The sequence below is a fragment of the Terrisporobacter glycolicus ATCC 14880 = DSM 1288 genome (assembly GCF_036812735.1).
In the GTDB taxonomy this organism is placed as follows: Bacteria; Bacillota; Clostridia; order Peptostreptococcales; family Peptostreptococcaceae; genus Terrisporobacter; species Terrisporobacter glycolicus.
The window spans coordinates 346,029-461,371 of record NZ_CP117523.1 but is presented as its reverse complement, the minus strand read 5'-3'; the positions used below and the strand labels follow the sequence as shown (position 1 = coordinate 461,371).

Annotated in this window: 100 protein-coding genes, 1 other RNA gene, 1 pseudogene and 2 riboswitches (1 of these 104 only partly in view); of the genes and pseudogenes, 15 read left to right on the top strand and 87 right to left on the bottom strand. The window is 29.5% G+C overall.

The window, feature by feature from the left end; genetic code table 11:
- The 3 genes from TEGL_RS02400 to TEGL_RS02390 form a co-directional block, all read left to right on the top strand.
- On the top strand, positions 1–135 hold the final stretch of the coding sequence (locus TEGL_RS02400; RefSeq protein ID WP_027627003.1) for a MerR family transcriptional regulator. It extends 687 nt beyond the left edge of the window; 135 of the gene's 822 nt are visible here — the last part of the coding sequence; its start codon lies beyond the left edge, outside the window; its stop codon occupies positions 133–135.
- Between the two features lie 36 nt (positions 136–171).
- Positions 172–648: a hypothetical protein gene (locus TEGL_RS02395; RefSeq protein ID WP_027627004.1), complete on the top strand. Its 477-nt coding sequence runs from the start codon at positions 172–174 to the stop codon at positions 646–648.
- Between the two features lie 118 nt (positions 649–766).
- Positions 767–1,327 carry a DUF6143 family protein gene (locus tag TEGL_RS02390; RefSeq protein WP_027627005.1) on the top strand — a complete coding sequence of 187 codons (561 nt, stop codon included), beginning with the start codon at positions 767–769 and terminating at the stop codon, positions 1,325–1,327.
- A gap of 82 nt (positions 1,328–1,409) precedes the next feature.
- Here the strand turns inward: TEGL_RS02390 and TEGL_RS02385 are convergent, their stop codons facing one another.
- Positions 1,410–1,841 (bottom strand): N-acetyltransferase, encoded by a 432-nt coding sequence (locus TEGL_RS02385; RefSeq protein WP_027627006.1) that lies wholly within the window; start codon positions 1,839–1,841, stop codon positions 1,410–1,412.
- A 331-nt stretch (positions 1,842–2,172) separates the two neighbouring features.
- Positions 2,173–7,779: an NPCBM/NEW2 domain-containing protein gene (locus TEGL_RS02380; protein ID WP_018592446.1), complete on the bottom strand. Its 5,607-nt coding sequence runs from the start codon at positions 7,777–7,779 to the stop codon at positions 2,173–2,175.
- Between the two features lie 188 nt (positions 7,780–7,967).
- A riboswitch (cyclic di-GMP riboswitch) is annotated at positions 7,968–8,051 on the bottom strand.
- 405 nt (positions 8,052–8,456) lie between these two features.
- Between TEGL_RS02380 and TEGL_RS02375 the strand changes: the two genes are divergently transcribed.
- The gene (locus TEGL_RS02375) at positions 8,457–9,131 is read left to right on the top strand and encodes a hydrolase (protein ID WP_018592447.1); all 675 of its coding nucleotides are present in this window, start codon (positions 8,457–8,459) and stop codon (positions 9,129–9,131) included.
- Between the two features lie 164 nt (positions 9,132–9,295).
- Here the strand turns inward: TEGL_RS02375 and TEGL_RS02370 are convergent, their stop codons facing one another.
- From TEGL_RS02370 to TEGL_RS02340, 7 genes are all read right to left on the bottom strand, one after another.
- On the bottom strand, positions 9,296–9,835 hold the full coding sequence (locus TEGL_RS02370) for a hypothetical protein (protein ID WP_018592448.1): 540 nt from the start codon (positions 9,833–9,835) through the stop codon (positions 9,296–9,298).
- 314 nt (positions 9,836–10,149) lie between these two features.
- Positions 10,150–11,010, bottom strand: a complete 861-nt coding sequence (locus tag TEGL_RS02365) for an AraC family transcriptional regulator (RefSeq protein WP_018592449.1) — start codon at positions 11,008–11,010, stop codon at positions 10,150–10,152.
- Positions 11,011–11,311: 301 nt separating this feature from the next.
- A complete protein-coding gene (locus TEGL_RS02360) occupies positions 11,312–11,512 on the bottom strand; it encodes a hypothetical protein (protein WP_018592450.1) in 201 nt (66 codons plus the stop codon).
- A 334-nt stretch (positions 11,513–11,846) separates the two neighbouring features.
- Positions 11,847–12,659, bottom strand: coding sequence for an alpha/beta fold hydrolase (locus TEGL_RS02355; protein ID WP_018592451.1), 813 nt, complete (start codon positions 12,657–12,659; stop codon positions 11,847–11,849).
- 365 nt (positions 12,660–13,024) lie between these two features.
- Positions 13,025–13,564: a hypothetical protein gene (locus tag TEGL_RS02350; protein WP_018592452.1), complete on the bottom strand. Its 540-nt coding sequence runs from the start codon at positions 13,562–13,564 to the stop codon at positions 13,025–13,027.
- A 163-nt stretch (positions 13,565–13,727) separates the two neighbouring features.
- Entirely contained in the window at positions 13,728–14,834 is a 1,107-nt protein-coding gene (locus TEGL_RS02345) for a glycoside hydrolase family 10 protein (RefSeq protein WP_018592453.1), read from the bottom strand.
- A gap of 85 nt (positions 14,835–14,919) precedes the next feature.
- Positions 14,920–15,828: a LysR family transcriptional regulator gene (locus TEGL_RS02340; RefSeq protein ID WP_018592454.1), complete on the bottom strand. Its 909-nt coding sequence runs from the start codon at positions 15,826–15,828 to the stop codon at positions 14,920–14,922.
- A 118-nt stretch (positions 15,829–15,946) separates the two neighbouring features.
- Between TEGL_RS02340 and TEGL_RS02335 the strand changes: the two genes are divergently transcribed.
- Positions 15,947–17,137: a coenzyme F420-0:L-glutamate ligase gene (locus TEGL_RS02335; protein WP_018592455.1), complete on the top strand. Its 1,191-nt coding sequence runs from the start codon at positions 15,947–15,949 to the stop codon at positions 17,135–17,137.
- A 302-nt stretch (positions 17,138–17,439) separates the two neighbouring features.
- Here TEGL_RS02335 and TEGL_RS02330 read toward each other — a convergent pair whose 3' ends face one another.
- The 12 genes from TEGL_RS02330 to TEGL_RS02275 form a co-directional block, all read right to left on the bottom strand.
- Positions 17,440–17,817 carry an Imm50 family immunity protein gene (locus tag TEGL_RS02330; protein ID WP_018592456.1) on the bottom strand — a complete coding sequence of 126 codons (378 nt, stop codon included), beginning with the start codon at positions 17,815–17,817 and terminating at the stop codon, positions 17,440–17,442.
- A 15-nt stretch (positions 17,818–17,832) separates the two neighbouring features.
- Entirely contained in the window at positions 17,833–18,114 is a 282-nt protein-coding gene (locus TEGL_RS02325) for a hypothetical protein (RefSeq protein ID WP_018592457.1), read from the bottom strand.
- A 184-nt stretch (positions 18,115–18,298) separates the two neighbouring features.
- On the bottom strand, positions 18,299–18,439 hold the full coding sequence (locus tag TEGL_RS02320; protein WP_018592458.1) for a hypothetical protein: 141 nt from the start codon (positions 18,437–18,439) through the stop codon (positions 18,299–18,301).
- A gap of 988 nt (positions 18,440–19,427) precedes the next feature.
- Positions 19,428–19,946, bottom strand: coding sequence for a hypothetical protein (locus tag TEGL_RS02315; protein WP_018592460.1), 519 nt, complete (start codon positions 19,944–19,946; stop codon positions 19,428–19,430).
- Positions 19,947–20,830: 884 nt separating this feature from the next.
- Entirely contained in the window at positions 20,831–23,734 is a 2,904-nt protein-coding gene (locus TEGL_RS02310) for a hypothetical protein (RefSeq protein WP_018592461.1), read from the bottom strand.
- A 3-nt stretch (positions 23,735–23,737) separates the two neighbouring features.
- The gene (locus TEGL_RS02305) at positions 23,738–24,775 is read right to left on the bottom strand and encodes an SIR2 family protein (RefSeq protein WP_018592462.1); all 1,038 of its coding nucleotides are present in this window, start codon (positions 24,773–24,775) and stop codon (positions 23,738–23,740) included.
- Between the two features lie 221 nt (positions 24,776–24,996).
- On the bottom strand, positions 24,997–27,891 hold the full coding sequence (locus TEGL_RS02300; protein WP_018592463.1) for a leucine-rich repeat protein: 2,895 nt from the start codon (positions 27,889–27,891) through the stop codon (positions 24,997–24,999).
- Positions 27,892–28,419: 528 nt separating this feature from the next.
- Positions 28,420–28,769: a transfer-messenger RNA gene (gene ssrA, locus TEGL_RS02295) on the bottom strand.
- 174 nt (positions 28,770–28,943) lie between these two features.
- On the bottom strand, positions 28,944–29,405 hold the full coding sequence (smpB, locus tag TEGL_RS02290; RefSeq protein WP_018592465.1) for an SsrA-binding protein SmpB: 462 nt from the start codon (positions 29,403–29,405) through the stop codon (positions 28,944–28,946).
- Positions 29,406–29,493: 88 nt separating this feature from the next.
- Entirely contained in the window at positions 29,494–29,697 is a 204-nt protein-coding gene (locus TEGL_RS02285) for a hypothetical protein (protein WP_154650666.1), read from the bottom strand.
- A complete protein-coding gene (locus TEGL_RS02280) occupies positions 29,673–29,810 on the bottom strand; it encodes a hypothetical protein (protein WP_018592467.1) in 138 nt (45 codons plus the stop codon). The genes TEGL_RS02285 and TEGL_RS02280 overlap by 25 nt, the downstream gene beginning before the upstream one ends.
- A 59-nt stretch (positions 29,811–29,869) precedes the next feature.
- Positions 29,870–30,766, bottom strand: coding sequence for a potassium channel family protein (locus TEGL_RS02275; RefSeq protein WP_018592468.1), 897 nt, complete (start codon positions 30,764–30,766; stop codon positions 29,870–29,872).
- Positions 30,767–30,930: 164 nt separating this feature from the next.
- Here TEGL_RS02275 and ytaF point away from each other — a divergent pair, with 164 nt between their 5' ends.
- A complete protein-coding gene (gene ytaF / locus TEGL_RS02270; RefSeq protein ID WP_018592469.1) occupies positions 30,931–31,581 on the top strand; it encodes a sporulation membrane protein YtaF in 651 nt (216 codons plus the stop codon).
- A 61-nt stretch (positions 31,582–31,642) separates the two neighbouring features.
- On the opposite strand, the gene TEGL_RS02265 is transcribed toward ytaF, so the two are convergent.
- The 10 genes from TEGL_RS02265 to TEGL_RS02220 all read right to left on the bottom strand — a co-directional run bounded on the left by TEGL_RS02265 (position 31,643) and on the right by TEGL_RS02220 (position 42,428).
- Positions 31,643–32,482: a class I SAM-dependent methyltransferase gene (locus tag TEGL_RS02265; protein ID WP_018592470.1), complete on the bottom strand. Its 840-nt coding sequence runs from the start codon at positions 32,480–32,482 to the stop codon at positions 31,643–31,645.
- Between the two features lie 81 nt (positions 32,483–32,563).
- A complete protein-coding gene (locus tag TEGL_RS02260) occupies positions 32,564–34,153 on the bottom strand; it encodes an ABC transporter substrate-binding protein (RefSeq protein ID WP_018592471.1) in 1,590 nt (529 codons plus the stop codon).
- Positions 34,154–34,248: 95 nt separating this feature from the next.
- A complete protein-coding gene (locus TEGL_RS02255) occupies positions 34,249–35,007 on the bottom strand; it encodes an ABC transporter ATP-binding protein (RefSeq protein ID WP_018592472.1) in 759 nt (252 codons plus the stop codon).
- Positions 34,985–35,788: an ABC transporter ATP-binding protein gene (locus TEGL_RS02250; RefSeq protein ID WP_018592473.1), complete on the bottom strand. Its 804-nt coding sequence runs from the start codon at positions 35,786–35,788 to the stop codon at positions 34,985–34,987. Before TEGL_RS02250 ends, TEGL_RS02255 begins: the two co-directional genes overlap by 23 nt.
- An 18-nt stretch (positions 35,789–35,806) precedes the next feature.
- On the bottom strand, positions 35,807–36,718 hold the full coding sequence (locus TEGL_RS02245) for an ABC transporter permease (protein WP_018592474.1): 912 nt from the start codon (positions 36,716–36,718) through the stop codon (positions 35,807–35,809).
- Positions 36,708–37,649 (bottom strand): ABC transporter permease, encoded by a 942-nt coding sequence (locus tag TEGL_RS02240; RefSeq protein WP_018592475.1) that lies wholly within the window; start codon positions 37,647–37,649, stop codon positions 36,708–36,710. Before TEGL_RS02240 ends, TEGL_RS02245 begins: the two co-directional genes overlap by 11 nt.
- Before the next feature lie 185 nt (positions 37,650–37,834).
- Positions 37,835–38,848: a sensor histidine kinase gene (locus tag TEGL_RS02235; RefSeq protein WP_018592476.1), complete on the bottom strand. Its 1,014-nt coding sequence runs from the start codon at positions 38,846–38,848 to the stop codon at positions 37,835–37,837.
- Entirely contained in the window at positions 38,845–39,516 is a 672-nt protein-coding gene (locus TEGL_RS02230; RefSeq protein ID WP_018592477.1) for a response regulator transcription factor, read from the bottom strand. Before TEGL_RS02230 ends, TEGL_RS02235 begins: the two co-directional genes overlap by 4 nt.
- A 133-nt stretch (positions 39,517–39,649) precedes the next feature.
- Positions 39,650–41,671, bottom strand: coding sequence for an ABC transporter permease (locus tag TEGL_RS02225; RefSeq protein WP_018592478.1), 2,022 nt, complete (start codon positions 41,669–41,671; stop codon positions 39,650–39,652).
- Positions 41,661–42,428, bottom strand: coding sequence for an ABC transporter ATP-binding protein (locus TEGL_RS02220; RefSeq protein ID WP_018592479.1), 768 nt, complete (start codon positions 42,426–42,428; stop codon positions 41,661–41,663). Before TEGL_RS02220 ends, TEGL_RS02225 begins: the two co-directional genes overlap by 11 nt.
- A gap of 301 nt (positions 42,429–42,729) precedes the next feature.
- Here TEGL_RS02220 and TEGL_RS02215 point away from each other — a divergent pair, with 301 nt between their 5' ends.
- Positions 42,730–45,177 (top strand): SH3 domain-containing protein, encoded by a 2,448-nt coding sequence (locus TEGL_RS02215; protein ID WP_338460389.1) that lies wholly within the window; start codon positions 42,730–42,732, stop codon positions 45,175–45,177.
- Between the two features lie 66 nt (positions 45,178–45,243).
- On the opposite strand, the gene TEGL_RS02210 is transcribed toward TEGL_RS02215, so the two are convergent.
- The 9 genes from TEGL_RS02210 to rnr form a co-directional block, all read right to left on the bottom strand.
- Complete coding sequence (locus TEGL_RS02210) at positions 45,244–46,740, bottom strand: protein adenylyltransferase SelO (protein WP_018591727.1); 1,497 nt, start codon at positions 46,738–46,740, stop codon at positions 45,244–45,246.
- A gap of 116 nt (positions 46,741–46,856) precedes the next feature.
- Positions 46,857–47,993, bottom strand: coding sequence for a sensor histidine kinase (locus tag TEGL_RS02205; RefSeq protein ID WP_018591728.1), 1,137 nt, complete (start codon positions 47,991–47,993; stop codon positions 46,857–46,859).
- Positions 47,983–48,672: a response regulator transcription factor gene (locus TEGL_RS02200; RefSeq protein WP_018591729.1), complete on the bottom strand. Its 690-nt coding sequence runs from the start codon at positions 48,670–48,672 to the stop codon at positions 47,983–47,985. Before TEGL_RS02200 ends, TEGL_RS02205 begins: the two co-directional genes overlap by 11 nt.
- Before the next feature lie 24 nt (positions 48,673–48,696).
- Entirely contained in the window at positions 48,697–49,392 is a 696-nt protein-coding gene (locus tag TEGL_RS02195) for a M15 family metallopeptidase (protein WP_018591730.1), read from the bottom strand.
- Positions 49,393–49,541: 149 nt separating this feature from the next.
- A complete protein-coding gene (locus TEGL_RS02190; protein ID WP_018591731.1) occupies positions 49,542–50,048 on the bottom strand; it encodes a hypothetical protein in 507 nt (168 codons plus the stop codon).
- 1 nt (position 50,049) lies between these two features.
- A complete protein-coding gene (locus TEGL_RS02185; protein ID WP_018591732.1) occupies positions 50,050–51,408 on the bottom strand; it encodes a hypothetical protein in 1,359 nt (452 codons plus the stop codon).
- A 153-nt stretch (positions 51,409–51,561) separates the two neighbouring features.
- Entirely contained in the window at positions 51,562–51,957 is a 396-nt protein-coding gene (locus tag TEGL_RS02180) for a hypothetical protein (RefSeq protein ID WP_018591733.1), read from the bottom strand.
- Between the two features lie 178 nt (positions 51,958–52,135).
- Positions 52,136–57,898: a DUF4430 domain-containing protein gene (locus TEGL_RS02175; RefSeq protein WP_018591734.1), complete on the bottom strand. Its 5,763-nt coding sequence runs from the start codon at positions 57,896–57,898 to the stop codon at positions 52,136–52,138.
- A 310-nt stretch (positions 57,899–58,208) separates the two neighbouring features.
- A complete protein-coding gene (gene rnr, locus TEGL_RS02170) occupies positions 58,209–60,371 on the bottom strand; it encodes a ribonuclease R (protein ID WP_018591735.1) in 2,163 nt (720 codons plus the stop codon).
- Positions 60,372–60,592: 221 nt separating this feature from the next.
- On the opposite strand from rnr, the gene TEGL_RS02165 reads away from it, so the two are divergent.
- Together TEGL_RS02165 and TEGL_RS02160 are read left to right on the top strand one after the other, a co-directional pair.
- Positions 60,593–60,796, top strand: a complete 204-nt coding sequence (locus tag TEGL_RS02165; RefSeq protein ID WP_026255160.1) for an AEC family transporter — start codon at positions 60,593–60,595, stop codon at positions 60,794–60,796.
- 14 nt (positions 60,797–60,810) lie between these two features.
- On the top strand, positions 60,811–61,065 hold the full coding sequence (locus TEGL_RS02160) for a hypothetical protein (RefSeq protein ID WP_154650662.1): 255 nt from the start codon (positions 60,811–60,813) through the stop codon (positions 61,063–61,065).
- 66 nt (positions 61,066–61,131) lie between these two features.
- Here the strand turns inward: TEGL_RS02160 and TEGL_RS02155 are convergent, their stop codons facing one another.
- The 4 genes from TEGL_RS02155 to msrA form a co-directional block, all read right to left on the bottom strand.
- Positions 61,132–61,503 (bottom strand): PH domain-containing protein, encoded by a 372-nt coding sequence (locus TEGL_RS02155; RefSeq protein WP_018591736.1) that lies wholly within the window; start codon positions 61,501–61,503, stop codon positions 61,132–61,134.
- A gap of 146 nt (positions 61,504–61,649) precedes the next feature.
- On the bottom strand, positions 61,650–61,883 hold the full coding sequence (gene secG, locus TEGL_RS02150; protein ID WP_018591737.1) for a preprotein translocase subunit SecG: 234 nt from the start codon (positions 61,881–61,883) through the stop codon (positions 61,650–61,652).
- A gap of 107 nt (positions 61,884–61,990) precedes the next feature.
- Positions 61,991–62,668, bottom strand: a complete 678-nt coding sequence (locus TEGL_RS02145) for a DUF975 family protein (protein WP_018591738.1) — start codon at positions 62,666–62,668, stop codon at positions 61,991–61,993.
- 30 nt (positions 62,669–62,698) lie between these two features.
- A complete protein-coding gene (msrA, locus tag TEGL_RS02140; protein ID WP_018591739.1) occupies positions 62,699–63,622 on the bottom strand; it encodes a peptide-methionine (S)-S-oxide reductase MsrA in 924 nt (307 codons plus the stop codon).
- Positions 63,623–63,832: 210 nt separating this feature from the next.
- On the opposite strand from msrA, the gene TEGL_RS02135 reads away from it, so the two are divergent.
- The gene (locus TEGL_RS02135) at positions 63,833–64,558 is read left to right on the top strand and encodes an HAD family hydrolase (protein WP_018591740.1); all 726 of its coding nucleotides are present in this window, start codon (positions 63,833–63,835) and stop codon (positions 64,556–64,558) included.
- Between the two features lie 73 nt (positions 64,559–64,631).
- Here TEGL_RS02135 and TEGL_RS02130 read toward each other — a convergent pair whose 3' ends face one another.
- The 17 genes and pseudogenes from TEGL_RS02130 to TEGL_RS02050 form a co-directional block, all read right to left on the bottom strand.
- Positions 64,632–65,813, bottom strand: a complete 1,182-nt coding sequence (locus TEGL_RS02130) for a CaiB/BaiF CoA transferase family protein (protein ID WP_018591741.1) — start codon at positions 65,811–65,813, stop codon at positions 64,632–64,634.
- A gap of 179 nt (positions 65,814–65,992) precedes the next feature.
- Positions 65,993–66,397 (bottom strand): hotdog domain-containing protein, encoded by a 405-nt coding sequence (locus TEGL_RS02125; RefSeq protein ID WP_018591742.1) that lies wholly within the window; start codon positions 66,395–66,397, stop codon positions 65,993–65,995.
- A 245-nt stretch (positions 66,398–66,642) separates the two neighbouring features.
- Complete coding sequence (locus TEGL_RS02120; protein ID WP_018591743.1) at positions 66,643–67,665, bottom strand: electron transfer flavoprotein subunit alpha/FixB family protein; 1,023 nt, start codon at positions 67,663–67,665, stop codon at positions 66,643–66,645.
- A gap of 19 nt (positions 67,666–67,684) precedes the next feature.
- Entirely contained in the window at positions 67,685–68,470 is a 786-nt protein-coding gene (locus tag TEGL_RS02115) for an electron transfer flavoprotein subunit beta/FixA family protein (RefSeq protein ID WP_018591744.1), read from the bottom strand.
- Positions 68,471–68,503: 33 nt separating this feature from the next.
- Positions 68,504–69,649 carry an acyl-CoA dehydrogenase family protein gene (locus TEGL_RS02110; RefSeq protein ID WP_018591745.1) on the bottom strand — a complete coding sequence of 382 codons (1,146 nt, stop codon included), beginning with the start codon at positions 69,647–69,649 and terminating at the stop codon, positions 68,504–68,506.
- A 757-nt stretch (positions 69,650–70,406) separates the two neighbouring features.
- Entirely contained in the window at positions 70,407–71,417 is a 1,011-nt protein-coding gene (locus TEGL_RS02105; RefSeq protein WP_018591746.1) for a LacI family DNA-binding transcriptional regulator, read from the bottom strand.
- A gap of 316 nt (positions 71,418–71,733) precedes the next feature.
- Positions 71,734–73,152 (bottom strand): annotated as a pseudogene (gene pyk, locus TEGL_RS02100) (pyruvate kinase); the annotation flags it as partial.
- 229 nt (positions 73,153–73,381) lie between these two features.
- On the bottom strand, positions 73,382–74,674 hold the full coding sequence (gene eno / locus TEGL_RS02095) for a phosphopyruvate hydratase (RefSeq protein WP_018591748.1): 1,293 nt from the start codon (positions 74,672–74,674) through the stop codon (positions 73,382–73,384).
- Positions 74,675–74,932: 258 nt separating this feature from the next.
- Entirely contained in the window at positions 74,933–76,462 is a 1,530-nt protein-coding gene (gene gpmI, locus TEGL_RS02090; protein WP_018591749.1) for a 2,3-bisphosphoglycerate-independent phosphoglycerate mutase, read from the bottom strand.
- Between the two features lie 3 nt (positions 76,463–76,465).
- Positions 76,466–77,221: a triose-phosphate isomerase gene (gene tpiA / locus TEGL_RS02085; protein ID WP_018591750.1), complete on the bottom strand. Its 756-nt coding sequence runs from the start codon at positions 77,219–77,221 to the stop codon at positions 76,466–76,468.
- Positions 77,222–77,243: 22 nt separating this feature from the next.
- On the bottom strand, positions 77,244–78,440 hold the full coding sequence (locus TEGL_RS02080) for a phosphoglycerate kinase (protein ID WP_330360110.1): 1,197 nt from the start codon (positions 78,438–78,440) through the stop codon (positions 77,244–77,246).
- Positions 78,441–78,670: 230 nt separating this feature from the next.
- Entirely contained in the window at positions 78,671–79,678 is a 1,008-nt protein-coding gene (gene gap, locus TEGL_RS02075; protein WP_018591752.1) for a type I glyceraldehyde-3-phosphate dehydrogenase, read from the bottom strand.
- A 52-nt stretch (positions 79,679–79,730) separates the two neighbouring features.
- Entirely contained in the window at positions 79,731–80,762 is a 1,032-nt protein-coding gene (locus tag TEGL_RS02070) for a sugar-binding transcriptional regulator (RefSeq protein WP_018591753.1), read from the bottom strand.
- 378 nt (positions 80,763–81,140) lie between these two features.
- Complete coding sequence (locus TEGL_RS02065; protein ID WP_018591754.1) at positions 81,141–81,539, bottom strand: DUF1667 domain-containing protein; 399 nt, start codon at positions 81,537–81,539, stop codon at positions 81,141–81,143.
- A 2-nt stretch (positions 81,540–81,541) separates the two neighbouring features.
- A complete protein-coding gene (locus tag TEGL_RS02060; RefSeq protein WP_334290560.1) occupies positions 81,542–82,813 on the bottom strand; it encodes an NAD(P)/FAD-dependent oxidoreductase in 1,272 nt (423 codons plus the stop codon).
- Positions 82,800–84,269, bottom strand: a complete 1,470-nt coding sequence (locus TEGL_RS02055) for an NAD(P)/FAD-dependent oxidoreductase (RefSeq protein ID WP_018591756.1) — start codon at positions 84,267–84,269, stop codon at positions 82,800–82,802. Before TEGL_RS02055 ends, TEGL_RS02060 begins: the two co-directional genes overlap by 14 nt.
- 178 nt (positions 84,270–84,447) lie before the next feature.
- Complete coding sequence (locus TEGL_RS02050) at positions 84,448–84,999, bottom strand: glycerol-3-phosphate responsive antiterminator (RefSeq protein WP_018591757.1); 552 nt, start codon at positions 84,997–84,999, stop codon at positions 84,448–84,450.
- Between the two features lie 228 nt (positions 85,000–85,227).
- On the opposite strand from TEGL_RS02050, the gene TEGL_RS02045 reads away from it, so the two are divergent.
- Positions 85,228–85,962 carry a glycerophosphodiester phosphodiesterase gene (locus TEGL_RS02045; RefSeq protein ID WP_018591758.1) on the top strand — a complete coding sequence of 245 codons (735 nt, stop codon included), beginning with the start codon at positions 85,228–85,230 and terminating at the stop codon, positions 85,960–85,962.
- A gap of 79 nt (positions 85,963–86,041) precedes the next feature.
- Here TEGL_RS02045 and TEGL_RS02040 read toward each other — a convergent pair whose 3' ends face one another.
- From TEGL_RS02040 to TEGL_RS01925, 24 genes are all read right to left on the bottom strand, one after another.
- The gene (locus TEGL_RS02040) at positions 86,042–87,436 is read right to left on the bottom strand and encodes an alanine/glycine:cation symporter family protein (RefSeq protein ID WP_018591759.1); all 1,395 of its coding nucleotides are present in this window, start codon (positions 87,434–87,436) and stop codon (positions 86,042–86,044) included.
- Positions 87,437–87,462: 26 nt separating this feature from the next.
- Positions 87,463–88,371, bottom strand: coding sequence for a glycyl-radical enzyme activating protein (locus TEGL_RS02035; protein ID WP_018591760.1), 909 nt, complete (start codon positions 88,369–88,371; stop codon positions 87,463–87,465).
- Positions 88,372–88,383: 12 nt separating this feature from the next.
- Positions 88,384–90,759 carry a glycyl radical protein gene (locus tag TEGL_RS02030; protein WP_018591761.1) on the bottom strand — a complete coding sequence of 792 codons (2,376 nt, stop codon included), beginning with the start codon at positions 90,757–90,759 and terminating at the stop codon, positions 88,384–88,386.
- Positions 90,760–91,036: 277 nt separating this feature from the next.
- Positions 91,037–91,768 carry an amino acid ABC transporter ATP-binding protein gene (locus TEGL_RS02025; protein WP_018591762.1) on the bottom strand — a complete coding sequence of 244 codons (732 nt, stop codon included), beginning with the start codon at positions 91,766–91,768 and terminating at the stop codon, positions 91,037–91,039.
- A gap of 14 nt (positions 91,769–91,782) precedes the next feature.
- Positions 91,783–92,451: an amino acid ABC transporter permease gene (locus TEGL_RS02020; protein ID WP_018591763.1), complete on the bottom strand. Its 669-nt coding sequence runs from the start codon at positions 92,449–92,451 to the stop codon at positions 91,783–91,785.
- 11 nt (positions 92,452–92,462) lie between these two features.
- Positions 92,463–93,278 carry a transporter substrate-binding domain-containing protein gene (locus TEGL_RS02015; RefSeq protein WP_018591764.1) on the bottom strand — a complete coding sequence of 272 codons (816 nt, stop codon included), beginning with the start codon at positions 93,276–93,278 and terminating at the stop codon, positions 92,463–92,465.
- A gap of 192 nt (positions 93,279–93,470) precedes the next feature.
- A complete protein-coding gene (locus TEGL_RS02010; RefSeq protein WP_018591765.1) occupies positions 93,471–94,640 on the bottom strand; it encodes a MalY/PatB family protein in 1,170 nt (389 codons plus the stop codon).
- A gap of 150 nt (positions 94,641–94,790) precedes the next feature.
- Positions 94,791–95,252: a hypothetical protein gene (locus TEGL_RS02005; RefSeq protein ID WP_018591766.1), complete on the bottom strand. Its 462-nt coding sequence runs from the start codon at positions 95,250–95,252 to the stop codon at positions 94,791–94,793.
- Position 95,253: 1 nt separating this feature from the next.
- The gene (locus TEGL_RS02000) at positions 95,254–95,553 is read right to left on the bottom strand and encodes an immunity 53 family protein (protein ID WP_018591767.1); all 300 of its coding nucleotides are present in this window, start codon (positions 95,551–95,553) and stop codon (positions 95,254–95,256) included.
- 435 nt (positions 95,554–95,988) lie between these two features.
- Entirely contained in the window at positions 95,989–96,873 is an 885-nt protein-coding gene (hslO, locus tag TEGL_RS01995) for an Hsp33 family molecular chaperone HslO (RefSeq protein ID WP_018591768.1), read from the bottom strand.
- Between the two features lie 20 nt (positions 96,874–96,893).
- A complete protein-coding gene (locus TEGL_RS01990; RefSeq protein WP_018591769.1) occupies positions 96,894–97,640 on the bottom strand; it encodes a class I SAM-dependent DNA methyltransferase in 747 nt (248 codons plus the stop codon).
- Positions 97,627–97,896, bottom strand: coding sequence for a small, acid-soluble spore protein, alpha/beta type (locus tag TEGL_RS01985; protein ID WP_018591770.1), 270 nt, complete (start codon positions 97,894–97,896; stop codon positions 97,627–97,629). The genes TEGL_RS01990 and TEGL_RS01985 overlap by 14 nt, the downstream gene beginning before the upstream one ends.
- Positions 97,897–98,065: 169 nt before the next feature.
- Positions 98,066–99,184: an amidohydrolase gene (locus tag TEGL_RS01980; protein ID WP_018591771.1), complete on the bottom strand. Its 1,119-nt coding sequence runs from the start codon at positions 99,182–99,184 to the stop codon at positions 98,066–98,068.
- A gap of 102 nt (positions 99,185–99,286) precedes the next feature.
- Positions 99,287–99,859 carry a hypothetical protein gene (locus TEGL_RS01975; protein WP_018591772.1) on the bottom strand — a complete coding sequence of 191 codons (573 nt, stop codon included), beginning with the start codon at positions 99,857–99,859 and terminating at the stop codon, positions 99,287–99,289.
- A 34-nt stretch (positions 99,860–99,893) separates the two neighbouring features.
- Positions 99,894–100,223 carry a hypothetical protein gene (locus TEGL_RS01970; protein ID WP_018591773.1) on the bottom strand — a complete coding sequence of 110 codons (330 nt, stop codon included), beginning with the start codon at positions 100,221–100,223 and terminating at the stop codon, positions 99,894–99,896.
- A 50-nt stretch (positions 100,224–100,273) separates the two neighbouring features.
- Entirely contained in the window at positions 100,274–101,587 is a 1,314-nt protein-coding gene (locus tag TEGL_RS01965; RefSeq protein WP_018591774.1) for a sensor histidine kinase, read from the bottom strand.
- Positions 101,562–102,260 carry a response regulator transcription factor gene (locus tag TEGL_RS01960; protein ID WP_018591775.1) on the bottom strand — a complete coding sequence of 233 codons (699 nt, stop codon included), beginning with the start codon at positions 102,258–102,260 and terminating at the stop codon, positions 101,562–101,564. Before TEGL_RS01960 ends, TEGL_RS01965 begins: the two co-directional genes overlap by 26 nt.
- Before the next feature lie 216 nt (positions 102,261–102,476).
- The gene (locus TEGL_RS01955) at positions 102,477–102,950 is read right to left on the bottom strand and encodes a hypothetical protein (RefSeq protein ID WP_018591776.1); all 474 of its coding nucleotides are present in this window, start codon (positions 102,948–102,950) and stop codon (positions 102,477–102,479) included.
- A 179-nt stretch (positions 102,951–103,129) separates the two neighbouring features.
- Positions 103,130–104,125, bottom strand: a complete 996-nt coding sequence (locus tag TEGL_RS01950) for an ABC transporter ATP-binding protein (RefSeq protein WP_018591777.1) — start codon at positions 104,123–104,125, stop codon at positions 103,130–103,132.
- Positions 104,125–105,096 carry an ABC transporter ATP-binding protein gene (locus TEGL_RS01945; RefSeq protein WP_018591778.1) on the bottom strand — a complete coding sequence of 324 codons (972 nt, stop codon included), beginning with the start codon at positions 105,094–105,096 and terminating at the stop codon, positions 104,125–104,127. The genes TEGL_RS01950 and TEGL_RS01945 overlap by 1 nt, the downstream gene beginning before the upstream one ends.
- 12 nt (positions 105,097–105,108) lie before the next feature.
- The gene (opp4C, locus tag TEGL_RS01940; protein WP_018591779.1) at positions 105,109–106,005 is read right to left on the bottom strand and encodes an oligopeptide ABC transporter permease; all 897 of its coding nucleotides are present in this window, start codon (positions 106,003–106,005) and stop codon (positions 105,109–105,111) included.
- 11 nt (positions 106,006–106,016) lie between these two features.
- Entirely contained in the window at positions 106,017–106,982 is a 966-nt protein-coding gene (locus TEGL_RS01935) for an ABC transporter permease (RefSeq protein ID WP_018591780.1), read from the bottom strand.
- 66 nt (positions 106,983–107,048) lie between these two features.
- The gene (locus tag TEGL_RS01930) at positions 107,049–108,710 is read right to left on the bottom strand and encodes a peptide-binding protein (RefSeq protein WP_018591781.1); all 1,662 of its coding nucleotides are present in this window, start codon (positions 108,708–108,710) and stop codon (positions 107,049–107,051) included.
- Between the two features lie 202 nt (positions 108,711–108,912).
- Positions 108,913–110,106, bottom strand: coding sequence for an L-serine ammonia-lyase, iron-sulfur-dependent, subunit alpha (locus TEGL_RS01925; RefSeq protein ID WP_018591782.1), 1,194 nt, complete (start codon positions 110,104–110,106; stop codon positions 108,913–108,915).
- A gap of 279 nt (positions 110,107–110,385) precedes the next feature.
- Positions 110,386–110,556: riboswitch (Lysine riboswitch) on the top strand.
- A gap of 136 nt (positions 110,557–110,692) precedes the next feature.
- Between TEGL_RS01925 and TEGL_RS01920 the strand changes: the two genes are divergently transcribed.
- The 4 genes from TEGL_RS01920 (at position 110,693) to dapD (ending at position 114,133) form a co-directional block, all read left to right on the top strand.
- Positions 110,693–111,691, top strand: coding sequence for an aspartate-semialdehyde dehydrogenase (locus TEGL_RS01920; RefSeq protein WP_018591783.1), 999 nt, complete (start codon positions 110,693–110,695; stop codon positions 111,689–111,691).
- 65 nt (positions 111,692–111,756) lie between these two features.
- Complete coding sequence (gene dapA / locus TEGL_RS01915) at positions 111,757–112,656, top strand: 4-hydroxy-tetrahydrodipicolinate synthase (RefSeq protein ID WP_018591784.1); 900 nt, start codon at positions 111,757–111,759, stop codon at positions 112,654–112,656.
- Positions 112,650–113,393 (top strand): 4-hydroxy-tetrahydrodipicolinate reductase, encoded by a 744-nt coding sequence (gene dapB / locus TEGL_RS01910; RefSeq protein ID WP_018591785.1) that lies wholly within the window; start codon positions 112,650–112,652, stop codon positions 113,391–113,393. Before dapA ends, dapB begins: the two co-directional genes overlap by 7 nt.
- A 26-nt stretch (positions 113,394–113,419) precedes the next feature.
- Positions 113,420–114,133 (top strand): 2,3,4,5-tetrahydropyridine-2,6-dicarboxylate N-acetyltransferase, encoded by a 714-nt coding sequence (gene dapD / locus TEGL_RS01905; RefSeq protein WP_018591786.1) that lies wholly within the window; start codon positions 113,420–113,422, stop codon positions 114,131–114,133.
- 99 nt (positions 114,134–114,232) lie between these two features.
- Here dapD and TEGL_RS01900 read toward each other — a convergent pair whose 3' ends face one another.
- Both TEGL_RS01900 and TEGL_RS01895 read right to left on the bottom strand, forming a co-directional pair.
- Positions 114,233–114,925 (bottom strand): LrgB family protein, encoded by a 693-nt coding sequence (locus TEGL_RS01900; protein ID WP_018591787.1) that lies wholly within the window; start codon positions 114,923–114,925, stop codon positions 114,233–114,235.
- Between the two features lie 22 nt (positions 114,926–114,947).
- Positions 114,948–115,340: a CidA/LrgA family protein gene (locus TEGL_RS01895; protein WP_018591788.1), complete on the bottom strand. Its 393-nt coding sequence runs from the start codon at positions 115,338–115,340 to the stop codon at positions 114,948–114,950.
- Positions 115,341–115,343 lie beyond the last annotated feature (3 nt).

Sequence of the window (115,343 nt, the reverse complement as noted above, 5' to 3'; positions counted from 1 at the left end):
TTGATTTCTTACGCAGATGAGAATAGTATCAAATTGATAGGATTTATTTATGAGGATATTTTACTTGATGAGCTTTCTGTAAAAGGATATGAAAACTATATGCTCAAAATATCTGTACAAATTGAAACTATATAGTTTTTATAAAATGTTTAATATTAGGGGGGATAACTTATGTCTAAAAATAACCATATATTCAATTTTAATTGTTCTAAAAATACTCTAATCTGTGAACTAGATAAGTTAAAAGTTGTAAATGCAGATAAATCTATTAATACGAATTTGTTATGTAGAAGAATTAATAATAAAGTTAAGTTTATGTTGTATACCAACAATACACCTGGAACTTACGCTTATCATAAGACAGTTTTAGATGAATATTCTTTTGAAGGAGAAATCTTCGGGGACGAGTCTACGTCTTCTATTTCAGGAAGTTTTAGAAATAGTTTATTTATCAATTTTGGAACTGTTTTAGGTCTTATTTTTACTATTGGATTTATAATAATGACTCTTTGGGATGGTTTTATTATTCTTCCAATTGTTCTTTTACCTGTAATTTTTATTGTATATATGTTTTATATGAAAAACCATACTCAAAATAGGATTTTAGTTAGAATTAAAGGTTTGGAGAAAAAATTAAATAGTAATTAGTTCATAAAATTTGCTGTTTATAGTCGCTTAATGTATATTTTTATAACCTTTTTCATTTTTATGAATATTATATAATAGGGAATATTTATTTCCAAAACTTATAAGTTAGGTGATTATTATGTTATCAAAGGATGGAAATTTAAATACAGAAATATCAATTGAATATCCTTTATCTCAATCTCAAAAAGGGCATTATTTTATAGGACAAACTCCAATATTAACAGGGCCAGATTCCCAGGCTATAGTAGCATTAGTAAATCCAAGAAGATCAAATGTAAATATTTATCTAAATGCTATAACTGTAACAAATATTGCTGATAAAAACCTTTCCGCAGAAATTTATCTTAGGTCTACTCCTCCAAAAAGCGAGCCTAGTCCTTATGTTAGCTGTACAAATGTTACTATTGCTCCACCTCCTAAGCCAAATGGAGAAATAAAATTTAATGATATAGTTACTAATTCTCCGTCTAAGGGTGTATCAATATTTTCTAGAATAGCTCCTGCATTTTCAACAACAGTAATAGATGGGGGGCAAATAATTATACCTCCAAATTCATGTATTCTTGTTTATCTTGGTGGATTTTTACCAATAGAATTGGATAGCGCTATTGTTGCTTTTGGTTGGTGGGAAGAAAGAATAAATAAATCTTGCTGTGAATCTCATTGTTGTTATAATTAATGTTTTTATGTAAACCACCTGTATATCAGGTGGTTTTTTATACAATAAAAGTCACTCTTGCTAATTTTATGAGTTATAAGTTTTAATCATAATGCATTTCCATTATATATTCTGTACATCCTGAATCTTCATTTTTTTGTTCTTTTACTATCTTAAATCCTCTATTCATATAAAAATTTACTGACTTTTTGTTATCCTTATATACTGCTAAATTTAGTTTTTTATACTTATTCATTGCATAATCTATTAATTTTTTTCCTACTCCATTTCCTTGACAGTCTATACCAACAAATAATGCGCCTATAAATTCACTATTTATTATACTTATAAAACCTTTTATGTTTTCTTTATCTTCATACACAAACGTGTCTGACATTGGTATATATACATTTTTTACAGTATTATAGTTGTTATTCCAGTATCCTTCGTCTATAAAATCATGGGCTTTAATAGTACTTTTTAACCATATCGCCATTATTTTATCTATATCTTTACTTTCTATATTTCTTATCATATAAATTTCTCCTCATCACTTAATATATACAATTTTATCACTTTCTATTAAATAATAGGAAGTACATATATAATTCTGATTTGTTCTTTCACTAAAAAAGTGCCTTAAGTAATTTATTTACTACTTTAAGGCACTTTTTATTTTACTTATTGTTATCCCTAATAATCCTTATGATAATATGTTCCGTAAGATAATAATTCTCGAATACTTATTTAACTCTATTTTGGATTAAACATAAATATAGCTTGTGTTATATAGTTGTCATCTGTATCTTCATATTCTATATATACACTATATACATATTCATCAAAATATGTAGTATCAAATGATATTATTCCTTTTTCTTTTCAACAATATTTCCTGCTGATATTATCTGAGGATTTGAATTTAAATCTGTTAATTTTTTAAGATTTTTAAGTGGTGATAAATCATTTATTTCATTATATTCTATATTTAATGATTTTAAATTTTTGGCATACTGTAACCCTTCTAGACTTTTAGCCCTTTGAACAGTTAACATAGTAAGGTTTTGCATATCCCCAACTGTTATAGTATCACTAGTTAAATTAAGCTCTTTCTTTATACTTGATTTAATATGTTTATCTTTTATATTTACTATTTCATTTAAATTTATTGATTCTTCAGCTTCATCAGGTACTGGTTTATGCATAGTTAATTGGGAATTTGACTTTGTAGAGTAAACCTTAGTATCTGCCCAAGATGTAAAGTCTCCAAGACCTCCATCACCTGCATCATTTGCTACTAACTTAAGTTCTTTCACCCCAGTTACGTTTAAATTTACAAACCCTGCTTTAGAATCTTTTCTTATTATATCTGAAGTATAGACTTCTTTTCCATCTGCAAATATTTTAAATATTATACTAGTTCTATTATCGTTATAATTTTTATCTGTACCTAAGTAAGTTGTAAAATAACTATAATTTCCATCCAAATTATAGATTATTTCTGCATTTGTAGCAGCGCCTATACCTTTATCAAATTCTTTAACAGTACCCTTTACATTAAGTTTTATTTTATTACTTGAAGCTACTGCTGTATCTTTAACCACACTTTTCCAACCAGAAACTGCTGATTTCCAATCTATATCAGATAAATATCTAACTTGGCTATAAACTATTACTTTTCTTTTTTTTGTTATTATATTTGAATCACTATCACTTACATTATAAGTTAAAGTGTATTCTCCTGCTTTATTTGTAGTGAATCCATCAGTATTTACCTTAACACTTGAAGTTATATTACCATCTTCTTTGTCATTTGCAACTACACTACTCATTAAATCAAAGTCACTATTTAGTTTAACAAAAGAAGTTTCTTCAACATTTAAAGTAGGAAATTTTGCCCTTATTATTTCTTCCGCTTTATTTAAGTCAGCTTTAAATAATTCATATGCTAGATGATTTTTTACTTCTTCTCTTAACGCCTCTACTTTCTCTAAGGTATTATATTTTTCAGATACTTTAGTCTTGCTATTATCTGTAAATAAATCTTTTTCTATTTTATTAGCTAATTTATCTTCTTTATAAAAGGCTACTTCACCTAAACTTGCCCATCCTTGATTAGCTTCTACAAACTTAAACTTAATTCTTCTTGCACTAACCTTATCTAGGTTAAACTCTACAACATCAGTAGTTCTATCTCTATAAGTTCCTTCTCCTACTAAATAGAAGTCATCACCTTCTGCTTCATCTGATGCATATATTTCAAACATATGTGCAAATCCTTTACCGCCTGCATCACGTCTTGAAGCATATGCCATTTTACTTATTTCTTTAATTTCACCTAAATTAAATATCACTTCATTTTTAAATGATCCACTATTTGGTTTATTTGTTTCCCAGTGAGTGTTTATATTTCCATCTATAACATTTCTTATTACGCTACTTCCATAATTCCCTGCATTATTACTTACAGATTGTATGGGTAACTTAAATTTTTCATTATATTGTTGTAGGTTTTCAAAATTACTAAACTTAGATTTCTTAACTGTATAATCTTGTGATACGGTAACAAATACTTTTTTAGTCGTTACATTGTCTCCTGAATCAGTTACTTGATATACAACTTCAAATCTTCCTACTTTATTTTTTTCAAAATTATTTGATTTAATTTTAATTCTAGATGTTATATCTCCATCTTCAACGTCTGTTGCAGTTACATTTTCCATTATATTAAAGTTGTCGCCAATTTTTAAAGCTTTATTATCTACATTAATTTTAGGCTTAGCATTATTTGTTGTCAGTTTAGGATTGGCTACAACACCATGATCTAATGTATTCCCATTTCCTCCATCATTAACTTCTATTACTAATTTATTTACTCCTTTAACTGGAACATTTATATAAGTCATATTATCCACATATTTAATAACATTTGTAGTTGCTAAAGTTTTGTCATCTCCTACTACCTTGAATGTTATACTAGAATTATTGTTTGATTGTACTGACATATCAACTCCAAGTAAAGCTTCAAAGTTATCATAATCTTTCCCTGATAAATCATATGTTATTTTACCATTTGCATGTATTCCAAAACCTTTTTCAAACGTTTTTATATCTCCATTTACTCTACCTTTTATGTTAGTATTTCTTCTTGGATTACCCCATTGAGTCGTTACAGATTTCCATTCACTATCTGATAAATAGTCATATTCACTTACTACCTCAACTTTTAATACTTTTTCTGTAGTTATTCCTTCATCATTTATTATATATTTAACTTCATATATACCTTGCTTGCTAGTATTTACATTATTTTCAACTTTAACTTTTGATGTTATATTCTCTCCTCTATGATTAAGTACTTTAACATAATCCATTGGATTAAAATCTTGTCTAAGTCCTAGAATCAATGAATTTTGTTGTATACTTATGCTTGGTTTAAATGAATTTATTTCAAGTTTATTTCCAGTTTTTAAATTAATAGAATAAGGAATTATCTCATACTGAATATTTTCATCATTACTTACATTAGTATCTATATAACTATTACCTGAAGTGAACCCTATTACTCTTCCATTTTTAAGTATTTCATAACCAAGTAAGTCCTCTTTCATTTCTTCCTTAATATTCATACTTAGCTTTATACCAGAGTCTAATTTAGACAACGAAACTTCTAATCCTGTGTCTTTGTTAACAAATCCATTACCTGTATAGCTCATTGCTTTAGTATTTAAATACCATATTTTTTCATTTGAGTTAGGTAATCTCTTTAAATCATTTTTACACTTTTCAGATAAAGTAAATCCATACTTTTCAAAGTAATGGCTTAGGTTTACACCTATAATCTCTGAAGAATAAGTTGCAAGTATATCCTTCTTCTCTTGATAGTCTTCTGGAGCAGGTCTTCTTTTTCTATACATAGATTCTAGCTCTGTCCAATAAGTATCTTTCTTTAACTGTAATTGCCAAAACATTGCTAATTTTTGACCATAATCAAAGTCATCAAATCCTTTTAAAGACTCTTCAGGGCCTAGCATACTATATATGCTATTATAAGGAACTCCATCCGACTTTCCATTCTTTATTGATGCATAGTTTGCCCACATGTTATTGGTTATTTCACCCCATGCTCTAGGGTCTATATCCATTTGATGTCCAATTTCATGCATTGTTCCCCATATAATACTATTAATACTATTTTTATCAATTCTTAGAATTATTTCTTGTATATGCCTTTGAACACCTACATGGTCAGATGCTGCATATGCTCCTCCATATGGTTGCATTAATCTTATTGCAGCTCTAATATTTGTAGCGTCATTTGTTGGATCACTTTCATCATCTTTTAACCCTGCAAATGCGATAGCTTCTTCTATTTTCTTATTCCAAATATCAATACTTTTTTCAATATTAACACCTTCATTTACATATACCTTATATGCTGCTTTTGTTGTTCCTGTAAGCATTAATCTTTTTGTATTAAACTCAAATATATCTACCATTGTATCTGGATTTTTATCTAGCTTCTTCTTATATTCTTTTAACTCATTCAAGAATTCTTCTTGATTATCTCCTGTATTAAACAATGGGAATTTTTCTCCTCCATCTATACGAACTACTGGTGCCTTACCTTGTTGATCTTCAGTATACTTATTTACTAAATATACTGCACCACCTTTAGCACTCTTCCTTTCCCATCCGTCACTATAAATTTCAGGCACTACTATGGTATTCATACCTTTTTTTAATTGATATTCTCTTTTCCAATTTCCATAGTGACCTTCTTGTTGTGAAAATACTATTATTGGTAATGGTTTATTATCTTCCCCTTCAACAAATATATTAAATACTTCTTCTGGTTTTGCTACTATACCAGTTGATTGAAAATCATTCCCAAAACTTGACATAAGTAAAGTGTCTTTTCCCTTTGAATGTGTATCACCATTTTGCTTTACTGTAAAAATTCTATCTAAATAGTCTTTATCACCTTGTAAGATTTCTTTAGCTAAATCTATAGCAAGCATTAATTGATCCTTTAGAGGATGATTATTAACTTCTTTTCCTAAGTTATTTATTATGTCCATATTATTGTATTCATCTTTTAACTTAACCATCGTTCCATCTGTAAATATATTATTTATAGTTTTAGATAATTTATCTTCTTTATATAACCAAAATACAGATAATGCTGATTGATTCAAGTTACCTCTCTTAAATACAAACTTTATTCTTTTAAATTCAGTTGGCTTGAAAGTTATTTCTTTTATATCATGACTTGGTGATTGCTCCCCTGTAGCTACAAGCTTGAATGTATCTCCTTTGGTAGTCTTTGAAGCATATATTTCAAATTCTTCTGCATATCCTTTTTGCCAGCCTGGGGTACCCCCATATATTAATCTATCTAAAACTGTAGTCTCTTTTAACTGCACAATTATTTCATTTTTGAAATCATCAGTATTTACTTTTCTAGATGACCAGTATGTTTTAATATTATCATCAATAGCTTTCATTAAAGCTTCGGCAGTAGAACCATCATTACTACTTATTTTTTCTATTTCTGAGTTATCTATTTTGAATGTATTATTATAATTCTCCTCATATTTTCCATTGTCCTTTTGAAATTTTTGAATTTGAGCCTTATGGCTTTTTATATTAGACTCCTTTTGAATTAATATTTTTGCATTACTTAGATCTTCTTTAAATTCATTATAAAGAACGTGATTTCTTACCTTATTTTCTAAAGCTTCTATCTTTTCCACAGTATTAAACTCTTCACTTACAGCATTCATAGTACTATCTGTAAATAATCTATTCATTTTATCACTTATTTCATCTTCCTTATAAAACATAAATTCTGAAGCTGAAGCCCAATTTTGGTTTGCCTTTTTAAATTTAAATTTTATCCTTTTAAACTTAGTTGGGGCAAATTTTATTTCAACAATGTCTCTAGTAGATTCTTTATACTCCCCATAACTTACTAAATTAAAATCATCACCATCATCTGTAAGTGAAGCATATATTTCAAATTCCTCAGCAAAACCTTTTCCCTTGGCCCCATCTTGTCTTGCTCCATATACTATCCTATTTAAACTTGTAACCTGATCTAATGTGAATACTACCTCATTTTCAAAATCTGAACTATTAACTTTGCCAGTCTCCCAATGAGTACTCATATTATCATCTATAGCATTAGAAATTACTGATGAGCCATACTTTCCCCCATTATTAGTTATTGAAATTATCTTTGAATTGTCTAATTTAAAAGATTCATTATACTCTTTTAAATAACTACTATTAAGTAAATTAAATCTACTTACTTGAGCCTTAGTCGATTGGATTTCTTGATTAACTTTTGTTGATGTGCTTTGAACTACACTTTTATTTTGTAATTCTTGTGCTAAAACACTTGTAGTATTTGATAAAAAGTTTGAAATCATTACCACCACCGTGACTGCTACTATCTTTTTTTTATGCATTTTTATCCTCCTGATTAATCCCCCCAAGAGGTACATTAAACTTGCCTATTTTATATGTTGAAAAATAAAAATTATTTATAAAATAAAAAAAGTTACTCAAAAAGAGTAACTTTCTAAATTAGTATTTTCATATAAATATAAGCACTAATACTAATAAATAACATTAAAACAAAAAGTGTAATGTACTCTTTGGCAACTGGCTGACATAGTTATAAACCTTAGCCCCTATAGCTTTGCGTCCCTAAGTTTCCTTAAGTTTGCCATATTAAAATTTTAATAAAATTTTAATATATATATCACATTTTGTCAATTAATGTAATCTATTTTTTTCCATTTAGATACTTTTTTAAAACTAGAAAAAAATCTTTCTATCAAAATAAAAAATTAGTATGCTTGGAACTTGTTTTCATAGGATTTTAGTAACTCTATGCTTCATAAATAAGTTTTACTTTAATTTCAACCATATTCTCTATTTGTAATGATTTCAATAATCTAAATTATGGTAGCTAATTACAATTACTTTTACCCACATTTTGAAATTTTATAATATTTAACAATAAAAATATAGGAAATTTAAGGCTTCTGATTTATAATTAAATATAAAAATGTTTTAAATAAACTTTAAAATCAAATGCACAAATATTATAAATACAAAATTTTTAAGGAGGCTTTTATCTATGAAGCAAAGACCAAAATCAATAGACGGTACACTTAGAAAATCATTCTTGCGTGTTCCTGAAGTCATTAGAGAATGCAGCGGTATAAATATTTTCGGAAGACGAATTAAATCCCTTGTTTTTTCAACTGACTTGGCCATTATAAGAAACGTGAATGCAGATGCAGTAATTGCTGTATATCCATTTACACCTCAACCAATAATTACACAATCCATTATTATGGCTTCTGATATTCCAGTTTTTGCAGGAGTTGGTGGAGGTCTTACAAAGGGAATTCGTTCAGTGGTTTTAGGAACCAATGCTGAATTACAAGGTGCTATTGGAGTAGTTGTTAATGCTCCAACAACAAACGATGTAGTCAAGACTTTATCTGACTCACTAGACATACCTGTTGTTGTCACTATTGTAAACGATGATACGGATATTCAAGCAAGAATAGATGCTGGTGCTACTATTTTCAACGTTTCAGCTTCTGTTGATACGCCTAGAATAGTTTCAAAAATCAGACAGGCTTACCCTGATTTTCCTATAATAGCTACAGGTGGGCCTACTGAGGAAAGTATAAAAAGAACTATAGATGCTGGTGCAAATGCAATCACTTGGACACCACCTTCTGTTGCTCAATTGTTTAAGGATGTAATGAACTCTTATAGAGAAAACCTAGATGCACATTAATGTACTATTCTGAAATAAAAACTACCATGAATGCGATAAGGGAAACTATATTTATCATATATAGTCTCCCTTTTATTTTTCTATATATCTTCAGTTGTCTCCCCCATATGTCTTAACAATGCATTTAAAATAAAATCTTTTTCTTCAGTATAAATTGTTTAATTTTAGAATGCACATTCAATACGATTGATATTTCTATATTCTACAGCCATTGGCACAAATCTAATTCTGCTACCTTCACAAGCTATTCTAAATCCTTGAATACTTCTGTTGTCAGCTCTGTCTACTATCATAAAGAAGTTAGAAGGACTAAAACCTCTTCTCATTTCTATTCTAACTATTGCCATTCTTCTGCAGTTATTTATAGTGAATTGTCCACCACCAGGTGATATGAAAGGTTGAGGATTTTGTCCTCCACCGGGAAATGCAGAAGGTGCAGCAGATGGCGCAGCAGATGGCCCACCACCAGGTAATAAAAACGGTGGATCGTCATCTGCTTCTGGATTGTTTTCACCACCTTCATTGTCATATGGCTCATAATTTTCATATTCTTCTAAAGGCATCGCAGGCTCAAACAAGTTAGCAACTTCTGTGTATTCACTTTTAATATCTGAATTTGGATATGCTTCTTGTACCTCTCTAAGATATACAGCCATAAAGTTGTAGTAATTATCCCAATATTCTTTCCAGTAATTTCTGTCCATTGTTGATTCTCCTTTTTGTGATATAAATATTGTTCTATATATAATATGTAAATATGGAGTAATAGTTCTTGTTTGTGTAGGTTAATTTCCTTTCTACTTTTACATAATCTGTACGATAAACTTTCAGGATTTTACTCTCTAGAGCATGCTTATTTTTCCCCATTAATAGACAATTTTATCTTAATATCTGCTGTTGTATTATAAGCTTTTTATAATAAAAAAGAAGGTCTTCGTTATCTAAACTTAACCTTCAATTCATTATTATTTTAAATATCTAGTAAAATACTTATCTCGCTTTAAAATTGCTATCTATACTATTTCTTCTTCACAGGAATCCACAATTCACTATAATAGTTTTCATCCTGATTTCCTTTAGGATAATCATTAATATCTGTATACTTTTCTATATTATATCCTTCAGCAATTTCATAGTCTTTGCAGTTAGGAAGCCATTCAGAAAAAATCTTCTGATTCACATCTAGCATCGCCTTTGGCATAGCTCCTTTACATGAAAATACTGCCCATGTATGCTTTGGAATAACTCTTGTTACAAATCCTTCAGGTATATCACTTTCTGTTTTATAATCATCTGCAATTAAATATTCAAACTCATCACTATTTCCTAAAGTCTCATCAATATTTATTCCATACATTCCACATACTACATTGCCTTTTCCAGACTCATAATGATCCTGCCAAAACTTTGGAATCTCTTCTTGGCATGAGTCATATTTAAATCTGTTTCCTGATACCAATACAGTGAACGCCTCTTTTTCAATAATTTTGTAATCCATAGTATAACCACCCTTCAATGAAATATTAATTTTTAAAGAAGCAAATGACTTCATCATTGCACCATCCCTTCGAACAGCTGTTGGTGTTGACCCATGAAAACGAGTGAATGCTTTTGTAAAGCTATCTGGTGAATCATATCCATATTTTATTGCTATATCTATAATCTTATTGTCTGTAGATACAAGCTCACTGCCGGCAAGTGTAAGCCTACGCTGTCTAATATATTCTGCAACTGTAAATCCACAGAGCATTGAAAATCCTTTTTGAAAATAAAACGACGATATGCAAACTTCTTTTGCAATATCACTAGTCGTCAAATTATCAGTAATATGCGTTTCAATGTATTCAATTGCTTTACTAATGCTTTCTATCCATTCCATTTCTATCACCTCTTCTTTGATTTTATTCTATCTCATTGAAACTCACTATTCCCGACTTTTTGTGGGAAGTTTTGTCTGTAAAAAATAAAAAAGCATCACCAAATATATTATGATAATGCTTTTTTGTTTATGTATTTGCGGCAATCATTTCTACTATTTTATTTTACACTATTCTAACTTACAGTTATCATAGGAAGACATAGTTTTTATTGTTAAAATATCCACCGTAATATTATTATATACAAATCCTATTTTTAAAGTTAATTATTATAGGCTTGTTTACATTCTGATATAAATTTATTTATTGTTCTAAATATTTATCAAATATTATTGTTGCCAGCTCTTCCTTTGTTAAAGTTTCAAGACTTGGTATATCACATAAGTCCATTTCCAATAAAAATTCTCCACACTCTACTTCTAGGTATGACTCATTCTCATCTGATTTGATTTCCCATCCTTCTAAGTCTGCTACTATATTAGCAATTCTTTCTTCTTTAGTCATTTTTACACCTCGTTTTTATTTTTAATGTAAGTATACTTTAGTTTAACTTTTATTTTGAATTTTATCAATCTAGTTAGTAAATATAATGTAGTAACTCTTTTATATCCTGGTATTATTTTTTACTTCTATAAAATATTTAATTCATTATTTATACACATACTTGTTTACTATATATTTAAATATAAAAAACTACTAAGCCATAAACTTAGTAGTTCTTCATCTTCTTTTCGTGGTTTTGAATGGTGTAGATAATTTGCTACAATCATATCCAAAATTTATCTTTAATTTTATCTTTGTGTGCTTTAACCTCAATTCTTTTCTCCTATATAAAACTTTATTGTTCAATAAATTTCACCAATTCTTCATTAAATCTATCTCGCTGATCATAGAATGATGCGTGTCCGCTGAATTCAAATGGCAGAAGTATAGAATTTCTAATACTTTGATTTTGCACTTTACCTAGTGAAAATGGAACAACTTTGTCATGAATTCCATGAATAATTAAAGTTGGAACATTTATTTCTTCTAAATCAGAAAATAGCACTTCATTTATCCAAGTATTTGCAATTGCTGCAGTTGACCAACCTGCTGCTTGTAAACCTAATTGTAAAAACCAATCAGAGAATGGCTCCGTTATATGCTGAAAGAAAAAAGTATCGCCGAAATCACTTAGCATTTTAGGACGATCCGTGTATGTTCCCTCAATAATTTTAATCACGTCTTCTTCTTCTAAACCATATTGGAAATTGGGACGTTTGATAAGACTAGGAGCTGCTGCTGCAAAAAGAGCAAGTTTCGATACTCCGTATCCTTTATGGCGAGACATGTATCGAATAGCTATAGCTCCTCCAGTTGAATGTCCTGCAAGTATGAAATCATGTAATTTTAAGCCATTAACCACACATCTAACATCGTCTGACAATCTATCATAATCGTAACCTCCATAAGGCTTATCTGACTTACCAAATCCTCTCTGGTCTATACCGATACATCTGTAACCTAGTTTTGGGAGCTGATTAAACTGATATTCAAACAAATTATGATTTCCAGGCCACCCGTGTAGAAACACTATTGTTTTATTTCCATCTGGGTTAAGATCCTCTACGTAAACTTTCACATTCGGTTCTACTTTAACATAATACCCCATGCACATACCTCCATATAAAAATACTTTATTAGTAGATTATTCTTATTTATAGAAATATATGAGTTGTCTTTTTATTTTTATATCCTATGTATAAAAGAACTAAATATAATAGATCTCGTAGTAAATATAATCATTGTAATTCAGAAGATACAAATATACAAACTAATCATAGTGTTATTTGTAACCAGTATTTATTTTTAAATAATGCCTTATTATAAAATAAATACCACATTGACCATTACATCAATGTGGATTTTGGGAATTTGAATGGTAGATATTATTCACAATAATCATCTCCACCATTCAATATTTATATTAAATTATTTTTTAATTGAATCATTTAAATCTAGTAATACTTTGTATAATTAACAACTTAAATACCTAAATTCTACACTAGTTATAGCTACAGGACCTTGGAAGTCATTATTAGCTGGAATACGAGCAATACTCAATAATGCAAAATCTTCTGCTCTGATAATATCTTGTAATTTAAACTCTAAAACATAATGATTGTATTGCTGATTGCCTGGTGAATTTTTAACTGGAATATTATTTCTATTAACAGTATTCAAATCATCTATATCTATTACTCCATTAGCTCCCGTAAATAACGATGAAAATCTAATTGAAAATCTATCTCCTGGTGTATTTGTATTATCGCTTATTAAATGAACAAATACTTTAGCATCTTGGCATCTTCTTACAGCATCTTTTGGCACACTAAAAGTTAATGAATACTCATCATTATCACCCTCCGGCATAAGCCATCCTAATATAAAAAGTCCAGAACCTCCAAGTTGTTCAGTGTCAGGTCCAGTGGTGTCAGCATCATTCATGTTTCCAGCATTAAATATTAATGATCTATATTGTGGTTCTTCATAATTAAAATCACAATTATTCGACATATTAAAGCACCTCCTTCCATAATACAATATATTCTGCATTTCTAATTATGTTACTTATTTTATACAATAAAAAAAGCTATAGAAATGATAATTCCAATAGCTTTTATAAAAATTCAATTTAGTATATTTAATCTAAGTTCATATTTTATTAGGTTTCTTTTAATTACCTATACATGTTATCCCATTGTACAGGTGTAATAGCCTTACAACTATATACTTGTTTAAATTGTTCTACTACATTTCCTGTGTTTTCTTCTATATTTCTCATACTAAAAAATATACTTCCTTCAACCTCACAGTAAGTTCTATTTATAGTTATCTCTTGAGCTATTTCTTTTGCTATTTCTACATTATTTATATTTTGACCTATATATAAAGTAACATCTGTACCCTCTACTAAATCTGACCACCATTTTACTAAAGTTTCATAAGGGCTATTTTTGTTGTCTATAGTCCAATAAATTTGAGGAGCTATATAGTCTATAATACCTTCTTCTACCCAAGTTACAGTATCCATATATGCATCATAATAGCTTTCTAAGTTTTTGCTCTCAGATCCCTTAATATCGCTACTTTTATTTTTCCACACACCAAATGGACTTATACCAAATTGAACAGATGGTCTTATTGATTTTATGACGTTATATACTAATCTAATCATTTGGGTTACGGCCTCACGTCTGTTATTTGCAATTTCTCCTTCTCTATCTTCGCCTTCTGGTAGAGGATAATTGTACGGATAAAAATAATCATCAAAATGAATTCCGTCTACACAGTAGTTTTTTATTATTTCATAAACTGTAACAGCAATATAGTTTACAACTTCTGAATTTTCTGGGTTATAAAATAATGCATTTTCAAAAGGTAGCACCCAATCTGGTCTTAATTTTGCTACATTATTGTTTGCTAATTTATTTAAATCAGTCCCTTGTGTAGTTACTCTATATGGATTTAGCCAAGCATGAAACTCCATATTTCTTTTGTGAGTTTCTTCAATCATAAATTTTAACGGATCATATCCTGGATTAACACCTTGCTTTCCTGTAAGATATTCTGACCATGGATTTATACCTGATTTGTATAATGCATCTGATACTGGTCTTATTTGAACAAATACAGCATTGAAATTTAATGATTTTAAATTTTCTAATATATCTATAAATTCTTTCATTTGTGCTTTAGGATTATTTTGCGTTTTAGGCCAATCAATATCATATGCAGTTGTTATCCATACTCCCCTAAGTTCTACTTTTTTACAATCATTTCTCATATACTCACACTCCTATAAAATAGTATGATGATTTATTGTAAAGTAGTAAAATCAATTTCAATAACACTTTAAATCAGTGCCTGTGCTATATACTATCATTCAATGAAAAGTTAGAGGATAATAATATCTCAACAAATTTTGCAGAAGCTAATGAAAGTGGAACTCCCTTTAAATAACAAACACCAATACTTCTACTTGGTATTTCTTCTAAAATATTAACCTCGTACAATAATCCCTTTTCTAAATAATCCCTTGAAAACTCCTTTACTACACAAGCAATCCCTAAATTTATCTTCGCAAACTCCAACAATAAATCAAAAGATCCAAGTTCAAACTCTGGAGAAATCTTTATCCCTTTGGACATCATGAACTTTTCTACATACTTTCTTGAATTTGAATTAGGTTCTAGAAATATTAAAGGATATTTTACCATTTCTTCTAATGAGATTTTCTCCGTTGATAAATCCTTATACTTTTCTCCACAAACAAAAATATCTCTAACCTCTCCACAAGGTCTTAATTCTAATGAGTGATCATCAATTGGAAAATTACAAATTGCAATATTGATTTCTCCTGACTTAATTAATGCGCAAAGTTCTAAGGTAGTGCCATTTATAATCTTAAACTTAATATTAGGATACCTATTATGAAAAAACTCTAAATATGGAATTAGAAAATACTTAGATATAGTATCTCCTACCCCAATCTTTAACTCTCCCACAGTTAAATCTTTAAATTCTAATATTTTTTCTTCTCCAGCATTGATTAAATTAATTGCTGAATTTACATATTCAAATAAAAGGCTCCCCTCATTAGTTAAGGATACCCCCCTAGGTGTTCTATTAAAAAGTCTAATATCTAGTTCTCCTTCTAATTGCATTATAGCTTGGCTCACTGCTGGCTGTGTCATGTAAAGCTCCTTTGATGCCTTTGAAAAGCTTTTACTTTTTCCTACCTGACAAAACACCTTATATAAATCTAATTTAGTAACCATATAAGCACCCCTTATATCATGTATTCATTCTATTTATTTTACTTATATCATTTATTGGTGTATATTACAATGGTACGAAGTATTTGAAATTAAATTTAAATTGTTGGGAGAGATTATTTTGGAAAGAGTTATTGGTACAGTTGTTAGGGGACTTCGTTGCCCAATCATTAAAGAAGGCGATAAAATCGAAGATATAGTTGTGGAAAGTGTACTTAAAGCTTCAGAAGTGGAAGGCTTTACTATAAATGATAAGGACATAGTTACTGTAACTGAATCAGTAGTTGCACGTGCTCAAGGAAATTATGCTTCTATAGATAATATCGCTAAAGATGTTAAATCTAAATTTGGTGACGATACTATTGGTGTAATATTCCCTATCTTAAGTCGTAACCGTTTCGCAATCTGCCTTCGTGGTATAGCAAAGGAAGCTAAAAAAATAGTATTAATGTTAAGCTACCCATCTGATGAAGTTGGAAATCATCTAGTTGACTTAGATATGTTAGATGATAAGGGAGTTAATCCTTGGACAGATGTTTTAACAGAGCAAGAATTCCGTAATCTGTTTGGGTATAATAAACATACTTTCACAGGTGTTGATTACATTGATTACTATAAATCTTTAATCCAAGAATATGGTGTTGAGTGTGAAGTAATATTCTCAAACAATCCTAAAACTATCTTAAATTATACAAAGAGCGTTCTTACTTGTGATATTCATACAAGATTTAGAACTAAGAAAATTTTAAAATCAAATGGTGTAGAAAAGATCTATAGCCTTGATGATATATTATGTGAATCTATTGATGGAAGTGGATGTAATGAAGCTTATGGATTACTAGGTTCAAACAAATCAACAGAAGAAACTGTTAAGCTTTTCCCTCGTAACTGTCAACCTATCGTTGATAATATACAAGCTATTCTTAAAGAGAAAACAGGAAAAGATGTTGAAGTAATGATTTATGGAGATGGAGCTTTCAAGGATCCAGTGGGTAAGATTTGGGAACTTGCTGACCCAGTCGTTTCACCAGCTTATACATCTGGCTTAAATGGTACTCCAAATGAAATAAAATTAAAGTATCTTGCTGATAATAACTTCGCTGATTTAAAGGGTGAAGAACTTAAGAAGGCAATATCAGAATATATTAAAAATAAGGAATCAGATTTAGTTGGAACTATGGAATCACAAGGTACTACTCCAAGAAGACTTACTGACCTTATAGGATCATTATCTGACTTAACTTCAGGAAGTGGAGATAAGGGAACTCCTATTATATTCATCCAAGGTTATTTCGATAATTATACAAAGTAATAACTAAAAAATGGCTGCCACTTCAACAGATTAAAAATCTGTTAGTGGTAGCTCTTTTTTAGTTATTTAAATAAGCAGCGTACAAAGATTAATACATTTTGGTATGCCATACTCAATGCGTATATTATTTTTTTCACATTGAAATTATCAATGTGTTTTCATGGATTTGAACGGTTGAGATGATAGGACACTCTAACATATATTTTTTAGTGATTTTTATTTTTTATCAAACTTAATTGTAATTGTGTGCTAATATTTATCCAACGTATATATAACGAATCTTCCATATTTAATATTTTAATTTAATATCCACATATCGTCTGAATCATTCCAGCTACTGCTCTAATTGTTGCATTAAATTGCCCTGTAATTTTAACATTTATGTAACTATTCTCATCCATAAATATGCTAATGTTTGATTTATCTACATTTGTAGGTTTATAAGACATATTTATTTCGTGTATTCCAAATAAATCTATATTTACTACCACAGTATTATATTTTGATTGAATCCACTTTTGAGGAGGATTATCTGCATATTGGGTCAAATCAAAAAAAATACTAACTTTATCACATTCATCTAAAACATTTATCTGATCTATCCTAATATCAATTAGATCAGGAACTTGATCGTATAATTTAGTAATAAATACATTATTATCTAATAGTTCATACCACATGTTATCACCTCTCTATCATTCGTTATAAGAATAATGTAATTGAGTTCCCTCAATCTTACCAGTACATTTTTTACTTTTATCATTAATAAAATAGTATTCTCTTGTTTTTATAGGTTTGTTATTTTTACCCATTCTTATTTTACTTCCTTCATGCTCAGCTGTTCTCATATAATCTGACTCAATTTTATATGGATTTTTAGATTTAGATATACCTTCATCTTTTTTAGCTTTTCTAAATGCGCCTTTTCTTCTTACTCCTGAATAATCATTATCCACAAGCACACTAACATCAGACACAAAATATGTATGGAAACCTTCAACCTCGAAGTTATATACAGTTATCGCTTAACTATGAACTACTTTATATATCTTCTCAACTGTAGCCTTATTTAGATTCGTTTTTATATATGGGTATAGCTAATAAAACATATCTTTATTTTTCTATATCGTAAATTAAATTATTAAAAAAATCTATTGTTTCCTATAATATATAACCGCATTCATTTGGTTCATCATTTTCTTGTAATCCGTATTTACAAAACACATTTATAACACAATCTATACACTCTTCCAGCAATTCTTTATCTTTCTTTATATTTGCCTTATCGATTTCTGCAAGCATACTTTTATTTTCAATTGCTAAACATATTTTCGTAATGTTAAGAAAATACGTTTACTTATTTATTTTCATAATTACTTCCAATACTTAGAACCTTTCTCATATGTTATAATTATATATTACTTTATAGTCGTATAGTCTTTGTTAGGGTCTATTAGGGTGTTAAAAACTTTACACCTTGTATAATAGTGAGGTTTTGTGAGGTTTTAACCTTAACATTACTTAGCTTTTTAAGTTCAGTTTTTCATGTTTACTATCTTCATAAAGCTCATATTTCTCTTTTCTCCATGCAATTAATTTCATGGCCGAATTTTCGGCTGTGAGTATTTATGCTAACTGTAAGGTGTCAACATTTTTGTGGATACCTAAAGCTTTTATAAGTGATTTTTCATAGATATAAAATTGTTGTACTCATTTTATCCGTTTTGGAAACGCAAAAAACATTCATAATACAACATAAAAAAGTAGAAGCTCTGCTCCTACCATTCTAGTTCGTAATAGATTAAAATAGTAAATCAAATTTGTTCTATAAATTTACTATCTTAATATGTGTTTTACTATTTTAATTAATATATATAATAACAAAGCTATAGTAACAATAACTTGTAATAATAGTTCCCAGTTTATAGTTATTACTGGATTCATCATAACTCCCCCTTTTTATTCTAACTCTATCGCTATACTCATTTTTTTTAAAGCAATGTATACCACATGTATGTCTAATTTTAAGAGTTCTGGCTTTATCCCTTAAATCTATTATTTCAAACTCCTTAATATTTAACTTCATAACACTATACAATTGCGACCTTTCTTATATTATAACACCAACTCAATGCTTGTAATGATTTTTGTCAATCTTTACCTTTTGAACATATTAGTATTACTTTAACACACAAGCTTCCCAAAGATTTTAAAGTATTATAAAATATTAAAAAGCCATTTAAAATAGCTTCTACACTAAAATAAATGGCTTTCATACATATCTTACAAACTAATTTTCAATATAAATAGTAGTTACATAATGTGTTCTTATATCCTTTTCTCGTTCTTTTTTATATGTAGTCTTAAACATTATGTAATGTCCCTTACTCTCTTTAAAATATAATTTATATGATTTTTCATTATCTTTAAACTCTCTTGCAATGTATCCAGCTTCTTTATCTTTACAAGGTATTTCTTTTACATTATCTTTATTTAGTTCCTTAGAAACATAATCTTCTACAAAGCTTTCAATTGACTCTTTTTTGCTAAAGCAGTAGGCTTCTATCGTATCTTTACTATCTTGATCAAGTAGTTTAAATAAAGGTATCGCTGTAAATGAATTTAAATTCATCTCATTTTGGTTAATATTTCCAAACTCATATGCAAGTTTTTCTAATACAGTAAATCCAAAATAATCATTTTTATAAACGCCTTCATCAACATATCCTTGTAAATTATTTGATTTACATCCACTTAAAAAAATCATGATTAATAAAATATAAATATTTATGTATTTTTTAGCTTTCATATTATTATCCTTTTCACTAATTTGTTTGAGATGCTATTGTTAATGCTATATAAGCCCTTGTACTTCATTTTTTAGAATAAACACTATATTTATGAGTAAACTCAACTTGGTAGCTTATACTTTCACCTCCATCTTTACCATATATTTCCCAATTGCACATATTTAAGAATATACTATATGATTCCTAATCACATTTCTATAATTTTTCAAATTATTAAGGATTTGTAATAATGTTATCTTAAATTAAATTTAGATAATAATTAAGTTTAATTTTAATTATATAATTATTTAGTAGTACACCTTCTATAATAACTTTTACTTTTGACATGCATATCTCAATATTTAAGTAGGTCCTTTCAAGCTCATTGAATTGTTATAACATATAACCCACTTATATGATATATATCTTTACTCTAATTTATATAAATACGTTTATATTCTTTAAAATAAATGTTACAATTTTAACACTTAAATCTAATCTTTTTTAACTTGGATAGCTTCTACACTAAAGTAAATAGTTCTCATATATCTCCCTTATAACCTTAAGATATATTATTTCACTAACTTTAAATATTGGCTTCTTTTTTTAATCACAATATGCATTTTTATACATTTTACCAATTTATTTACCATCTTGTAGTGTATCTTTCTGATTGTGTGTTAAAAGACAAAATAAAAGGAACTACCAAACTATAAGGTCTAGTAATTCCAAGTATTCTACGTTTCCACGCTTATGTATTGGTGGAGATGATTTGCAACAATTAAATCCACAATTCTGTTTAGATATTAAATTATATATAACTTTATCCCCTATATATTAACTTTGTAATTTAAATAAAAATTAATATATTTTTTATATCACTAATATATTTTTAACATCAGTTCTATTCTGCTAGAATATTTCGGATATAAATACCTAAAAAAGTATATTGTTTATTTTTATTTAAATAACAATCATAAATATCAATTATAGATTCCTTATCATATTTATTTATATAATCAACTAACTTCTGTATTTCATTTTCCGGATAAATAGGTGTTGATATACATAAAAATGACTTAATTATATTCAACAAATATATATTTTCATCTTCCACTTTCTCCTTCTGAATGTTTAAATAGTTAACTAAATTATACGTATAGAAATCATCTGACATATATGGAAGATTTTTTTCAAGAATTAACTTTATATCATTATTTACATTGTCAAATTTACTTATAAATCCAGTTATTTCTTTCATTATTTTGCTTAAATCTTTATATGTTTTTTCCTCTAATATTTTATTTATATTAACCCAAATATACATTATATTATTAGTATATTCTTCATAAGATATAACTTCTAATAAATTTTCTTGTTTTATCATTTTGCAATGCTTAATAATACTAAGTAAAATATTATCATCTGATTTATTTATCAGTGTGTCTATTAATTCTTTTCCATATTTAAATTTATTAAAATATGAAATAACTATATGTCCTACTAATCCATTTATTATATTTTTGTCACTATAATCAGTATCTATATATTTAACATAATCTGGCCTCATTATCTTAAAGTATTCTTCATAAACATTTGAATTTAATAAATATCCAATTATAAAATACTCTCTATCATTAAAATCATCTACTATTTTTGTTTTAATCCACTCTTCATTAATATAAGTCAATTGAGATATATGGTATCCCATAATTAGATACAAATTTCTAGGACATTTTCTTGATAATTTATTATACAAATCAAACAATTGTACATTTAATATTTTTTCCATATCATTCAGGTCAATTCTTTTTATCTTTAAAGCTAAGGATAATAAAACCATATTATTTAAACATACTAAATTATTTAAAATATAAAATAAGTAATCATCATTATTAATAATTTCACTTTGATATTCTTCATAGTTTATTTTTGTATAGCATATCTCTAAAATATATAAGATAGTATTCAAGATTTCTTTATCAAATTCTATTTTATCATTATTTAAATATCTATCTAAGTATCTAAAAATTCTTTTCAAAATAACCTCATATCCGTATCTATGTTTATCTACATCTGACCAAAATTCTGGTCTTTCAATGTATTTAAAAAATAGTAATATTAGATTTCTACATTTAATATTCTTATTATTTGTTATTAATTCATCAAAGGCGTCTATTATATAAGCCATAAACTCATTAGGAATATCTTTAAATATATCCAAACTTTCATAAAATCTTTCAGGTTCTTGAATTATAGCTTTTTTTATTTCTATGCCAAAACCTCTATATGAGTTTTCTTCATGCACTTCATGGTTTTTAATGGGCCTAAATGATTTCATTTTTTTTACTAGTTCATAATTTGACATTTGCTTTATATCATTACAAGTAATTATTGATACATCCTTAATTACATAAGCTTCTCCAATTGAAATACAAGGTCTTAGCTCAACATCCATGTTAGTTTTTTCCTTTATATTTTTAAGTTTATCATTAAAATATGATATCTTAGATAAAGCCTCATATCTTTTTTGTTTCCAAATATCATTAAATTCTATCCCAAAATTATGATTTATGTACTCACCTTGATCAATTATATCGTCAATTAATTCTATACTCTTTTCATTAATTGATGTTAAGCTATTAAATAAGTATTTTATATCTTCATCAAATATATAAAATCTAATAATATAATTAAATTGATCTTTATTAGATTCTATAATAGTATCAAATAATTTATTATTTTCTTTTACTAAATAGTTAAGTCCATACAAACCTAATTTAATAATAAAATCATATTTATTATTAATCATATAAATAACAGTTTTTTGTATACTGCTGCTATTATAATAATACTTTTCTATTATTTCTTTTATTAAATAAACTATATAATCAAAAGTATCTATGCTATAAATTTCATCAGAATAGATTGATTTTAAGCTTTCTTTAGAAAATAAATCTCCATACAATAATTTAGTAACCTTATCTACATCTTGATCATTATTGTATTGTTTAAATGATTTAATCCCTACATTTATTTTTTCCAAATCACTACTTTTATTTATGAATTCATGACTTAATACTACGTTATCATTTATTTCTATTGTATAATATTTTGCATCTGCTTTTATTTGTATTCTATCATCCTCGATATTCCTTGATGATTGCTCTACAAGTAAATATGATTCTATTACTTCAATAAAATTCTTAATTAATTCTTCTGAATAGTTTTTATACAATATTTCTATATACTCATTCATTCCATACATTAAATAATCAGCTCTCATATTATTAAATAACATGTAATTAATGACTATTTTTAAAGAACATATACTTTTTTCAAACTCTTCTTTATTAATTAATTTACATATAAAATTTAATATGTTCGGTATTATATTTATACTACTAGTAAGTAAATTATTTAGTATTTCTTCTAAATACTGATTATCATATAGATTTACCGGTATTAGATAAAGTATTTCTAAGCTTTGTTGCAATACTTTATAATTATTAGTTTTGTTAGATATATTTTTTAATAAAGATTTAATTTCATAAATTACATCTGGCTGCGTATTATTTTCTTCATATGTCAAAATGCTTTTAATGTATTCTAATAAATACCACTTTTCTAAATATTCATTATCTTTTGCAGTTGGTATATTACTTATATCAAAGAATCCTTTTCCCTTTAAAAGGTTAAACCACTTAATATCTTTTTTTTCTATTATTTTCTCAAAAAAATATGGTTCAAAATCTTTATTCTCTTTTGCCCTTTTTACTATCTTTTGATCCTTTTCACTTATTTCCATATTCTATATATCCTCCAATAATTCTAAATCAACTTTTAATCTCCCTTTTCTATTTTCCTTCCAATAATTTAATTTTGATAAAAACCTCTCAATCTCCTTATCATAACCTTCTTCTGTGATATCATATGGTAATATAGTAACCCCATAATTATCAGAATAATATTGAGATAGTATATCTATATATCCATAGTCACTTGCATAACCTCCTAATAACATAAACCTGCTATTTGCATTATTAGGATTATTTTCTAGTGTATTTTCGAACATATATTGAAGTATTTCTATTTCTTCTAGCCCATAACCAATAAATAAAATCGTATATTTCCCATTAAATACATTTTTTAAAAACTCAGAATATATTCTATGATTTGGATTTTCACTATATGATGAAATATTATATCCATATCTATTTATATAATCTTCATTAGATATAACCATACTTTCCAAATTATTTTTACTTCCATGTATATGTATCACGTTTCCAGATTTCATTATTTTATCATATACAAATTCATTTACATCATAATAAACTCTCTTCTCATCTTTAAATATCTCTACACTATTATCAAAATTAATCCCAATGTTTACTTCATTCTTTTTTATATTTTTTGACATTAAGTCTAGCGCATTATCGTAATTTGTTGTTATATATATAGCATTTAAATTGTATAACATCTTATATATTTGAGAATTAACTAGTTTTTCTTCTTTTATATCAAACCATGATTTAACTATCTCTTCATCTATATTAGAATTCTTAGCCATAAATCTACATAAAGATAAAATTTTCTTTTTATCTGGTATCTTTTTCAAATCATTTTCTGTTTTATAATTTATATTATTACTAGTTTTAACTAATTCAACATATTTTGATGCAAATTGTGTCCATCCTGGAATGTCTAAATGTATAGATAAACCTGAACCAATAAAAAGTACTAATTCATTATGATATGAAGATTTTACTATTGGATGACTCTCATTTATTTGTAAATTAATACAATTCCTAACATCGTCTGAACTCTTAAATCTTAAGTTACTCAATTTATTCCCCCCGATAATATTAAATAAATAATCAATTATATTATAAATCCAACTTTTTCATTGTACAATAAAAACCGTATTGATATTACTTATCAATACGGTTTTGTGTATTTGAATGGTGGAGATGAATGGCTACAAATCATACCCACAATTTTTTGCATCATCCTATACAAATTTTCCACAATGGTCATCTAGGAATGAAGTCTTTGTTTATACTATCTTTATTTAACTTTAATAGATTTCACACTGCTGTAAGAACTATATACCTTCTTACCACTTAAAACTCTATAAGCTCTTATCTTATAGTAATATGTTTTTTGGCTAGTTAACTTACTATTTGTATAAGATACTGTATTTCCACTAGTAATAGTCTTTAACTTTGAGTAAGTTCCACTTTTACTTGTAGCTCTATAAATTTCATATCCACTTGCTCCTGATATTTTATTCCACTTAATATAAGCTTTTTTAGTTGCTGTACTAAGTGTTATGCTAGGTTTTGAAAGTGATGGTTTTACTGATACTACACTTGAATAGCTACTATATACTTTCTTGCCATTTACTGTTCTATACGCTCTTACTTTATAGTAATATGTTTTTCCTGTTGTAAGTGATTTATTTGTATAACTTAGTGTACTTCCACTTGTTATTGTTTTTACCTTTGAATAAGTTCCACTTTTACTTGTTGCTCTGTATACTTCATATCCACTTGCTCCTGATATTTTATTCCAAGTAACTTTATTACTACTATATGTTGATGATGCTACCTTTGTTGTTGGTTTAGAAAGTGATGGTTTTGCTGATACTATACTTGAATAGCTGCTATATACTTTCTTTCCATTTACTGTTCTATACGCTCTTACTTTATAGTAATATGTTTTTCCTGTTGTTAATCCTGTATTTGCATAACTTAATGTACTTCCTGAAGTTATTGTCTTTTTAAGTGTATATGTTCCACTTTTGCTTGTTGCTACATATACTTCATATCCACTTGCTCCTGATATTTTATTCCAAGTAACTTTATTGCTACTATAAGTTGATGGTGTTGATTTTGCTGTAGGTTTAGAAAGTGATGGTTTTGCTGATACTATTTCTGAATAATCACCAAATACTTTTTCATTTTCTATAATTGAATACGCCCTTACTTTATAGTAGTATGATTTTCCTGTTATAAGTGATGTGTTTGTATAGCTTAATGTATCTCCTGACTCTACTGTTTTTATCAGTGAGTATGTTCCATTTTTACTTGTTGCTCTGTAAACTTCATATCCACTTGCTCCTGATACACTACTCCATGTTACTTTATTACTGCTATATGATGATGATGATGCTTTTACATTTGTTACAGTTTTAGGAATTATTTTAAAAGTTATTTTTCTATAACCTGAATAATGACCAATTCCTTCAACTGTAATTGTTGCTTCTCCTACATTTATATTATTAGTATATGATAATTTGTAATCTGTTCCATTTTGTAATGTTTTATTCCCTTGATTTAAAATCACTTCTGGTTTTATTTGTTTACCTGTATACAGTTGATTTTTTATAGTCTTAACCGTAACATCTGAACTTGAAATATCTGTGGCATCTAAAGCCTTAAATAATATAGAGCATCGTTCTGCATAATACTCAGCATAGGATCCAATATATGCATATATAGTTAAACTATCACATCCCATAAATACACAATTATTTATATTTGCTACATATCCTATATTTGTTACACTTCTTGGTATTTTTATACTTGTTAAACTACTACAGTAAACAAATGCATTAACTCCTATACTTTCTACTCCTTCTGGAATTTCTATACTTGTTAATCTACTACAATAACTAAATGCATCGTCTTCTATATTTGTCACTCCTTTTGGTATTTCTACACTTGTTTTTCCTTTTGGAACTAAAAGAAGTTTTTTCCCACTTTTTGAATATAGAATACCATCTATTGATTTATATACTTGATTGTTTTCATCTACATTTATAGATAATAGGTTATTACACTCACTAAATATTTCATTTCCTATACTTATTACACTATATGAAATTTCTACACTTTTTAAACTACTACATCCACTAAATGCATAATATCCTATACTTGTTACGCCTTCTGGTATTTCTACACTTTTTAAACTACTACATCCACTAAATGCAGATTCTCCTATACTTGTTACTCCTTTTGGAATTTCTACACTTGTTAAACTACTACATTCACTAAATGCATAATCTGCTATGCTTGTTACTCCTTGTGCTATAGTAACATTTGTTTTTCTCTGTGGAACTACAATAAGTTCTTTTCCATTTTTTGAATATAAAATACCATCTATTGATTTATATACTTGATTGTTTTCATCTACATTTATAGATAATAGGTTATCACACTCACTAAATAGCACATCTCCTTTTATACTTGTTACCCCTTGTGGGATTTTTATATTTGTTAAACTACTGCATCTATAAAATGAAGAGCTATCTATACTTGTTACACTGTCTGGAATTTCTATACTCGTTAAACTACTACATCTGTCAAATATACACGCTCCTATAATTGTTACTCCTTCTGGAATTTCTATACTTGTTAAACTACTACACCCACTAAACGCATAGTCTTCTATATTTGTTACTCCTTTCGGAATTTCTACACTTGTTAAACTACTACATTCATAAAATGCAAATGTTGATATACTGGTTACTCCTTTTGGAATTTTTATACTTGTTAAACTACTACATTCCCTAAATGCAGATTCTCCTATACTTGTTACACTGTCTGGAATTTCTACACTTGTTAAACTACTACACCCTCTAAATGCACCATTTTCTATCGCTACAACTTTTATACCATTAATTTCACTAGGTATGCTAATACTTGTATCTCTACCTAAATAGCCTTTTATGGTAATTCCAGAATCCGAAAAACCATAACTATAATCTTCATAAGAAGTTAAATTTCTATATTGTGATAATGATGACAATTTATTTAATTTTATTGAGTTATTATTATCACTACTTTGTTCTGATATGATTTTTTCATTAGTTTCGTCTGCAAACGAAATGCAAGCAAAGTTTAAATTGCTCATAACTAAAGATATTGCTAAAGATAATGAAACAATTTTTTTATTCATCTTGATTTCCCCCTTTTATAAAAATATACATTTTGTTTTTAATAAACTACTTTTTATTTGAACTTTTAGTTAAAATTATACTCTCACCTCACTTTAGCATAGTTATATTTAATATGAACTGATTAAATCTTCATTAATTTAATTGCACTATAGGAACTATATACCTTACTTCTATTTTCAATTGCATATAGACAATGTCAATGAAACACTGATTTATATAAAAAGTAATTATTAAAAAAGTTAATAATTTATCTCTCTGGCTTATGATAATAATCATTGCATACTTTTGAAAAATTCATTAAATATAATAGTTCCTTTGTCTCATGTTCCGCACCACTAACAGTTGTTTTTTCTTATTATTGTATCTTATACTCCAATATTGCCCTCCTATTATTACAAAGCTATATTAAATTAAATTTGCTTTTGTAATATTCTACATAGTTATATCACATACCTCTGATGAATATAATAAAAAAACTACTAAGCCATAAACTTAGTAGTTCCTTATCCCCTTCTCGAGGGTTTGAATGGTGGAGATGAGGGGAGTCGAACCCCTGTCCGTAAGCTTTTTCCTCGTTGCGTCTACGTGCGTAGTCAGCTGTTTTAGTATCTCGCCTCAGCTAGCGTCCAGTGACAAACTCTAGCTTTGGCCAGTCCCAATTAATCCACTAATAGTCGAGACACCCTAATAGTAGTTCCCTGCATAAATGATGTCCAGGCCTAGCCGGCAGGAGGGCTCAGGCGGGACAAGCAGCATTAAGCTGCTAAAGCGTAATTATCGTTTGCGTTTGTTTTAAGTTCCCCAGTTTTTACGTGACCCAGAGTAACACGACACGCTGCCCCAAGTTCCGAACCCACGTCGAAACCTTTACACCCCCATAGGAGTTTAAAGTCATTGAGACTGCTCAATTTGCAAACTTTCACCAATTCAATATTTAATTTTATATAAAGGGGTACACAAAACTGTTACGCCCTTATTAACTTGCTATACTGTATATATAATATATATCTTTTTAAGATAAAAATCAACTAGAATTAATTTACTAATTTTCTTAGTATTTACCAGTCATTTCTCTTTCTATTCTTCTTTGTGCATCTTTCTTAGCAAGGTCTTGACGTTTGTCGTAAAGTTTTTTACCTTTTGCTAAACCTAGCTCAAGTTTTACCTTACCATTTTTCAGATACATTCTCATAGGAACTAAAGAGTAACCTTTTATAGTAGTAGCCCCTATTAGCTTTCTGATTTCATATTTATGAAGTAATAATTTTCTAACTCTAAGAGGATCTGCTTTGTAAAAAGAGTTCCCTTGGTCGTATGGACTTATATGAACTTGTTTTAGAAAAACTTCAGAGTTATCTACAGATGCGAAGCCTTCTTTTAAGTTAACTTTCCCTGCTCTGATTGATTTAACTTCTGTTCCTTTTAATTCTATTCCACATTCGTAAGTGTCTTCTATGAAATATTCATGTCTAGCTTTTTTGTTTGTAGCTAATGTTTTTTCTCCTACTGCCATACTCTCACCTTCTTTATTATTATTTCATTTTAATAAGCATTAGTATATCATATGATGAAAAAAATCTCAAGATTATTGCTAATTCTTTCTATTTATCACATTTTGTGTAATAAAAAGATAGAACAAATATTAATATTTGCAATGAATAGATAACTAATCTTTCTGTTAGTCCTAGTATATTCAGTCCTATTTTCATGGAAATTGGATTCATAATTCCACATAACGTTATTATTATTGCCATTATTAAAATAAAATTACCCAGTTCTTTCATTTTCTCTTGTGTAAGAGCCACAATATATTCCCCAGTATAATATGAGCCATATAAAATACAACACCAACCATGCCCAGTGGCATAAGATATTTTTCTATCTTATCCTTAATGCTCAGGCTTTTATTATCTTCCATGAAAAATCCCCCTTTTTCATAAATAACACTTCTTTTGTAGAAGTTGTCTTATATAAAATCTATTCTTCGTTTTTATAAGACATTACTGAAGATAAAAATATTGTAAGACATAGTATACTTGTTATTGAAATAATTACTGCCATTAGTTTCGCTCCAGTTGAAACAGGACTTATGTCTCCATAACCTATTGTGGCAAAGGTAATTATTGTGTAGTAAAATAAATCAAAATAACTTGGGTTGTTGCTATAAGCTCCCACACTGCTGTTACTAACAAAACATACAGCCAGTCCCAAACTTAAAATCACCATAATCAAAATTATGCCTGAAATTGTGGTAATATTTCTATGACGTTCATTCTCATCTATATAGTCCTCTTCTGTGTGATGTTCATGATATTTTATAATTTTAGGACTTCTTATTATGTTTAGTAAAACTTTTAGTGTTAATAAATAACTTATTCCTACTCCAACCAATCCTATTTTATAGTTTTCGCCAAATTGCTCGGGAAATATTATTAAAATTGTCATATACATACTTATTATGAAATAGCTTATTAATAAATCTGTTTTTGTGTTTTTATCTTCAATTTTATATAGATATTTGTATACTCTTGAAATAGATAATAGCAAGTACCCTACAACAAAATACATAAATAGAAAAGTCATGACTATAGATAAGATTTTTAAAATAATATTGTAGCTATTGCCCACATCTTCAGGTAGTAATCTAAAAACGCCTATTAATATCGCAAATATTAAAAATCCTTGTGACAATAATATGGTTATTGATTGACCAATTTTGAATGTTGAGCTTCTTTCTTTAAATAATGCTTTATATTGATTGTTTATATCCTTAATTAGTTTCTTTCCACTTTGAAACTGTTTTTGACTTATTCTTTTGTAAGTTACAACTATTATTGCTAATAAAGTAATAAGTAAAAAAGCTATTCTGACCATTTCTTCCTCCATTAAACATCTGTGATGATAGTGTTCATTTATATTTCTATCTTAAATTGTAACATAAGTTCTCCTTTTACAATATATTGTTAATACAAAGCAATCATTTGCCTTTGACAGGATTACTTTGTAATTTTCTAATATATAAAAATAGGGGGTCATCTATGTTTCATGCACTAAATTCCTTATCCACACTAGATGCAATTTTGCTTGTTTCTGCCCTTTCAATGGACGCATTTGTAGCAAGTTTTGCTTATGGAACAAGTAAAATAAAAATTCCCTTTAAATCAGCTATGACAATTAACTTAGTCTGCTCTACTATTTTGGCTATTTCCCTTTTTATGGGTAGTATTATAAGCAAGTATATTCCTAGCGCTTTTACCACTAGTATATGTGTTACAGTGCTATTAATGTTAGGCATGGCTAAATTATTTGATAGTACTTTGAAAGCTATTCTAATTAAAAGTGGCACTCTAAGTCGGGATTTATCATTTAAACTATTTGATTTTAAGTTTTTTCTTAGAGTTTGTTTAGATGGCACAGAGGCAGACGTGGATCATTCTTATGAACTTTCTCCTAAGGAGTCTTTCTCTTTGGCAGTGGCTCTTTCTCTTGATGGTCTGGCAGCTGGTTTTAGTACAGGGCTTATGGTAACAAATTATGTTGAAATTATATTGTTTTCACTTGTAATAAATATGGTTGCTGTATTACTTGGTTGCTTTTTAGGTAACAAAATTGCACAGAAAAGTGAACTTAATCTTTCATGGTTAAGCGGAGTAACTCTTATTTTGCTAGCTTTTTTAAAATTAAAATAAAATTTATATGACACCCCAGTTGTTCAACAAAACTTCTAACAATTGGGGTGTTTTAATTTACTTATTTATATATAGCTCGCCATAATATAACGCCCAAATTATTTTCACTTTTATCTATAAACAAATTCCCTTCCATATGAGATTTTACAAAGTATTTAATTTTTTCCTCTACATTATAATTGATTTCTATTAAATCCTTATATCTATTTATTAACTTGCTAACTCCTTTTTCATAAGTATTTCTGCCTTCCCAATTGCAAGGAATATAAAATACGATTGGATTATATCCACTAAAATATAATATATTAAAAGGATAAATTATATTACTAATGTCACACCCTTTAATCCTTTCTCCTAAAATTTCATCATCAGCTTTGTTTAGAAGTTTATTTTGTCCTTTTCCATCTGTACCTATATAACAACATACTCCTTTAGATGCTTCATTTATCTTCATTAAACTAGAAGGATTATAGCAAGCTGGATTAAGGCTAGAAATTACAAAATCATATTTTTTGTCCATACCTTCTGCTTTTAAATCTAAGTTATTCCAATCATTTTTTATTACTTTTATATTTTTAATATTATTTTCAGATATTTTTGCTTTTAGAATATTTAGCATACCATCAGAATAATCCATAGCATGAACTTCTTTGCATATTTTACTTAATTCCATAGAATAAGCTCCCGTTCCACATCCTAAATCAAGAACTATACTATCTTCATTTATGTAATCTTCCTTTAATTTATAAATAATATTAATTCTACTATTGCTAACAGTTTCATCATAAGTTTTTGAACTTTCATCCCAAACTGCTATAGTTTCTTCTGTTGTTTTTTTATTTAAAATATAGTCCCTACCAACTTCTGTCCATTTATTTTTCCAATATTTTAAGTCATCCATATGAATTTCCCCTCCAATATAATTTTTTCAATAGTAAAAAGGAGTTGGGCATAACAACTTATGCCCCAACTCCTTAAAACATTATTTTTCAATATCTACTACAGATAGATCTGACCAGAATAGCAAATTCAAGTTAAAATCTTTAACTTTTTTATTCACTGCGTATAAAGTAACATCTTCCCAAAGAGGAATAGTAGGTCCTTCTTTTCTTGCTATATCTTGTAACTCTTGATAATCCTTAACTCTTTTTTTATCATCTGTTTCAGTAGCTGCCTTAGCTATAAGTTCATCAGTTTTGCTATTTTTATATCCATAGCTTCTACTTACATTTATAGCTCCATCAGATTTCATATGTGGCTCAAAATAGAAAGATGGCTCTCCAGTTGAAATTGTATAAGGTGCTAAAGTCATATCATAATCACCAGTTTTTAATCTTTCAGACCATACTGCTGCATCTACTACCTCTATATTAGATTTTATATTTATTTTTTCAAGTTGAGACTGAATTAACATAGCAACATTTTCATAAGGCCAACGACCAGTTAAAGCAGAGCTTATTATAATATCTATAGTTTCTTTTTTATCACCAATAGATTTTTCTTTTAATTCTTTAGCTTTGTCTAAGTTATACTCATATCCACAATCTCTTGAGTATTTTTTACTAACAGAAGTTATAACACTTTTTGCTTCTTTTCCATATCCTTGTAATAAATCATTTACAATTGACTCTGAACTTACTGCATAACTTACTGCTTGTGCTAAGTCATTATTACTAAATAACTTGCCTTTGCTTTTATTTAAATTCATATAATGAGTAGTAGTAACTAATTGCTCTTTTAGTTCTAATTTATCATCTGACTTAACTTTATCAGCTTGCTGTGGCATAATCGCCCCTACATCTGCTACTGCATCAATTTCACCAGTTTGAAGTGCTGATAATCTAGTTGAAGTATCTTCTATTTTTTTGAAAACTACTTCATCGAGCTTAGCTTCACCGTTTCTATAGTCAGCAAATTTTTCTAAAATTAAAACGTCACTAGTTTCATCATAATCTTTTAATTTAAAAGGACCTGTCCCATAAGGCTTTACAATTTGTCCATCATCATTAAATGACTCTAAACTAAACATAGCTCCAGCAGCATATGAAAGTCTCGCCATAAAGTCTACTGTTGGTTTTTTATGAGTTACTTTAACCGTGTAATCATCTACTAATTCTATACTTTTAATTTTTCCATAATCATCTATATTTTCAGTTTTTTTATCATACTTTTTATCAACATCACTAAAATGATATAGCCTATCCAAATTATATTTTACAGCTTTTGCATTAAGTTCAGTTCCATCATGAAACTTAATCCCATTTTTGACTTTAATAGTCCAGCTCATATAGTCTTCAGATGGTTCAATAGATTCAGCTAAGTCACAAGCTGGTGTCATGTCATCTTGAAGTTTAACTAAACTCTCCCACACATTAGTAGATCCATGGACAAAAATATCTGTTCCTTCCCCTTGATAGAAACTTCTACCTGTTGCTATTGTTAGTACCTTTGGCTTATCACTTCCTACACTAGAAGTATCATTATCTTTGCCTGATGAATTAGAGCACCCACTTAACAGGCCTACTGATAAAATTGCTACCATCATCATAGATGATAATTTTTTAAATTTCATAACCTCTTCCCCTTTTTAAATAATATTTTGTATAAAACTACATATAATACAACAAATTTATTCTTAATTATATATAGTCAATCCACTTTTATAATCTACATTATATGTAGTAGCTTTCTTGTATAAGGATGTTTTGCATTTTCTATATCATCCTTTTGTAAAACTTCTACAATCTTTCCATTTTCCATAATAGCCACCCTATCACAGAATTTTTTTATAATATCTATATCATGGGATACTACAAGATAAGTCATAGAAAACATCATTTTTAAATCTTTAAGCAATTCCAAAATCCTGTTTAAAGTTATAGTATCTAAATTGGATGTAGACTCGTCTAAAATAATAAATTTTGGATTTAAAGCAAGACTTCTAGCAATAGAAATCCGTTGTCTTTGACCTCCACTAAACTCATGTGGGTATTTTTTCAAACTATTTTCGTCTAAACCAACTAATTCTGCTAACTCCTTTATCCTATGTGAGCTTTCCAAATTATAATTTTTCAATGGTTCATTTAAAATATCATAAATCTTCATCTTCGGATTTAAGGACGACTTACTATCCTGAAACACTGCTTGCAGGTTTTTTCTAATAGGCCTCATATCTTTTTCCTTCATATTAGTTATATCCACATTATCAAAGATAATATTTCCCCTATCACACTTATCAAGACCTAGTATTAAGTTGCAAATAGTACTCTTTCCACAACCACTTTCTCCAACTAATCCAAAAATTTCTTCCTTTTTTATGTTAATATTTATTCCTGCTAATACTTCTTTTTTATGAATTTTGAATCTGTCATGTTTTTCATAGCTCTTATATAAATTTTCAATTTTAACAAGATACTCTTTTTTCATAGCTTCCTTTGCTTATCCTTTCATTTTGTAATAGTAATTTAGTATACTCATGATTAGGATTTTGAAAAATATCCTTAGTATATCCTTGCTCCACAACTACTCCATCCTTCATGACTAAAATCTCATCACACATATCATAAACTTCACTTAAGTTGTGAGAAATAATTACTACAGATAGATCCTTCAAATTTTTTATTTCATTTAATATCTCTCTTCTATTAATAGCATCAATAGAGGAAGTAGGTTCGTCGGCGATTAATACCCTTGGATTGTTTATTAAAGCCATTGCTATCATAACCCTTTGCGCCATACCTCCACTTAATTCAAAGGGGTAACTATTTAGTATCTTATCAATATCCTTTAAATTAACATCTTCTAGTCTGCTTACAATAAGATTATCGGTTTTGACTTTCCCATTTATTTTTCTATATTTATAAAGCAAATCATAAAACTGATTTTTGATTCTTCTGATAGGATTTAATGCTTGCATAGGCTCCTGAAATATCATTGATATTTGATTTCCTCTAATATTTTCCATTTCTTTTTCACTAATATTTAAAATATTAACTCCATCCAATAAAATTTCTCCCTGGGTATATATATTTTTGGGAAGTATATTTAAAATACATTTGGCTATAGTACTCTTTCCACAACCACTCTCACCTATAATTCCTATTGCCTTTGACTGCTCCAGTTTAAAATTAATGTCAGATATACTATAATTAACACCTTTTACACTAATATAATCAATATTTAAATTTCTTACTTCTAAAATAGCCATGGCTATAACCTCCTTAATTTAATAGGTATCGCCATCATACCTATCTCTTAAGCTATCTCCAATTAAGTTGAAAGAGGCCACCGTTAAGAAAATCATAATAATTGGATAAACTATCATATTAGGCGCATAGTCAATATACTCTCTAGCCTCATTAATCATTACTCCCCACTCAGGAGTAGGATGTTGAGCCCCTAGACCAATAAAAGATAGGGTTGCTAGTCTAAGTATAGTTGAACCAATATCCGTCACCATAATAGTTAAAATAGTAGAAAATATATTTGGAATAATATGATACCTTATAATATTAAAATGACTTGTACCACAAACTTTTGCTGCCTTTATAAAACTGGATTCTCTAATAGAAAGTACTAAATTTCTACTTACTCTAGCATATTTGGCCCAAGAAACAAAGGAAATAGCCACCATTACATTTACAATGGAAGGCCCTAAAAAACCTACAATAACAATAGCTAAAAGTATACCTGGAAATGCTAAAGTTATCTCACAAATCCCCATAAAAAAACTATCTACTATTTTTGGTGATAGAGCTGATAAAATTCCAATAAAGGTTCCAATAGTTACAGTTAAGGACAAAGACAACAATGCAATAAATATAGAAGTTCTTCCTCCATATAAAATTCTAGACAAAATACATCTTCCCATCTGATCAGTTCCTAAAGGATATTCATTAGTGGAAGTCAAAAAAGCTTTTCCTAAATCCACTTTAAGTGGATCATTAGGAGATATAAACGGAGCGCCTACACAAACAATCACAATAAGAGTGACAAGAGCTATCCCTACCATCAATAGCATATTTTTAAATCTATGCTGATTTCTTAACTTATTTATCTTAGACAGCTTATGAGAATTAACTTTTATATTATCCAGGTTATCTTCATTTTTATTCGAAAGGTATTTCCTATTTTCCATAAGAATCTCCTTTCATTTTAGGATTTAAATTATAACAAATCATATCCACTAACATATTTATGACCACATAAATAACCGCCATCAAAATTGCATATGCCTGAATAACCGCGTAATCTCTATTATAAATAGACTGAATCATAAAATTTCCAAGCCCTGGCCATCCAAATAAGTTCTCAATTATAGTAGATCCTCCAAGTAATGTTCCTATATAAAGGCCTACATTGGTTACAATAGCAATCATAGAATTCAAAATAATATTATTTATAACTACACTAGTTTTTTTTGCTCCAAGGACAACTGCAGTTTGCACATAATCCTTTTCCATGTTTTTCAGTAGCTCATTTCTAATAAGTCTAATTAGTCCTCCACTCATAGAAATTCCCAAAGTAAGAGATGGCAGGACTAAGCTCTTTAGTCCGTCTCTACCCATAACTGGAAACAACTTCATTCTAACTCCTAATACTAAAATAAGGATTATTCCTACACAAAATGTGGGAAAAGATATATTTACTGTATTAAGGAATTTAATAATTCTATCTGGAATTCTATCTTCAAATAAAGCTGATAATATTCCTAGAGGAAATGATATAAGAAGCATAATTATAGTAGAAACTAAAGTAAGTTCTATAGTAGGAACAATTCTTCTTGAAATTTCATAAGTAACTTTCTGACCTGACTTAATACATGTTCCAAAATCCCCCTTCAAAATTCCACTTAGCCATATAAAATACTGCTGTGGAATGCTTTTATTTAAACCCATCTTCTCTCTTGCATCGTCAGTAACTTCCTCAGTTAAAGGCTTATCAATATCTGCCAAAATACTTTGCACTGGATCACCAGGAGCTAACCTCCCTAGGGAGAATGTTAGTATTGATACACCTATAAGTATTAAAATCATATATCTTAATTTCTTTATAAAAAATTTAATCATTCCAACCCCCCAAATTTGCACAAAAAAAGATCAGAAAGCAAAGCCTTCTGACCTTTTTAATATCTTCAGATATTAATTTTACTTGTTTATCTTTATTAATAATTGTAGCATTGGTATTTTTTATCGTCAATAAACGTGTAATCTTTTCAATTTTTTATAAATTAGCTCTTAAAAAAACTTATTTATTATTTTTCTGCTATGTTTTCTGTTTTTGGGAAAATTATACTTACCTTTGTTCCTTCACCTATATTAGAATCAATCTGTAATCCTAATCCAAGTTTTACACATAGTTTTTTGCATAAATACAGACCTATACCTGTACTCTTTCCAAACTTCCTACCATTCTCTCCTGTGAATCCTTTTTCAAACACTCTATTTATATCATGTTCAGCAATTCCTACTCCATTATCTTGAACTGTTAATACTACTGCATTTCCAAGTTTTTTAGCTTTAATTGTTATTTTGTCTTCTTTTCCTTTGGAATACTTAATAGCATTTCCTACTATTTGATTTAATATAAACTCAACCCATTTTGTATCGGAATAAATAATTTCATTAATATCATCTAGTTGCAAGCTTATTCTTTTGCTTATAAAATCCCTCTGATTTTTCTTAATTACAGTTTTTACAACTTGAGATAATTCTATTTTCTTTATAATATAATCCTTGCCTACTTCATCACTTCTTGAATAATATAAAACTTGCTCCACAAAGTTTTCTATCCTATCCATTTGTATATCGATTTTTCTTGTTATTTCATTATTATTATTTTCTATTAGTAGTTTTGAAGATGCTATTGGTGTTTTAATTTCATGGACCCACATTTCTATGTATTCTCTGTATTCTTCTTGAATATTTTTGTAATACTTAACATTTTCATGCATATCTCTACTTAGTTCTTTTAAAATATCATTTACTTCTTCTCCTACTATAAAATTTGCGTCATTTATTACTTCTGGCAATAAATACTTTCTATCTAGATTATCAAGGACAGTTTCTATGTTATGAAAGTACTTTTTATATTTTATATACTCTATCAACATATATGTTATTAAGGGGAAAAACCATATAAAAAATAAAAGAAAAATTATAACTGGAGCTGCCTTAGCAAATCCCATAAATAATGAAATTATTATAAAGAACATAAAGTTTGTAGATAGAAAAATCCCCTTATCTTTTATGTAGTCAATCATTTTCATGGCATTATGTACCCCAATCCTCTTCTTGTTTCTATCACATTTTCTATTCCTATCTCTTCTAATTTTTTACGAAGCCTTGTTATATTTACAGTTAAGGTACTATCATCAACAAAATAATCAGTGCTCCACAAGTACTCCATTAGTAATTCTCTAGATACTATTTCACCCTTGTGATTTATTAAATAGGAAAGTATTTTTACTTCGTTTTTAGTTAATTCTATTTCCTTATCATTATACGTAATAGTTGCATTTGACAAATTTAGTTGAAAATCTTCATAAGTTAAAATGCTACTATTAGCTGTTGTTAAGCCACTTCTTTTTAGTAGTGCTGATATTCTTGCCATTAGTATTTGTGTATTATAAGGTTTTGTGACAAAATCGTCCGCTCCCAAGTTCATACTCATAAGCTCGTCCATATCGCTATCCCTACTTGTTACGATTATTATAGGTACATCAGATTCTCTTCTCACTTCTCTGCATATGTAATATCCATCGAAAACTGGTAAATTTATATCTAGTAAAACTAAGTTGGCATTTTCCTGTATAATAAATTCCACCACATTATCAAAGGATGTAGGTGCTACTACTTCATATCCATATCTTCCTAAGAAATTTTTCAGTTCTTCTCTAATTATTTCTTCATCTTCAATAATTATTATTTTTTCCATAGGTTTTATCCCTCCTTGGTTTATATACTTATTTTATACAAATATATAAATTACTCATTAGTTATTATTTGTATAATTATACCAAAAAATCTATTCAAAGTAGATTTTTTACTTTAAATAGATTTTTTAAGGTTTATATATTATTTTTTACTATATTTTTGTATCCACTATAAGTTATATAGAAGTAAATTGTATATATAATAAAGAATATTCCTGCAGTCACAAGAGATGATCCTCCTATGTCTGGCTGATTGAACATTGATATAAAGTCATTTACAACTTTTATCCCTACCACTGAATGAACTAAAGCTAGTATTACAGGTATACTAAAGTAAACAAGAGTTTGTACAAATATTGTTTTGTTTATACTTTTTCTACTTGCTCCAAGTCTCTTTAATGCTACATATCTTTCTATACTATCACTTGCTTCACTTAGTTGTTGAAGTGCAAGAATTGCCATACTACTTATTAAGAATACTATTCCTATATAAATTCCTATAAATAATATCGTAGTTGTAACACCTTTATTTCCTTCATAAATTGAATCTCTTGAATTTGCCATTACAAATCCTGTTTTATCATAATCTGTATTTGAATCTTGGTATTTAGCAATCTTTGCAATGAAATTCTGTTCACTTTTTTTCTTATTATTTGTGTCAAAGTTAATATTTATAGCACTTGAATATAAAGTTTTGTCCTTACAAAGATTATCACTAACTATAAGAGTAAGCATATTATTTTGCATAAAATCTGTTTTTAAATTGTGTTTTATTACTTCCTCATTTTTTATTTTGTATGCTTTGCCATCAATTTTAACTGTATTATTGTCTTCCATATATTTTTCTATTGATGGTAATAGTTTTGAGAAATTTGATGTTATTAATATCTCATCTTCTTTTAAGTTTATAGGCTCTTCATTATCTAATTCTCTCATTTTATTGTATTCTGAAATTTTTATATACGATATTTCATAATCCATTTCACTAACATTATCATTTATCACTTTTTTAATATTATCATTTAATGATATAACATCCGAAAATTTCTTACCAGAATTATATTCATTGAAATAAACTACTTTATCATTTTCTCCAAACTTAACTCCCATATAATCAAGAGATTTTTTTATATCTCGTGCTTTGTCACCTTTATTCACATACATATATGCACTTGCATCAAATGGAGTAGCCCCTTCAAGTCCTGCTTCTAAAGCATTTTTAAAACTAAATCCTGTTGATAATACACCTATTGTTAAAAATAACATTAGACAAATTACTGACATAGAAATAAAGTTTGTATTTACCTTGCTGTTTACTTGTTTTACAACAAATATATTTAAACCTTTGAAATAAACTTTTTTATTCTTTTTAACCACATATAAAATAAATCCTGCCAAAGAGAAGAAAAATAGCACAGTTCCCACTATTCCAAGTCCTATAGACATAGGAAATCTAGAATCCGTTACATTTAATCCCGTATCTAAAACAAATTTATATGCTGTACCAAGACAAACTACACATAAAATAAATGTAATTAAATATATAAATGGGTTTTTAAATTTTATTTCCTCTGTTTTTTTACCAACTGTTAATAAATCAATTATTTTATATTTTGAAATTACAAAAGAGTTAAATATCATAACAAGCATAAACATTATTCCAAAGTATATAATTGTTTTGATTATGGCCCCAGTAGAAATTATAAAAGTATAGCTAGACATTTTAAAATCAAATAGTTTAGCAACAAGAACAGATAGTCCTTGTGATGCTATAAGACCTATAATCAATCCACTTATAAGTGAAAATATCCCTACAATTACTGTTTCAAATATTAAAATTCTAGAGATTTTATTTTTTGACATCCCAAGTGTCATATAAATCCCCAGCTCTTTATTTCTTTTTTTAATTAAAAAGTTGTTAGCATAAAGAATTAAACTTCCTAAAATAAATGCTACAAATACTGATACATAAGATATTATGTTAGAAAGAGCCTCCACATATGTTGCACTTGAAGAATTCACTTCCATCATGGCTTTTTGTGATTCAATAGAGTTAAAACTATAGAATATACAAACTGCCAATGTTAAAGTTAAAAAGTATATAGTATAGTCTTTAAAACTTTTTCTAACATTTTTAAATGCTATTTTAGAATACATTGTTGTCATCCCCTCCTATTAGAGTAATAACTTCCATTATTCTATTAAAGAACTCTTTTCTTGAATCTTTACCTCTTACTAATTCTGTAAAGATTTTTCCGTCCTTTATAAATAAAATTCTATGAGCGTAACTTGCTGTAAAAGCATCATGAGTAACCATTAATATGGTTGCTTTTAAATCTTGATTAAGACTTTCTAATCTTTCTAATAATAATCTTGCAGATTTTGAGTCAAGTGCTCCTGTTGGCTCATCAGCAAGTATTAATGATGGGTCTGTTACTATTGCTCTTGCTGATGCTACCCTTTGCTTTTGTCCCCCAGACATTTGGTAAGGATATTTATTTAATACTGTTTCAATTTCTAAATATTTTGCTACTTCTTTTATTTTTCCATCTATTTCAGAAGTTTTTTCTCCTTTTATTGTTAAAGCCAATGCTATATTTTCATAAGCAGTTAATGTATCTAATAAGTTAAAGTCTTGGAATATAAATCCTAACTCATTTTGTCTAAACTTATCTAAGTTTTTAGACTTTAATCTTGTAATGTCTTTATCATTTATTACTATACTTCCAGTTGTAACAGTATCTATTGTTGAGATACAGTTAAGAAGTGTTGTTTTACCACTTCCACTAGGGCCCATTATTCCAACAAATTCTCCTTCACCAACTTTAAAACTTATATTGTCTATGGCTTTTGTAACATTATCTTTATTTCCATAGTATTTTTCTATTTTTTCAACACTTAATATATTTTTCATCCTTAAGTAATCCTCCTCAATTTATCTTTCATGTCTTTTATTATATACACCTTTTATTTTTTTAAATATGTATGTACATTTCATTATCATTACGTTTTTGTAATGTTTAAAATATAATGTATACAATCCATAAATTATAGTCATTCGCTAAAATAATACCTTAAATGTCCGTAATATAAAATAGGTACAAAAATAAAAAGTTAATTATTGAATTATTTAGACAAAACCATATACATTTATTATATAATTTATATATATTTTCAATTTATGGTAATTTATACTAACTAAAAGGGGGAATAATATGAATAAAAAAGATAAATCTTTTTTGGCTATGTCCTTAGGTATTGCTATCACTTCTCAAAATCTAATGATCATAGCAAATGCAGATTCAATTAAGTCAAAATCAAGTAGCGACGTTACTATTTTATCCGATGATGATTTTGAAATAAAAGTAGGTACAAATTCTCAAAACAAAGTTTCCAAAGATTCACCTAAATATCAACCGGACCCTGAGGAAAACAAAACTTATAGTATGGGCAGTATGGGGGAAAGCAATTATAGAACCTTTATGTCTAATAGAGTGGCTCTTTCTCCTCAAAAAGCAACTTTATCTAACCCAAAAGCTATTGGTAGCGGAAGTGTAACATCAAGTTCTTTAAGTGTAAGAAGTGGTCCATCTACTTCAAATGGTGTAATTGGTACATTAAAAATCAGTGAAACTGTTGAAATACTAGGTAAAAGTAGCGATTGGTACAAAATTGATTTCAAAGGTAAACAAGGATATGTTCAAGCATCTTATTTAAAATTAAATCCAATTGAAAAAGGTATAGATGTAAGTAAATGGAACGGAACTATCAATTGGAGTAGTGTAAAAAATTCTGGTGTTGACTACGTTATTATAAGAGCTGGATATGGAACATCTACTATAGACCCAAAATTCAAAACTTATATTGAAGGTGCAAAAAGTGTTGGACTTAAAATAGGTGTATATTGGTTTAGTTATGCAACTACTCCTGAAAATGCTGCTATCGAGGCTCAAGCTTGCTTAAATGCCATATCGCCTTATAAAAATAGTATTACATACCCTGTGTTTTTCGATTTTGAGTATGATAGCGTCAGATATGCAAATAACAATGGCGTAAAAGTAACAAAGGACTTGGCTACAAGAATGGCTAATTCATTTCTTAATAAAGTTGAATCCAAAGGATATACTTCAGGTATATATACTAATAAAGATTTCAGTAGTTCATACTTCACTAATGATCTTATTAATTCTAATAATTTATGGGTGGCTCAATATTCTTCCACTAATACCTTTGGAAAACCATACTCTATGTGGCAGTACTCAGAAAAAGGCTCTGTTCCTGGCATAAGTGGATATGTTGATTTGAATTATACTTGCTTAAAAACTTTTGGTGGTAACTCTGGTAATGATGATACAAGTACTCCTTCTGGAAATCAAGGGGTTACTACTGCTAATGTTAACTTTAGAAAGAGTGCTTCTACTTCTTCTAGTATTATAGAAACTATTCCTAAAAATACTACTGTTGAAATTGTTGATAAATCTACTTCTGGTTGGTATAAGGTTAAATACAAAGGTAATACTGGATATGTTTCTAAGGATTATGTAAAGTTAAATGGTAGTGGCAGTGATGATGATAACACTAGTACTCCTTCTTTTGAAAAAGGCGTTACTACTGCCAATGTTAATTTTAGAAAGAGTGCTTCTACTTCTTCTAGTATTATAGCTACTATCCCTAAAAATACTACTGTTGAAGTTGTTGATAAATCTACTTCTGGTTGGTATAAGGTTAAATACAAAGGTAATACTGGATATGTTTCTAAGGATTATGTAAAGTTAAATGGTAGTGGCAGTGATGATGATAACACTAGTACTCCTTCTTCTGAAAAAGGCGTTACTACTGCCAATGTTAATTTTAGAAAGAGTGCTTCTACTTCTTCTAGTATTATAGCTACTATCCCTAAAAATACTACTGTTGAAGTTATTGATAAATCTAACTCTAAATGGTATAAAGTTAAATACAAAGGTAATACTGGATATGTTTCTAAGGATTATGTAAAGTTAAATGGTAGTGGCAGTGATGATGATAACACTAGTACTCCTTCTTCTGAAAAAGGCGTTACTACTGCCAATGTTAATTTTAGAAAAAGTTCTTCTACTTCTTCTAGTATTATAGCTACTATTCCTAAAAATACTACTGTTGAAGTTGTTGATAAATCTACTTCTGGTTGGTATAAGGTTAAATACAAAGGTAATACTGGATATGTTTCTAAGGATTATGTAAAGTTAAATGGTAGTGGCAGTGATGATAATAACACTAGTACTCCTTCTTCTGAAAAAGGCATCACTTCTGCCAATGTTAACTTTAGAAAGAGTGCTTCTACTTCTTCTAGTATTATAGCTACTATTCCTAAAAATACTACTATTGAGATTGTTGATAAATCTAACTCTAAATGGTATAAAGTTAAATACAAAGGTAATACTGGATATGTTTCTAAAGATTATGTTAAATTAAATGGCAGTAATTCTAATACATCGTCTTCAAATAAAGGTGTTACTTCTGCTAATCTTAACCTTAGAAAAAGTACTTCTACTTCTTCTAGTATTATAACTACCATTCCTAAAAACACTACTATCGAGATTGTTAATAAGCTATCATCTGGATGGTATAAAGTTAAGTATAAAAGCTATACTGGGTATGTGGTTGGAAGTTATATAAAAATATAATTACATTAAATATATAAATACCCTATATAAGTGGGCAAATATAAGTTCACTTATATAGGGTTATTCTTATGTTCCACAATAAGTTCTATAAGGTAAATCTGACGGTTGTGGCAAATCAAAATATTTTTCACACTCTACTTTATATTCATAAGGATTACTAATAACAGAAAGCAAATTTTCCATTACTGTGAAGTCTCCATTATCTGCTGCATCCAATGCTTCTTCTACTCTGTGATTCCTTGGTATAACTACTGGATTTGACGTTTTCATAAGCTCATAAGCTTCCTCAATAGACTCTTCTTGTCTTTCCAATCTTTCTTGCCAATTTTTATACCAGTTTGTAAATTCAGCTGTAAGGAACATTCCTCTGTTCATGTTTTTTCTATAAGTTAACGATAAAAAAGTATTTGTATAATCTTCTTTATATTTTTCCATCATAGTCAATAAATCTTCTATTATAGCCTTATCCATAGCCTCTTCATTGAACAACCCTAGTTTACTTCTCATTTTTGAGAACCAATACTTAAAATGCAAATCAGAAAACTCAAATATTGCCTTTTGTGCCAGATCTATGGCAGTATCCCCATCTTCACTTATTAAAGGTAACAGTGTTTCTGCAAATCTGCATATATTCCAAGATGCCATTTTAGGCTGATTTTTGTAAGCATATCTTCCATGATAATCAATAGAACTAAATACAGTGTCTGGATTATAAATATCCATAAATGCACAAGGTCCATAATCAATAGTCTCTCCACTAATAGTCATATTGTCTGTATTCATTACTCCATGAATAAAACCAACACATAGCCATTTAGCAGTTAATTCTGCATGAGCTTTTGTTACTTCTTTTAGAAAACTCAAATATTTATTTTCATTACTTCTCACGTAAGGGTAATGTCTCTCGATGGCATAATCAGCTAATTTTTTCACTTCTTCTTTTCCCAAGTAGTTTGAAGCATATTCAAAAGTTCCAAATCTAAGATGACTTGTTGCAACTCTAGTAAGTATGGCCCCTTCTTTCACATATTCTCTATAAATATTTTCTCCTGTTTTTACTACTGCTAAACTGCGAGTTGTTGGTATTCCAAGGTTGTACATAGCTTCACTAATTATATACTCACGCAGCATTGGTCCAAGTACTGCCCTTCCATCACCACCACGAGAATACGGTGTTTTTCCACTTCCCTTCAACTGAATATCATATCTATTTGTATCAAAACCTGTCACTGAAGTTTTATTATCCAGTTTTTGTTCACCAATTAAAACGGCTCTTCCATCACCTAACATTGTGAAATTGCCAAATTGATGACCACTATAAGCCTGTGCAATATATGCACCGCCTTCAACTTTTTTATTTCCAGCTAAAACTTGTAAACCTTCTTCACTTTTCAATGATTCTGTGTTTAATTTCAACTCTTCTGCTAAAGGCTTATTTAAAACAACTAGCTCTGATTTTCTCACTGGATTTAAATCTATTTCACTATAAAAAGACCTTGGTAAATTTTTATAACTATTATCAAAATTCCAGCCCATATTATTACTTTGATTTTCCTGTGCCATTTTTCCACCTCTTTTTATTTATATATTTTATGTAAAATCTTACTTCTCATAGATTGTGTAATTTGCTATAAATTATTTATACCCTAAATAAAATAAAAAACTCTCCAAGCCACAGATTATTCTGTTAACTTGTAGAGTTTATCTTCATCTAAATATGGTATTTTAACTTCAAAAATAGTACTTTCATTATTGCTAATAGCACAAATACTTCCATCATGAGCTTCTATAATATTTTTTGTAATGGCAAGTCCTAAACCTGAGCCACCTTTGAATGTATTTCTTGATTTTTCTACTCTATAAAATCTATCAAATATATGAGGTAGATCCAGTATTGGAATAGGCTCTCCATAATTTATTACCTGGACTACTGCCATTTTCTTTTCTGTAAATACTTTTATATCCACATAATGTCCATCTTTTCCATATCTCATGGCATTTGTAATAAGATTTTCAAAAGCTCTTACTAACTTAATTGGATCAGCATTTAATATAAGTTTGTCCACAGAAAAGTCTATTCTACAATTCATATTTTCTTGTCTAAATTGTATTTCAAACTGAGAAATTAACTGACCTATTAGCTCTACTAAATTTAGTTCTACTTTATTAAAATTAACAACTCTATTTTGCATTTTAGTAAGTTCAAATAAATCGTTAATCAGTATGTTTAAGTTTAAAGATTTTTCGTAAGCTATATCCACGTAGTACATAAGCTCCACTTCATCCTTGTATCTTCCTTCTTCAATAAGATTTAAATATCCTATAACTGAAGTTAAAGGTGTTCTTAAATCGTGAGATACATTTGTAATCAAGTCCGTCTTAGTTTGTTGAGCTTTCCTCTCTTCCACAGTTATATCTTTCAGCTGCTCAACTATACTATTAATATTTTGTGCTACTTGATCAATATCTCCCCTTGATTTTATCTCTATTTTCTTGTCCAAATTTCCTTTTGACATTTCTTCCACATTATCCACTAACAGTGATACATTTCTATACTTCTTATAAGTAATAAGAGAATATATTGAAAGAAAAATTAAAATTCCTATAATTCCGTATATATTTCCTGCAAAAAAATTATCGTTCAATCTAAACAAAGCTTTAATTACTACATTTAATATTGGAGTTCGATAATTAATATATAAATCATAAGTTACTTTATATAATATCCAAAAAGTAGCTAAGCTTAATATTACACTTATTACAAATTCTAAAGCGCTGATTATTATATATTTAAAAATCCTTCTTTTATTTTTCAATTTTATAACCAACTCCCCATACAGTTTGAATTATTTTATTTCCTTCTATATATTTTTCTAACTTTTCTCTTATTCTACTCATGTGAACCATAACCGTGTTGTTTGAACCAAAATAATCTTCTTTCCATACCTTAGTAAATATTTCTTCCGAACTATAAACTCTCCCCCTATTGCTACCTAGTAAATATAAAATATCAAACTCCCTCGCTGTAAAAGTTATTTCTGTGTCTCCAACTTTAACTGTTCTATTATTTTTATCTATAGTCAAAGTTTCAATATTTATAATATCTTCTTCTTTGTTCATGTTATTAAAATAATAAGTTCTTCTAAGAAGTGCCTTTACTCTTACTGATAATTCCAATGGATTAAAAGGCTTTGTTAAATAATCGTCTGCCCCAGTCATAATACCCGCAATCTTGTCCATGTCTTCAGACTTAGCACTAAGCATAAGAATAGGTATATTTAAATGTTCTCTAACCCTTCTGCATACTTCCATTCCATCCATCTTTGGCATCATTATATCTAGTATCATAAGTTGTATTTCCTCTTTTTCCAATACCTTAAGAGCTTCCTCTCCATTACTGGCTTTTATCACAGTATAACCTTCATTTTTCAAATATATTTCAATTAAATTTCTAATTTCTTTTTCATCATCTACTACAAGAATTTTACTAGCCATAACTCCCTCCTTATGTTTACCTTATTATACCATATCATTTAAATACTCCTCTAAAGTAATATTTCTTTTATGAATCTCTTTTGCTGCATCTTTACCCACATATCTGATATGCCATGGCTCATAATTATATCCTGTGATATTTTCTTTTCCCTCTAGATAACGTAATATAAATCCAAATCTGTGAGCATTATTTGCTAACCACTGTGCCTCTGGACTTGTTTTGTCAAAACATCTTGCCTCATTTGTTACATCTATTGCTAATCCACTTTGATGCTCACTGTTGCCTGGCTTAGCCACATATTTATTGGCATAGTTTACACCCTTTGAACTAATCTCATCATTAAGAACCCTAACCTGACTTCTGTAAGATCTATATGCTGAAGATCCTAAAAGAATTATATTTTCTTCTTTAGCTCCTTGGAATAATTCTTCCAAAGCTTTTGCTGCAGTTTCATCCATTTGTCTACATTCTTCACTAGTACTACTTAAAAATTTCACATTTGGTTTAACCAAATTTTTAGGCTCATAATCAAGATTTAATGGATTTTTCTTATTAACTAACATAAGATATTTACTGTTCTTTGTACTGGTATTTGCACTATTTTCACTTATATAAGAATTCTTGTGATTTGATAATCCTACTAAAGGGTTATTTCCTCCTACAAATATTATCGTTCCTAAAATAACTATAATTCCTACTAATTTGTTTTTTAATTTCATAATATATCATCTCCTTTTCTATTACATAATAAAAAACAAATATTAAGCCCCTAATAAGTAATTCTTAACTTTTGTTAAGATTTACATTCATATACAAAAAAGAAGAATAATCATAACGATTATTCTTTTACAATGAAATATCATATTTTCTACCAATACCAATGTGGTATTAACATTACATCTGGTTTTCTACCTCTTAAAATATGTAGTGGGTAAACTCTTCCTGTTAACTTTTTGCCTGGTAAGTACTTTCTATTAAACATTATTGATGAAAAAAATACCTCTCTTCCATCTGTCATTTCTAAAGGCAACCTTATCCCAAAATCATTCTCCATCATATCTTCTAATAAATAAGCTATCTTTTTTAAAGACTTATCCTCTTGTTTTGTTCCTCCCAAATCATAGACTTTAGATGCAAGTTCTTCAAACTCTTCAAAGTTCTCTTCATAATATCCATCAAAAGTGTATATTATGTATCCTGGTAAATCTAAAAATCCTCTTTTAAAAAGCTTATTGTTAGCTGCAACTATGCATCCTAAAGCGAATTCCCCTTTTTCAAAAAACTCTTCTTGTGTCTCATATATATTAGACATTACCCATTCTTTATCAAAAAATATCTTATTAGGTTTTATATAATCATTCTTGCTCATCTTCATCTTATTTGTCCTCCTCATTCCAAAACGTTGTGAAAATTCTTCCATATTTCTCAATAGCAACTAAAATTATACATGTAACAATTCCTATTATTCCACAAATTAAAATAGATGGCTTCCATAATAAATAGGAGATTATAGCAACAATTATTCCGCCTATTATTCCCAATTTACCATTTTGTTTAGATAGAGTTTTATCGACTAATAAACAATCTAGTATTATTTCTACTTCTTCATCTATATCTTCTTTAGTTTTGCAAATTTCTTCGTCCCATCCATCTATATCTTCAGGTTTCAAATATTTATAATCCATCATATTTAGTAGTTCTACTAATTCAGGACTTTCATCAAGTATCTCTTGAAGTATTTTTATATTTACTTTTTGATTATTAATAATATCAAACTCTAGCACATATATCTTCTCTTCTGTTTTTATTCTGTAAAAAGGAAATTCTTCTTCAAATCCAACTTTAACAAGTTTACTTCCGACTTTATTTTTTATATAATTTTCTATTTCTATATTTTGATTTAGATTGTTAGTCTCAAAACTTTCACAAGCTTCTTTCATGTAGTTAGTGAAATCAGTATATACTTTATATACTGGTTCTAAACTATTCCAAAAAGATAAGTGATTTATCAACTTTTCTTCCATTTTCAAATAATCATTTTTATCTAAAGACACTTGTAAATTATCAAGGCCATTCTTCATTATTTTGCATACTTTTTTTACTTCTTTTATATCTTCATAATCATTTTCTATCTGTATAGCTTTTTGTAAAAACTCTTCTTTTTCATATTTTCCATTATATTGTATAAATAAATCAAAAATCTTATTATAATCTGGTAAACCTATAAATTTTTGACTCGAGTCCAAAATAGATATCCACATAGCCACAGGCAAAATATTTTTTTCTTTTTCATTTAAAAATTCATAACCTAAAGTAGCATGCTTCATCAACAAATTATGTGCTATTTTGTTTCCTAGCTTAACTCTATAATCATGCTTAATATATTTTTTATTTATCTTTATATTACTATAATTATAAAGATCTAATTCAAAATCTACCTCTTCACACTCATATGTAAATACTACTGGCTCATTATTGTACTCACCTATTGATGCAACTGAATACCCTATTTCTATTTTTCTAATTTGAACTGGACCATTCTCTATGGCTTCATAGTTTTCTGAATCATAATAAATTTTTTCTTTACTTGCATTTCTTAAATACACTCTTATATGTCCAAAATCTACTAAGGTAATTGTAATTATCTTGCTCTTTTCTTCCTCAAATAACAAATTTACTGATTCCTTGTAATAATATGTTATGTCATTTACTATGTCTATGTATTTTTCCCTCATATGCTCCCTCCTCTATTCTTCAAAAGCCCTATTACCATAATAAAATAATATAGACTATATTTCCATATTATCTATATTTATTTTAAATTTAAATTATATATAAATTATGTAAAAAAACCATCTATGTAAAATCATAGATGGTTCTTTTTTTATTTAACAAGCATTGCAATAACTTTTGTTGTGATATTTGTTATCTTTAGTTTTATCTTTTTTAGCTTTTATTAGTTCTTCTAATATTTGCTTATATTTACTGTCATTAGTGACCCTAATATGACTTTCTATTAAATAAATATTATTAGTTTTTGGTCTTTTCTTTCTTATACTATTGTCAATAACCGTCTTGGACATTTCAAAACTTTGAAGATGGGTATGACCATTTTCAAATACTTTTTTTGTGTTATACACTATGTAGCCTTTTTTAACCTTTAAAATAATATACTCTTTTCTTTCATATACCTTTTCTGCTCCTGCTGTTTTATTACACCTACTTATACTTTTTCCATTACTAGTCTCAATATTACTTCCAATAGAATTAATAACCTTAAGCATAACAACAACACTCCAATTATTTTTAATTTTGAAATATCTTAAGATAATTGTATCTTAATCTTTTGCGAAATGTGTTACATTAAGGTTAAATAACCCTATTTTATTTTAAATTATTAATACATAATTCTACAAACTTAACAATTAAAAGTTAATAAATTACTAGTAAACTTATTTTTTATTACTTATTAGACTTAATTTTACCCCTACGTCTTTCAAGTTCTACTAAATAGATTCCACCTATTGCTAGTATTAATGAACATACTATAAACCCTATCTGAGTGTTATCTCCTGTTTTAACATCATCATCTTGAGAATTATTATGTTCATTATTATTAGAGTCATCTCCATCTGGCTTATTATCTTCAGAACCATTATTATTAGAATCATCCCCATCTGGTTTATTTCCTTCAGAACCATTGTTACTAGAGTCATCATTCACTAATTTATTTAAATCTTCTTCAGCCTTAACTAATATTTCATAATTAGTTACTTGCTTTTTCTGATCCTTTGTCAAAGCATTATATTTTTCTCTTGCAGCTTCAATTATAGGCTTTTGATCTATAGTAACTGGATTTTCTATTTTATTAATAGCTTCTATAACTCTATCAATAGCTATTTTTTCTGCTGTTTCAATATCATCCATTTTTGCCTTAGTGCTAGTTACTATTTTTTCAACTTCTGATTTACTCTTCGCTTCATCAATACTAATAAATGCTTTTTCTAAAATTTTATTAAGTTCCGCTTTTTCTTTATCTTCATATAGAGATAAATTTTTATATGAAGATAAAATTTCTTTTGCTTTTTCTTTAATTTGTAATAGCTCTTTTTGTGCCTCTTCTTCTATTTCAGCTTTTGTAGGTATTTCATCTAAATCATTTTTAGCTTCAGTTACTATTTCCTTAACTTCTACAGTATCTTTTACTTTGTCTAACTGTTTCATAGCTTTATCTAAAATTGATTCAATAGATTTTTGTTGTTCCTTTTCATAATCTTCCATATCAACATATTTCTTAAGTTCCATCTTAGCACTAGCACGTATCTTTTCAAAAACCTCTGTAGGTTCTAAATCTTCAACTTTTTTCCATGCTTCATTCATATCTAATTCATTTGTATAATCATCAACATATCTCAAGACGATAACATCACCATCCGAAAGTTTACATTCATTTAAACCTACTTTTGAATACTCTCCATTAATCATATATTGCCATGCACTATTTACTCCATTATCACCTTGAGAAAGCACATATGAACCAAAAACTTCTGGTGCTTGAATCATAGATACATAATTCGAGTCTGTAACTGTATTCTTAAGGCCTGAGTCTTTCATAGCTTTTTCAAATATATCATATACTTTAGCATCTTTTGAAACTGTATATGAACGTGTCTTAATCCAGTTTACATATCCTGTATGTTCATTTTTATCATCATGTTTCCAATCTCCCATAAGACGGAAAGTAACATTAATTTCATTATATTCTTCTAATCCATTCATAGCATTTCTAAGTGATTCTAATGCTAAATTTATTTCCTTTTGAGTTACTACCTCTTGTTTTACTATAATTTTTGCCTCTTCCAGAGCTTTCTCAAATACTGTCCAAGTTTCTATTATATAATCATCTTTTTTAAGTGTATCAGCTTCTTTTATTTTAGATTCTAAAGTTGTTTTATCTATCTCACGTTTGGTATTTATATCATAAATACTAGGTGCATTATTTTCTGCAAAACGAAGTGATAATAAAGCACGATATCCTCCAATAGATGATTTTGTATTTACTTCATTATTATATGGTGTATCAGCAAATCCGCTTGCACGATAAAATGCTCTTATTCCATCTTCCACATTTCCGTTATCTTTATTAAATCTTGCATCTGAAAGTATATCTACTTCGAACATTGGAATACCTACAACCATATCTGCTGTTGTAACTAAATTTCCTACAAGCTTATTTGAATCCTTACGGTAGTCAGCCCAGTATCCTGCATCTAGCTGTCTCTCATCGTGACCGTCTGTTCCTTTACCTCCCAAATAGTCAATTAAAGAATTTATATCCGTAAGTTTCTCTGAGCTTTTTAAAGCCATCATTGCAACTATTGTAGCTTCTTGATTTACAGGAGCAAAGTATTCATTATAATATGAATAAAATCCTTTTCCTGTCCAACTAGATTGTGGAACTCGGTTACTTTCAATTTTTGATGTTAAATCTTCTCTTAAGCTAGTTTCATAATTTGGCTCCAAGTTTAGGGTCATAAGAGCATAAGACATAGGTATTGTCGCCCTTGACTTCACACTACCAAAATTATCTGTAGTTGTATATTCTAAATCATCAAGTTTAGAAAGCATATTAGTACTATCTACATCTGTTAGAGTTACACCATTCTCCTTTAGATAAAGTCCTGCAAAGAAATACTCTCTTGCAGTAGTTACTTGATTTGATTTAATAGCTTCTTTAAGAACATCTAAATAATTATATACTGCTTTTGTAGCCTCATTACCGCGTATCAAAAGATAAGCTGCTTCTGTAGCCTCTTCGCTATATGTACTAAAATCTATAGTTTGTAAATAGTTTACTACTGTATCTTCCATTTTCTTTCTAGATGTAGTTAAACCAGGTTGAGCAATTACATCATCCATACTATAAATAGATCCTTTTTCATTATATAATCTTTGATATGATGCTAAGGCCCTATATACATCTTCATTTTGGTCTTCTCCAGATTCTGCAAGTAATATTTTTAATTTAGTATAAATATTTTCAGTATTATTAAATCTATCATCCAATGTAAAATCAATTCCTACTTCACAAAGTGCTTCCATAACTTTTGCTGTAGAACTTAACTCACTATAAGATCCTAATTGAGTAAAACCTCCTGATGATGTATGATTCTCTGCTAACCATTCAATAGCTTTTTCAACTTCTTCTTGTCTATTACCTTCTTTTGCAAGAGCAATCACAGCACAACCTGTTTCATATACGTTAGATTTACCATTTATTCCAAATCCGCCATCTGAATTAGTTGCTATTTTGTTAAGTAGATTCTCTTTAGATATCTCTTTTGGTACATTTTGTTCAGATTTTGAATTAATAGCAGTTAAAATTTGAACATTATCTTGTTGAGAAAGAGAAGTTATAAATGAATTTCCATATTTCCAAAAATCTTCACCGTAAACATTGCTAACATCAACTCCCATAGCATGAAGTACCATAATCGTATTAGTCCATTCATCTACATTTTTGAACTTAATTTGTTCTTGTAGCTTCTCTAAAACTTTATTTGATATTTTTGAACTACTTCCTACAGTTCTCATATAAGTCATAATCAATTCATTTTCAGAAAATGTATAATCATTTTCATTTATAATACTTTTAGCCCATGAGTTCATTTTTGTAATTTTATTATTAATTTCCTTTTGATAATTTAACGTAGCAAACTTTATGCTCCATTGTAAATATGATGATGCTCCATTATTTGATATAGCTTTTATATTCATGCTATTATTTCCCGATTTAAGGCTAAGTGTATAATTTCCATCCTTACCTTCTATTTTTTCTCCATTAAGCCATACTTTAATATTTTCCACATTCTCATTTTTATGAGAAGCACTAATTTGTACTTTAATATTTTTTTTTGCAACTACTTGATTATTTTCTACACCTGTTACAGTGATAACTGGAACTTCATAATTTTCAGATGATATATCCGTCATATCATATAAAGTATTTTCATTATTTTTAATGCGATTATATGATGCAAATGCAAGTAGCGCTTGTTGAGTTGACATATGATTCGTATCAGAATCTTCTTTCATATGTTTAAATCCTCTATAGTCTCTATACTTATCCATTGCCACAAATATATTCTTACTCTTTCCTTTTGTAAATCCATTTTCTTTATCAGCAATATCTTTTTCAAGAGAAGAAACAGCTATAATTGTCTGAGCTATAGATTCACTAGTTCCATTCATGTCACAAGAACTTTCCATACTATCTCGTAAGAAAGTAAGTGCTTTTTCTGTAGCTTCCTTTGCATTACTTTTATTTTGATAATTAGAAAGAGCCTGTATTGCCATCGCCGTTAAGTCTACGTCCCCACCATTTTCAGATGAACTTAGATTAAACCCTCCATCCTTGGTTTGGAAAGAAATAATAGTTTCAATAAGCTTATCTCTATCGTATTTAACCTTTTCAGAAACTGGAGTTTTCTTTGCATCTAAAGCAATCAATGCCCATATTGATTCATTACTTCCTGTATTTATCTTGTTACTATTTAATAACGCATCGTAGAAATTGAACCCTGCAAATGATGAAGCATCAACACCAATACTCTCTAAAGCAAGTGCAACTCTTGCTAAAGTAGTTGGTTTTGTTTTATTAGATAATGTTCCGTCTTCAATTTTAGAGGCAATACTACTTTTGTAAGAGTCTATAGCCCCTGCTTCATCCTTCCCAAGACCAATACCTGACCTTTTAAGAGCTATTATGTCCCATTCATCTGTGTATTTCCATGTATCATGTTGCCAATACCTAGAGTAATAAGATTTACAGCTAGAAGTTCCCTGAGATACTAATCTATCAGTATTTGGAGGTGGTGTATCACCTTCTTCTACTGTTACAGTAAATTTCACTGGTTTTACTCCATCTTTTGCTGCTAAAGGTGTTCCTGTTACTTCTACTGTACCTTGAGCAAGAGCATTCATTACAAATGTCTTACTTGCATAGCGGTCATACTGACCTCTACTATGTTTAATCTCTACTATACCATTTTTACTGAATTCCCATTTCATAGATGTTTTCGATGGCTGATCTTCTTCTTGATCTCCATTTGGCTCAAATACCAATGGCAATACCATATTGTCTTCTTCTTTTATTGTTAAAGTATTCTGATCATCCTTCATAGATATTCCCTCAACAGGTTTCTCAAAAACATATTCAACATCACAAGATGAAGAAATATTTCTTCCATTATCATCCACAGATGCAGTTATTGTTACAGTTCCACTATCGTGTCCAATAAATCCATTACTATGTGTATCATGATAAGAAGCTACTTTATCGTTGTTTCCTTTCCACTCTACAGTATAATTACTACTATTTGAAGGAGTAATTGTAACGCCATTACTTAATTCTGATTGACCTATACCAATATAGTTATCATCTGAACCCATAGAATACTGTAAGCGATGCATCTTCACCTCTGGACGAAGATTTAATTTTACTGACTCAACAGGTACATAACTTGAAGTTACTTTAACCGAAGCCTTATTTCCAAAACCTTCTAAAGTAATAACTCCTGTTCCTGGTTTATTAAAAGCAAAACTAACTATATTATTATTATTACATGATATAAAATCCTTATCTGATGTAACTGAGAATCCATTAGTGTTAGAAAAATCTACATATTTATCATCATCAGCATATTTTCCTTTTATCTTAATCTCTTTCCACTGATGTCCAGCAACTGTGTATGTACCATTGGTTACCTCTTTATCATCAATGTATAATTTTATGTCTTCAACCTTTTTCTCCTCTGCCACAATATTAAATGCGCATAGTACTTCCCCTGTATCTGCTTTTGTAACTTGTGCATTAACTTTTCCCGAACGACGAATGGAAATATCTCCACTATATAATCCAATCCAGATTGGTTTATCCTGACTACTACCTTCCCATGAAGTACGCCACTCAATATCTTTACTGCCACTGCTATAGCCATCACATGTAAATGTTCCATTCTCTGTAGTAGATATATTTAGTGTGTCTCCATTATTAACTTTAATCTCCTTTCCTTGATCATTAATGTAAGTTACTACCTTCTTATCTGATGCATCTAAAACTTTTGATACTTCAGATGCATACACTGATTGAGGAATCATAGTAATAACCATTAGCGCTACCATAAAAATAGAAGCTACTTTCTTTAATAATTTACTTTTCTTCATTTGTTCCCCCCTGAACTCCCTAATAGGAACTTTGAAATACCTATGGGATGAATTTAGATAAACTTTTCTCAACTTATAAAAAAATAATTTACAATATTGTATGAATTGACAAATTATTCTCTATATTCATTGTATGATATATTTATTATCCCATAAGTATACTCTTTTTCCCTCACAAAGAAGTAATCTGATAGTACTACCTTGCCTATACTCCAAAATTAGATTTTTATCCTTGCAATAAAAAAAGATACAGCTAAAAATAATAGCTATATCTTTCTTATTATAAATATTCTTATTTTTTATTTTCTTACTATGATTCTAAATCTTCTTCAATATGACTTTCTTCCAACTTAGATACAAGTGCAAAATCTATTTCTCTAAAATCCACATTTACATTATCAACTTTTATTCTTACAGCATCACCAATCTTAAATGTTTTGTGAGTTCTCTCTCCAATGATTGTGTAAGTTTCTTGATTATAAATATAATAATCATCTCTCATATTAGCAAGTCTTATAAGACCTTCTACTGTATTTTCTAATTCTATAAACATACCAAATGACGTTACACTTGATACAGTACCATCAAATTCTTGGCCAACTTTGTCAGCCATATAGCATGCTTTGTAGAAGTCATGAACATCTCTTTCAGCAAGTTCTGCTGCTCTTTCTCTTTCTGATGATTGAGTAGATGCATATTCAACTATATGAGTTAGTTGTTCTTGTCTCTTATTATTAATTTTGTTGTTTAACTGCTCTTTTATTATTCTATGAATTTGTAAGTCTGGGTATCTTCTGATTGGAGAAGTAAAGTGACAGTAGTATTTTGCTGCCAGTCCAAAGTGACCTACACATTGTGGTGAATATTTAGCTTGTTTCATAGAACGTAGGGCTATTGTACTTATAGATTCTTCTTCTTTAGTACCTTTTATTTTTTCCACTATTCCTTGGATTTCTTTTGGATGAACATTTTCCAAGTCACCCTTTATTGTGTATCCAAATGTAGCTATAAACTTCTTAAGATCTTCCATTTTTTCTGCTGATGGAGTCTCATGTATTCTATAAACAAAAGGTAACTGTAACCAATAGAAGTGCTCTGCCACAGTTTCGTTAGCAACAAGCATAAATTCTTCTATCATTTTGTTTGATATTCTTCTTTCATAGTGTTTTATATCAACAACTTCACCATCACTATTTAATATTATTTTGGCTTCTGGGAAGTCAAAGTCTATTGCTCCTCTTACTTTTCTTCTTTCCATTAAAATTCTAGCTAATTTCTCAGCTTTTATAAAATCATCAACTTGAGCAGCGAATGTTTTCTTTAATTTTTCGTCGTCTTTTTCTAATATGTCTGATACTTCAGTATAAGTCATTCTTGCTTTTGAGTTAATAACTGTTTCTGCAATTTCAGAATTAACAACTTTACCATGACTATCAATTTCCATAAAACAAGATAAAGTTAACTTATCTTCAAATGGATTTAGTGAACAAACACCATTGGATAATTGTTTTGGTAACATCGGTATTACTTTATCTACTAAGTAAACAGATGTAGCTCTTTTTAAAGCTTCTTTGTCTAACTTATTCTTTTCTTTTACATAGTTAGTAACATCGGCAATATGTACTCCCAATTTGTAGTTACCATTTGGCAATACTTCTATGGAAATAGCATCGTCTAAATCCTTCGCATCTTCGCCATCTATTGTGAATATATTAAGATCTCTTAAATCAACTCTTCTTGCTATTTCATCGCCTAAATCTTGCTCTGCCACATAATTAGCTTCCTCTATTACTTTTTTAGGGAATTCTTCTGGAAGTCCATGAGCTCTAATTATTGAGTCAATTTCTACTCCTCTTTCACCTTTTTGACCAAGTACTTCTATTATTTTACCTTCTGGTTTTCTATTTTCTTGTGGCCAAACTGTTATTTCACAAACTACTTTGTCGTCATTTTTAGCCCCAGAGAAAACTCTCTTTGGTATAAATATATCTTGGTTAAATTTCTTGTCATCAGGCACAACAAAACCAAAGCTCTTGTTTTCTTGAAATAAACCAACTACTCTAGTTACTTCTCTTTTTATTATTTTAATAACTTTACCTTCAGCTCTTCTGTCATCTGTAGCAGGTGTTACAACTTCTGCCATAACTCTATCATTGTGAAGTGCCCCATTTATATCGTCTTTAGGAATAAATAAATCTTGTTTAAATTCTTCATCAGACTCTACAAATCCGTAACCTTTTCTGTGAGAAACAAATTTCCCTACAAATAGTCCCATTTGATTTGGAGACATGATTCTTCCTTTTTTTGTTCTAACTATATAACCGTCTTCTTCTAATTCATCTAAAAAGTTATAGAACATTGGCATTTCTGCTGGGTGTATATTAAAAATCAGCGCTAATTCTTCCTTTTTAAGAGGATTGTAATGATTATCACTAATTAGCCCTAGTAATGATTCTCTTAATTTATCTGTCATATAATCCCTCCTATTATATTTATTATATCCATTTTTATTATATTTCTATTATTAATTCCATATTAAACTTGTTATGTTTTTTTAATTAAAATAACTATGTAAAAAGTTGCCGTCTACTCATTTTATCTAATATTTCCTAGTTTGTCTAATTTTTGTAATATTTGCTTTTTTATTACTCTTTCTCTATACTTTTATTATTCCAGAAAAAGGGAGTGACATATGTGGAAAATCTAATTTTATCCTTTAATGTGGTAGCACCATTGTGTTTAGTAATGGCTCTTGGCTATTTTCTTAAATACATAAAAATACTTAATAAAAATTCAGTAAAGATTATGAACAATTCTACATTTAAAGTCTTTTTACCAACTTTATTATTTTACAATATTTATACAACAGATTTAGGCAGTGTTTTGATCCTAAATTAATGATCTTTGCTACCATGCCTATTATAGTTTTATTTGGAGTTTTATTTTTATTTATACCCATAATTGAAAAAGATAACAGCAAAAGAGGTGTTATGATTCAGGGTATATTTACAAATCCTCTTATTATAGGTGATTTTTTAGGTTTGCTTTTGTTGATTCTTAATATTAAGCTTCCCATATTTATTGTAAACACTATTAAAGATATTTCAAAAATGGCAACACCTTTGTCTTTAACATTACTAAGAGCTGGCTTTGATTTAGTTCAATAATAAATATATGTTTTTACTTACTAAAAAAGCTGATAAATTAAAATAATTTATCAGCTTAAAATTTGTCTATCTTAAAACACAGTGAGCAATAAGTCTATCAAACTCTCTCACATCTACACCTTTTTGTAGTGTTATTTTTATATGACCCGCTCTAGTCCAAAGTTCTACTTCCGCACTCAAATCAAACAACATTCCTGCTGTCTCTGTTGACCACATGTTTATTGATGAATATGGTATAGAGTAAATCTCAACTTTTTTACCTGTTAGCCCTTGAACATCTCTTATTATTATTCTTTTGTCTGTGAATGTTGCACTGTCTCTTAAAGTTCTGTAGGCTGTAACTGCTACTTCCCCTGGTGCTAGTACATCTACTATATCTTCTGGTATTTTACACTTTGAAATAAAAACCCATTCTAAAATACTATCTATTTCAGCCATAACATTCTCCCTTTTTATTATAAATTTAGTATTATATCAATATTATAACAAAAAATGACTATGCTTTCGCATAATCATCTTCTTCATTTAAAAATTAAATTTAATCTTTAACTTTTTGAATATTAAATTTGGCCATTTATTTAATATTATTTGTTTACTACTAGTAATGCTATTGCGTTTATAAAAAATAGTATTGATACTATCTTAGTTGATTTTAAAAGAAATGCTTGCTTTCCTTTTGGTTTGAAGTAAGCTTGTGAGCCTTCTTCTGAACCGCTAAAATCTGATTTAAAGTTATCTTTGCCCTCTTGCGGCATGATAACTAACATTAAGAATACGGCTAAAACAAGTTGTATCCCCATTAATACATTATTTATCATAATGTAACCTCCTATTTATGATATTAATAAATATTCAACCTTTAGTTTATCATAATACGGTGTATTTTACAACGAATAGGCCTATCTTTTATATATATACTTGACTTCTAATTATATTTTTCATTACTTAAATATAGATAATAATTAATATAAGTTATCATTACATAAGGTGTAATCCAAAACATACCTATCCCAAAAGTTAAAATAGCAAATATATACCACAATATGAAACTAAGACCAATAATTATAATATCCCAAAAATGTCCTTTTATGAGATTGTAGCTAAGTAACCATGCTTCAAATACATTTGATCCTTTATCCAGTATTATAAAAATTGAAAATGCAGAATATATTGATATTATCACTCCTAAAATCATCGACAAAATACAAATTATTATACCAACAATAGAAATAGTATCTATAAATAGCCCTCCTACTAATATTAATAAATAAGTAATGGCCATTCCTATTACAGAGATTAATATGGAATATAAAATACATTTTGCAAATGTTGACGTTGTAACTAAAATATTTGCCCATCCTATACTGTCATTTTCCTCACTTCTAGCAATCTGTAAACAGCATTTTGCTAGAAATATATTTAATAAACTTATCACTAATCCTGATGTTAATGATAAAAGAAAGCTATTTTCTATTATCATATTATTTTGTGCAAATCCAGATAATAATATGATACTTCCTGTAAGTATTACCGGAATTGCCCAATTACCATTTCGATTTAATTTTAATCTAGAAATTTCTTTTATTTGTTTTCTGCTCATCATAGTACAAACCTCCTACTATGATAGTTTTATCTATAAATATCTTAAATATTCTTCGTATCCTTCTTCTTTCATTTTTTCTTTCGGGATAAATCTTAAAGATGCAGAATTAATGCAAAATCTAAGTCCTCCCATTTCTTCTGGGCCATCTTCAAATACGTGTCCCATATGAGATTCACTTTTATTACCCTTAACTTCTACTCTTTCCATATTGTGAGAATAATCTTCATAAAAACTTAGTATTCCTTTTCTCAGTGGTTTTGCGAAACTTGGCCATCCACAACCTGATTCAAACTTATCCTTTGATGCAAATAAAGGTTCTCCGCTTATTATATCCACATAAATTCCTTCTTCAAAATTATCATAATATTCATTGTCAAAAGGTGGTTCTGTGGCAGAATTTTGAGTTACTTCATATTGAAGTGGTGTAAGATTTTTCTTCGCCCACATTTTTTTAATATGTTTTGATCTTCCTGAGCCTTGGTAGTATCTATTATAATGCTCTGGGTTTTTCTTGTAATAATATTGATGATAATCCTCTGCTTCATAAAAAGTTTCTGCTTTTCTAATTTCTGTTACTATTGGCTTATCGTATAATCCACTTTGTCCTAATTCTTCTTTAGATTTTTCTGCTTCTTCTCTTTGATTTTTATCATGATAAAAAATTACTGTCTTGTAATGATGTCCCCTATCAGCAAATTGTCCTCCTACTTGAGTAGGGTCTATAACACTCCAATATATATCCAATAGTTCTTTATAACTTATTATTTCATCATCAAATGTAATTTGTATAGCTTCAATATGTCCTGTTAAATCAGTGCATACATCTTCATAAGTAGGATTTTCTGTATATCCACCAGTATAGCCTGAAATTACAGATTCTACACCTTCATATTCATCAAAAGGTTTTACCATACACCAAAAACATCCTCCCGCAAATGTTGCTAACTTTTTCATAATAATTCTCCTTTCCATGTGAATCTATCTTTATTATTTTTATTCCCTAAATAGTTTGCTGTAATCTACAAATTTTCATTTACAAATTATTTATATATTAATAAAAATTATGGTGCACTTATTCTTTACTTGATTTACAATTATTTTAGTTATAAGTAAATTCATATTAATTTTAATTAATAAAATATAAATATAATAGGAGTATTAATTATGAAAATTTCAGCTATACTATGGGATTACGATGGTACTCTAGTGAATTCTGTAAAAAAGAATATAGAAGTAACCAAAGAGGTTTTAAAAAACTTCATTCCTGATTTGGATAATAATCTTCCAAAAGCTCTAACCTCTGTTGAAAATTATGAAGAGGCAAATTATAAATATAAAAATTGGAGGGAGTTATATAAGTTTGCTTATGGATTAACAGATGAGCAAATAGATGAGGCTGGTAAGTTGTGGAGCCCTTATCAGTTAAAGGATGCTACACTACCTGATATGTTTGATAAAATGGATTATGTTGTAAATAATTTATCTAATATTAAACATGGTATCTGCTCGCAAAATTGTTCTAAAAATATTTATAACACCTTAAAACATTATAATGTTGAAAAATGTTTTCATAGTATTATAGGATACGAAGATATCTCATACACTGAGCAAAAACCAAATCCAAAGGCATTTTTAAAATGTGTTGAAAAGCTAGATATTTCATTAGATAACAGTACTTTAGTATATATTGGTGATCATCAAGAAGATACTATTTTCGGCAAAAATGCAGAAGAATCCTATAAATCACAAGGATATAATACTAAAGTAATCTGTATTGCAGCAAACTACAGTGGGAACACTCCTAATGATTGGTTTGTTAAACCAGACTTTACTGCTTATTCAACCACTGATATCTTAGATATTATTAATAAAGTTTTACATAAAAAATAACAGGTATTATATTTGCAAATCCAGAATAATAACCTGTTATTTTTTGTATTTATAACTATCTAATGTACATGGATTAAATTACACCTTCTTGTTTTAATTGTTTTAACTCTTCTTCTGAAAGTCCAAAAACTTCTGCATTATGTTGACCTAATAATGGGGCTGGAGTATCTATAGTACCTGGTGTTTCAGAAAGCTTCATAACACATCCTTGAAAGTACTGATTTCCTGCTGTTGGATGTTCACAATTCACCATCATCTCACGAGCTTGTATATGAGGATGTTCAATTGCTTCTTTAATATTTAGTACTGGCCCACATGGTATTCCTGCACTTTCCATCATATCTTCTAGTTCTTTTTTTGTATAATCTTTAGACCACTCACGAATTATATTTTGTAAATCTGGTATGTAGTTTTTGCAACGTAGGTCATTTGTTTTATATCGAGAATCTTTTAAAAGTTCTGTATGACCTATAGCATTACAGAATTTTTCAAATAATCTATCGTTACCTACCCCAATTGCAGCAAAACCATCTTTACATTCATACACATCAAATGGTGCTATCGAAGGGTCTATATTCCCATTACGCTCTGGTATAAATCCACCAACTGTATAATTTACAAGTGCATTTTCAAGTAAGCTAAATATTGTATCTATCATTGATACATCAATAAGTTGTCCTTGACCTGTTTTTTCACGATTATATAGTGCCATAAGTAAACCTACAGTTAAATAAATTCCAGCAACGTGATCTGCAATAGAAGGTCCAACCTTTACAGGATTTGTTTCTTTAAATCCTGTAATATTTATCATACCACCCATAGCTTGTGCCACTATATCATAGCAAGCACGATGTGACATTGGTCCATATTGACCAAACCCGGAACCGGAAGCATATATTATAGATGGGTTAACTCTTTTAACAGATTCATAATCAATTCCTAGCCTCTTTGTAACCCCACCCTTATAATTTTCAACTAATATATCTGCATCCTTAACTAGTTCATAGAACATAGCTTTACCTTTTCCAGATTTAAGATTAAGAGTAGTACCTTTTTTATTGCGATTAACATAACAGAAGAAACCACTTTCACCACTATTTTTATCTATCGGTCCCCACTCACGACATTGATCTCCGTTAACTGGCTCTATTTTTATAACATTTGCCCCATAATCTGCTAATATCATTGTACAAAACGGTCCATTTAAAGCAGATGTAAGATCAACTACTTTTAAACCTTCTAATGCTTTTTTCATACTTAAATACCCCCATTTTAATTATTTCTTGTTTTTAATTAAAAAATTATATACTTATTACTTATTATTCTTAATTATTATTAAAAGAAGCTAAAAAATAAGCTCATATTGATTAAGTCCAACTTTATCAATATGAGCTTATAATACAATTTATACTTGTTGGGTTGACTATAAATTAATTATGCGTTTTCTACAGTTCTTCTTTGACATTCTTTTTTTACTACGCAAGTTGCATGAGCTCTAGCCACTACTACGCTCTCTTCTAAGAAGTCTGCCGCTGAATCACTTATATCACTTCTAGGAGCTATTACTTTTCTAGCTTCCATTTTCATTATTCTTGAAGTATTACCGCATTTTTCTAACTCACCATAAGCTTCTATGAAATCTCCTGCATATACTGGTGCTAAAAATTCTACATTATCGTATGCTCTAAATAAACCTTCATCTCCGTCACATTTTATCATTATTTCTGTTGCTATATCTCCAAATAATTGAACCATTCTAGCACCATCTACTAAGTTTCCTCCATAATGTGCGTCATGTGCTGCCATTCTTAATCTTATTGTTGATGTTATTTTTTCCATTTTTAAGTCCCCCTTAATTTTTTATATTTATTATTTATTTATTATTACTTAGTTTTTTTAAGAGAAATATGTACTTTTTAACTTATTTACTCTGATAAACTAATTTAATAATCCTTAATTATATAAATTCTAATATGAACTTATTTGAAGATATCTTAATTTCTAACCATATATTTTAGATATTTTCATTTTTAGAACTAATTCAAATTTTGTTTATAAACAAACACAAATAAGCTTATCCCATGTTATACCAAACTATCTACAGTTTCTTTATCTTTATTTTTGTACTCTTTGATTGAATTTAGTAATTTAGGTAGTATAACTTTTAAATCCCCTACAACTCCCAAGTCTGATGCATTAAATATTGCAGACGTATCATTTTTATTTATAGATATTATACAATCAGATTCTTCCATACCTGCAACGTGTTGTATTGCTCCCGATATACCACAAGCTAGATATAAGTTTGGTCTTACAGTTTTACCAGTTTGACCAACTTGTCTACTAGACTCTATCCAGCCAGCATCAACACATGCTCTAGAAGAAGATATTTCCCCACCTAACTCACTAGCAACTTCTCTAAGTATATTGAATCCTTCTGGTCCACCTATTCCACGACCTCCAGAAACTAAAACTTTTGATGCTGTTATATCAGTAGTTTTTTTATTTTCTTTTACAACTTCAAGTATTTCTACATTTTTATCTTCATCTGTAAATTCAACATTAAATAATTTTATTTCTCCCTCTTTATCCATATCTATATCAAGCGTAGACATAACACCTGGTCTTATTGTAGCCATCTGTGGTCTATGTTTTTTACAAACTATAGTAGCCATTATGTTCCCTCCAAAAGCTGGTCGAGTCATTAATAATAACTTCGATTCTTCATCTATAGATAAAGATGTACAATCTGCTGTTAAACCTGTATGAACTCTACCTGCAATTCTTGGTGCAAGATCTCTTCCTATTGAAGTAGCTCCAAACAATACTATTTCCGGTTCTAAATCATTGATAACCTTAGATAAAGCTTTTGTATATGGCTCCGTGCTATATTCTTCTAATATAGGGTTATCCACTACCACTACCTCATCTGCTCCATGCTTTATTATCATTTCAGCTTTATCAGTTATATTATGTCCTAATAAAACTCCCACTACTTTTTGACCTAAATCCTTAGCAAGTCTTGTTGATTCTCCAATAAGTTCATATCCAACTTTTTGAACTTTTCCATCTCTTTGTTCTATGAATACATAAATATTTTTACTCATATTACCATCCTCCTATTATTTATAAAATATGCTTTTCTACTAATTTTTCCATTATTGCTGTAACAGCTTCATCTGCTGATTTATTAACTATTACACCAGGTTCTTTAGATGGCTTAGTAAAAGATTTATAAACATTAGTTGGAGATCCTGTTAATCCTATGTTATCAGGATTAAAATTTTCTTTAAGTTCTTCAAATCCTAAAACTTTTATTTCTTTTTCATGAGCTTCTACTATTCCTCTAACTGACATATATCTAGGTTTAGTAGTTTCAGCTAATGTAGTTATTAAACAAGGAGTTGAAACTCTTATCATATGATATCTATCTTCAAACTGTCTTTTTATTATTAATTTTCCTTCTTCTTGTTTTACCTCTTCAGCATATGTTACTTGAGGTATTTGTAATTGTTCAGCAATTTGAGGTCCAACCTGAGCTGTATCTCCATCTATAGCTTGTCGACCAGTTATTATTAAGTCATAATCTATAGACTTAAGTCCTGCAGCTATTATAGTTGCTGTTGCAAATGTATCAGATCCACTAAATTTTCTATCTGATAATAATACTGCATCATCACATCCCATAGCCAAAGCTTCTCTTAGTGCTACTTCTGCTTGTGGAGGTCCCATACAAACAACTGTTACTGTTGCGTCTAAACTTTGTTTTAATCTTAATGCAGTTTCTATACCAGCCTTATCATCTGGATTTATTATACTTGGAACTCCATCTCTTATAAGAGTATTTGTTTTTTTATCTAATTTTACTTCTGTTGTATCTGGAACTTGTTTTATACATACAACAATTTTCATTGTAAAACTCCCCCTTTTATCCCTATATGCTATTTATTTTATTTTCATTGAACCAGAAATTATCATTTTCATAGCTTCTGATGTGCCTTCATATATTTCTGTTATCTTAGCATCTCTTAAAGCTCTCTCTACTGGATACTCTCTAGAATAACCGTATCCTCCAAATAGTTGAACACATTCTCTAGCTACATCATTTGCTACTCCTGAAGCATATAGTTTACACATTGCAGCAAGAGGAGCATAATTTTCCTTATTATCTTTTGCCACAGCAGCTCTCCACACCATTAACCTTGCAGCATCAACCTTTGTTTGTAATTCAGCAAGCTTGAATTGTGTATTTTGGAATTGTGATATTCTCTGATTAAATTGTTTTCTTTCTTTTACATATTTTACAGTTTCATTTATACATCCTTGAGCTATCCCAACAGCTTGAGCACCTATTCCTATACGTCCTCCACCAAGAGCCGTCATAGCTATCTTGTATCCTTGACCTTCTTTACCTAATAAATTCTCTTTAGGGACACGAACATTTTCTATAGCAACTTCACAGTTTGAAGCAGCTCTTATTCCCATACGAGGTATATTTTTCCCTACTGAAAGTCCTTTTGAATTTTTATCTACTATAAATGCAGACATTCCTTTAGGTCCTTTAGACTTATCTGTTAAAGCAAATATTATAAAAGTATCAGCGAAGCCAGAATTTGTAGTAAATATTTTTGAACCGCTAAGAACATATTCATCTCTATCTAAAACTGCTTCTGTTTGAACTCCAGACGCATCAGTTCCTGCATTGGGTTCTGTAAGACCAAAGCACCCGATTTTACTTCCATCAACTAATGGTCTTAAATGCTTTTGTTTTTGCTCTTCTGATCCAAATTCATTTATACATGCACAAGCCAGAGATGTATGAACAGATATTGTTATCCCTGTACTTGCATCTATTTTTGAAACTTCTTCCATACATAGTACATAAGTTAAAACATCTGATCCTTGACCTCCATACTCACGAGAGTAAGGAATTCCGAACATACCAGCTTTTTGTAGTTTTTGAATTAATTCTTGAGAATACTCTTCTGCTTCGTCCATATCTCTAGCTATTGGTCTAATTTCATTCTCTGAAAATCTGTAGAACAATTCCTTTTGTAGTAATTGTTCTTTTGTTAATTTAAAATCCTCCATAGATAATCCTCCTAATAAACAATCATTCTATTAACTTATTTATATTTAAATCTCAACTCCCAAGTTGTTAATAATGAATCTTCCAGAAGATACACTTTCTATAAAAAAAGAAGTGAGAAATTAAATCCGTAACTGTATGTCTAAAAAATTATAACGCTAAAATTTATTCAATATTTTCTATAAATCGACATTTAATTTTATTTTTTAAACTCAAACGCCTATGTAACCGTTTACAAAATTTGAAATAGTTATTTATATGCTTTTATATAAATCGGTATAGTAATATATATGTCTTATAAATTTATTATAATAACTCTATTTTGTTTAATAATTTTTGTTTTGTTTTTATTTTGTGGGTATTTTTAATGAATGTTAAAAGTTATTTATTTCCAGATTTGGTCTTATGAATTTTAATAGTGTAAGTTATTTTATTGTCAGATTAGAATCAAACATACAAGCTGTCGATTATATTATTACTTTTATATCCTTTAATTTTTATAGATATTTATTTTTATTTATGATATTTTATTTTTTCGAAAATTTTTATTTATATTTCTAATTATAGTAACCTGTTTTATTATTGTCAATCTATTTTATATTAATTTTTTTATATTAAATAATAATTAATTTTATTCATTTTTTGTATTTAAACCTATTATTTTGCATATTATCAATTTGGCTTTTATGTAAATCAAAGGGTTATATTTGACTATGTATTTTATAATCTATTCATAACTACTAGGTTTTATGCTAAATATTATTTACTTTTATATCCACAGGATTTACGTATTTTAAGTTTAGTTTTTAATAAAATTTCTTTAGGAATACATTCTCTTTTATTACCACTTTCGATAAGCTCTAATAAAAGCTTTGCACCCTCTATACCCTGCCTATATAAAGGATTTTCTACTGTGGTAAGCTTAGACTCCATCATTTTTATAATATTAATATTATCAAACCCAACAATTGCGATATCTTCTGGTACTCTTATTCCTTCATCTCTTAGGGCTGCCATAACTCCCATTGCTATTACATCATCTGTAGCAAATATAGCTCGCGGTAATTTATCTAATTTTAATAGTTTTTTAGCCTGAATATATCCATTTTCCATAGAAATTTTAGACGAAATTATATACTTTTTATCAATTGGTATACCAGCTGATTCTAGTATGTCTTCATATCCTTTTAACCTTAATTGATTTTCTATTTTACTAATTGGTCCATTAATAATTGCCACACTTTTATATCCCATGCCAACTAAATGTTTCATAGCATGGTGAGTTGCTTTTCTATAGTCTATTTTAACCGTATCTATTTCAGTGCCTGCATTACTTTCACCTATAGAAACTATAGGAATGCCCTTTTGTCTAATAGCAATTAATTTTTCTTTTTCTACCGCTGTTGAAAGTACAATAAGTCCATCTACACTTCTTTTTAAAAGATTATCAATAGAGTCACTTTCTTGTTTTGAATCACCATCCCCATTACACATAAGCGTAATATATCCATGTTTATATACTATTTCTTCTATTCCTTTAACTATCTCCATATAGCTTGGATTTAATATATCAGGAACAATTAAACCTATGGTATCTCCTTTTCCTAAGTTCATTCCCCTTGCAAACCAATTAGGCGTATATTGATATTCTTCAATGATAGCCTGTACTTTTTCTAGTGTAGCTGGTGCTACTGTTTCTGGATGATTTTGTACTCTAGATACTGTAGCAACAGAAACCCCTGCTTTTTCTGCAATTTCACGTATATCCATATTTACAACCTCCATACATAATCTTCTCGTTGCTTTCATATTTCATTCTATATTTTTACATATATTCCCTTTTATTTTTATAAATAATATTTTTTATGGCAGTATAATATAAAAAATAAATCTTTTCCATACTCTTTATTCTGAGTAAAATTTGTATTAAAAATATATCCATTGATTTTCTAAAGATATGCACAATTTTGATATTCCCTGAAAACAAAAGAGCCTTAGAAGTTTTTCTAGGGCTCTTATATATTTAATTTATTTTTTAGTTAAGGTGAATTTATTCACCCTATAGATTTTGGCATCTCTCTAATTAAACTGTTTCTACTTTTATTAAGTTAGTTGTTCCACTTACACCACATGTAACACCAGCAGTTACAACTACTAAATCTTCACTATTTAAGTAATTTGCAGCCTTTCCAGCTTCTATTGAGTTTGTAATAACCTCATCTGTACTTTTTGATTTACTTCTCTTAAGTGGTAATACTCCCCATGTTAATGATAATTGTCTTAATACCCTATCATTACTAGTTGTAGCTATTATTGGGCAGTCTGGTCTAAATTTAGATACCATTCTTGCTGTATGACCTGAAGATGTTGAACTAAGTATTGCTTTTGCATTTAAGTCAACAGCTGTTGTACAAGTTGCATAACTTATGGCATCTGTAACATTCTTAGCTCTATTAGATTTATTTATTAGAGATTTATCGTAGTTTACAGTCTCTTCTGTTCTCTTAGCTATTTGAGCCATTGTTTTTACTGCTTCTACTGGATATTTACCTGCAGCAGTTTCTCCTGATAACATGATTGCATCCGTTCCATCGTAGATAGCATTGGCAACGTCTGTAACTTCTGCTCTAGTTGGTCTTGGATTTCTTATCATAGAATCAAGCATTTGAGTTGCAGTTATAACTGGTTTTCCAGCATCATTACATTTTTTTATCATTAATTTTTGAACAACTGGTATTTCTTCTGTTGGTATTTCCACACCTAAATCTCCTCTAGCTACCATTATTCCGTCAGATATAGCTATGATTTCATCTAGGTTATCAACACCTTCTTGGTTTTCTATTTTAGATATTATTTTTATATCAGTTGCATTGTTTTCTTCTAATATTTCTCTTATTGCAAGAACATCAGAAACTTTTCTTACGAAAGATGCTGCTATAAAGTCTATTCCTTGCTCTATACCAAACTCTATATCACTTCTATCTTTTTCAGTTATAGCTGGTAAATTTACTTTAACACCTGGTACGTTAACACCTTTATGATTCTTAACTATTCCTGCGTTTTGTACTTCACAAACTATATCGTCACCATTAATTTTTTTAACAGTAAGTCCTACTAAACCATCATCTATTAATATAGTATCTCCTACTTTAACATCATGAACTAAACCTTTGTAACTTACTGTACACATTTCTTTATTACCCATAACATCTTTCATTGTTATTGTGAAAGTTTGTCCTTCTTCAAGAAGAACTTCTGGATCTGCAAAGTTTCCTGTTCTTATCTCTGGTCCTTTAGTATCTAAAAGTATGGCAGTAGGTTGTCCTAACTCTTCTCTAACTTTTTTAACTAAATCCATTCTTACTTTATGCTCTTCATGAGAACCATGAGAAAAGTTCATTCTACATACATTTAATCCGTTATTTATAAGACCTCTTAATATTTCCTCAGTTTCACTAGCTGGTCCTAATGTACAAACGATTTTAGTTCTTTTTATGTTATTCATAATAGTTCCTCTCCATATCTTGTAGATTTCATTAATCTATCATTTTGTCTTATATTTTCAATTCTCGTTTAATAAAGATACGTTTTCTCATATATATTCTGTTATACACATGATTTGTATACAATATGCAATTTTTTTATTATATTAGGTAAAAAAATCCCAGCCATACAGTAATTAGTACTGCAAGTGGCTAGGATTTTCATTTATATTAATCTCTTTATTTTATAACCTATTTCTTTAAGTTGTAGAAAGAGTTTAATCCACAGTATCTAGCGCAGTCTCCAACCATTTCTTCTATTCTTAATAATTGGTTGTACTTAGCAACTCTATCAGTTCTTGATGGAGCACCAGTTTTTATTTGTCCTGCATTTACAGCTACAGCTAAGTCAGCTATAGTAGTATCTTCAGTTTCTCCTGATCTATGAGATATTACTGCAGTGTATCCAGCTCTCTTAGCCATTTCTATAGCATCTAAAGTTTCAGTTATAGTACCTATTTGGTTAACTTTTATTAGTATAGAGTTAGCAACACCAGCTTCTATACCTCTTTCAAGTCTTTCAGTGTTAGTAACGAATAAATCGTCTCCTACTAATTGTAATTTGTTTCCTAATCTTTCAGTAAGAACTTTCCATCCATCCCAATCTTCTTCGTCAAGACCGTCTTCTATAGTTATTATTGGGAAGTTGTTAGCCCAATCTTCGTATAATTCAACCATTTGCTCAGCTGTTAATTCTTTTCCTTCTCCAGCTAAAACATATTTTTTAGTTTCTTTGTTGTACATTTCTGTAGCAGCAACGTCTAATCCTAACATAACATCTTTTCCTGGCTCGTATCCAGCTTTAGCTATAGCATCAACTATTAATTCTAATGCTTCTCTGTTTGATCCTAAGTTTGGAGCGAATCCACCTTCGTCACCTACACCACAAGCTAATCCTTTTTCTCCAAGAACTTTCTTTAATGAATGGAATACTTCTGCACCCATTCTTAAACCTTCTTTGAATGAAGGAGCACCAACTGGTAATATCATGAATTCTTGAACGTCAACGTTGTTATCGGCATGTTCTCCACCGTTTAATATGTTCATCATTGGAACTGGTAATTGCTTAGCGTTTACTCCACCTATGTATTGGAATAATGGTAATCCTAATTCTTCAGCAGATGCTCTAGCAACAGCCATAGATACACCAAGTATAGCGTTAGCTCCTAATTTACCTTTGTTATGAGTTCCGTCTAATTCTATTAATAATGCATCAACACCTGGTTGATCAGTAGATTCCATTCCTTCTAATTCTTCAGCTATTATGTTATTTACGTTATCAACAGCAGTTTGAGTTCCTTTTCCTAAGTATCTTCCTTTGTCACCGTCTCTTAATTCAACAGCTTCGAAAGCTCCTGTAGATGCTCCAGATGGAACTATAGCTCTACCTTCTGCACCTGATTCTAAAACTACTTCAACTTCTACAGTTGGATTTCCTCTTGAGTCTAGGACTTCTCTTGCATATACTGATTCTATTACTGACATGGTATTTCTCCCTTCAATTTAAATAATTTATTTGCTAACTTACAATTTCAAATTTAAAATGTGTATTTTAAAATTTATTATACTTATTGATGGGTAAGTTCATAAATTTCTCTATTATTATTTTAAATTTTTATTATAAATATAATTTTTTCCTAAATTAGCAACCTCTTTATAATCTTTTTTATTTTTAACAAATTAGGTTAATTTATTATTATATAAATTCTCAAGATTAGGTGATAAACACCTAATCTTTGAAAACTATTTACTTATTAGTGAGTGGCCAGTCATTTCTTCTGGCTTTTCTAAATGCATCATATCAAGTATAGTTGGAGCTAAGTCTGATAGTCTACCGCCACTTAATAATTTTGCATTTTTGAATTCTTCACCTGTTACTATAAGTGGAACAGGATTTGTTGAGTGTGCTGTTATAACCTTTTTAGTTTCTAAGTCTATCATAACTTCAGCATTACCATGGTCTGCAGTTATTATTGCGCTACCACCTACTGAATTTAACTTATCTACTAGTTTACCAACACAATCATCTACAGTTTCAACTGCTTTAATTGTTGCTTCCATAATTCCTGTATGACCAACCATATCAGGATTTGCGAAATTAACTACTATAAAGTCGTATTTATTTTCATCTATTTTTGCCATAACTTTTTCAACTAATTCTGGTGCAGACATTTCTGGTTGTAAATCATAAGTTGCAACCTTTGGAGAAGGTATTAGTAATCTATCTTCACCCTCATTTGGTTGTTCTACTCCACCGTTGAAGAAGAATGTAACATGAGCATATTTTTCTGTTTCAGCAGCTCTAAGTTGAGTTTTTTTATTTTTAGCTAAGTACTCACCTAAAGTATTACTTAATGATGCTGGACAAAATGCTATGTGAACATTTGGTATAGTTACATCGTATTCTGTTAAGCATACGAAGAAACATTTTATAGGAGATTTTTCAAATCCACTAAATTCATCACTTACTATAGCTCTAGTTATTTCTCTAGCTCTATCAGGTCTAAAGTTGAAGAATATAACAGAATCTCCATCACTTATTTTTCCAACTGGTTCATTATTTTTAGTTATAACAGTTGGTAATATGAATTCATCATTGTTTCCTGATTTGTAAGAGTTTGCAACAGCTTCACTTGCAGAAGAAGCAGTTTCTCCTTCTCCTAAAGTCATAGCATTATATGCTTTTTCAACTCTTTCCCATCTTTTATCTCTGTCCATTGCGTAGTATCTACCATTTACAGTAGCAAACTCTCCGCATTCTATCTCATCCATGTAATCTTCTATTTCTCTTACATAGTGTATAGCACTTTGAGGATCTGTATCTCTACCATCAGTAAATGCATGAACATAAACTTTTTTTACACCTTTATCATCTGCCATTTTTAATAAAGCTTTTAGGTGATCTATATGTGAATGTACTCCACCATCAGATAATAATCCCATAATGTGAAGTGCTTTTTCTTTTCCATTTTCCATAGCTTGGCATAATACTTTGTTTTTAAAGAAATCGCCATCTTCTATTGCTTTTGTTATTCTAGTTAAATCTTGATATACTATTCTTCCTGCACCAATGTTAGTATGACCAACTTCTGAGTTACCCATTTGTCCATTTGGAAGTCCAACATCAAGACCACTAGCATTTATTAATGTATTTGGATACTCATCTACTAATTTCTTTATGTTAGGTGTGTTAGCTTTGTCTATAGCACTACCTTCTACTTTAGTAGTGTGTCCAAATCCATCCATGATGATTAAAGCTACTGGTTTTTTCATTAACTATTTCACTCCTTGATAATTAACAAGCGCCATGTAATCAGCTGGTTGTAAAGAAGCTCCACCAACTAATGCACCGTCTATGTCGCTTTGTCCCATTATTTCTACTACATTTCCTGGTTTAACACTTCCACCATATTGTATTCTAACCTCATTAGCTAATTCTCCATATAAAGAAGCTATTACTTCTCTTATATAAGCTATAACATCGTTAGCTTGCTCTGCAGTAGCAGTTTTTCCAGTTCCTATAGCCCAGATTGGCTCGTAAGCTACAACAACTTTAGCTAAATCTTCTTCTTTAACATTAGCAAGACCTGCAACTACTTGAGTTTTAACAACGTCTTTAGTTTTGTCAGTTTCTCTTTCTTCTAATGTTTCACCACAGCAAAGTATTGGATCTATTCCAACTTCTAAAGCTTTTAATACTTTTTTGTTGCAAGTTTCATCAGTTTCGTTGAAGTATTCTCTTCTTTCTGAGTGACCTATTACAACATAATCCATATCTAATTCTTTAAGCATAGCTGGAGATACTTCTCCTGTAAATGCTCCATTGTCTGCAAAGTGCATGTTTTGAGCACCAATTTTTACATTAGTACCTTTTGTAGCTTCCTTCAAGTCTTTTAACATAGTGAAAGGAGCACATATTACAGCATCTACACTTTCATCATTTAATTTACCCTTTATATCATTAACAAATTCAACAGCTTCTGCTATTGTTTTATTCATTTTCCAGTTTCCCGCAATAATAGGTTTTCTCATGGTTATTCCTCCACCTTCAATATTATTTGTTATCTAAAGCAACTATTCCTGGTAATTCTTTTCCTTCTAAGAATTCTAATGATGCTCCTCCACCAGTTGAAACGTGAGTCATTTTGTCTCCGAATCCTAGTTGGTTAACAGCAGCAGCACTATCTCCACCACCTATTACAGTAGTAGCGTCTTCTAAGTTAGCCATAGCTTTAGCTATTGCTAACGTACCTTTTGCGAAAGCTTCAAATTCGAATACTCCCATTGGTCCATTCCATACTATTGTTTTAGAGTTATTTACAACGTCTACGAATTTAGATTCCGATTTAGGTCCTATATCAAGTCCCATGTGACCTGCAGGTATATTTTGATCTTCTGTTACAACAACTTCTGCATCAGCAGCAAATTTAGCAGCTGCTCTTGAGTCAACTGGTAATAAGAAGTTAACACCTTTTTCTTTAGCCTTTTCTAACATTTCTTTTGCGTAATCTACTTTATCTTCTTCACATAAAGAAGTTCCTATTTCGTAACCTTGAGCCTTTAAGAATGTATAAGCCATTCCTCCACCTATTATTATGTTATCAACTTTGTCTAATAATTGGTTTATAACTGCTATTTTATCAGATACCTTTGATCCTCCAAGTATAGCTGTGAAAGGTCTTACTGGATTTGCTACTGCTTCTCCTAAGAATTTTAATTCTTTTTGAATTAAGTATCCACAAGCTCTTTCATTTAAGAATTCTCCAGCACCTACTGTTGAACAGTGAGCTCTATGAGCAGTACCGAAAGCATCATTTACAAATATTTCAGCTAATGAAGCTAATTCTTTTGAGAAATTTTCTTCGTTTTTAGTTTCTTCTTTTCTATATCTAGTGTTTTGTAGTAGTACTACATCACCATTTTCCATTTTTTCTACAGCCGCTCTTGCCTTTTCCCCAACAACATTGTCATCTGCAGCAAATACTACTTCTTTACCTAACATTTCAGATAATCTAGCAGCTACTGGTACTAAAGATAATTCTGGTTTAGGTTCCCCTTTTGGTTTTCCCATGTGTGAACAAAGTATAACTCTAGCTCCATTTTCTATTAAGTATTTTATAGTTGGAAGAGCTCCATTTAATCTATTCTCATCAGTTATTTTTCCGTCTTGTAATGGAACATTGAAATCACATCTTACTAATACTTTTTTTCCGTTTACATTTATATCTTCGATTGTTTTTTTGTTTAACATTGACATAATACAATCTCCTTTCATTATTATTACTCCGTATCTATTATATATCTTTCCCCACTGATTTGTATACACTATATATGTATATTAGCACATATTATGTTATACTATTTCCCTTTTGGTATAACATTTTTGTATTTTTAAATTTATTCTTTATTTTTTATACTATTCACAGTTAAAAAAGTCCGGAGCCCGTAGCATAAAACTACAAACCCGGACTTTATGTCATACTATTTAGCTAATTTAGCAAAGTATCCTAATGTTCTTATTAATTGAGAAGTGTAAGACATTTCGTTGTCGTACCAAGAAACAGTCTTAACTAATTGCTTTCCGTCAACTTCCATAACTCTTGTTTGAGTTGCATCGAATAATGAACCGTAGCTTATTCCTATTATGTCAGAAGATACTAAGTATTCTTCAGTGTATCCAAATGATTCGTTAGCAGCTTCTTTCATTGCAGCATTTATTTCTTCAACTGTTACATTTTTCTTTAATGTACAAACTAATTCAGTTAATGAACCAGTTACAACTGGAACTCTTTGAGCAGCTCCGTCTAATTTACCTTTTAATTCTGGTATAACTAAACCTATAGCTTTTGCAGCTCCTGTAGTGTTAGGAACTATGTTTCCTGCTGCAGCTCTAGCTCTTCTTAAATCACCTTTTGGATGAGGGCCATCTAAAGTATTTTGGTCATTTGTATATGCATGTATAGTAGTCATAAGACCTTTTTCTATACCGAATTTGTCATTTAAAGTTTTAGCCATTGGTGCTAAACAGTTAGTTGTACAAGATGCTCCTGATATAACTGTTTCAGATCCATCTAATATATCTTGGTTAGTGTTGAAAACTACAGTTTTAACATCACCAGTTGCTGGTGCAGATACAACAACTTTTTTAGCTCCTGCTTCTAAGTGAAGACCAGCTTTTTCTTGAGAAGTGAAGAATCCAGTACACTCTAATACTATATCCACTCCAAGTTCTGCCCATGGTAAGTCAGCTGGGTTTCTTTCAGCTGTAACTTTTATTTTGTGTCCGTTTACTACGAAAGCACCATCTTCAACAACTATTTCACCGTTGAATCTACCTTGAGCTGTATCATATTTAAATAAATGAGCTAATGTTTTAGCGTCTGTTAAGTCGTTTATTGCAACTACTTCAAACTCCTCTGTTTGCTCCATTAATTTTCTTAATGCTAATCTACCTATTCTACCAAATCCATTGATTGCTACTTTAACCATTTCATATACCTCCTACATGGTGTAATTTTCATTATATTTTTTACTAGACAAGCTAGTTATTCACAGTAAGTTCAAGAATTCTTCTTGCACTATCTTCATCTGTAACAAGAACTAAATTCTCGTTTAGTTTGGAAATTGGAATAAAAGCTTCTGCTTTTTTTCTCCCCGCAAATACAGCTATAGTTTCTCTTTTGTTTTTGAAAGATTCCATATCAATCCCAACTGTATTTAACTTATAAACAATTTCCCCTTTTTTATTAAAGTAATGACCAAAGGCTTCACCTATAGCGTCTTTGTCCATTATCTCTTTTGCTTTTTCATCTGATAATTTTCTTCTTTTTACCATTTCATCAGCTCTACCAATACTAAATACAAGCACATTGGAATTTTGTATTAATTTCAATGTTTTATTTATTTCTGGTTCTTGTGTAAGAGTTTTTATTGACTCTTCACCAAGCTCATCTGGTATGTTTAGCAATTTGTAAGTTGAATGTATATTCTTACTTACCTCTGCTACTACATTATTTGATTGTGTCTCAACATCGAGACCAACACTACCTCTTGCTGGAACTACTACTGTAGAGCTAAATTTTTTATCACATTTAATTGACTTAGCAAATTCAAGCATTGTACTTCCACCAGCAATTGAAACTATGTCATCATCCTTAAGTACACTTAAAAAATATTTTGAAGCTTGTTTCCCAATATCTTTCAGTAAACTGTTATTTTTTTCATAGCTACCAGGTATTAGCAAGACTTTTTTGATTCCTAGAACCTGTCTTAGCTCTTCTTGAAGAGAATTAAGTCCTATTACATCATTCATACTCTCTTTTAGATCACTTAATATTTCTTTACCTTCTTCGGTAATAGTCATACCTTTTAAATTTACATCTATAAGACCTTGTTTTTTTAAAAGTTCTATTTCTGATCTTATTATTCTTTCTCCACTTTGGAGATTTGTTGCTAAAGCTCGTCTTCCTATTGGTTCGCTTAAAGATATTTCTCTTAAAATTAAATATCTCTTTGTCATAATATCAATAACTTCAGGAATTAACTTTTGCTGAATTTTTAATAAATTTTTCATTATTGCATCCTCTTGATTTAATAATCGGGACTTTTTTTGTCCCTTATACTTATTTTGTGTCCCACAAGATATTTTTATTGTACTCTAATGAAAACCATTTTTCAAGTGATTTTTTGTATTTTTTAAAGTAAATTTATTTTAACTTTTGACCAAAAACACCTTTTATTCACTTGATTTATTTTATCCTTTTAAAAAGTATTTTATCCTTTTTTATAAATATGTGTATTTTACTTTTTTACAATTTTTTTATTATATCTAAGTTTATTTATTAACAATGAAAATTTTATAAAAACAAAATAAAAATAGCCTATAAATCTTAAATTTTTTTCTTATTTTTTATAAGATTTATAGGCTTGTATTAATCATTTTTCTTATTTTTTATAAAATTTTTCTTAATTCTTCTTTTCCATAAGACTCACATATATTATTTATTGTTTTAGTACTTACTATATCTGCTCCTGTATTTAATACATCTTTTACGATTATATCTCCAACTTTTACTGGTGCAGTAATTTTTATTGTTGATAATATACTCATTATTTCAAAAACTAAATCTTTTGGCACAGATGATGATGTTTTTACTGGAAGCATATTCAAATAAGCTCCTTCTAATCTTACTGTAGAAGTGACCATTCTTTTTGGGTTAGTAACTTCATCCACACCATATTTTGCACCCCTAATGCAACTATTTCCTTCTACTATATATTGTCCATCTATATTATTAACTATCATTTGGCATCCTTTAGGACATACTATGCAAGTTATTTCTCTTTTCATAATTAAACCTCCTCCACACAAATACTTATATCTTCTTTTATATTAGATAACTTTTCTTTACCTATTTTTAAAGTTTCCATTTCTGACGGTATCATATGAGGCCTTTTCTTTTCTAATATAACTTTATCTCCACTTCTAACAACTAACTTCTTATTGTTGCAAATATTTCTTACTCTCATAAATAGATTTACATCTTCATTTGAGTCTAGACTCAAACTTTGTGGTACAATATATGATATTCCGTCTCCTGCCACAGTGTTTATTTTTTTATTATCTAGTTTACTTAATCTTTCATTCTTATTTTTTACATATAAGGCAGCTTTTTTTCCTGCTATTCTACTTTCTTTTGTAACAAAGTCCACCAAGTCATGAACATGAACCACATTCCCACAGGCAAAAATTCCTTCTATATTAGTAGACATACTACTATCCACAATTGGTCCACTAGTTTTTTTATCTAGTTCTACTCCAACATTAGTAGAAAGTTCATTTTCTGGGATTAATCCTACAGAAAGAAGTAAAGTATCACATTCTATAAATTCTTCGCTTCCTGGTACAACTTCTCTATTTTCATCTAGTTTAGCTAAAGTTACCCCTTCCACTCTATCTTTTCCATGTATGTAGTTTATACATGTTTGTAGTTTTAAAGGAATATTAAAGTCATCTAAACATTGAACTATGTTTCTAGTTAATCCACTTGAGTGAGGATTTATTTCCACAACACATTTAACCTCTGCACCTTCCAAAGTCATACGTCTTGCCATTATTAACCCTATATCTCCTGAGCCATAAATAACTACTTTTTTACCTACCATATAGCCTTCCATATTCATATATCTTTGGGCTGCACCTGCATTATAAACTCCTGCTGGTCTGTATCCTGGAATATCTATTGCTCCTCTAGTTCTTTCTCTACATCCCATTGCAAGAACTACAGCATCGGCTTTTATTTCTTCTAATCCATTTTCTCCTAAAATTCTTACTACTTTGTTTTCTCCATCATCATCTATACTAAGAACCATTGTATTTAACACATGATCTATATTACTTTCTGCTGCCATTTGAATAAATCTACCTGCGTACTCTGGTCCTGTTAATTCTTCTTTGAACTCATGTAATCCAAATCCATTGTGAATACATTGATTTAAAATTCCACCAAGCTCTCTATCTCTTTCTACTATTAATACTTTTTCTGCTCCATTTTTCTTTGCTTCAACAGCTGCTCCAAGTCCTGCAGGACCGCCTCCAATTACAATCACATTATATTTCAACAGTCTCACCCCTTACTTCCTTTGCTTTTCCAACTAACATCTTTGAATTTTCGTAGTCTTTTAGAACTTCTTCTGATGTAATATTTAATTCTCTTGCTATAATTTCAACAACCTTTGGTCCACAAAATCCTCCTTGGCATCTTCCCATTCCAGGTCTAATCCTTCTTTTTACACCATCTACAGTTTTTGCACCGCAAGGTCTGTTTATAGCGTCAACTATTTCTCCTTCTGTAATGTTTTCACATCTACAAATTATAGTTTTATATCTTCCATCTTTACTTAAAATCTCTTTTTGTTCCTCTAAACTCATTTCCATAAAAGGCTTGTTTTTTAGTCTTATTGGATTGAAATTTTTATTTACATTTAATTCTTTATTATCTTCATGAATTAAATCTTTTAATAAATCTTCCACATATAAAGCTATAGCCGGCGCTGATGCTAGACCTGGTGATTCTATTCCTGCTACATTTATAAATCCTTTAGCTACTCTTGACTTAAATATCATAAAATCTCCTGTATTTGGTGTAGCTCTAACTCCAGCAAAAGATGTTATTGTTTTTGAGAAATCTATATTAGGAACAGATTTTCTTCCACCATTCATAATCTCTTTTAAACCAGATTTACTTGTTGTTATATCATCTTTTTCTACAACCTGAGCATTTGGTCCTACTAATAAGTTTCCATGAACTGTTTTAGTTACCAAGACTCCCTTACCTTTTTCTGTTGGACAAGTAAATAATGTATGGCTTGCTTTATATCCTTCAGATTTATCTAAAATTTTATATTCTCCCTTTCTTGGTATAATATGAAACTCGCTTCCACCAATAAGATTATTAATTTTATCTGAATATACCCCTGCTGCATTTATTACATATTTCGATTTTATAATTTCTTTATTTGTTTTTATTTCAAAGTAATCATCTTCTATTTTCTTTATATCTAAAACTTCACTTTCCAGTCTTAATTCCACACCGTTTATAATAGCATTTTCCATAAAAGCTATATTTAAATTAAATGGACAAACTATACCAGAGCTTTTACACCAAAGGGCTCCAACCACATCTTCATTAACATTAGGCTCTATTTCTTTCACCTTTTCTCCATTTATTATTTCAATATCACTTGCTCCATTTTTTAATCCTCTTTCATATAACTCATGTATATGTTCCATATCATTTTCATTGAAAGCTAAAACTAATGATCCATTATTTTTGTACTCAACACTTAATTCTTTACAAATACTTGGATACATTTTACAACCTAGAACATTTAACTTAGCCTTTAATGTTCCTTCTTTTGCATCAAATCCACCATGTACTATAGCACTATTAGCCTTAGTTGTACCTTGGCAAACCTCCACACCTTTTTCTAAAACTACTGTTTTTAAATCATACTTTGATAGTTGTCTAGCTATTGCGCTTCCTGCAATTCCAGCTCCTATAATTGCTACATCAAACATCTTATTGCCCCCTTTTTTGAAAACAAAAAAACAGAGAGTCTCCCTATAATTACTTATAGAAACGGCTCTCTGTTCTCCCGCCATATATATTAACTTTTATTGTTTTTTCGTTTAAAATTTCTTATATACTAACAATTATATTCAAATAGAATACATTTGTCACTATTTTTATAATTTATTACCACAATTCTTTTTTCGTAGTGGATACTGCCATAGCCCCATATTTTAGTGCATCAATAATTTCTTGCTTATCATCAATTAGTCCACCACATATTATAGGCAAGTCAGGAAACTCCTTGTGTAGTCTTTTGACTGCTTTAGTAATTACACCAGGCATAATTTCAATTGCACTTGGTTTTACCCTTCTTATGTTTTCCATAGAAGTTTGTAATGATATAGAATCTAACAAAAATATTCTTTGTACAACATCTATATTTTCTTCTAATGCTTTTTTTACCAAACTTACCTTTGTAGTTATAATTCCATCTATGTGAAATTCATTCTTTAAGTACTTTACAATTACAGGGTTACTGGAAATACCCCCTATCATATCCAAATGAACAAATACACTTTTATCATTTAACTTAAGTTTATTTACTTTTTCCTTTAATGTTAAAATATCCCCATTTAGTAAAAACACAACATTACAATCGGAATTTATAACTTTTTCTAAATCATGATCATCTTTTATAGCCCCTATTATTGGATTACATTCTAATAATTCTCTCATAATTGTTTAATTTATCCCTTCCTAAAACCCAACCAATATTTTCTTTTTATAAACTCATTATACACCAATATCTTTAACAATAAATGTTAAAAAATAAGTTATCTAAGCATTATATCTAAATTGTAGGTAATATATTAAATAGATGTCAATCATTGACAGATAATATTGTTAACTACTATACTAAATTTAATTAATTTTTCTTTTATATAGTACAAGGGAGGATGTAAAATGAAAGTTTTTGCCCATAGGGGAGCCAGTGGTGACTATCCCGAAAATACTATGTTGGCCTTTTCAAAAGCTTTATCAATAGGTGTAGATGGAATTGAATTGGATGTTCATAAAAGCAAAGATGGACAATTAGTTGTTATACATGATGAAGATGTTCAAAGAACTTTTAAAGCTAGGGGACTTATAAAAGACTCTACTTTGGAGGAAATCAAAAACTTTACGTGTAGAAAATCTGAATTTATTGAAAATGAATATTGTAAAATACCAACATTAAGAGAAGTTTTTGAGCTAATTAAAAATGAAAATATTATTTTGAATGTTGAAGCAAAAACTGATTTAATACACTATGATTTAGAACAAGATCTTTTGGATTTAATCAAAGAATATGGCATTGAAGATAAAATTTTTATTTCTTCTTTTAATCATCAGTGCTTAAATATTTTACAAAACTTAGATAATAGATTTAAGTATGGTGCTCTTTATGAGTATAAAAAAGACTATGCTCCAGAAACTAATGTTGTTGAACATGCTAAAAAATTAAATGTATATAGTATTAATATTTCACAACAATTAGTTTCAAAAGAAATCGTAGATTTAGCTCACAAAAATAATATAAAAGTGTTTGTTTATACTATTAATAAACCTAATTCAATGAGAAAAATGATAGATTTTAATGTGGATGGTGTATTTTCAGATTATCCAGATTTAATGAATGAAATATTGAAAGAATATTAGAAACCATTTAAAATAAAAAAGATGACTTCTGTATAATACAGAAGTCATCTTTTTTATTTTATTATAATATATTTCTTTCTTATGCTATACCTTCTACATCCTTATCTACCATTTTCACAGAATCTGGATCTTTAATATATGACTTTGTAAGCTTTATTACTACTCCAGAAAGTCCAAATAATGCAATGATATTTGGTATTATCATAAGCCCATTAAATGTATCTGAAACATTCCATATTAAATCAAGACTTCCTACTGAACCTATAAATACTGTAGGTATCCATAATGACCTTATTATTTGTGATACTAGTTTTTGTTTTCCTTTAAAAATATAACCCCAGCTACACTCTCCATAATATGCCCATCCTAATATTGATGTAAAAGCAAAGAAAGTAATTGCTATAGATACAAAAGCTCCTCCAAATGAACCAAAGACTGTACTAAAAGCTTCTGCTGTAAGAACTGGTCCCGTTAATCCAGAATCTATAACACCAGTAGTAAGTATAACTAAAGCTGTCATAGAACAAATACAAATTGTTGTTATAAATACTTCGAAAATTCCCCACATACCTTGTTTTACTGGATTGTCTGTAGACGCAGTTGCATGAAGCATTGGAGCTGATCCAAGTCCTGCTTCGTTTGAGAACACTCCCCTTGCTACTCCAAATCTCATAGCTCTCATTATTGTATATCCCATTATACCTCCACCTGCAGATTTAAAACTAAATGCTTCAGTAAATATAGAAGATATAACAGCTGGTACTGTATCTCTATTTACAACTATAACTACAAGAGATCCTAAAATATAGAATAATCCCATAACTGGAACTAAAGTTTCAGCAGTTTTTGTTATACGAGAAACCCCACCAAATATAACTAAACCTGTTAATACTGCGAGCACTAATCCTGTAACATAGGTAGGTATTGCAAATGAACCTTGTAACGCCGTTGCTATTGAGTTTGATTGAGTCATATTACCTGTTCCAAAACAAGCAATACCAGCAAATATAGCAAATAATATTGCTAATCCTTTACTTTTTAAACCTTTTTCCATGTATTGCATTGGGCCACCATAATATGCACCCTTTTCATTTTTACTTCTATAATATACAGCTAGTACAACTTCTGAATATTTTGTCATCATTCCAAATAGTGCAGACATCCACATCCAAAATACTGCTCCTGGTCCACCTGTAACTATGGCAGTTGCAACACCCGCTATACTACCAACTCCAACACTACTTGCCACAGCTGCCGCCATTGCTGAGTATGGTGAAACACCATCTTCTACTGCACCTTTGTTTTCATTTATAGAACCTACAGTGTTTTTTACTATTGTGTTACATTTTCTAATTTGAAAAAATCCCGTTCTAGTAGTCATATATATACCAAAACCAACCAATAAGGCTAACATTACTGGTCCCCATACAAAACTATTAATTGGCCCATTTATTTTGTTTATAAATTCAGTCATTAATCTGCCCCCTAAAATATCACTTTTTATTTATATTCCTCTATTATAATTTCATATTCTTTAAATATATTGTATGCAAATTCTAACTCTTCATTGGTAGGAGTGGTAAATTTATTATACTTATCTTCCATTCCTAATGAAGTATATTTAGCCTTACCAAGCTCATGGTATGGCAAAAGTTCAATAGTTGCACCCTTCATATTCTCTTTCATAAATTTAGCCGTATTTCGGATATTTTCTTCAGTAAGATTAACACCTGGTATGGATGGTATTCTAACTGTTATTGGTACACCCATTTCATTTATTTTTTTTGCATTTTCTAAAATCTTTTCATTTCCAACACCTGTATATTCTTTATGTCTATTACTGTCCATATGTTTAAGATCTAAAAACACATGATTTAACTCTGCTATGATATCTTTCACATTATCAAATTCAAAATGGCCACATGTTTCAACCCACATATCTATTCCTAATATACTAAATTTATTAACAAGTGTACGTAAGAATTCTGATTGTACAAATGGTTCACCTCCTGAAAATGTTATCCCGCCACCTGTATATCTAAAGAAAATTTCTTCTTTTCTTACACATTCAACAACTTCTTGTGCATCTTTTAATGTGCACACAATATCTAAACTTCTATTTAAGCAAGCTTGTACACATTTTCCACAAGTTTCACATTCTTCATTAGGTCTCTTCATATTTACAGGATCAAGACCATTTGGACATACATTTTTACACCTTCCACAACTTATACATTTGTGTTTATAAAACACAAGTTTCCTTCCAGTAGTCCAAGTTTCTGGGTTTGCACACCATTTACACCTTAGTGGACATCCTGGTAAAAATATTATAGTACGCACTCCAGATCCGTCGTTAATTGAGTAGTCCTGCATTTGCAGAACTACTCCTTTTTCTTTAGTATTCAACATCTTGTTGTTCACCTATACCATTCTTCCATGAGGAGTTCTAGCTATTATAGCCTCCTGCATTTCTGGTGAAAGGTTAACGAATTGCGTACTATATCCTGCTACACGAACTAGTAAGTCTTTATATTCTTCTGGATTTTTTTGTGCTTTTCTAAGTACTTCTGTTGATATTGTATTAAATTGAACATGGAATGCACCAAGTGAAAAGTATGCTCTTATAATATTTCCTAAATCATTTCTTCCTTTTTGCGTTTTAACCATTTCTTCGCTTAAACGTAGGTTCAGAAGCGTTCCCCCTGTATGAACATCATGGTTCATTTTTGCACTTGAACGCATTGCTAATAGCGGACTGCTTACATCACTTCCTGCATAAGGAGATACACCTTCTGCAATAGGTTTTCCACTATGACGACCACATGGAGTAGCTCCTACAACACGTCCTGTTGGTATATAATTTGATATTCCCATGAATGCTGAGTTAAAGCTTGAACCAAATATATCTTTATGAGCTCTCGTTTTACGATAGTAGAAGTTAGCAAGGTCTCTAGCTATTAAGTCTACATAATCATCATCATTTCCGTATTTTGGAACCTTAAGAGCTAAATCTCTTAATTCATCATAACCTTCCCAGTTAGCATTCATTGCATTATCTAATTCTTCTAAAGTAGTAACTTTGTCTTCAAACACTAGCTTTTTAATAACTGCAAGTGAATTAGCAACTACAGAAAGACCTATACCTGTAAGAACTGGTCCTACATTATAATGCGCTCCTCCATTTGCCAAATCAACTCCACGTTCCATACAATCATCTACACAAGAAGATAAGAATGGACGAGGTACCATGTCAGTATGGCATTTTTGTGCAACTACAGTTGCTATAACTGATAAATCAACAAGGTTCTCTACTTGCTTGAATACTGCATGTTCAACGTCTTGATAAGTTGCATATTCAGTTACAGGTTTTGCATCAAGACCCATTTTTTCTCCTGTCATACGACTTTTACCTTCATTAAGAGCATATTCCATTGCAGCGGCAAAGTTTACGTTAACTGCAGAAGTCCATTCTCCAGTTTTTCTGAAGTGAGGAACTACACAACCACAGTTATTCCAATCTCTAGCATCTTCTGGCTCATATCCTGCTTGTAAAAGCATTTGTGTACCAGCTTGATCGTTGTGTATTGCTGGGAATCCAGTTCCTTTACTTACCAAGTCAGTAACTGCGTTCATAAATTCTTGTGGGCAATCTGAGTGTATACGAACACTTAAACCTGGTTGATGTGTACGTACTCTATCAGTCGCTTCTAAACAAAGGTAAGAAAGCTCATTTGTTGCATCCGCACCATCTCTAGTTTTTCCACCTACAGTAAGGTTTTGGAATTGGTTGTATCCAGCAAAGAAACCAGCTGTATTTGAAGATATAGTCCATACCCACTCTGATAATTTTAACCAAAGTGCCTGTATAAGTTCTCTAGCTCCATCTTTATCCATTGTTCCTTCTTCTATATCATTCTTATAGTAAGGATACATGTATTGGTCGAATCTTCCTGGATTTAATGCTAATGGGTTTTCAGAGATTATTCCTCCAAGTTGTACGAACCAGAAAAATTGTATAGCTTCATGGAAGTTTCTTGGTGGGTTTGCTGGTACATTATGACAAACCTCTGAAATTTTCTTAAGCTCTTTACTTCTTACCTCATCAGTTTCTTCTTCTGCCATTTTAGCTGCTAGGTCAGCATATCTTTCAGCTAGACGGATTATACCTTTTGAAGTAAGTATTACTGATTTATAGAAGTTTATTTTATCCAAGTCTCCTGCTTTTGCATAACTTAACTTAGCAAGATGATCCTCAGCATTTTTTAATATTTTGGTAAATCCTTGTGGGAAAAGTACATCATCATAGTCAGGAGTTATCTCTCCAACAGCTTGACGCCATTTAGAATCATTGTCTACTATGCCGGTATCAACAGTTACTTTTGCCACTTCTTTTGGCAACATTCCAAGAAAATGTTCTTCTAATGATTTACCTTTCCAATATGGGAATATATTTTCCCTTACATAAGATCTTTGTTCATCAGTCATTTCATATGGATCTTGCGGACGTTTATCAAATATGTCCATTTCTTGTTCTACCCATTTCCATGAAAATTCAGGTGTTAGTATACCACTTCTTCTGAATTTTCCTGCTGTTCCTATTATTAATTCATCTTCAAATATTTTTATATCAAATTCATTACAGAAATCATAGAAAGCTTGCGCTCTTCTTATAGCTACTGGAAGTCCTTCTGTTCTTTTGTGTGATTCAGTGAAAATTCTAGCTCTTTCATAACAAATTGATGGCTTTGAATTTACATAATTTTGTCTTAATCTTTCAATTCTTGCTGTAGTATTCATCTCAAATCCTCCTTATAAACTAAACTTCTATTCATCAGTTTCAGCTAAAACATCTCTAAATTGGAAAATTATATTTTTCTTAGATGTAATAATTTATGATCCTTCAAAGTTTAATTTTATATAATATAACATATTTTTGTATGTTATATTATCTCTTTTATAAAAAATGATAAACTATTATCAAACCCTTGTCAATCGTTTTCCTAAATATTTTTAATATATGTTTTAAATAATAAGGGAGTTGCCTTATGGCAACTCCCTATCATTCATATTAAATTTATAACACAATTCTAGCAAATTGATTTATACGGGTATTCTTATTTTCCCTGAATAGGTCTGATGGACTTCCTTCTTCTTCTATAACACCATTTTCCATAAATATAATTCTATCTGCTATCTCCTTAGCAAACTTCATTTCATGACTTACTATTATCATAGTCATATGAACCTTTGCCAAAGATCTTATAACATCTAGAACTTCGCCAACTAACTCTGGGTCAAGGGCTGAAGTTGGCTCATCCATTAGTATGACTTCTGGGTCTACAGCTAACGCTCTCGCTATGGCAACTCTTTGCTTTTGTCCCCCAGACAGTCTAGAAGGATATTGATCTTTTTTTTCTTCTATGCCTACTAATTTAAGCTTTTCTAGAGCTATTTTATTTGCACTTTCTTTATCTATTTTTTTTACTACAATTAGTGGTTCAGTTATATTTTCAATTACTGTTTTATTATTAAACAAATTGTAATTTTGAAAAACCATAGCTGTCTTTCTTCTTATTTTTAGTATGTCTTTTTTATGTAAATTTGCCAAATCTACATTTAAATCTCCTATGGTTAAACTTCCACTATCAGCTTTTTCTAAAATATTTATACATCTTAGTAAAGTTGATTTTCCTGTACCTGATGGTCCTATTAAAACAACTACTTCACCTTTTTTGACTTCTAAATCAATATTTTTCAATACAGTATTTTGGTCAAATTTTTTACTTAAACTATTTATTTTTAACATAAGTACTTCTCCATTTAATATGCTTCACTTAACTTTTTCTCCAGCTTATTTTGTACATATACAACTGCTAAATTTATAAGCCAATAGATAATTACTACGCAAGTAAATGCCTCTAAATATTTATATGTGGCTGCCGCTTCTGATTGAGCTGTAGCCATTATTTCCGTAACACCTATTGTAAAAGCTAAGGAAGACCCTTTTATAATATCTGCAAAAGTATTTGTCATAGCTGGTATGGCAACTCTAATAGCCTGTGGCAAAATAATTCTCATCATAGCTTGAGTATAAGTCATACCAAATGCATAACATGCCTCAGCTTGTCCTTTATCTACTGAAGATATAGCTCCTCTCAAACTTTCAGCAAAATATGCTGATGAGTTAAGACCTAGTACGATTACTGCTGCATTAAAAGCACTTAACTCTTTAAGAGATGGTATTATTTTTATTAATCCAAAATATATAAAAAATAATTGGGCTACTAAGGGAGTTCCCCTAAAAAAAGAAATATATATTTTAGATAACCTCTTAAGTACAGGTATTTCAGCATCAACAACCAATGCTATAACCATAGCTACTACAATACCTAGTACTAATGCCAATAACGACATTTTAAAAGTCACTCCTAGGTATTTAATCATTATTGGTATTAAGTTTGCTACAAATTCAAAATCAAATATTTGCATTTTTTCACCTTTTATTCTTTAGTTGTGTCTAGTCCAAACCATTTATTTGATAGTTCAGTAAACGTTCCATCTTCATGCATTGCTTTTATAGCTTCATTAACCTTTGCTATTCTATCTTTACTTGCTTCTTCTTTTCTAAATGGATATTGATTTATTTCATAAACACCTGTATCTATATCAGCTATTTTTAAAGGTAGTTTACCTTGTTCAATTGTAGTTTTTGCTTTAACTTCTGATAACCAAGCAACATCTATTCTTCCGTCTACTACATCTTGTTCCATAGGTACTCCGTCATATGTAACTATATCTAAACCTAATTTATGTTCTTCATTAAGATCTTTTATAGTTTTTTCCCCATTTCCACCTAATACACAACCAACTTTCATACCTTTTACATCTTCTATTTTGCTTATTTTACTATTTTCTGGAACTATAAACTTATATTTACTATAAGCATATGTTTCAGTAAAATCGTATTTTTCTCTTCTTTCTTCTGTTGTTGACATTTGGTGAGCAACTGTATCTATTTTTTCAGCATCTAACATCCCAACTAGACCACTGAATTTAGCTGTTTGGAATTCTATATCATATCCTGTTCTTTTTCCTATTTCCTTCCATACATCCACTTCAAAACCTTTATTATCATCATTTTCTTTGAAACACCATGGATAATATTCTGTAGAAACCCCCACTACTAATTTTTCTTTAGAATCCTTATTTGGCGAATCTTGTGACTTATCATTTGAGCCACTACATCCAACTAGAATTGTTACTCCAATCATTAAACTTGATAAAACTGTAATAATTTTTTTACTCGTTACACCCATTCTATTTTTCTCCTTGTAATCTTAAATATTTTTATGATAACCTTTTCCAAAGTCAATTCTAACATAGTTACAAATGCCTGTCTTATTGTATTTTTGTATATACAAGCCTTAATTATTATGTTTTTCTATAACATGATTTTCATATAAATTTTAAGCATAAAAAAAGATGCATTAAGCATCTTTTTTCATAATTTATAATCTATCTAAAGCTTCTTTTATTCTATTTAAACCATCTTCTAACTGATATCGTGGACAAGCTATATTAATTCTTGCAAAGCCTTTATAGCTTTTATCAAAGGCTTCTCCTTTGTTTAATGCAACTTTAGCATTTTCTTGTAAGTATAAATTAATGTCATCTATTTTGTATTCTGAAAAATCTAGCCAAACTACATAAGTTCCTTCTGGTCTTATAAATTTAATCTTTGGTAAATCCTCATGTATAAAATCACTTAAATAATTTAAATTACCTTCTAGATAGTCTAATAATTGACTTAGCCATTCTTCACCTTCATTAAATGCTGTTTCTACAGCTGCCACACTAAAAGAATTATTTCTTGCCATATGATATTTTGCCAATTCTTTTTTAAATTTTTCACGCTCATTTTCTTTTGGTATGGAAATAAATGATGCTTGTAATCCAGCTAAATTAAAAGTCTTACTTGCAGAGAAACATGTTATTGTTATTTCTTCAACTTCTTTTGATAAAGATGCAAAAGGAGTATATTTATAATCTTTAAATACTAAATCTCTCCATACTTCATCACTTATTACTCTTACATTATGTTTTGAACATAAATCAGCTATTTTCTTCAATTCATCTCTGTCCCATACTCTTCCTGTAGGGTTGTGAGGATTGCATAATATGTACCACTTTACATTATTTTCTATTATTTGCTTTTCAAAATCCTCAAAATCAATTACATATTTATTGTCTTTAATTATTAATTCATTTAAAAATAGTTTTCTATTATTGTCTAATACACAATCATAAAATGGAGGATATGCTGGTGAGCTAATCATAATATTATCATCTTCACATGTTAATAACTCCACCGCTAAAACTAAGGATAAAACTACACCTGAAGTGTGTATTAAAGTTTCTGGATTCATGCTATACCCGTATCTTTTCTCTGTCCAATTACATGCACTTTCAAAATAACTTTTCCCCGTGTTTACATATCCAAATATATTTTGATCTAAGACTTTTTTCATAGATTCACTTATATTAGGACATATCTCAAAATCCATATCTGCTATCCAAAATGGCAGTAAATCGTTTGATATGAATCCCCCTTTCATACCTGACCATTTAGTAGAATTATTATTTTTTCTATCTATTTTCTTGTCAAAATTGTATTTCATATTTGTCCCCCTTAATATAATCTATTTATAGTTTTCCATTGATTTAAATTATCTTGTTCTTACAATAGTGATTATACTATAAATGAAAATTATTTCCACAAGGTTGTTTTGATTAGTTTATACTCTACATCTTAAACTAGTAATAAATTATTAATCTTCTCTGAATACATAATGTTCACCAGTATTGTTATTTATAAATCTCCATTCTTCAGCAATTTCAGAAGAATTTACAAATATATTTATAACTATATTATCCTTCAATAAAATCTCAATATCTCCAATTTTACTAAAATTCACTTTATTAACCTTTAACGGTAACATTGGTATCAGTAAATCCTCAACAATTTTATCATATCTATTATTTCCTATAACATCCCAATCATCTTTTATGGAACCTTCTATTGATGTATAAATATCATAATTGCTCAATAGAATCTTATTATTTTTAGATATTCGAAATGGACATTGAATATGAAGAGCATATTCCGATTTTTTAACTTCCTCATTTCGGTAATTCCTTACTAATAATTCCTTACCAAATGAAATCCAAATCATATCAGAGCATCTCCCCATGCCCTCCATTACGTTATTTTCTAAATATTTATTAATCATTTTACTTTTCCTCATCTTTTTCTATCCAACTTTTAAATATAAATATAATTTCGTTTAATTTCTTAGGACCTCCTGAACCTTTAAATACACCATCTTCTTTTATACAAATAATCCAATCTTCATTACCTTTGTCGTATTTAACTGTGCTAAATTCCTTTTGCTCTAAATAAGTATCTATTAAGTCAATGTTAATTGACCATCCTGGATTATCAACAGTTTCTATCTTTACACCATACATATGCTCCCAATCTCCATCACAATTACTATTGTACCAATTTTCTAACCACTCTAATAAATTCATATCAATTACTCCTAACTCTTTATTTTTACACCCTTATCTATATCCAATTCTATAATATAAAACTATATTCTTCCCCCGATACTTCTCAACTTCATTTGAATTTATTATTATATTTTTTCCCATATATCGTTTTGAATTACTCAATGCTTTTTTATCATCACCCTAATAGTCAAAATCACTTACTAAAAATTAATCACAGTCCAATTTTATTTCTGCCTTATAATCAAAGAGTAGATTAATCATTTCATAATTATAAAACATTTTAGATCTCCTTATCCTATTCTTTATACCTTTCATTAGTATACATACTAATATATCTTTAGTACAAACTCTCTTCAATGTATTCTATACAAATTATATTTATAGTTATATTTCTTCAACTTATTTTACAAATAAAAAAAGAGCTGTCTCACGACAACTCTCTTTCTATATTAACTACATCTCATTTAATATTTCTCTTAATTCATCTTCATCATAGTGATACGCACTATTACAGAAGTGGCAGCTTATTTCAGCTTGCTTATCTTCTTCTATTATTTCAGTTAAAGTTTCTCTACCTAATGATATTAAAACTTTCTTTATTCTATCTTTTGAACAGTTGCAATCAAATTTAACATCACATATATCTAGAATCTTTGGATCTAATCCTTCTAACACTAAATTTAATATGTCATCTGGAGTCATTCCTTCACTTAACATTGTAGTAACTGATTTTAACTTAGCCACATTTTGCTCTAAAGTAGCTATAGTTTCTTCTGTTGCATCTGGCATTAATTGAACTATTAATCCTCCAGCTTGCTCAACTTCTGTTGCTGTTGTAAGAACTCCTAAAGAAACTACTGATGGAGTCTGCTCAGATAATGCAAAGTAATGAGTGAAGTCTTCTGCGATTTCTCCACTTACTAATGGATAAGAACCAACATAAGGCTCTCTAAGTCCTAAGTCTTTTATTACTTTAACATAACCCTTATTTCCTACTGCTCCAGCAACGTTTAATTTTCCATTTGGATAGTCCTGTACTTCAACACCATTTAAATCTGGGTATTGTACATAACCTTTAACATTTCCTTTTGAGTCAGCAGTTGTAAGTATAGTCCCTATAGGTCCTCCACCTTTTATGATTACACTTAACTCATCTTTGTCATTTTTCATCATTAAGCCCATCATAGCTGTAGCTGTTAATGTTCTTCCAAGTGCTGCAGTTGCAACTTTTATTGTATTATGATTATCTCTAGCAGTTTGAACTAAGTTTTTAGTTACGCCAATATAAGCTCTTACTTGTCCATTTGCGCTAGTTGCTTTTATAACGTAATCCTTCATTGTTTTCCCTCCATTTATGCTTATTTTTTACAAACAAAAAATACTCTTTCGCTGTCTTCTTTTGGAGCTTCTAATTTAAAATCTCCATAAGTTTTTATATACTCAAATCCTGCATTTTTTAGCAATTCCATTATTTCTTCATTTTTATAAGCTCTTTGTAAGTGGTTTTCTTCAAATTTATCAAATCTACCATCTTCTCCTTTAACAAAGAATGCAAGGTCCATTTCTACTAAATTTTCGTAATCGTCGAAGTAGTTTTGCCACATATAAGCTATATCTTCTCTGTTTTCACCATACATGTTGTTTCCTAGCACTTTTGATAATTTGTAATAAGAACTTATATCAAATATAAAAATTCCATTTTCTTTTAGTAACTCATTACATTTAGAAAATACACCTTCTAAATCTTCGTCATAAGTTATGTAGTTAAATCCATCGCACCCACAAAGGATACAGTCTAAGTTAGTCACGTCAAAATCAAGTTCTACGATGTCTTGTTCTAGTAATACTAACTCAACATTTTCTCTTTCTCCTTTTTCTCGGGCAACTTGTAACATCTCTTCTGAAATATCTATTCCTGCGATATCATAATTTTTTTTAGTAAGTGGTATAGTTAAATTTCCTGTACCACAAGCTAATTCTAATATATTTTGTACTTCAACATTTTCACTTTTTATTATATCTTCAATGTATTTAACCCAATTGTCATAATCAACTTCTTTCATAAGTTCATCATATACAAAGGCAAAATCACTATATTGATTCATCCTTTTTATCCTCTTCTTCAGCTTTCTTTTTTAATTGTTTTTTTCGTGATGTGAGGATTCCACCGATTCTTCCCGCTTCCTTAGCAGTAAGACCTGCCCATCCTTTTTCATCAACTTTATCAAGCAGACCTAATTCTCCTGCTATCTCATATTTCATTATATCATCTTGTGTCAATGGTTTTACCTTTTTTTCATTTTTCTTTCTTTGTTTTTCACATTTATAAATGAATTCTTCAGTTAATTTATTTTTATCCATAAAAAACACCCCTTCTTTTTTTGTAGTTTTGTCATATAGGCAAAAATTTATACAAAAACTAAAGGGGTATATATTATTAGCTAAGGAAAATCATCCCGTATCCCTATGAACCTAGTCAATTCTAAGCAACGGAGTTTCTTAAAGCGATAGCGAAGGGAACTCGTTGGCACTATAAGTGTAACGAATTTTTATACTCTAACAGTAACTTATATATATTTAAACCATTGATTAATATATCTTCATTAAAATTAAATTTAAAATTATGAAGCCCATTTACAAAGCCCATTTCTTCATTTCTAGCACCTAACATAAAAAATAATCCTGGTACTTCCCTTTGATAATAAGAAAAGTCTTCCGAAATCATAAGTGGATCTGTTTCTATTATCATATCTTTTCCAATAGCATTCACAAATTCATCATACAGTTTTTTATCATTATTAACTGCTAAATATCCATGTACAATTTCAGCATTTATTTTACAACCATAAGATATTTCAAATCCCTTAACAAGGTCTCTTATCCTATTCACCATAGTATCATAAACAGAAGGGTTAAAGCATCTGATGGTACCTTCTAATCTCACTTCTTCAGCAATAATATTTCTAACACTGCCCCCAGTTATTTTCCCTATAGTTATTACAGCCCCTTCTATAGGATTAATATTTCTAGATACTATACTTTGTAAACTTGTAATAAACTCTGATGCTATTAAAATTGCGTCTTTTGTATTTTGCGGTATGGCACCATGACCACCCTTACCGATTATGTCAATATTTATTTCCCCATTTTGAGCCATTAAATAGCCTGGTCTACAAGCTACATATCCTTCTGGAAAATCAGGATGTATGTGAAGTCCATAAACTTCATTCACTTTGTATTTCTTAAATACACCAGCATCCATAAGTCTTTCAGCCCCGCCAATATCTTCTTCTGCTGGTTGAAATACAAATACTATATTATCATTTAACTTCTCTTTATTATCAACCATGTATTCTATTAGTCCAAGGAGTATACTCATATGTCCATCATGTCCACATAAATGTTCAGCTCCTTTATGACTAGGTAGTGCATCTATATCTGACCTAAAAGCAATTGTTTTTTTAGGATTTTTTCCTTTTATAATTCCCACTGTTGCTGTTTCTAAATATATTTCATATTCCACACCTAATTTTTCTAAGTAGTCTCTAATATACTTTGCTGTATTAAATTCCACCTGAGAAAGTTCCGCTAAGTTATGCAAGTTGTGCCTGTGGCTTTTTACTCTATCCTCTAAATATGTTATTTTCATAAAAAAATCCCCCCTTATTTGTAAATTATAACTACAATGGAGAGATTTATCTACTTGAATAACTATTAATCATTCTATAAATTTACTTATTTAAATTTAATATTAAAAATCATATTTGAAATATTTCTTTACAAAGTCAGCCATAGGTGATTTTTCATCTTTATTTCCTATATAATCTAAGTCAAAATCATAGAAGTATAAGTATGCTATACTTCTTTTCTCATCAGATGTTCCTATCATACCAAATGATTTTGGATAATCAGTATTATCCTTATCACGTTCTTCTACAACAATAAAATTGTAACTATTTATGGAAAATTTATATTCTGGAATAATATATAAACCTTCCTCATCAAAAGGAATTTTTTCACTTAAGAATGTATATTTCTTTGATAATTTTTCTTTTTCACTTTTATATGTTACATCATCATACTCAACAACAAGAGTCATAGCATCTGACTTATACCATAGTACAGATTCTTTATTATATTTATAGGAAATATCTTTATATTTTGGCAATTCCTCAATGGATGGCATAAATTCTTTTGCATAAGAATCAATAATTTCTCCGCTCTTAAGGTATTTTTCAATATTTGTGCTAGATTTACTACAACCACAAACAAAAATAACAAGAGTTATTATTGTCATGATTAAATATTTTTTTTTCATTTTCATTGTGTCTCCCAATATATTTATTTTTAAATAGATATCATTTATTAATCAATATTTTTTTGTCTTTTTTATTTTTCAAAATGTATAAAATAACATTTAGTGTAATGGTAACTAATAATAGTAAGCTTGAAATGCATACTATTGCATTTGATGTATCCATGATAGCTGTCCAATCTTCTATATTTACAAGGTGATTGATATAAACAATTTGCATCCATAAGGAAATAATGCAAGCACTAGTACTAATCCCAGAAAAAATAATCCAATTCTTATTAACTAACTTGTTACAAAATATAATATTAGCAGGGAGTATACATGCAATTAATCCAAACACAACGCTTCCAATATTCAACCAACCATAATCCATAATAAGCCTTCCTTTCTATAATATCTGATAACTTAATATCTACTAATTAATTATTCCTTCTGCTCATTTATCAAATCAAATTCAATTGTAGCTATAAACAAATCTCCAAGTATATCAATTTCAAAGATTCCACCTTGAGCTTCTACTAATCCTTTTGCTATGGCAAGCCCCAGACCTGATCCCTCTATATTTCTAGACAAATCACCTCTAGTAAATCTATCTGTAATTTCATTTGCATCAAAGTTCAATGGGTATTTAGATATATTTTTCAAGCAAATATTTATCTTATTTTCTTTTATCGTCAAATCTATGTATACCCTAGTTCCTTCTAATGAGTATTTCAGTATATTGTAAATAAGATTTTCAAATACTCTAAATGTTTTTCTACCATCTGCTAATATATAAACCTCTTTTTCAGGTACATTTACAATAAAATCAAGTTGTGAATTTTCAATAGCTTCATCCATCTCAACTATACTTTGCATCAAAAGTTGATTTATATCATTTTTTTCTAAATTAAGTTCTAAATCATTGCTACTTACTTTTGATGCTTCAAATAAATCTTCAATCAAAACTTTTAACCTTTGAGATCTTTTATCTAATACTTCCACATAGTCTTTTAAAACTAAATCTGTGTTTTCTTTTTTAATTAATTCAATATAATTTATAATAGCTGTAAGGGGAGTTTTTAAATCATGTGATACATTGGTTATTAAATCAGTCTTCATTCTTTCACTTTTTAACCTTTCTTCAACCTCCAAACTCATGTTATATCCTAAATTATTTATATCCATTGCTAATTTCCCAATCATATCATCTTTTGTAGTATCTATTTTATAATCAAAATTACCTTTTTTTAATTGTGATACACCAAACTGTATATCTACAAGTTTATTTAGTTTTTTTATAATAAATAATCCCATAATCAAATCGCAAAATATAATTCCTATTAAAGCACTTATAAAGTTATTTCCTCTATATAAATTTAAATCAGGAAAAATATTATCCATTACTGTATAATAATCTATTTTCACATAATTCAGTCCACTAGCAACAATAACTTGAACAATAATGAATACAATAAAAATAGTTATAGCTTTTATTAGTATTAATTTATTATCTAGATTTACATTTTTATCAAATAAAACTTTGAAAATTATACTTTTATTTAATATATCGTTTTTAGATTTACATTTTCTAAGTATATTTACTAATTCAAATACTTCAATTATTGTAAGTATCAAGAATGGTATACTCATAATACGTCGTAAAAACAGTAGTGTAAAAAATATTGATGTCATTACTATTAATATTTGTATTTCCAATGACCTTTCTTTTTTATGCTTTATCAATTTTATATCCAACTCCCCACACCACCTTTATATACTTTGGTTCTTTAGAATTTATTTCTATCTTCTCTCTTATCCTTCTTATATGAACTGCTACAGTTCTATCACAATTAAACCCTGGTTCATCCCAAATTATTTCATACACTTGTCTTGATGAAAATACCCTACCTTGATTTTTAAGAAAAAGTTCTAATATTTTATATTCTATTGGTGTTAATTTAACTATTTCTCCATCTACACATACTTCTTTTTTTATGTTATCAAGCTTTAATCCTTGATTTGTTAAAATCTCGCTGTCTTCTTCCTTATGAGCACCAAGTTTTGTATACCTTCTTAAATGAGATTTTGCTCTAGCAACTAATTCTAAAGGATTAAAAGGCTTTGTTACATAATCATCTGCACCCATATTAAGTCCAATTATTTTATCAGTATCTTGGGTTTTGGCAGATATAAGTATAATAGGTATATTATTTTCTTCTCTTATTTTTAATGTTGCATTTAACCCATCTAATTTTGGCATCATTATATCCATAATTATTAAATGAACTTCTTTTTCTAATAATACATCTAAAGCTTCAATTCCATTGTATACCTTATAAACATTTAGTCCCTCATTTTTTAAATGTATTTCCATAGAACTAACTATATCTTTATCATCATCAACTAATAATATATTATATTCTTTCATATTCATTCACCTCATTTCTTAATGTAACATATTCTTCAAAATTTATGTTAAATCAGTAATTAACATTATTATAAAAATTAAGTTTTAAGATTTAGGCCACAATTTATTAAGATTTTATTAAGCTTTATACAATAAAAAAATCCAGTAGAGTTTAAATCTACTGGATTTTTTCATCTAAGTTCTATTGCCAGAACATATATAGTTTTATAAACTTTATTAAATAGTACCGTATGGTTTAAATCGTCTTAATTCTTCAATCATATCTTCTAAAGTATTGTTACTTTTCTCAAAATCACTTCCTATTAATTCTAATAAAGAGTTAAATAGTAATTCTCCATTACCATCCATGATAAAACCTGATAAATGCTCCCCATCTTCGCTTTCTAAAATTATTACTACCAAATTTCCTGTGCTTATCTGATATTCATAAGATGATTTATCTATGCCGTCTATGTCTTTGTTTAGATGGTCTATAGTTATTTCTAATTCTGATTTTTCATTTTCACTTAGTAGCGATTTTATTAAATTGCAATCATTTATCTTATAAATTTTTGACTTATTATTAAGTTCTTCGTCAGATATATTGCTGTTCATGCTTAAAAATTCCTCTGCTGTTATTTCTTTTGCTTTTAGTTTTTCTACCAAATAATTTGAAATATCATTAAGTTTGCATTTATTATTTTTAACCATAAGAACACTCCTTAATTTATTACATATTTTATTTATTGATTTTATTTGTATACTCTTAATATAAATTATAAATCATATATATTAATTATTACTATACTATTTTCATATCTATAAAATTAAAAAACCTGATACACTAGGACATAGTGTACCAGGCTTTTTAGCTTTACAATTATTCTAAGTTAATATATATGACATGCTACTCCAGTTTTATTGTCTAAAATTTTCCATGTTGGGCTTTCATTTATACAACGCTCTGTTTTATATGGACACCTAGTATGAAATCTACATCCACTTGGTAAATCAACAGCACTAGGTATACTTCCTTCTAAGGTAATTCTTTCTTTAACCTCATCTGGATGTTGAATTGGTACTGATGAAATCAATGCTTTTGTATATGGGTGTTTTGGGTTATTATACACTTCATAAGCACTTCCTTTTTCCACTATCTGACCTAAGTACATTACTGCTATTTCATCACAAAATGATTTTACTACACTAAAGTTATGAGAGATAAATAAGTATGTTAAGCCAAACTTATCTTTTAGATCTAGCATTAAGTTTAGAATTTGCGATTGTATAGATACATCTAAAGCTGCTGTTGGCTCATCGCATACTATAAATTTAGGATTCATAGCCAAGGCTCTTGCAATACCTATTCTTTGTCTTTGGCCTCCACTAAATTCATGTGGATATCTGAACATAGTAGTTGCATCTAATCCACATAATTCTAACATTTCTTTTGTTTTATCCTCAATCTTATCTTTTGGAACTATTTCGTGCTTTTTAATTCCTTCTGATACAATTTGTCCCACACTCTTTCTTGGGTCTAAACTTGCATAAGGATCTTGGAAAATTATTTGCATCTGGCTTCTCAGTTTAGTCATTTCACTATTTGATATTTTTGTATTATTCTCAACATCAAAGATAACATTATCTCCAAATTTAACTTTTCCCCCCGTTGGTGATGTTAAACCTAAAACAGCCTTTCCTATTGTTGACTTTCCACATCCAGACTCACCTACTAGCCCCAATATTGTGTTTTCTTTTATTGAAAAACTAACTCCATCAACAGATTTAACATACTCTTTTCCTCTTGCAAAAGATTTTTTCCTAACTTGGTAATATTTTTTGAGATTTAAAACTTCAAATATGATTTTGTCCTCTTTTTTTATCATTATTTTTCGTCTCCCTTCTCACATTTAATACAACGAACCATATGATTATCTTTTAAAGTTACCATGGGCGGTTTTAAATTTTCACATTCTATAGTTCTTTTTTTACATCTTTTATAATAAGCACATCCTTTTACATCCTCATATAAACTAGGGACATTTCCTTCTATGGATTGGAATCGTCCATTAAAGTTTTCAGGCATTGCTCCCAGCAAATCCTTTGAATATGGGTGTTTTGCATTATTAAAAAATTCCTCAACACTACACTCTTCCACAACTTTTCCATAATACATTACAACTACTCTTTGTGCCATTTCTGCTATTATTCCTAAATCATGGGTAATTAGCATTATTCCACTATTACCTTCTTCCTTAATCTGTTTTAAAAGTTCTATTATCTCAGCTTGTGTAGTTACATCTAAAGCTGTAGTGGGCTCATCTGCTATTATAAGTGAAGGCTTACAAATCATAGCCATAGCAATCATTATCCTTTGTTTTAAGCCACCACTTAATTCAAATGGATACTTATTTAAAACAGATTTTGGATCTGGTATATTTAATTTATTTAATAATTCTATAAGTTCATCTTTGCAATTATTTTTTTTATCTGGTCTATGAATTTTATATACTTCTCTCAATTGTTTATAAATTGTTACTACTGGATTTAGGGATGTCATAGGTTCCTGAAATATCATTGAAATTTTATCTCCTCTTACCTTGCACATTTCTTTCTCAGTTAAATCTATAAGATTTTTTCCTTCAAACAAAATTTCCCCAGATTCAATTTTTCCACTTCCACTATTTATAAGTCCCATAATAGCTAAAGAGGTAACACTTTTACCGCTTCCTGATTCCCCTACTATACCTAATACTTCTCCAAGATTTACATTTAAATCTACACCTTTTACTGCTTCAACCTTTCCCATTACTGTAGGAAATGAAACCTTAAGGTCTTTTACTTCTAATATACTCATTTTTATTTCCTCCTACAGACGAGTTTTTGGATCTAGAGCATCACGAAGCCCATCTCCAACAAAGTTGATTGATAGTACCATTAAAATTATTAAACTACCTGCTGGTATCCATAACCACCATTCTCTTTGTAATGTTCCTATGTTCTGAGCTGCAATCAACATATTTCCCCAGCTTGGTTGTGGTAATTTAACTCCTATTCCTAAGAAACTTAAGGAAGCTTCTGTTAAAATACCATTTGCTATAGCTAAAGTTGCTGCAACTAATATAGGTGACATGATGTTTGGAAGTATATGACTTTTTATGATTTCAAATGATGATAGTCCCATAGCTTTAGCTGCCATGATATAATCATTTTCTTTTAAAGCTAAAATCTCTGCTCTTACTATCCTTGCTATATTAGGCCACATCAGAAAACCAATTATTATAATAAGATTTTTAACCCCTGGTCCTACTACTGCAGCAACAGATACTGCTATAACAAAGAATGGGAAACACATTATTACATCTATTATTCTCATAATTATTTTTTCAGCTATTCCACCAAAATAACCTGCTATTGCTCCCATTATTACACCTATAACTAACTGCACTGTCATTGATGCAATACCTACTATTATGGAAACTCTTCCTCCATAAAGTAACCTTGTAAACACATCTCTTCCCAAATCATCTGTTCCTAATATATGTTCACTACTTGGTGCCATTTTTATATTAAATAAATCAGTTTGGCTGATTGTATAATCCGTAAGCAATGGTGCACATATTGAAAGTAAAACTAGTGCTGCAATTATAAATACACCCACTACTGCCAATTTGTTTTTCTTAAACTTACGAAAGGATATTTCTGTTAATGATACATATTTTTCTTGCTTTGAATTTTCTTCTTTTTTTAAAGTATTTACAACCATTTATATCCCTCCTATTGACTCAATCTAATTCTTGGGTCTACTATTACATATAAAATATCTGCTATTATATTCGCCACTACAATTACAACTGCTATAAGCATTGTTATTCCCATTATCAACATATAGTCTCTATTCATAATTGCATTGTAATTTAATGTGCCTATACCTGGCCATACAAATACAGTTTCTGTAATTAAGGCACCTGAAACTAGGGCTGGTAGCTGCATACATAAAACTGTTATTATTGAAATCATAGAGTTTCTAAGTCCATGTGTCCATACAGCTTTATTTCTAGTAAGTCCTTTAGCTTGTGCTGTTCTCATATAATCTTGATTTAATGAATCAATCATCGAAGATCTTGTATATCTTAACAATGTTGCAGTTTGAGTAAGTGACAATACTATAATAGGCATAATCATGTGCTTAATAACATCAAGTACATGCTCTAAACCTGTATATGATGCTGTTAATGTTTCCATTCCTGATGATGGTAAGATAGCCAAATCATATCCCAACCACTTTACTATTAGCAGTCCAAAGAAAAATGTTGGTATAGATATTCCTACAAATGAAATGAAAGTAACTATATAATCTATACATGTTTTAGATTTTGCCGCTGTAATAACACCAATCACTATTGCAAGTATTGAACTTAATATAAATGAAACTATTGATATTAATAATGTATTTTTTAAAGCTTCTATTATTATCGAAAAAGCTGGTGCATTGTATTGTGTTGAATAACCAAAATCACCAACTATTGCTCTTCCTATCCATTTCAAATATTGCACTGGAATTGGATCATAATACCCTAAAGCTCTTAATTTTTGTTCTACTACTTCAGGTGCAACATTAGGATCAATCATATTTAAATATGGATTACCTGGTTGCATATGAATAAGTGCAAATACTGTAACAGACACACCGAACAATACAATTAATGCAACACCTAATCTTTTTGCTAAGAATTTTCCCATATACTTTCTTGCTCTCCTTCATAAAAAAAAGGGCTGTTTACGAGAAACAACCCTTTCTGATTTTACTTATTTGATTACCCAATTATGAACATTGTAGAATTCATTAAATGTAGATGGTTTATATCCGTCTAATTTATTGTTATATACACGTTCTATATCTTGACAGAATAAATATGCTTCTGGTACATCTTCGTTTAATATTTTAGCAAATTTTGCATAAGCTTCTTTACGTTTTGCTTGATCTAGCGTAGCATTACCTTCTTCTATTAGCTTATCCGTTTTTTTATTTTCATAAGCAACTATATTATATCCAACTACACCTTTTTTATTTGATATAGCATCTGAATGCCACATTGGTCTTGGATCTGGATCTAAAGATAATGTATTACCCATCATGTATAAATCAAAATCATGATTAGCAACTACTTTATCCATAACAGCAGAGAATTCCATAGAGTCTATATTTATTTTAACTCCTATTTCTTTTAAGTTTTCTTGTATTACTACTGCTGTTTTTTCTCTAACTGGATGTCCAGTTTGACAAACAAGATTTAATTCTAGTTTTTGTCCATCTTTATTTTCAACTATTCCATCACCATCTTTATCTTCCCATCCAGCCTCTTTTAATAAAGATTTTGCTTTTTCTACATCATACTTATATGACTCTAATGATGATTCCTCTGGATAAGCCCAACTTGAAGGTAATAATGGAGCATTAACAACTTGTCCACGACCTTCTACAACATTATCTACTAATCCTTGACGGTTAATTGCATACATAAAAGCTTTACGTAAATTTACATCTTGTAATTTTTTTTCTCTTAAATTGAATCCCATATATGTAAATTGATAGTTATCGAATGCTGCTTCTTTATATGCTTCTTTAACTAATGAATCTACATCAGCTTTTGATAATGCTTCAACATTTGCTATATCAATTGATCCATTTTTAAATTCTGCTTGAGTTGTATCAGCATTTATAACTTTAAATACTAAGTTTGGAGTTTTAACTTCTCCACCAAAGAAACCTGAAGCAGCTTCAAATTTTACATAAGAACCACTTTTATATTCAGTTAATTTATATGGTCCACATCCAATTGGTTTATTTAAAAGATCAGTTTTCTTTGTCCATTCACCCACAGGAACTTCTGACCATATATGTTTTGGTAATATTTGTACTGTACCTAAGTTAGTTACTGCTGGTGCATATACTTTATCAAATTCTATTTCTATAGTATTTTTATCAACAACTTTTAATCCTTTAATTTTATCAGCTTTTCCATCGTGATAATCTTTCGCACCTTTTATATTTTGAACATCTCCATAATATCCACCTGTATAATCACCTGATGCCATACTTGTAAAAGTAAATGCCACATCTTCAGCTGTTACATCTTTGCCATCATGCCATTTAACATTATCTTTTATTTTGTATGTAATCGTTTTCTGGTCATCAGAAACCTCGTACTTATCTGCTAAATACTTTTCTAATTCACCTTTATCATTAACTGTCATTAAAGATGCATAAACAACTGATTCAACATAGTGATCCATTGCTATATCTGAAACAAGTGGGTTAAATATCCCCTGTGGTGCTGTATTCATAGAATATACTATCGTATCCTTTGCTTTTCCCTCACTAGTTTCTGATCCTTTTGAACTACACCCTGTAAGCGCTGTACACAATAGGGCTGTAACTAAAAATAAACTAATTACTTTTCTTTTCATATTTTCCTCCTGTCGTAATTCCCTATGATTTAATATTTTTGTATATATTTTAACATTGCTTTCTTATTATAAATGATAATCACGATTTATGTCTAATTGATAATATTTATATGCAAAGTAACAATATAGATTTTTTTAATAATTAAAATAAAAAAAGAAACAGGAATTTTCCTGTTTCTTTTATATATTTAAAATTTAAAAACTAGCAAGTGAAGAATAATTTAGCTATTCCACCTTTTGAAGTTTCTCTGTATTTATCCATCATATCTCTACCAGTTTCGTCCATTATTTTAACTATTTGATCGAAAGTAACTTGATGCTCTCCATCAGTTAATAATGAATAGTTAGCAGCATCTAACGCTCTTTGAGCACCCATTGCATTTCTTTCTATACATGGTATTTGAACGTATCCGTAAGCTGGGTCACAAGTCATTCCTAAGTGATGCTCTAAACCGATTTCAGCAGCATATTCTATTTGTCTTAATGATCCACCTTTTAAGAAAGCTATTGCTGCAGCAGCCATTGCACAAGCAACTCCTACTTCACCTTGACATCCAACTTCAGCACCTGAAACAGATCCATTTCTCTTAACAAGAACACCAACTATACCTGCTACAGCTAAAGCTTCAACTAATTGCTCATCAGTGTATCCTTCATAGTCTTTCATTGCGAAGAATATTCCTGGTAAAACACCTGCAGAACCACATGTTGGAGCAGTTACTATAACATATCCTGATGCATTTTGCTCTGAAGCAGCTAAAGCATAAGCATAAACTAATGTATTTAATTGCTTATTAGCAAGATATTGCTTATAGAAGTATCCAGCTTTTCTTTCTAGATTTAATTTACCTGGTATAACTTCTGTAGCTTTTAAACCATCTTCTACTGATTTTTTCATAGCATCTTTAATAGTTACTAAGTAATCCATTATATCAGCATCGTCGTAAGTCTTTACGTAGTCTACGAAGTTTTTGTTGTTTTGGTTACACCAAGTTATTATTTCTTCCATTGTTGAATGAGGGTAAGTGTCGTTTCCACCTGCATTTCTCATTCCTTCTTCAGCTATTGTACCTCCACCAACAGAGTAGATAGTCCAATCTCCCATTACGTTTCCATCTGCATCTATAGCTTCTAACATCATACCGTTTGGATGATATGGTTTAACTATATCTTCTCTCCAAAGTATTTCAACTTCCTTTGGCTCAAGCGTTTTCTTGATTATATAATCAGTTAAATGCCCTTCTCCTGTTGCAGCTAAACTTCCGTATAAGTGAGCTTTAAAGCTAGCAGCTTCTGGGTATTTGTTCTTAAATTGTTCAGCAGCTCTTTGTGGTCCCATTGTATGTGAGCTTGAAGGTCCATTACCTACTTTGTAAAGTTCTTTTAGTGATTCCATTTTATTCCTCCTCGGGGATTTTATATATTCTTTTGCTTGTAATAAGAAAACATATTCCTAATTAACATTATATTTTTCCAATAATAATAATTTAAGAATTATTTAATTTTATAAATATATTTATAAATATTAATTTTTATAAATATTAAATAACACATAAAATATTTTACCTAAAATCCGACAAAAAATCTAGATGTTGTTTTAGGTAATTTTTTACATTTTTATTGATTTTTTCATTTTTTTGTACTACTATTATTAATAATTTAAAAAACTATCTTAACCTAGGGTAGAGGTGCAGTGGTTAAAAGTATTTGAAAGTAGTCGGCAGACGTTGATATTCAAAGAAAGGAATCATTGCCGAAAAGGTAATCTTTGCAAAGATTATTTTTGGGGTTATACATAATATGTATAACACTGTCACTTATTTTTAAGTGGTGAGCTACAAGGTTTACTTTGACATGTCGTTTTAAACGTACAAAGTATACCTTTGTACGTTTTTTTATATATATAAAATATAAAGCTCTCCCTTAAATTTTCTCTATGTTATTTAATGTTAAATCTAAAATATATTACGGGGTGATTAAAAATGAAAAAAATTAATGTTGCTTTAGTTGGTGCCACTGGTATGGTGGGAAGAACTTTTATAAAGGTTTTAGAAGAAAGAAATTTTCCAATAGATAATATCTATATGTTCTCTTCTGCAAAATCTGCAGGAAAAACTGTTAAATTTGTTGGGAAAGATGTGGTTGTAGAAGAATTAAATGAAAACTCTTTTGATAAGGATATACAAATAGCTCTATTCTCTGCTGGTGGTGGAATAAGTCAAAAATACGCACCAATCGCAGCTTCTAAAGGAGTAATTGTTGTTGATAACTCAAGTCAATGGAGAATGGATCCTAATGTTCCATTAGTTGTTCCAGAGGTTAACCCAGAAGCAGTAAAAAATCACAAGGGAATAATTGCAAACCCAAACTGCTCTACTATACAAGCTATGGTTCCTCTTAAACCATTACATGATAAATACAGTTTAAAAAGAGTTGTTTACTCAACTTACCAAGCCGTATCTGGTTCTGGTGTTAAAGGAGTTCAAGATTTGGAAGATGGAATTCAAGGAAAACCAAACACTTTCTATCCTCATCCAATAGCATTTAACTGTCTTCCTCATATAGATGTTTTCGAAGAAAACGGATATACAAAAGAAGAAATGAAAATGGTAAATGAAACTATGAAAATCTTAGAAGACTATAATATTAAAGTTACTGCTACTACTGTAAGGGTTCCAGTGAAAGGTGCTCACAGTGAGTCTATAAACTTAGAGTTTAATAAGCCATTTGAGTTGGAAGATGTATTTACTGCTCTAAAAAACACTGAAGGTGTTGTTGTTGTTGATAATCCAGCAAACAATGAGTATCCTCTAGCAGTTGATGCTGAAGGTCATGATGAAGTTTATGTTGGAAGAATTAGAAGAGACTTCAGTGTGGATAATGGTGTTAATATGTGGGTTGTTGCTGACAACATAAGAAAAGGTGCTGCTACTAACGCAGTCCAAATAGCTGAATTATTATTAAAATATGATTTAGTATAAAAATGAGCTTTAATAAATATTAATTAATAGAGATTAAATTTAAGGTAAAAAGGAGAGGTTTGTTTATGATTTTTAAAGGTTCTGCAGTTGCTTTAGTTACTCCATTTGATGAAAATGGAAAGGTTAATGTTAAAAAGATAAAAGAATTAGTGGATTTTCAAATTGAAAATGGCACTGATGCTATAGTTGCTTGTGGCACTACTGGGGAAGCCAGCACTATGAATGACGAAGAACATTTATTAGCAATCAAAACTATTGTTGATGCTGTTGATAAAAGGGTTCCTGTAATAGCTGGAACAGGTGGAAACGACACTGCTCACTCCATCTATATGAGTCAAGAAGCTGAAAAATTAGGTGCAGATGCTCTTTTAATTATAACTCCTTACTATAATAAAGCTAATAAATCAGGACTTAGAAAACACTTTGTATCTATTGCAAATAGTGTTAAACTTCCTATAATTTTATACAATGTTCCTTCACGTACAAAGGTTAATATACCACCTGCTCTTGTTGCTGATTTAGCTAGAAATGTGGATAATATTGTAGCTCTTAAAGAAGCTTGTGGAGATTTAGCTCAAGTAGCTGAAGTTTGCAGATTAGTTCCAGAAGGCTTTGCTGTGTATTCTGGTAATGATGACTCAATACTTCCTCTACTTTCTCTAGGAGGATCTGGAGTTATATCAGTTCTAGCTAATATTTGTCCACAGGAAACTCATGATTTAGTATCTAAGTTTATGGATGGCGATGTAGAAGGCTCTAGAAGATTACAATTAGGTATGAAACCTTTAATAGATGCTTTGTTTATAGAAGTAAATCCTATACCAGTAAAAACTGCTGTCAATTTATTAGGATTTAATGTGGGAGATTTAAGACTTCCTCTAGCTGAAATGGAGGAACAAAATTTAGAAGTTTTAAAAAGAGAATTAGTTAATTTTGGACTAAAAATACAGGAGGCAACATGTTAAGAGTAATTATAAATGGTTATAGCGGTAGTATGGGTAAAGTTTTAACTAAATGTGTTAATGAAGATAGTGAGCTACAACTTGTTTGTGGTGTATCTAGAGATGAATTAGATGTTCCATTCAAAACTTACCATAAAATTAGTGAAGTAGAAGAAAGTGCTGATATCATCATCGATTTTTCTCATCACTCTACTATATATGATGTTTTGGATTATGCTACAAAAACAAAAATTCCTTTAGTAATAGCAACTACAGGGTTTAATGATGAAGAATTAGGTGAAATAGAAAAAGCTTCGGCTATTATTCCTATTTTCCACTCTTCTAATATGTCTCTAGGTGTAAATGTCCTAGTTAAATTAGTTAAAGAAGCTGCCAAAGCTCTTAATGGGTTTGACATAGAAATAATAGAAAAACACCATAATAAAAAACTAGATTCACCTAGTGGCACAGCTGTTATGATAGCTAATGGAATTAAAGATGTTTTGCCAGAAAGTGAATGCATATATGGAAGATATGGTCGCTCTGAAAAGAGAAAGCCTACTGAAGTTGGTATTCATGCCATAAGAGGTGGAACCATAGTAGGTGAACACACTACTATATTCGCTGGTCATGATGAAGTTGTAGAAATAAAACATACAGCTCAATCTAAGGATATTTTTGCAAAAGGAGCTATTACTGCTGCAAAATTCTTAGTAAATAAAGAAGCTGGATATTACAACATGAACAATATGTTAGACTAAAACTAGACAAAATTTGGAGGAGAACGATGGTTAACTTAAATGATGCTTATGAAATAGCTAAATATATAAAAGATGCTGAAAAACAAACACCTGTAAAAGTTTATATTTCAGGTGATATAAAAATAGAAAAAAACGACAAATACAAAGTATTTGGTCAAGAGGGTTCTTATATTTTAATTGGTGATTATAAAACTATAATGAAAGATGTGGAAAACTTTAAATCTTCTGTGGATGATATTCATATAGAATATGATAGAAGAAATTCAGCTATCCCTCTTTATAATTTCTTACATGCTGAGGCTAGAATTGAGCCAGGTGCATTAATAAGAGATATGGTTACAATAGAAAAAAATGCCGTAATTATGATGGGTGCGGTAATAAATATAGGTGCTGTTGTTGGTGAAGGATCTATGGTGGATATGAACGCTGTAATAGGCGCTAGGGGAATGCTTGGTAAGAATGTACATCTTGGGGCTTGTTCTGTCGTTGCTGGTGTTCTTGAGCCACCTTCTGCTACTCCTGTTATAATTGAAGATGATGTATTAATCGGTGCAAATTCAGTTATTCTTGAAGGTGTGAGAGTTGGTAAAGGTTCTGTTGTTGCTGCAGGCTCTGTCGTTACAAAAGATGTTCCTCCAGGTGTTGTAGTAGCTGGCTCTCCTGCTAGAATAATTAAGAATAAAGATGAAAAAACTGCTGACAAAACAAAGGTAATGGAAGATTTAAGAAAATTAGATTAATCTAAAAATAAAGTTAATAAAAGGAATAAGCTGATTTTCAATCAACTTATTCCTTTTTATATTCAAATCCAAATAATTTAAATATAAAGTAAATAATTATTATCCAACAAAATTCATCAATATAGGTACTAACATAACTGTTAAGACACCAGAAATACCTATAGACAGAGATGACATAGCACCTTCCACCTCTCCCATTTCTAGGGCTTTACTTGTACCCATAGCATGAGCTGCTGTACCCATAGCTATTCCTTTTGATACAGGGTGCTTTATCTTTCCTATTTTTAATACTAAATCGCCTAATATGTTTCCAAATATACCTGTTGCAATTATACAAACAACAGTTATAGATTCCACTCCACCTAAAGCATTAACTAATGATACTCCCATTGGTGTTGTAATTGATTTTGGTAAAATAGAGTAAACTATTTCGTTATTTGTTAAAGTTAATTTTCCTATAACAGTTATTATTATAAAAGAAGTAACTACTCCTACCACAATTCCAATTAAAATTTCTTTTATATGCTTTTTAAATAAATCAAACTGTCTGTAAAGTGGTACCGCTAAGACTACTGTAACAGGTCCTAACATAAAATTCATTATGTCTGCACCTATTTTGAAGTTTTCATAAGGTATATTTGTAATTTTTAAAAATAATATAATTAGTATTATGCATATTAATAAACCATTAAATATAGGTTTTTGGGCCTTTTTCTGTATAAACAAACCTATATTATAAAAAGCTAAAATTGTTACAAGTCCAAATAATTGTGTATTTAATATCTGCTCCATTTACTATCTCCTATCCCTCTTACTATGCAAATCTTTCTTCTGATTCTTCTTCCTCTATTTCTACTTTCTTTTTATGAATCATAATATCTACTGTTTTACCTGTTACCAGCATAATAATCATCGTTGCAGCAGTTGCGCTTAATAATAAAACTACTATATTATCTCCTATCAAACCTAATGAGTTTATAAGAGATACACCTGCTGGCACAAAAAATATAGCCATGTTATTAAGTAGAAAATCTGATACTTCTCTTATAGTTTCTTCTTTTATTATTTTAAATTGAAGCAATAAGAATAAAATTATCATTCCTACTATTGTTCCAGGAATTTTAATAAAATCACTACATAGAGAACTGATTAATTCTCCTCCTGCCCATATTCCAAATATAATTCCTAATTGATTAAATATTTTCATACT

Excerpts from the sequence above, each read along its gene's own strand:
- TEGL_RS01945 (WP_018591778.1), bottom strand. The coding sequence starts at position 105,096 with ATGAGTATATTAGAAGTAAAAGACCTTAAGGTTTCATTTCCTACAGTA.
- TEGL_RS02055 (WP_018591756.1), bottom strand. The coding sequence starts at position 84,269 with ATGTTTGATGTAGCAATTATAGGAGCTGGAATTGCAGGAAGCGCAATA.
- dapA (WP_018591784.1), top strand. The coding sequence starts at position 111,757 with ATGATTTTTAAAGGTTCTGCAGTTGCTTTAGTTACTCCATTTGATGAA.
- hslO (WP_018591768.1), bottom strand. The coding sequence starts at position 96,873 with ATGAAGGATTACGTTATAAAAGCAACTAGCGCAAATGGACAAGTAAGA.
- TEGL_RS02240 (WP_018592475.1), bottom strand. The coding sequence starts at position 37,649 with ATGATTAAATTTTTTATAAAGAAATTAAGATATATGATTTTAATACTT.
- TEGL_RS02160 (WP_154650662.1), top strand. The coding sequence starts at position 60,811 with ATGCCTATTATAGTTTTATTTGGAGTTTTATTTTTATTTATACCCATA.
- TEGL_RS02230 (WP_018592477.1), bottom strand. The coding sequence starts at position 39,516 with ATGGAAAAAATAATAATTATTGAAGATGAAGAAATAATTAGAGAAGAA.
- TEGL_RS02375 (WP_018592447.1), top strand. The coding sequence starts at position 8,457 with ATGAAGCAAAGACCAAAATCAATAGACGGTACACTTAGAAAATCATTC.
- TEGL_RS02300 (WP_018592463.1), bottom strand. The coding sequence starts at position 27,891 with ATGAATAAAAAAATTGTTTCATTATCTTTAGCAATATCTTTAGTTATG.
- TEGL_RS01950 (WP_018591777.1), bottom strand. The coding sequence starts at position 104,125 with ATGATAAAAAAAGAGGACAAAATCATATTTGAAGTTTTAAATCTCAAA.
- TEGL_RS02145 (WP_018591738.1), bottom strand. The coding sequence starts at position 62,668 with ATGATGAGCAGAAAACAAATAAAAGAAATTTCTAGATTAAAATTAAAT.
- ytaF (WP_018592469.1), top strand. The coding sequence starts at position 30,931 with ATGTTTCATGCACTAAATTCCTTATCCACACTAGATGCAATTTTGCTT.
- TEGL_RS02255 (WP_018592472.1), bottom strand. The coding sequence starts at position 35,007 with ATGAAAAAAGAGTATCTTGTTAAAATTGAAAATTTATATAAGAGCTAT.
- TEGL_RS02195 (WP_018591730.1), bottom strand. The coding sequence starts at position 49,392 with ATGAAATTAAAAAACAAATTAGTAGGAATTATAGTTATTTTAGGAACG.
- TEGL_RS02045 (WP_018591758.1), top strand. The coding sequence starts at position 85,228 with ATGAAAGTTTTTGCCCATAGGGGAGCCAGTGGTGACTATCCCGAAAAT.
- TEGL_RS02005 (WP_018591766.1), bottom strand. The coding sequence starts at position 95,252 with ATGATTAATAAATATTTAGAAAATAACGTAATGGAGGGCATGGGGAGA.
- TEGL_RS01895 (WP_018591788.1), bottom strand. The coding sequence starts at position 115,340 with ATGAAAATATTTAATCAATTAGGAATTATATTTGGAATATGGGCAGGA.
- TEGL_RS02020 (WP_018591763.1), bottom strand. The coding sequence starts at position 92,451 with ATGCAAATATTTGATTTTGAATTTGTAGCAAACTTAATACCAATAATG.
- TEGL_RS01930 (WP_018591781.1), bottom strand. The coding sequence starts at position 108,710 with ATGAAAAGAAAAGTAATTAGTTTATTTTTAGTTACAGCCCTATTGTGT.
- TEGL_RS02340 (WP_018592454.1), bottom strand. The coding sequence starts at position 15,828 with ATGGTTACTAAATTAGATTTATATAAGGTGTTTTGTCAGGTAGGAAAA.
- TEGL_RS02330 (WP_018592456.1), bottom strand. The coding sequence starts at position 17,817 with ATGTGGTATGAACTATTAGATAATAATGTATTTATTACTAAATTATAC.
- gap (WP_018591752.1), bottom strand. The coding sequence starts at position 79,678 with ATGGTTAAAGTAGCAATCAATGGATTTGGTAGAATAGGTAGATTAGCA.
- TEGL_RS01975 (WP_018591772.1), bottom strand. The coding sequence starts at position 99,859 with ATGAAAATGAAAAAAAAATATTTAATCATGACAATAATAACTCTTGTT.
- TEGL_RS01985 (WP_018591770.1), bottom strand. The coding sequence starts at position 97,896 with ATGGATAAAAATAAATTAACTGAAGAATTCATTTATAAATGTGAAAAA.
- TEGL_RS02315 (WP_018592460.1), bottom strand. The coding sequence starts at position 19,946 with ATGAAAGCTAAAAAATACATAAATATTTATATTTTATTAATCATGATT.
- TEGL_RS01920 (WP_018591783.1), top strand. The coding sequence starts at position 110,693 with ATGAAAAAAATTAATGTTGCTTTAGTTGGTGCCACTGGTATGGTGGGA.
- TEGL_RS02015 (WP_018591764.1), bottom strand. The coding sequence starts at position 93,278 with ATGGGTGTAACGAGTAAAAAAATTATTACAGTTTTATCAAGTTTAATG.
- TEGL_RS02125 (WP_018591742.1), bottom strand. The coding sequence starts at position 66,397 with ATGGAAAAAATAACATCAACAATAAGATTAAGAATGGCAGCACATGAC.
- TEGL_RS02010 (WP_018591765.1), bottom strand. The coding sequence starts at position 94,640 with ATGAAATACAATTTTGACAAGAAAATAGATAGAAAAAATAATAATTCT.
- opp4C (WP_018591779.1), bottom strand. The coding sequence starts at position 106,005 with ATGGTTGTAAATACTTTAAAAAAAGAAGAAAATTCAAAGCAAGAAAAA.
- TEGL_RS01955 (WP_018591776.1), bottom strand. The coding sequence starts at position 102,950 with ATGGTTAAAAATAATAAATGCAAACTTAATGATATTTCAAATTATTTG.
- TEGL_RS02250 (WP_018592473.1), bottom strand. The coding sequence starts at position 35,788 with ATGGCTATTTTAGAAGTAAGAAATTTAAATATTGATTATATTAGTGTA.
- TEGL_RS02320 (WP_018592458.1), bottom strand. The coding sequence starts at position 18,439 with ATGCTTGCAGAAATCGATAAGGCAAATATAAAGAAAGATAAAGAATTG.
- TEGL_RS02035 (WP_018591760.1), bottom strand. The coding sequence starts at position 88,371 with ATGTTGAATACTAAAGAAAAAGGAGTAGTTCTGCAAATGCAGGACTAC.
- TEGL_RS02130 (WP_018591741.1), bottom strand. The coding sequence starts at position 65,813 with ATGAAAAAAGCATTAGAAGGTTTAAAAGTAGTTGATCTTACATCTGCT.
- TEGL_RS02360 (WP_018592450.1), bottom strand. The coding sequence starts at position 11,512 with ATGACTAAAGAAGAAAGAATTGCTAATATAGTAGCAGACTTAGAAGGA.
- TEGL_RS02265 (WP_018592470.1), bottom strand. The coding sequence starts at position 32,482 with ATGGATGACTTAAAATATTGGAAAAATAAATGGACAGAAGTTGGTAGG.
- TEGL_RS02050 (WP_018591757.1), bottom strand. The coding sequence starts at position 84,999 with ATGAGAGAATTATTAGAATGTAATCCAATAATAGGGGCTATAAAAGAT.
- TEGL_RS02080 (WP_330360110.1), bottom strand. The coding sequence starts at position 78,440 with ATGTTAAACAAAAAAACAATCGAAGATATAAATGTAAACGGAAAAAAA.
- TEGL_RS02370 (WP_018592448.1), bottom strand. The coding sequence starts at position 9,835 with ATGGACAGAAATTACTGGAAAGAATATTGGGATAATTACTACAACTTT.
- TEGL_RS02040 (WP_018591759.1), bottom strand. The coding sequence starts at position 87,436 with ATGACTGAATTTATAAACAAAATAAATGGGCCAATTAATAGTTTTGTA.
- TEGL_RS01970 (WP_018591773.1), bottom strand. The coding sequence starts at position 100,223 with ATGGATTATGGTTGGTTGAATATTGGAAGCGTTGTGTTTGGATTAATT.
- TEGL_RS02310 (WP_018592461.1), bottom strand. The coding sequence starts at position 23,734 with ATGGAAATAAGTGAAAAGGATCAAAAGATAGTAAAAAGGGCAAAAGAG.
- TEGL_RS02275 (WP_018592468.1), bottom strand. The coding sequence starts at position 30,766 with ATGGTCAGAATAGCTTTTTTACTTATTACTTTATTAGCAATAATAGTT.
- TEGL_RS01990 (WP_018591769.1), bottom strand. The coding sequence starts at position 97,640 with ATGAATCAATATAGTGATTTTGCCTTTGTATATGATGAACTTATGAAA.
- TEGL_RS02185 (WP_018591732.1), bottom strand. The coding sequence starts at position 51,408 with ATGAGGGAAAAATACATAGACATAGTAAATGACATAACATATTATTAC.
- rnr (WP_018591735.1), bottom strand. The coding sequence starts at position 60,371 with ATGACAGATAAATTAAGAGAATCATTACTAGGGCTAATTAGTGATAAT.
- smpB (WP_018592465.1), bottom strand. The coding sequence starts at position 29,405 with ATGGCAGTAGGAGAAAAAACATTAGCTACAAACAAAAAAGCTAGACAT.
- TEGL_RS02385 (WP_027627006.1), bottom strand. The coding sequence starts at position 1,841 with ATGATAAGAAATATAGAAAGTAAAGATATAGATAAAATAATGGCGATA.
- eno (WP_018591748.1), bottom strand. The coding sequence starts at position 74,674 with ATGTCAGTAATAGAATCAGTATATGCAAGAGAAGTCCTAGACTCAAGA.
- TEGL_RS02070 (WP_018591753.1), bottom strand. The coding sequence starts at position 80,762 with ATGAAAAATTTATTAAAAATTCAGCAAAAGTTAATTCCTGAAGTTATT.
- dapB (WP_018591785.1), top strand. The coding sequence starts at position 112,650 with ATGTTAAGAGTAATTATAAATGGTTATAGCGGTAGTATGGGTAAAGTT.
- TEGL_RS02105 (WP_018591746.1), bottom strand. The coding sequence starts at position 71,417 with ATGGATATACGTGAAATTGCAGAAAAAGCAGGGGTTTCTGTTGCTACA.
- TEGL_RS02110 (WP_018591745.1), bottom strand. The coding sequence starts at position 69,649 with ATGGAGGATTTTAAATTAACAAAAGAACAATTACTACAAAAGGAATTG.
- TEGL_RS01925 (WP_018591782.1), bottom strand. The coding sequence starts at position 110,106 with ATGGAATCACTAAAAGAACTTTACAAAGTAGGTAATGGACCTTCAAGC.
- TEGL_RS02200 (WP_018591729.1), bottom strand. The coding sequence starts at position 48,672 with ATGGCTAGTAAAATTCTTGTAGTAGATGATGAAAAAGAAATTAGAAAT.
- TEGL_RS02180 (WP_018591733.1), bottom strand. The coding sequence starts at position 51,957 with ATGCTTAAGGTTATTAATTCTATTGGAAGTAATATTGAGACTAGTAAT.
- tpiA (WP_018591750.1), bottom strand. The coding sequence starts at position 77,221 with ATGAGAAAACCTATTATTGCGGGAAACTGGAAAATGAATAAAACAATA.
- TEGL_RS01935 (WP_018591780.1), bottom strand. The coding sequence starts at position 106,982 with ATGGGAAAATTCTTAGCAAAAAGATTAGGTGTTGCATTAATTGTATTG.
- secG (WP_018591737.1), bottom strand. The coding sequence starts at position 61,883 with ATGATAAATAATGTATTAATGGGGATACAACTTGTTTTAGCCGTATTC.
- gpmI (WP_018591749.1), bottom strand. The coding sequence starts at position 76,462 with ATGAAAAAACCAGTAGCTTTAATCATCATGGATGGATTTGGACACACT.
- TEGL_RS02215 (WP_338460389.1), top strand. The coding sequence starts at position 42,730 with ATGAATAAAAAAGATAAATCTTTTTTGGCTATGTCCTTAGGTATTGCT.
- TEGL_RS02025 (WP_018591762.1), bottom strand. The coding sequence starts at position 91,768 with ATGTTAAAAATAAATAGTTTAAGTAAAAAATTTGACCAAAATACTGTA.
- TEGL_RS02115 (WP_018591744.1), bottom strand. The coding sequence starts at position 68,470 with ATGAAAATTGTTGTATGTATAAAACAAGTTCCAGATACAACAGAAGTA.
- TEGL_RS01980 (WP_018591771.1), bottom strand. The coding sequence starts at position 99,184 with ATGAAAATAACATATTTAGAGGATAGAGTAAAAAGCCACAGGCACAAC.
- TEGL_RS02280 (WP_018592467.1), bottom strand. The coding sequence starts at position 29,810 with ATGGAAGATAATAAAAGCCTGAGCATTAAGGATAAGATAGAAAAATAT.
- TEGL_RS01960 (WP_018591775.1), bottom strand. The coding sequence starts at position 102,260 with ATGAAAGAATATAATATATTATTAGTTGATGATGATAAAGATATAGTT.
- TEGL_RS02395 (WP_027627004.1), top strand. The coding sequence starts at position 172 with ATGTCTAAAAATAACCATATATTCAATTTTAATTGTTCTAAAAATACT.
- TEGL_RS02175 (WP_018591734.1), bottom strand. The coding sequence starts at position 57,898 with ATGAAGAAAAGTAAATTATTAAAGAAAGTAGCTTCTATTTTTATGGTA.
- TEGL_RS02155 (WP_018591736.1), bottom strand. The coding sequence starts at position 61,503 with ATGGCTGAAATAGATAGTATTTTAGAATGGGTTTTTATTTCAAAGTGT.
- TEGL_RS02260 (WP_018592471.1), bottom strand. The coding sequence starts at position 34,153 with ATGAAATTTAAAAAATTATCATCTATGATGATGGTAGCAATTTTATCA.
- dapD (WP_018591786.1), top strand. The coding sequence starts at position 113,420 with ATGGTTAACTTAAATGATGCTTATGAAATAGCTAAATATATAAAAGAT.
- TEGL_RS02350 (WP_018592452.1), bottom strand. The coding sequence starts at position 13,564 with ATGTCGAATAATTGTGATTTTAATTATGAAGAACCACAATATAGATCA.
- TEGL_RS02000 (WP_018591767.1), bottom strand. The coding sequence starts at position 95,553 with ATGAATTTATTAGAGTGGTTAGAAAATTGGTACAATAGTAATTGTGAT.
- TEGL_RS02245 (WP_018592474.1), bottom strand. The coding sequence starts at position 36,718 with ATGGAAAATAGGAAATACCTTTCGAATAAAAATGAAGATAACCTGGAT.
- TEGL_RS02120 (WP_018591743.1), bottom strand. The coding sequence starts at position 67,665 with ATGAGTAAAAATATTTATGTATTCATAGAACAAAGAGATGGAAAAGTT.
- TEGL_RS02030 (WP_018591761.1), bottom strand. The coding sequence starts at position 90,759 with ATGAATACTACAGCAAGAATTGAAAGATTAAGACAAAATTATGTAAAT.
- TEGL_RS02135 (WP_018591740.1), top strand. The coding sequence starts at position 63,833 with ATGAAAATTTCAGCTATACTATGGGATTACGATGGTACTCTAGTGAAT.
- TEGL_RS02235 (WP_018592476.1), bottom strand. The coding sequence starts at position 38,848 with ATGAAAATGATTGACTACATAAAAGATAAGGGGATTTTTCTATCTACA.
- TEGL_RS01900 (WP_018591787.1), bottom strand. The coding sequence starts at position 114,925 with ATGGAGCAGATATTAAATACACAATTATTTGGACTTGTAACAATTTTA.
- TEGL_RS02345 (WP_018592453.1), bottom strand. The coding sequence starts at position 14,834 with ATGAGAAATGATTGTAAAAAAGTAGAACTTAGGGGAGTATGGATAACA.
- msrA (WP_018591739.1), bottom strand. The coding sequence starts at position 63,622 with ATGAAAAAGTTAGCAACATTTGCGGGAGGATGTTTTTGGTGTATGGTA.
- TEGL_RS02390 (WP_027627005.1), top strand. The coding sequence starts at position 767 with ATGTTATCAAAGGATGGAAATTTAAATACAGAAATATCAATTGAATAT.
- TEGL_RS02210 (WP_018591727.1), bottom strand. The coding sequence starts at position 46,740 with ATGGCACAGGAAAATCAAAGTAATAATATGGGCTGGAATTTTGATAAT.
- TEGL_RS02065 (WP_018591754.1), bottom strand. The coding sequence starts at position 81,539 with ATGAAAAGAGAAATAACTTGCATAGTATGTCCTAAAGGATGCCAAATG.
- TEGL_RS02380 (WP_018592446.1), bottom strand. The coding sequence starts at position 7,779 with ATGCATAAAAAAAAGATAGTAGCAGTCACGGTGGTGGTAATGATTTCA.
- TEGL_RS02220 (WP_018592479.1), bottom strand. The coding sequence starts at position 42,428 with ATGAAAAATATATTAAGTGTTGAAAAAATAGAAAAATACTATGGAAAT.
- TEGL_RS02365 (WP_018592449.1), bottom strand. The coding sequence starts at position 11,010 with ATGGAATGGATAGAAAGCATTAGTAAAGCAATTGAATACATTGAAACG.
- TEGL_RS02225 (WP_018592478.1), bottom strand. The coding sequence starts at position 41,671 with ATGTATTCTAAAATAGCATTTAAAAATGTTAGAAAAAGTTTTAAAGAC.
- TEGL_RS02355 (WP_018592451.1), bottom strand. The coding sequence starts at position 12,659 with ATGGGGTATTATGTTAAAGTAGAACCGAATGTGAAAGTTTACGTAGAG.
- TEGL_RS02190 (WP_018591731.1), bottom strand. The coding sequence starts at position 50,048 with ATGAAGATGAGCAAGAATGATTATATAAAACCTAATAAGATATTTTTT.